The 115343-nt window shown below is 62.5% G+C and carries 101 protein-coding genes, 8 tRNA genes and 1 riboswitch (1 of these 110 only partly in view); of the genes, 47 read left to right on the forward strand and 62 right to left on the reverse strand.

Features of this window, described 5'->3' with window-relative positions:
- Nucleotides 1-125: 125 nt before the first annotated feature.
- A complete protein-coding gene (locus SB659_RS07140; RefSeq protein ID WP_410549968.1) occupies nt 126-449 on the forward strand; it encodes an ArsR/SmtB family transcription factor in 324 nt (107 codons plus the stop codon).
- Here the strand turns inward: SB659_RS07140 and SB659_RS07145 are convergent.
- Nucleotides 403-909, reverse strand: a complete 507-nt coding sequence (locus SB659_RS07145; RefSeq protein ID WP_410549969.1) for a hypothetical protein — start codon at nt 907-909, stop codon at nt 403-405. The genes SB659_RS07140 and SB659_RS07145 overlap by 47 nt on opposite strands.
- Nucleotides 910-1106: 197 nt before the next feature.
- Here SB659_RS07145 and SB659_RS07150 point away from each other — a divergent pair, with 197 nt between their 5' ends.
- On the forward strand, nt 1107-1385 hold the full coding sequence (locus SB659_RS07150) for an ArsR family transcriptional regulator (protein ID WP_410550072.1): 279 nt from the start codon (nt 1107-1109) through the stop codon (nt 1383-1385).
- A 638-nt stretch (nt 1386-2023) separates the two neighbouring features.
- Here SB659_RS07150 and SB659_RS07155 read toward each other — a convergent pair.
- Nucleotides 2024-3154: a tyrosine-type recombinase/integrase gene (locus SB659_RS07155; RefSeq protein WP_410549970.1), complete on the reverse strand. Its 1131-nt coding sequence runs from the start codon at nt 3152-3154 to the stop codon at nt 2024-2026.
- Nucleotides 3155-3240: 86 nt separating this feature from the next.
- A tRNA-Leu gene (locus SB659_RS07160) sits at nt 3241-3322 on the reverse strand.
- A 198-nt stretch (nt 3323-3520) separates the two neighbouring features.
- On the opposite strand from SB659_RS07160, the gene SB659_RS07165 reads away from it, so the two are divergent.
- On the forward strand, nt 3521-4126 hold the full coding sequence (locus SB659_RS07165) for an ANTAR domain-containing response regulator (RefSeq protein ID WP_141282080.1): 606 nt from the start codon (nt 3521-3523) through the stop codon (nt 4124-4126).
- Between the two features lie 139 nt (nt 4127-4265).
- On the opposite strand, the gene pyk is transcribed toward SB659_RS07165, so the two are convergent.
- The 11 genes from pyk to hisI all read right to left on the reverse strand — a co-directional run bounded on the left by pyk (nt 4266) and on the right by hisI (nt 19541).
- Nucleotides 4266-5756 carry a pyruvate kinase gene (gene pyk / locus SB659_RS07170; RefSeq protein ID WP_410549971.1) on the reverse strand — a complete coding sequence of 497 codons (1491 nt, stop codon included), beginning with the start codon at nt 5754-5756 and terminating at the stop codon, nt 4266-4268.
- 55 nt (nt 5757-5811) lie between these two features.
- On the reverse strand, nt 5812-7269 hold the full coding sequence (locus SB659_RS07175) for a glutamate synthase subunit beta (protein WP_410549972.1): 1458 nt from the start codon (nt 7267-7269) through the stop codon (nt 5812-5814).
- Entirely contained in the window at nt 7262-11875 is a 4614-nt protein-coding gene (gene gltB, locus SB659_RS07180) for a glutamate synthase large subunit (RefSeq protein ID WP_410549973.1), read from the reverse strand. Before gltB ends, SB659_RS07175 begins: the two co-directional genes overlap by 8 nt.
- Before the next feature lie 260 nt (nt 11876-12135).
- Entirely contained in the window at nt 12136-13290 is a 1155-nt protein-coding gene (gene lgt / locus SB659_RS07185) for a prolipoprotein diacylglyceryl transferase (protein WP_410549974.1), read from the reverse strand.
- A 21-nt stretch (nt 13291-13311) separates the two neighbouring features.
- Complete coding sequence (gene trpA, locus SB659_RS07190) at nt 13312-14124, reverse strand: tryptophan synthase subunit alpha (RefSeq protein WP_284980330.1); 813 nt, start codon at nt 14122-14124, stop codon at nt 13312-13314.
- Nucleotides 14121-15500 carry a tryptophan synthase subunit beta gene (trpB, locus tag SB659_RS07195; protein WP_410549975.1) on the reverse strand — a complete coding sequence of 460 codons (1380 nt, stop codon included), beginning with the start codon at nt 15498-15500 and terminating at the stop codon, nt 14121-14123. The genes trpA and trpB overlap by 4 nt, the downstream gene beginning before the upstream one ends.
- A gap of 118 nt (nt 15501-15618) precedes the next feature.
- Nucleotides 15619-16437 carry an indole-3-glycerol phosphate synthase TrpC gene (gene trpC / locus SB659_RS07200; RefSeq protein WP_284980328.1) on the reverse strand — a complete coding sequence of 273 codons (819 nt, stop codon included), beginning with the start codon at nt 16435-16437 and terminating at the stop codon, nt 15619-15621.
- A 2-nt stretch (nt 16438-16439) separates the two neighbouring features.
- Nucleotides 16440-16712 (reverse strand): HGxxPAAW family protein, encoded by a 273-nt coding sequence (locus tag SB659_RS07205; RefSeq protein WP_284977332.1) that lies wholly within the window; start codon nt 16710-16712, stop codon nt 16440-16442.
- A 119-nt stretch (nt 16713-16831) separates the two neighbouring features.
- The gene (locus SB659_RS07210) at nt 16832-17440 is read right to left on the reverse strand and encodes a Trp biosynthesis-associated membrane protein (protein ID WP_284980327.1); all 609 of its coding nucleotides are present in this window, start codon (nt 17438-17440) and stop codon (nt 16832-16834) included.
- The gene (locus tag SB659_RS07215) at nt 17437-19020 is read right to left on the reverse strand and encodes an anthranilate synthase component I (RefSeq protein WP_410549976.1); all 1584 of its coding nucleotides are present in this window, start codon (nt 19018-19020) and stop codon (nt 17437-17439) included. The genes SB659_RS07210 and SB659_RS07215 overlap by 4 nt, the downstream gene beginning before the upstream one ends.
- 104 nt (nt 19021-19124) lie before the next feature.
- Entirely contained in the window at nt 19125-19541 is a 417-nt protein-coding gene (gene hisI / locus SB659_RS07220; protein WP_410549977.1) for a phosphoribosyl-AMP cyclohydrolase, read from the reverse strand.
- Between the two features lie 89 nt (nt 19542-19630).
- On the opposite strand from hisI, the gene SB659_RS07225 reads away from it, so the two are divergent.
- Complete coding sequence (locus tag SB659_RS07225; RefSeq protein WP_410549978.1) at nt 19631-20275, forward strand: TIGR03085 family metal-binding protein; 645 nt, start codon at nt 19631-19633, stop codon at nt 20273-20275.
- On the opposite strand, the gene hisF is transcribed toward SB659_RS07225, so the two are convergent.
- The 16 genes from hisF to SB659_RS07305 all read right to left on the reverse strand — a co-directional run bounded on the left by hisF (nt 20276) and on the right by SB659_RS07305 (nt 32201).
- Entirely contained in the window at nt 20276-21052 is a 777-nt protein-coding gene (gene hisF, locus SB659_RS07230; protein WP_410549979.1) for an imidazole glycerol phosphate synthase subunit HisF, read from the reverse strand.
- A gap of 59 nt (nt 21053-21111) precedes the next feature.
- Complete coding sequence (gene hisG / locus SB659_RS07235) at nt 21112-21972, reverse strand: ATP phosphoribosyltransferase (RefSeq protein ID WP_284977337.1); 861 nt, start codon at nt 21970-21972, stop codon at nt 21112-21114.
- An 83-nt stretch (nt 21973-22055) separates the two neighbouring features.
- Nucleotides 22056-22319 carry a phosphoribosyl-ATP diphosphatase gene (locus tag SB659_RS07240; RefSeq protein WP_018778638.1) on the reverse strand — a complete coding sequence of 88 codons (264 nt, stop codon included), beginning with the start codon at nt 22317-22319 and terminating at the stop codon, nt 22056-22058.
- Nucleotides 22320-22415: 96 nt separating this feature from the next.
- Nucleotides 22416-22901, reverse strand: a complete 486-nt coding sequence (ribH, locus tag SB659_RS07245; RefSeq protein WP_284980323.1) for a 6,7-dimethyl-8-ribityllumazine synthase — start codon at nt 22899-22901, stop codon at nt 22416-22418.
- A 16-nt stretch (nt 22902-22917) separates the two neighbouring features.
- Nucleotides 22918-23622, reverse strand: coding sequence for a GTP cyclohydrolase II (gene ribA / locus SB659_RS07250; RefSeq protein ID WP_284977339.1), 705 nt, complete (start codon nt 23620-23622; stop codon nt 22918-22920).
- Nucleotides 23619-24314, reverse strand: a complete 696-nt coding sequence (gene ribB / locus SB659_RS07255) for a 3,4-dihydroxy-2-butanone-4-phosphate synthase (RefSeq protein ID WP_410549980.1) — start codon at nt 24312-24314, stop codon at nt 23619-23621. The genes ribA and ribB overlap by 4 nt, the downstream gene beginning before the upstream one ends.
- Nucleotides 24311-24937 (reverse strand): riboflavin synthase, encoded by a 627-nt coding sequence (locus SB659_RS07260; protein WP_284980321.1) that lies wholly within the window; start codon nt 24935-24937, stop codon nt 24311-24313. The genes ribB and SB659_RS07260 overlap by 4 nt, the downstream gene beginning before the upstream one ends.
- Nucleotides 24937-26058, reverse strand: coding sequence for a bifunctional diaminohydroxyphosphoribosylaminopyrimidine deaminase/5-amino-6-(5-phosphoribosylamino)uracil reductase RibD (gene ribD, locus SB659_RS07265; protein ID WP_410549981.1), 1122 nt, complete (start codon nt 26056-26058; stop codon nt 24937-24939). The genes SB659_RS07260 and ribD overlap by 1 nt, the downstream gene beginning before the upstream one ends.
- The gene (pnuC, locus tag SB659_RS07270) at nt 26055-26747 is read right to left on the reverse strand and encodes a nicotinamide riboside transporter PnuC (protein WP_410549982.1); all 693 of its coding nucleotides are present in this window, start codon (nt 26745-26747) and stop codon (nt 26055-26057) included. The genes ribD and pnuC overlap by 4 nt, the downstream gene beginning before the upstream one ends.
- Before the next feature lie 89 nt (nt 26748-26836).
- Nucleotides 26837-26991: riboswitch (FMN riboswitch) on the reverse strand.
- A 79-nt stretch (nt 26992-27070) separates the two neighbouring features.
- A complete protein-coding gene (gene rpe, locus SB659_RS07275) occupies nt 27071-27745 on the reverse strand; it encodes a ribulose-phosphate 3-epimerase (RefSeq protein ID WP_284980318.1) in 675 nt (224 codons plus the stop codon).
- Nucleotides 27746-27826: 81 nt separating this feature from the next.
- Nucleotides 27827-29371 (reverse strand): RsmB/NOP family class I SAM-dependent RNA methyltransferase, encoded by a 1545-nt coding sequence (locus tag SB659_RS07280; protein WP_410549983.1) that lies wholly within the window; start codon nt 29369-29371, stop codon nt 27827-27829.
- Nucleotides 29368-30288, reverse strand: coding sequence for a methionyl-tRNA formyltransferase (fmt, locus tag SB659_RS07285; protein ID WP_410549984.1), 921 nt, complete (start codon nt 30286-30288; stop codon nt 29368-29370). Before fmt ends, SB659_RS07280 begins: the two co-directional genes overlap by 4 nt.
- Entirely contained in the window at nt 30285-30857 is a 573-nt protein-coding gene (gene def, locus SB659_RS07290) for a peptide deformylase (RefSeq protein ID WP_410549985.1), read from the reverse strand. Before def ends, fmt begins: the two co-directional genes overlap by 4 nt.
- Before the next feature lie 50 nt (nt 30858-30907).
- A complete protein-coding gene (locus SB659_RS07295; protein ID WP_410549986.1) occupies nt 30908-31810 on the reverse strand; it encodes a cytochrome in 903 nt (300 codons plus the stop codon).
- Between the two features lie 12 nt (nt 31811-31822).
- A complete protein-coding gene (locus SB659_RS07300; RefSeq protein WP_284980313.1) occupies nt 31823-31987 on the reverse strand; it encodes a hypothetical protein in 165 nt (54 codons plus the stop codon).
- A 139-nt stretch (nt 31988-32126) separates the two neighbouring features.
- Nucleotides 32127-32201, reverse strand: a tRNA-Val gene (locus SB659_RS07305).
- 311 nt (nt 32202-32512) lie between these two features.
- On the opposite strand from SB659_RS07305, the gene SB659_RS07310 reads away from it, so the two are divergent.
- The 9 genes from SB659_RS07310 (at nt 32513) to SB659_RS07350 (ending at nt 36490) form a co-directional block, all read left to right on the forward strand.
- A tRNA-Gly gene (locus SB659_RS07310) sits at nt 32513-32585 on the forward strand.
- A 45-nt stretch (nt 32586-32630) separates the two neighbouring features.
- A tRNA-Cys gene (locus SB659_RS07315) sits at nt 32631-32701 on the forward strand.
- Nucleotides 32702-32738: 37 nt separating this feature from the next.
- Nucleotides 32739-32813 (forward strand) — tRNA-Val (locus SB659_RS07320).
- Nucleotides 32814-32867: 54 nt separating this feature from the next.
- A tRNA-Gly gene (locus SB659_RS07325) sits at nt 32868-32940 on the forward strand.
- Nucleotides 32941-32963: 23 nt separating this feature from the next.
- Nucleotides 32964-33038: transfer RNA gene (locus SB659_RS07330), tRNA-Val, on the forward strand.
- 54 nt (nt 33039-33092) lie between these two features.
- Nucleotides 33093-33168: transfer RNA gene (locus SB659_RS07335), tRNA-Gly, on the forward strand.
- A gap of 206 nt (nt 33169-33374) precedes the next feature.
- Nucleotides 33375-34829: an amino acid permease gene (locus SB659_RS07340; RefSeq protein ID WP_284979624.1), complete on the forward strand. Its 1455-nt coding sequence runs from the start codon at nt 33375-33377 to the stop codon at nt 34827-34829.
- Nucleotides 34830-34923: 94 nt separating this feature from the next.
- On the forward strand, nt 34924-35154 hold the full coding sequence (locus SB659_RS07345; protein WP_284976022.1) for an antitoxin: 231 nt from the start codon (nt 34924-34926) through the stop codon (nt 35152-35154).
- 118 nt (nt 35155-35272) lie between these two features.
- Complete coding sequence (locus tag SB659_RS07350; RefSeq protein WP_284979623.1) at nt 35273-36490, forward strand: benzoate/H(+) symporter BenE family transporter; 1218 nt, start codon at nt 35273-35275, stop codon at nt 36488-36490.
- Between the two features lies 1 nt (nt 36491).
- Here SB659_RS07350 and zapE read toward each other — a convergent pair whose 3' ends face one another.
- Nucleotides 36492-37532, reverse strand: coding sequence for a cell division protein ZapE (gene zapE, locus SB659_RS07355; protein ID WP_284979630.1), 1041 nt, complete (start codon nt 37530-37532; stop codon nt 36492-36494).
- Nucleotides 37533-37741: 209 nt separating this feature from the next.
- On the opposite strand from zapE, the gene SB659_RS07360 reads away from it, so the two are divergent.
- The 3 genes from SB659_RS07360 to ybaK all read left to right on the forward strand — a co-directional run bounded on the left by SB659_RS07360 (nt 37742) and on the right by ybaK (nt 39772).
- Entirely contained in the window at nt 37742-38668 is a 927-nt protein-coding gene (locus SB659_RS07360; protein WP_284979622.1) for a sulfurtransferase, read from the forward strand.
- An 86-nt stretch (nt 38669-38754) separates the two neighbouring features.
- The gene (locus tag SB659_RS07365; protein WP_284979621.1) at nt 38755-39228 is read left to right on the forward strand and encodes a SufE family protein; all 474 of its coding nucleotides are present in this window, start codon (nt 38755-38757) and stop codon (nt 39226-39228) included.
- A 13-nt stretch (nt 39229-39241) separates the two neighbouring features.
- The gene (gene ybaK / locus SB659_RS07370; protein ID WP_410549987.1) at nt 39242-39772 is read left to right on the forward strand and encodes a Cys-tRNA(Pro) deacylase; all 531 of its coding nucleotides are present in this window, start codon (nt 39242-39244) and stop codon (nt 39770-39772) included.
- Between the two features lie 46 nt (nt 39773-39818).
- Here ybaK and SB659_RS07375 read toward each other — a convergent pair whose 3' ends face one another.
- Entirely contained in the window at nt 39819-41099 is a 1281-nt protein-coding gene (locus tag SB659_RS07375; RefSeq protein WP_410550073.1) for an alpha/beta hydrolase family protein, read from the reverse strand.
- A 350-nt stretch (nt 41100-41449) separates the two neighbouring features.
- Here SB659_RS07375 and SB659_RS07380 point away from each other — a divergent pair, with 350 nt between their 5' ends.
- The 10 genes from SB659_RS07380 to SB659_RS07425 all read left to right on the forward strand — a co-directional run bounded on the left by SB659_RS07380 (nt 41450) and on the right by SB659_RS07425 (nt 52657).
- A complete protein-coding gene (locus SB659_RS07380) occupies nt 41450-42499 on the forward strand; it encodes an iron ABC transporter substrate-binding protein (RefSeq protein ID WP_284979619.1) in 1050 nt (349 codons plus the stop codon).
- Between the two features lie 88 nt (nt 42500-42587).
- The gene (locus tag SB659_RS07385; RefSeq protein ID WP_410549988.1) at nt 42588-43079 is read left to right on the forward strand and encodes a hypothetical protein; all 492 of its coding nucleotides are present in this window, start codon (nt 42588-42590) and stop codon (nt 43077-43079) included.
- A 14-nt stretch (nt 43080-43093) separates the two neighbouring features.
- Nucleotides 43094-43534: a peptide-methionine (R)-S-oxide reductase MsrB gene (msrB, locus tag SB659_RS07390; RefSeq protein WP_410550074.1), complete on the forward strand. Its 441-nt coding sequence runs from the start codon at nt 43094-43096 to the stop codon at nt 43532-43534.
- 150 nt (nt 43535-43684) lie between these two features.
- Entirely contained in the window at nt 43685-45052 is a 1368-nt protein-coding gene (locus SB659_RS07395; RefSeq protein ID WP_410549989.1) for a DUF6421 family protein, read from the forward strand.
- Nucleotides 45052-45768 (forward strand): SDR family NAD(P)-dependent oxidoreductase, encoded by a 717-nt coding sequence (locus tag SB659_RS07400; RefSeq protein WP_410549990.1) that lies wholly within the window; start codon nt 45052-45054, stop codon nt 45766-45768. Before SB659_RS07395 ends, SB659_RS07400 begins: the two co-directional genes overlap by 1 nt.
- Nucleotides 45769-45811: 43 nt before the next feature.
- On the forward strand, nt 45812-46885 hold the full coding sequence (locus SB659_RS07405) for a threonine aldolase family protein (RefSeq protein ID WP_410550075.1): 1074 nt from the start codon (nt 45812-45814) through the stop codon (nt 46883-46885).
- Between the two features lie 72 nt (nt 46886-46957).
- A complete protein-coding gene (locus SB659_RS07410; RefSeq protein ID WP_284979614.1) occupies nt 46958-47614 on the forward strand; it encodes a DUF3000 domain-containing protein in 657 nt (218 codons plus the stop codon).
- A gap of 80 nt (nt 47615-47694) precedes the next feature.
- Nucleotides 47695-49071, forward strand: a complete 1377-nt coding sequence (locus SB659_RS07415) for an HRDC domain-containing protein (protein WP_410549991.1) — start codon at nt 47695-47697, stop codon at nt 49069-49071.
- A gap of 197 nt (nt 49072-49268) precedes the next feature.
- Entirely contained in the window at nt 49269-50516 is a 1248-nt protein-coding gene (locus tag SB659_RS07420; RefSeq protein ID WP_410549992.1) for a thiolase family protein, read from the forward strand.
- Complete coding sequence (locus SB659_RS07425) at nt 50513-52657, forward strand: 3-hydroxyacyl-CoA dehydrogenase NAD-binding domain-containing protein (RefSeq protein ID WP_410549993.1); 2145 nt, start codon at nt 50513-50515, stop codon at nt 52655-52657. Before SB659_RS07420 ends, SB659_RS07425 begins: the two co-directional genes overlap by 4 nt.
- Before the next feature lie 95 nt (nt 52658-52752).
- On the opposite strand, the gene SB659_RS07430 is transcribed toward SB659_RS07425, so the two are convergent.
- The 8 genes from SB659_RS07430 to SB659_RS07465 all read right to left on the reverse strand — a co-directional run bounded on the left by SB659_RS07430 (nt 52753) and on the right by SB659_RS07465 (nt 63645).
- The gene (locus SB659_RS07430) at nt 52753-53730 is read right to left on the reverse strand and encodes an aldo/keto reductase (RefSeq protein WP_410549994.1); all 978 of its coding nucleotides are present in this window, start codon (nt 53728-53730) and stop codon (nt 52753-52755) included.
- Nucleotides 53731-53804: 74 nt separating this feature from the next.
- On the reverse strand, nt 53805-54023 hold the full coding sequence (locus SB659_RS07435) for a hypothetical protein (RefSeq protein ID WP_284976037.1): 219 nt from the start codon (nt 54021-54023) through the stop codon (nt 53805-53807).
- Between the two features lie 30 nt (nt 54024-54053).
- A complete protein-coding gene (locus SB659_RS07440; RefSeq protein ID WP_284979608.1) occupies nt 54054-54614 on the reverse strand; it encodes a hypothetical protein in 561 nt (186 codons plus the stop codon).
- The gene (locus SB659_RS07445) at nt 54611-55177 is read right to left on the reverse strand and encodes a DUF402 domain-containing protein (protein ID WP_410549995.1); all 567 of its coding nucleotides are present in this window, start codon (nt 55175-55177) and stop codon (nt 54611-54613) included. The genes SB659_RS07440 and SB659_RS07445 overlap by 4 nt, the downstream gene beginning before the upstream one ends.
- Entirely contained in the window at nt 55174-57147 is a 1974-nt protein-coding gene (gene dxs / locus SB659_RS07450) for a 1-deoxy-D-xylulose-5-phosphate synthase (protein WP_284979606.1), read from the reverse strand. The genes SB659_RS07445 and dxs overlap by 4 nt, the downstream gene beginning before the upstream one ends.
- 152 nt (nt 57148-57299) lie before the next feature.
- Nucleotides 57300-60122 carry an aconitate hydratase gene (locus tag SB659_RS07455; RefSeq protein ID WP_410549996.1) on the reverse strand — a complete coding sequence of 941 codons (2823 nt, stop codon included), beginning with the start codon at nt 60120-60122 and terminating at the stop codon, nt 57300-57302.
- A gap of 185 nt (nt 60123-60307) precedes the next feature.
- On the reverse strand, nt 60308-61672 hold the full coding sequence (locus SB659_RS07460; RefSeq protein ID WP_284979600.1) for a class I SAM-dependent RNA methyltransferase: 1365 nt from the start codon (nt 61670-61672) through the stop codon (nt 60308-60310).
- Nucleotides 61669-63645 carry an APC family permease gene (locus SB659_RS07465; protein WP_284979599.1) on the reverse strand — a complete coding sequence of 659 codons (1977 nt, stop codon included), beginning with the start codon at nt 63643-63645 and terminating at the stop codon, nt 61669-61671. The genes SB659_RS07460 and SB659_RS07465 overlap by 4 nt, the downstream gene beginning before the upstream one ends.
- A gap of 125 nt (nt 63646-63770) precedes the next feature.
- On the opposite strand from SB659_RS07465, the gene SB659_RS07470 reads away from it, so the two are divergent.
- On the forward strand, nt 63771-64442 hold the full coding sequence (locus SB659_RS07470; protein WP_284979627.1) for a potassium channel family protein: 672 nt from the start codon (nt 63771-63773) through the stop codon (nt 64440-64442).
- Nucleotides 64442-65179 carry a potassium channel family protein gene (locus tag SB659_RS07475; protein WP_284976044.1) on the forward strand — a complete coding sequence of 246 codons (738 nt, stop codon included), beginning with the start codon at nt 64442-64444 and terminating at the stop codon, nt 65177-65179. Before SB659_RS07470 ends, SB659_RS07475 begins: the two co-directional genes overlap by 1 nt.
- Here SB659_RS07475 and SB659_RS07480 read toward each other — a convergent pair.
- The 4 genes from SB659_RS07480 to dut form a co-directional block, all read right to left on the reverse strand.
- Complete coding sequence (locus SB659_RS07480) at nt 65146-65907, reverse strand: DUF3159 domain-containing protein (protein WP_410549997.1); 762 nt, start codon at nt 65905-65907, stop codon at nt 65146-65148. The two genes, SB659_RS07475 and SB659_RS07480, sit on opposite strands and share 34 nt — an antisense overlap.
- A gap of 4 nt (nt 65908-65911) precedes the next feature.
- Entirely contained in the window at nt 65912-66271 is a 360-nt protein-coding gene (locus SB659_RS07485) for a hypothetical protein (protein ID WP_410549998.1), read from the reverse strand.
- Nucleotides 66264-67010 carry a DUF3710 domain-containing protein gene (locus tag SB659_RS07490; RefSeq protein ID WP_284979597.1) on the reverse strand — a complete coding sequence of 249 codons (747 nt, stop codon included), beginning with the start codon at nt 67008-67010 and terminating at the stop codon, nt 66264-66266. The genes SB659_RS07485 and SB659_RS07490 overlap by 8 nt, the downstream gene beginning before the upstream one ends.
- 109 nt (nt 67011-67119) lie before the next feature.
- Nucleotides 67120-67659, reverse strand: coding sequence for a dUTP diphosphatase (dut, locus tag SB659_RS07495; RefSeq protein WP_410549999.1), 540 nt, complete (start codon nt 67657-67659; stop codon nt 67120-67122).
- A gap of 68 nt (nt 67660-67727) precedes the next feature.
- Here dut and SB659_RS07500 point away from each other — a divergent pair, with 68 nt between their 5' ends.
- On the forward strand, nt 67728-68225 hold the full coding sequence (locus SB659_RS07500; RefSeq protein WP_284979595.1) for a DUF3093 domain-containing protein: 498 nt from the start codon (nt 67728-67730) through the stop codon (nt 68223-68225).
- A gap of 12 nt (nt 68226-68237) precedes the next feature.
- Here SB659_RS07500 and SB659_RS07505 read toward each other — a convergent pair whose 3' ends face one another.
- Nucleotides 68238-68537 (reverse strand): DUF4193 domain-containing protein, encoded by a 300-nt coding sequence (locus tag SB659_RS07505; RefSeq protein ID WP_410550076.1) that lies wholly within the window; start codon nt 68535-68537, stop codon nt 68238-68240.
- Between the two features lie 328 nt (nt 68538-68865).
- Between SB659_RS07505 and sepH the strand changes: the two genes are divergently transcribed.
- Nucleotides 68866-70248 (forward strand): septation protein SepH, encoded by a 1383-nt coding sequence (sepH, locus tag SB659_RS07510; protein ID WP_410550000.1) that lies wholly within the window; start codon nt 68866-68868, stop codon nt 70246-70248.
- A gap of 81 nt (nt 70249-70329) precedes the next feature.
- Here the strand turns inward: sepH and SB659_RS07515 are convergent, their stop codons facing one another.
- The 3 genes from SB659_RS07515 to SB659_RS07525 form a co-directional block, all read right to left on the reverse strand.
- A complete protein-coding gene (locus SB659_RS07515) occupies nt 70330-71511 on the reverse strand; it encodes an alkaline phosphatase family protein (protein WP_410550001.1) in 1182 nt (393 codons plus the stop codon).
- Nucleotides 71508-72233, reverse strand: a complete 726-nt coding sequence (locus tag SB659_RS07520; RefSeq protein WP_284979591.1) for a DUF5998 family protein — start codon at nt 72231-72233, stop codon at nt 71508-71510. The genes SB659_RS07515 and SB659_RS07520 overlap by 4 nt, the downstream gene beginning before the upstream one ends.
- Nucleotides 72234-72302: 69 nt before the next feature.
- Entirely contained in the window at nt 72303-74990 is a 2688-nt protein-coding gene (locus SB659_RS07525) for a GNAT family N-acetyltransferase (RefSeq protein WP_410550002.1), read from the reverse strand.
- 55 nt (nt 74991-75045) lie between these two features.
- Between SB659_RS07525 and SB659_RS07530 the strand changes: the two genes are divergently transcribed.
- Complete coding sequence (locus SB659_RS07530) at nt 75046-77559, forward strand: DNA topoisomerase (ATP-hydrolyzing) subunit A (RefSeq protein ID WP_410550003.1); 2514 nt, start codon at nt 75046-75048, stop codon at nt 77557-77559.
- Between the two features lie 112 nt (nt 77560-77671).
- Here SB659_RS07530 and SB659_RS07535 read toward each other — a convergent pair whose 3' ends face one another.
- Complete coding sequence (locus SB659_RS07535) at nt 77672-78055, reverse strand: VOC family protein (protein ID WP_284979586.1); 384 nt, start codon at nt 78053-78055, stop codon at nt 77672-77674.
- A 141-nt stretch (nt 78056-78196) separates the two neighbouring features.
- Here SB659_RS07535 and SB659_RS07540 point away from each other — a divergent pair, with 141 nt between their 5' ends.
- Nucleotides 78197-78715 (forward strand): DinB family protein, encoded by a 519-nt coding sequence (locus tag SB659_RS07540; protein WP_284979585.1) that lies wholly within the window; start codon nt 78197-78199, stop codon nt 78713-78715.
- 1 nt (nt 78716) lies between these two features.
- Here SB659_RS07540 and cydD read toward each other — a convergent pair whose 3' ends face one another.
- The 3 genes from cydD to SB659_RS07555 are packed head-to-tail and all read right to left on the reverse strand — an operon-like array spanning nt 78717 to nt 84901.
- The gene (gene cydD / locus SB659_RS07545) at nt 78717-82151 is read right to left on the reverse strand and encodes a thiol reductant ABC exporter subunit CydD (protein WP_410550004.1); all 3435 of its coding nucleotides are present in this window, start codon (nt 82149-82151) and stop codon (nt 78717-78719) included.
- 8 nt (nt 82152-82159) lie between these two features.
- A complete protein-coding gene (cydB, locus tag SB659_RS07550) occupies nt 82160-83272 on the reverse strand; it encodes a cytochrome d ubiquinol oxidase subunit II (protein WP_284979583.1) in 1113 nt (370 codons plus the stop codon).
- An 18-nt stretch (nt 83273-83290) separates the two neighbouring features.
- Complete coding sequence (locus SB659_RS07555; protein WP_410550005.1) at nt 83291-84901, reverse strand: cytochrome ubiquinol oxidase subunit I; 1611 nt, start codon at nt 84899-84901, stop codon at nt 83291-83293.
- Nucleotides 84902-85192: 291 nt separating this feature from the next.
- Between SB659_RS07555 and SB659_RS07560 the strand changes: the two genes are divergently transcribed.
- Both SB659_RS07560 and SB659_RS07565 read left to right on the forward strand, forming a co-directional pair.
- A complete protein-coding gene (locus SB659_RS07560) occupies nt 85193-85579 on the forward strand; it encodes a BlaI/MecI/CopY family transcriptional regulator (RefSeq protein WP_284976059.1) in 387 nt (128 codons plus the stop codon).
- A 5-nt stretch (nt 85580-85584) separates the two neighbouring features.
- Nucleotides 85585-86571, forward strand: coding sequence for a M56 family metallopeptidase (locus tag SB659_RS07565; protein ID WP_410550006.1), 987 nt, complete (start codon nt 85585-85587; stop codon nt 86569-86571).
- A 15-nt stretch (nt 86572-86586) separates the two neighbouring features.
- Here SB659_RS07565 and SB659_RS07570 read toward each other — a convergent pair whose 3' ends face one another.
- Complete coding sequence (locus tag SB659_RS07570) at nt 86587-88695, reverse strand: type IIA DNA topoisomerase subunit B (protein ID WP_410550007.1); 2109 nt, start codon at nt 88693-88695, stop codon at nt 86587-86589.
- Nucleotides 88696-88965: 270 nt separating this feature from the next.
- Between SB659_RS07570 and SB659_RS07575 the strand changes: the two genes are divergently transcribed.
- Complete coding sequence (locus SB659_RS07575) at nt 88966-89187, forward strand: hypothetical protein (protein WP_284979577.1); 222 nt, start codon at nt 88966-88968, stop codon at nt 89185-89187.
- A 178-nt stretch (nt 89188-89365) separates the two neighbouring features.
- Here SB659_RS07575 and SB659_RS07580 read toward each other — a convergent pair whose 3' ends face one another.
- From SB659_RS07580 to SB659_RS07595, 4 genes are all read right to left on the reverse strand, one after another.
- Nucleotides 89366-90670, reverse strand: coding sequence for an RNA polymerase sigma factor (locus tag SB659_RS07580; RefSeq protein WP_284979576.1), 1305 nt, complete (start codon nt 90668-90670; stop codon nt 89366-89368).
- A 308-nt stretch (nt 90671-90978) separates the two neighbouring features.
- Nucleotides 90979-92328 (reverse strand): DUF4192 domain-containing protein, encoded by a 1350-nt coding sequence (locus SB659_RS07585; RefSeq protein WP_410550008.1) that lies wholly within the window; start codon nt 92326-92328, stop codon nt 90979-90981.
- A gap of 82 nt (nt 92329-92410) precedes the next feature.
- A complete protein-coding gene (locus SB659_RS07590; RefSeq protein ID WP_284979574.1) occupies nt 92411-93775 on the reverse strand; it encodes an MFS transporter in 1365 nt (454 codons plus the stop codon).
- Nucleotides 93776-93810: 35 nt separating this feature from the next.
- Nucleotides 93811-94749, reverse strand: coding sequence for a proteasome assembly chaperone family protein (locus SB659_RS07595; RefSeq protein ID WP_284979573.1), 939 nt, complete (start codon nt 94747-94749; stop codon nt 93811-93813).
- 264 nt (nt 94750-95013) lie between these two features.
- Between SB659_RS07595 and SB659_RS07600 the strand changes: the two genes are divergently transcribed.
- The 5 genes from SB659_RS07600 to SB659_RS07620 all read left to right on the forward strand — a co-directional run bounded on the left by SB659_RS07600 (nt 95014) and on the right by SB659_RS07620 (nt 101148).
- Nucleotides 95014-96537 (forward strand): leucyl aminopeptidase, encoded by a 1524-nt coding sequence (locus SB659_RS07600; RefSeq protein WP_410550009.1) that lies wholly within the window; start codon nt 95014-95016, stop codon nt 96535-96537.
- A 300-nt stretch (nt 96538-96837) separates the two neighbouring features.
- A complete protein-coding gene (lpdA, locus tag SB659_RS07605; protein ID WP_284976068.1) occupies nt 96838-98220 on the forward strand; it encodes a dihydrolipoyl dehydrogenase in 1383 nt (460 codons plus the stop codon).
- A gap of 111 nt (nt 98221-98331) precedes the next feature.
- Entirely contained in the window at nt 98332-100059 is a 1728-nt protein-coding gene (gene sucB / locus SB659_RS07610; RefSeq protein WP_410550010.1) for a 2-oxoglutarate dehydrogenase, E2 component, dihydrolipoamide succinyltransferase, read from the forward strand.
- A gap of 149 nt (nt 100060-100208) precedes the next feature.
- Nucleotides 100209-100562 (forward strand): hypothetical protein, encoded by a 354-nt coding sequence (locus SB659_RS07615; protein WP_284979570.1) that lies wholly within the window; start codon nt 100209-100211, stop codon nt 100560-100562.
- 157 nt (nt 100563-100719) lie between these two features.
- Nucleotides 100720-101148 carry an OsmC family protein gene (locus SB659_RS07620; protein WP_410550011.1) on the forward strand — a complete coding sequence of 143 codons (429 nt, stop codon included), beginning with the start codon at nt 100720-100722 and terminating at the stop codon, nt 101146-101148.
- An 89-nt stretch (nt 101149-101237) separates the two neighbouring features.
- Here SB659_RS07620 and SB659_RS07625 read toward each other — a convergent pair whose 3' ends face one another.
- Nucleotides 101238-104858 (reverse strand): S41 family peptidase, encoded by a 3621-nt coding sequence (locus SB659_RS07625; RefSeq protein WP_410550012.1) that lies wholly within the window; start codon nt 104856-104858, stop codon nt 101238-101240.
- 85 nt (nt 104859-104943) lie between these two features.
- Between SB659_RS07625 and SB659_RS07630 the strand changes: the two genes are divergently transcribed.
- A complete protein-coding gene (locus SB659_RS07630) occupies nt 104944-105843 on the forward strand; it encodes a TIGR01777 family oxidoreductase (RefSeq protein ID WP_284979567.1) in 900 nt (299 codons plus the stop codon).
- Between the two features lie 80 nt (nt 105844-105923).
- On the opposite strand, the gene SB659_RS07635 is transcribed toward SB659_RS07630, so the two are convergent.
- Entirely contained in the window at nt 105924-107669 is a 1746-nt protein-coding gene (locus SB659_RS07635) for a protein kinase domain-containing protein (RefSeq protein ID WP_410550013.1), read from the reverse strand.
- A gap of 151 nt (nt 107670-107820) precedes the next feature.
- Here SB659_RS07635 and lipB point away from each other — a divergent pair, with 151 nt between their 5' ends.
- The 3 genes from lipB to SB659_RS07650 all read left to right on the forward strand — a co-directional run bounded on the left by lipB (nt 107821) and on the right by SB659_RS07650 (nt 110370).
- The gene (gene lipB, locus SB659_RS07640) at nt 107821-108489 is read left to right on the forward strand and encodes a lipoyl(octanoyl) transferase LipB (RefSeq protein WP_410550014.1); all 669 of its coding nucleotides are present in this window, start codon (nt 107821-107823) and stop codon (nt 108487-108489) included.
- Nucleotides 108486-109493, forward strand: coding sequence for a lipoyl synthase (gene lipA / locus SB659_RS07645; protein WP_284979565.1), 1008 nt, complete (start codon nt 108486-108488; stop codon nt 109491-109493). The genes lipB and lipA overlap by 4 nt, the downstream gene beginning before the upstream one ends.
- Before the next feature lie 115 nt (nt 109494-109608).
- The gene (locus tag SB659_RS07650; protein ID WP_284976077.1) at nt 109609-110370 is read left to right on the forward strand and encodes a DUF4191 domain-containing protein; all 762 of its coding nucleotides are present in this window, start codon (nt 109609-109611) and stop codon (nt 110368-110370) included.
- An 83-nt stretch (nt 110371-110453) separates the two neighbouring features.
- On the opposite strand, the gene SB659_RS07655 is transcribed toward SB659_RS07650, so the two are convergent.
- A complete protein-coding gene (locus tag SB659_RS07655; RefSeq protein ID WP_284979564.1) occupies nt 110454-110891 on the reverse strand; it encodes an RDD family protein in 438 nt (145 codons plus the stop codon).
- 312 nt (nt 110892-111203) lie between these two features.
- Here SB659_RS07655 and glnA point away from each other — a divergent pair, with 312 nt between their 5' ends.
- Nucleotides 111204-112628 (forward strand): type I glutamate--ammonia ligase, encoded by a 1425-nt coding sequence (gene glnA / locus SB659_RS07660; protein ID WP_410550015.1) that lies wholly within the window; start codon nt 111204-111206, stop codon nt 112626-112628.
- 120 nt (nt 112629-112748) lie between these two features.
- Here glnA and SB659_RS07665 read toward each other — a convergent pair whose 3' ends face one another.
- Both SB659_RS07665 and SB659_RS07670 read right to left on the reverse strand, forming a co-directional pair.
- On the reverse strand, nt 112749-113435 hold the full coding sequence (locus SB659_RS07665; RefSeq protein ID WP_410550016.1) for a tyrosine-type recombinase/integrase: 687 nt from the start codon (nt 113433-113435) through the stop codon (nt 112749-112751).
- A 383-nt stretch (nt 113436-113818) separates the two neighbouring features.
- On the reverse strand, nt 113819-114487 hold the full coding sequence (locus tag SB659_RS07670) for a helix-turn-helix domain-containing protein (RefSeq protein ID WP_410550017.1): 669 nt from the start codon (nt 114485-114487) through the stop codon (nt 113819-113821).
- A 114-nt stretch (nt 114488-114601) separates the two neighbouring features.
- Here SB659_RS07670 and SB659_RS07675 point away from each other — a divergent pair, with 114 nt between their 5' ends.
- Nucleotides 114602-114781: a helix-turn-helix transcriptional regulator gene (locus SB659_RS07675; RefSeq protein WP_410550018.1), complete on the forward strand. Its 180-nt coding sequence runs from the start codon at nt 114602-114604 to the stop codon at nt 114779-114781.
- A gap of 249 nt (nt 114782-115030) precedes the next feature.
- Nucleotides 115031-115343 carry the 5' portion of a hypothetical protein gene (locus tag SB659_RS07680; RefSeq protein WP_410550019.1) on the forward strand. Its footprint extends 2 nt past the window's final position, so 313 of the gene's 315 nt are visible here — the first part of the coding sequence; the start codon lies at nt 115031-115033; only part of the stop codon is in view: it crosses the right edge, with 1 base visible at nt 115343.

The raw sequence follows: 115343 nt of genomic DNA on the forward strand, positions 1-115343 counted from the left end.
GTAGTGACCGGTAGAGCAGACCGAGCACCAACGCAAAGTATCTATAAGGTATTGTCAAAGATACTTTAAGGATCGTCAAGAGTGCTGTTCTTACTTTTTTCATGTTGTTCGGCAAGAATTGGGTCATGCCACGGATTACACAGCCTCACGACGACGCTTGGTCCCCCGACGTTGAGGCAGCGGTGGCAACTTTCGGCAACAGAGCCCGCAACGAGATCCTCAGATTCCTCACGACTTTCGGCCCCGCGACGCGGGGTGACATAGTCGATTCAGTCAGCGCTGGCGAGCCGAGCGTGGCGAAACACTTGATTGCCCTCGAGCAGGTCGGAGCGATAGTCGTCGATGTCCCCGTTGGCCGGCGCCACGGCAGGTCCCCTCGCTACTCAGCCAACCCTGCCCGCATCAAGGAATTGTTGGACGCCCACCTTCGGTATGTGCTGGAGGAGTAGCCGCAGCCCGCTCGCCATTCGGATGTAGGTTGATGTCTTTGTTCAAGTACTCGGAAATGGCGCGTAGGGTTTCCGGTGAGACGTCACCCAGAGTCCGCACAGCGAATGATTTAACCCGCGCCGCTCGCAGTGACTTCACGAACTCCAACTGCGAGTCAATGCGTTCCGGGATGTCGCCTTCGACGCCATTCAGCAAATAGGCAGGATCTACGTCGAACATCTCGCAAATGGCGGCAAGCAACTGCGAATCACTAACTAGGCGCCCTGTTCCGTCCTTCATATAGAACCATCGGGCCCTGGAGATCTTGACTCCCCGAGCGTTAAGGCCAGCTTCGATCTCCCTAAAGGAAACCGGAGATCCCCTCTCAGCCACAACAACATCGAGTAGCAGGTTCAGCCGCCGGGCGAGAGTGGCCTGCGGTGACAACTCGCGGGCGTGGCTAGCGTCCTTTCCCGGCATGAACCGCCCCCTCCGAGTGATTTCATTCCATTATGCTGATCCCTGCCATCAGTATTCCGCGAGCGTCGTGGCTACACAATCAAATGCACCATGAATCTGTTCCGTCTACAGTGTGGGGCGTATCCTGTTCCTGTAGACCCGTCTACAGGAACAGTCCCCCAATCGGAACCGTGGTTTGCATGTCGACAACCATATTGATGATCCGGACACGGAGTCAGATACTTCGCTTTCTTATCCGGACCGGACCAGCACACAGCAGCACCCTGTCTTCAGAGCTCCTCGTCTCACCAGCGACTCTTCGACGGCACTTACTCCTCCTCGAATCGGCCGGCTACATACAGTCGCTAAGCGACGAGCGTTTCTCCCCTCGCACGTCACTGATCGAGTGTGTCCTTATGGACATAGCGGCCCAATACTCAGTGCAGTCACCCCATACGATCGCCAGGGACTCCTCGGAAGTAGCTCGGTCAACCTGAAGATCATGCAGCCAGTGGCCGACATGCCGCTCTCATTATCTGGTCAATATTGCAGTCCGGCCAGCGGACGATAGCACTGGCTGCGTTTTCCCTCTCCTCATATCCAAGCCGCTCGCTATGGACACGGGCATTGCGGGGCCGCCTGGCAGAATCCAGACCGAAAGGCATCGAAACCACGCGCATGCAGAAATCTTTCTAAGCGCTTCGCCTAAGTCAGGGGCCGCAGGTCATGTCGAACCGCTAAAACGTGCCGGCGGACGACTCGCTGTCATTTCGCGGAGCGGATTCCATACAGCCAGTCATGTACCCAACGCCGGGGCAGTCATGAATTCGCAACAAGGTGTGACAGGAGCAGCCGAGCATGGACTTGGAATTCTTTGAACCTTCCGAAGCGGCAGTTCTCATGCGCTGCAGCGAAGGGTGGCTACGCGATGGCGCCGCGGCAGGAAGGTTTCCGCACGCGTGCTGGGGCAAAGGAAAAATCGTCTTCACCTCTGAACACATTGCAGAGATAGCCAGGTTGAGCGAGATCTGGCCTGCTTCGCATCAAGCATTAGGACAACGTGGAGACTCACCTAGCAACCGGCTGATCGGGACTCGGGCTCGCAATCGCCTCGTCTCCTAGAGGCGCGACAGCCTCACCGCATGAACGCCGCGACCTGCCGCTCCGTAGCGTCCGCCCCAACCTGCAGCGCTTCCGGCATCAAGTGCCCGTAGACCTGCTCAGTCGTCTTGATGGAAGCGTGCCCCAGTCGACGCGAGATCGTAAAAATCGGCACCCCGTCCTGAATAAGCCAAGACGCATGAGTGTGTCGGAGATCGTGAATGCGCGGTTCCTTGCGAAGCCCGCGAAGCTGCGCTGCTTTGACCGCGGGCACCCAGTAATGATCCCAGTACAACTTGTGATAAATCCTGCCGCCCTTGGGCGACGTGAAGAGTAGTTCAGTGCTTTGCCGTCCGGCCACCAATGGGATCAGCAAATCAACGAGTGCCGGGTTCAGCCCGATCGTCCGCTTACCCGCACCCGTCTTCGTCGGCCCGATGTAAAACTGGTTCTGCCCATCCCTCTTCCACGCCTTGTTGATGCGAGCCGTCGCCGGCTTACCCAGCAGGTCGATATCGGCAACCGTCAGCGCAGTAGCTTCTCCGAAACGTGTCCCGGTCATCACCAAGAAGTTCGTGAAAGCGCGGTACCGCTCCCCCATGTTCTCCATGATCAGACCGAACTCTGCGTGGGTGAGGAACATCATCTCGTCCTCAGCCTTCTCGACGCTTGGCAACTGCACGCCTCTGCAGGGATTACGCGTGATGTACCCCAGCATCTCTGCCGTGCTCATCGATGCGGAGATCAAGCCATGCACATTTTTGATCGTCTTCGGTGAGCGCCCCTTGGCCATCATAGACTTCACCCAGTAGGCGATCATCCGGTAGTCCAACTTGTCGACGGGCACGTGACCCATGACCTTCTTCACATGGAGGTCAAGCATTGTCTGGTACGTCTTAACGGTCCCGCTCGATGGCCGGACCAGGAGGTCGATATGCTCCTGAATCACCTCACCAACAGTCGGAATTTTCGCCCTGTTGTCCAGGAGTGCCTGCTGAGCGATTTCGAAGGACTGGCCATTCGCGTCGAGCAACCGTTTGAGCGTTTCGGCTTCGTGCTCGGAGTCGACAGTGATGCCCTGCTGCTTGCCGATCTTGGGGTCACGCCAGACCACCATAAAGGACAACGAGCCGTCCTTTTTGACGCGTTTCCGGATGCTAGCCACATAAAAATGCTAGATCTCCGTCAACGGATTTGGGGGTTTTGTCAACAGTCAGGAGCCATTTAGGCCCCTGACCTGCGGAAACACTGTGCCCGAGGTGGGACTCGAACCCACACATCTTTCGATACCGCATTTTGAGTGCGGCGCGTCTGCCAATTCCGCCACTCGGGCGCGGATTACCGGGAAGTTAATTCTCGCTGACTGTCCACATTCCTGTGATCAACGCGATCCGTTCCCAGCACGCGAAACTACTCTACATGCAGATAGGCTGATTCAAAGAACCGGGCGCGCGGGTGGCAGAAAATCATGCTCCGCAGCCGCCCACACTAAGATGGATATGAACCCGCCGAACCTTTTCAAGGAGATCCTGTGACCGAACAGACGGAGTCCACGTCCACAAGCCAGCCGGCCCGCCGAGTTGTCGTTGCCGAGGATGAGACGCTCATCCGCTTGGACATTATCGAGATTCTGAAAGGCGAGGGGTACGACGTCGTTGGTGAGGCAGATAACGGTGAGAAGGCTGTGCAGCTTGCTGAGGAGCTCAAGCCGGACCTGGTCCTCATGGATGTGAAGATGCCCGTGATGGATGGCATCTCGGCGGCAGAGAAGATCGTCAAGGCCCGGATCGCCCCCGTTGTCCTGCTGACTGCTTTCAGCCAGAAGGAACTCGTGGAGCGTGCCCGCGACGCCGGGGCCATGGCCTACGTGGTTAAGCCCTTCTCCCCCGCGGACCTCATCCCGGCCATCGAGATCGCCCTCAGCCGCCACGAGGAAATCAAGGCGCTCGAAAACGAGGTGTCCGACCTTCAGGAGCAGTTCGCCACCCGCAAGCTCGTAGAGCGTGCCAAGAGCCTCCTGACCACCAAAATGGGCCTCACCGAGCCGGAAGCGTTCCGCTGGATCCAGAAGACCTCCATGGACCGCCGCCTCAGCATGCGCGAGGTTGCGGAAACCATCATCAACCAGGTCAACTAACCAGCAAAAAGTACAACGGCGGCCGCGAACCTCGCGTGAGGTTCGCGGCCGCCGTCGTGAGCACCGTAAAACAAAAGCGAAGCGGGCCCCACCAACTGAAAATTGGTGGGACCCGCTTCACTCAAGCGATACCGAGGCGTTACGCCTTGGTCTTGGACTTCTTTTCGGGCCAAGGACCAACCGGCTCCTTGCGCGAGGCGTCCACGCTGGAGGTGTCCGCGAGGTCTCCTACCTTGTGGACCTTCAACGAGTTCGTGGAACCCGCCTGTCCTGGAGGGGAACCGGCAGCGATGACAACAAGGTCGCCTTCCTCCACCAATTCCATGTCCAGGAGGCTACGGTCAACCTGTGCGGTCATCTCATCGGTGTGGCCCACCATCGGGACCAAGACCGGCTGGATGCCCCAGGTGAGAGCCAACTGGTTCCAGACGTGCTCCACCGGCGTGAAGGCGAAGACCGGCTTGACCGGGCGCAGCCGGGAGAGGCGACGGGCAGAGTCACCGGACTGCGTGAACGTACAGATGTACTTGGCGTCCAACTGGTCGGCAATTTCGACGGCGGCACGCGTGATGGCACCGCCGCGGGTACGGGGCTTGGTACCCAACGGGGGTACGCGCTCAAGGCCGTGGACCTCGGTGGACTCGATGATCCGGGCCATGGTCTTGACGGTCTCGATCGGGTATTGGCCCACCGACGTCTCGCCGGAGAGCATCACTGCATCGGCGCCGTCGAGGACTGCATTGGCACAGTCGGAAGCCTCAGCGCGGGTGGGGCGCGGGTTGTCGATCATGGATTCGAGAACCTGGGTTGCAACGATGACGGGCTTGGCCCAACGGCGTGCCAGTTCGATGGCGCGCTTCTGGACGATCGGCACCTCTTCGAGCGGCAGTTCCACGCCGAGGTCGCCACGGGCCACCATGATGGCATCGAAGGCGTCGATGATTTCGTGCAACTGCTCCACGGCCTGCGGCTTTTCGATCTTGGCGATTACCGGCACGCGCCGGCCTTCTTCTTCCATGATCTCGTGAACGCGGACAATGTCGGAGGCATCGCGCACGAACGACAGCGCGATCAGGTCCGCACCGCGCTTGAGGGCCCAGCGGAGATCGTCCTCGTCCTTCTCGCTCAGCGCCGGAACATTCACCGCCACGCCGGGAAGGTTGATGCCCTTGTTGTTGGAGACCTTGCCGCCAACGGTCACCACAGTGACAACCTTGACATCGTCAACCTCGACCGCGCGCAACGCGACCTTGCCGTCGTCGATCAGCAGGGCGTCGCCAACGTTGACGTCCTCAGTAAGGCTCTTGAGTGTGGTGGAGCAGATGTCCTTGGTGCCCGGGACATCCTCGGTGGTGATGGTGAAAGTATCGCCGACAGCGAGGTCATGCGGTCCGTCCACAAAGCGTCCCAGTCGGATCTTGGGGCCTTGCAGGTCGGCCATGATGGCAACAGGCTTGTGCAACTGCGCAGCAGCCTTCCGGACGTTTTCGTAAGTGGTGTCATGCACGGAGTAGTCGCCGTGGCTCATGTTCATGCGAGCAACGTCGACGCCGGCTTCCAGCACCGCGAGGGTGTTGTCGAAGCTGGAAATAGCCGGGCCAAAAGTTGCCACAATTTTCGCGCGTCTCATATACCTACCCTAAGGAGTCTGGAGCTGATTGAGTTAAAGTTCGTTCCTGCTGGCGCTATAAGACCGCAATGGCACGGTCGGTGGGGGCGACCGGTGCTGGGAGGATGGTGCTTCCCATCAGGAACTTGTCCACTGCGGCCGCGCAAGCACGGCCTTCCGCAATGGCCCACACAATCAGGGACTGGCCACGACCGGCATCGCCGGCGACGAACACTCCCTCAGTGTTCGTCATGTAGTGGCCGTCGCGGGCAACGTTGCCCCGACCGTCGAATTCTGCACTGACCTGCTCCGTGATGCCAGCCGGTTCAGCGCCGGTAAAGCCGAGGCTCAGGAACACCAAGTCAGCGGGAATGATCCGCTCCGTACCTGCCTTGGGAAGGCGTTTGCCGTCCACGAACTCGGTTTCGGCAACCTTGACTCCGGTGAGCTTGCCGTTTTCACCAACGAACTCAACGGTGGAAGCAAGGTAGGTGCGCTCACCGCCTTCCTCGTGGGCGCTGGCCATCTCGAAAAGCGTGGGGAACGTCGGCCAAGGCTGGTGCGCGGCGCGCTCCGACGGCGGCTGCTTGCCGATAGCGAGGGTGGTCACCGATGCTGCCTGGTGGCGGTGGGCGGTGCCGATGCAGTCGGCACCGGTGTCGCCACCGCCAAGGATCACCACATGCTTGCCCTTGGCGTCGATGTGGTTCTCAGGGCTCTCCCCTGCCACTACACGGTTCGAGGGAACCAGGTAGTCCATGGCGAAATGAACACCTTCAAGGTCGCGGCCCGGAATGGGCAAGTCGCGGGGGACGGTAGCCCCGGTGGCGACGACGACGGCGTCGTACCGGCGCCGCAGCTGCTCCCACGTCACGTCGGTTCCCACGGCGACGCCGGTGCGGAAGCGGGTGCCTTCGGCCTTCATCTGCTCCAGACGGCGGTCAACCTGTTCCTTCTCCATCTTGAAGTCGGGGATGCCGTAGCGAAGCAGTCCGCCGATCTTGTCGTCCCGCTCGTAGACGGCAACCGTGTGGCCCACCCGGGTCAGCTGCTGCGCAGCAGCCAGGCCTGCCGGTCCGGAACCCACCACGGCGACTGTCTTGCCCGAGAGGCGCGCCGGCGGAAGGGGCTGGACCCAGTCGTTATCAAACGCTTCATCAATGATGGAAACCTCCACCTGCTTGATGGTCACAGCAGGCTGGTTGATCCCCAGCACACAGGAGGCTTCACACGGAGCCGGGCACAAACGTCCCGTGAACTCCGGGAAGTTATTCGTGGCGTGGAGACGTTCAATCGCTTCCGCTCCCTTGTCCCGCCACATGAGGTCGTTCCACTCAGGAATAAGGTTACCCAGCGGACAGCCCTGATGGCAGAACGGGATGCCGCAATCCATGCAGCGCCCGGCCTGGCTCTTCAGGACACCCTTTTCCTGGGCCTCGTAAACCTCTTTCCAGTCCATGATGCGGACGGGAACAGGGCGGCGTGGCTGCGTCTCGCGCTGCCGGACCTTCAAAAATCCGCGTGGATCAGCCACCGGTTACCTCCAGGATTCGGGACCACACTTCTTCGCCATCGGGGTCAAGGCCTTCTTCGATGGCATCGAGGCGGGTCTGCAGGACTGCAGCGTAGTCGCGCGGCAGTACTTTGGTGATGCGGGCGGCGGTGTCGTCGAAGTTCTCGAGCAGACGGCCGGCCAGGACGGATTCAGTTTCTTCAAGGTGCTTGGCCAGGAGACCGTGGACAATGTCGCGGTCCTCGGCGTCGAGCTCCAACAACTGGAGTTCGCCGGAATCGAGGGCTGCCTTGTTCACGCGCTCAGGGTGCAAATCAAGCACGTACGCCGTTCCACCGGACATGCCTGCGCCGAAGTTACGGCCGGTGCGGCCAATGATCAGCGTCTGTCCGCCGGTCATGTACTCGCATCCGTGGTCGCCAATACCTTCGACGACGGCGGTGGCACCTGAGTTACGGACCAGGAAGCGTTCGCCCACCTGTCCACGCAGGAACATCTCACCACTTGTGGCGCCGTACCCGATGACGTTGCCCGCGATGACGTTTCGCTCAGCCGGGAACACGTTCGTGCGGTCCGGCCGGACAATGATGCGGCCACCGGAGAGGCCCTTGCCAACGTAGTCATTGGAGTCACCGAAGAGGCGCAGCGTGATACCGGCCGGCAGGAAAGCACCGAGGGACTGCCCCGCCGTTCCGTTCAACGTCACGTCAATGGTGTCCGTCGCCAAGACATCGGTACTGAATGTCTTGGTGACCACGTGGCCGAGCATGGTGCCCACGGAGCGGTCCGTGTTGATGACGTCCAAGGTGATCTTGACGGGCATGCGGTCGCTGAGCGCTTCCTGTGCCATGGTGATCAGCCGCTGGTCGAAGTGCTTGTCCAGCTCGTGGTTCTGGCCGGTCATGTTACGCAACGGCACGTCGTCGTCGAACTCGAGGCCATGGAGGATTGGGTCCAGATCGAGCCCTTCTGCCTTCCAGTGGTCGATTGCCTCACGGGTATCGAGCACCTCGGCGTGGCCAATAGCTTCCTCCAAGCTGCGGAAACCAAGCTCGGCGAGGATTTCGCGGACTTCTTCTGCGAGGAACTCGAAGAAGTTGACCACGAACTCCGGCTTGCCGTTGAACCTTGAACGGAGTTCCGGGTTCTGGGTGGCAACGCCCACCGGGCAGGTATCCAAGTGGCAGACGCGCATCATGATGCAGCCGGAAACCACCAGCGGAGCGGTCGCGAAGCCATACTCCTCGCCACCGAGCAGGGCAGCAATGACGACGTCGCGGCCGGTCTTGAGCTGGCCATCAACCTGGACCACAACGCGATCACGGAGTCCATTGAGCATCAGGGTCTGCTGGGTCTCGGCCAGGCCAAGTTCCCACGGCACACCCGCGTGCTTGAGCGAGTTCAGCGGCGAGGCGCCGGTTCCGCCGTCGTGACCTGAAACAAGCACGACGTCGGCCTTCGCCTTGGTGACGCCGGACGCCACTGTGCCGATCCCGACTTCCGAAACAAGCTTGACGTGCACCCGGGCCGAAGGATTGGCGCGCTTGGCATCGTAGATGAGCTGGGCGAGGTCCTCGATCGAGTAGATGTCGTGGTGCGGCGGCGGTGAAATAAGTCCGACGCCGGGAGTCGAGTGACGGGTCCGGGCTACCCACGGGTAAACCTTCTGCGCCATCAGCTGTCCGCCTTCGCCGGGCTTGGCACCCTGCGCCATCTTGATCTGGATGTCATCAGCGTTGGTCAAGTAGAGGCTGGTCACGCCGAAACGGCCGGACGCGATCTGCTTGATGGCCGAGCGCCGCTCCGGATCCAGGAGGCGGTCAACGTCCTCGCCGCCTTCGCCGGTGTTGGACTTGGCGCCCAAGCGGTTCATGGCAATGGCGAGCGTCTCGTGGGCTTCCTTGGAGATGGAGCCATAGCTCATGGCACCGGTGGAGAAACGCTTGACGATGCTGGAAACCGGCTCCACTTCTTCCAAGGGAACAGCCGGCCGGACGCCATCCTTGAACTTGAGAAGACCACGCAGGGTCATCAGGTTCTCGGACTGATCGTCAACGCCCTTGGTGTAGGACTTGAAGATGTCATAACGCCGTTCACGGGTGGCGTGCTGCAACCTGAAGACAGTTTCAGGGTTGAAAAGGTGCGGCTCACCGTCACGCCGCCACTGGTACTCGCCGCCACCCAAAAGCGGCTGGTGCGGCAGTTCGATACCGTTCTCGGGGTAGGCCATCTTGTGCCGGGCGGAAACTTCGGCCGCGATCACATCAAGGCCCACGCCACCCAACTGCGAGTGGGTGCCGGAGAAGAACTCATCGACGAGTTCCTGGGACAGGCCCAGTGCCTCGAACGTCTGGGCACCTGTGTAGGAAGCCACGGTGGAGATGCCCATCTTGGACATGATCTTCAAGACACCCTTACCGAGTCCCTTGATCAGGTTGTACACGCCGTCTTCGGGCGTCACGCCCACGACGTCGCCCTCGGTGATCAGCTGTTCCACTGACTCCATGGCGAGGTATGGGTTGACGGCGGAGGCGCCATAACCGATCAGGACGGCCACGTGGTGCGTCTCGCGCACATCGCCGGCCTCGACCACAAGGGCGGTCTTGGTGCGGTTGGCGCTCCGAAGCAGGTGATGGTGGACCGCGCTGACCAGCAGGAGCGAAGGAATTGGCGCCCACTGGGCATTGGAATCGCGGTCCGACAGCACGATGTACTGCACACCGCGGTTGATGGCACCTGAAACTTGCTCGCAAATCTCGGTCAAGCGCGCACGAAGGGCCGCTTCGCCGCCTTCGGGCCGGTAGAGGCCGCGGACCTTCATGGCGATACGGTCGCCGTCGGCGCTTTCGATGTTCGCGATCTTGGCCAGCTGATCGTTGTTGATCACCGGGAACGGCAGGGAAATCTGCGGCTGGCGGACCCGCTTGCCATCCAACAAGTTGCCGTTGGGGCCAATGGCGCACTTCAGCGACGTCACGAGCTCCTCGCGGATGGCATCCAACGGCGGATTGGTGACCTGGGCAAAGGACTGCACGAAGTAGTCGAACAGAAGGCGAGGGCGCTTGGAAAGTACCGCTACCGGGGTGTCGGAACCCATGGCTCCCAAGGGCTCAGCACCCGTGCGGGCCATCGGGCCCAGCAGGATCTTCAATTCTTCCGTGGTGTACCCGAACGTCCGCTGCCGGATGTTTACTGAGGCCGCGGTGTGAAGCACGTGCTCACGCTCGGGCAGTTGGTTGATGTCGATCAGGTTGTCCTTGAGCCATTCGGCCCACGGGTTCGCTGCCGCCACCTCAGCCTTGACCTCGGCGTCGTCAATGATGCGTCCGGCCTCGGTGTCCACCAGGAACATCTTGCCCGGAGCCACGCGGCCCTTCTTCACGACGTTGGACGGCTCGACTTCAATCACGCCAACTTCGGACGCGAAGATGATCAGGCCGTCCTCGGTGATCCAGTAGCGGCCCGGCCGCAAACCGTTGCGGTCCAGGGTTGCACCCACAAGATTCCCGTCGGTGAAGGAGACAGCGGCAGGCCCGTCCCACGGCTCCATGAGCAGGGAGTGGTACTCGTAGAAAGCCCGCCGCGCAGGATCCATGGTGGCGTGGTTTTCCCACGCCTCCGGGATCATCATCATGATCGAGTGGGTGATGGGACGCCCGGACAACCACAGAAGCTCGGCCACTTCATCAAACGACGCCGAGTCGGACGCGCCCGGGGTGCAGATTGGATACAGTTCCTCGGGAGTATCGCCAAGGAGCGGATTGGCCAGCTGCGATTGACGGGCACGCATCCAGTTCCGGTTGCCCTTGACGGTGTTGATTTCACCGTTGTGCGCAATGGTCCGGAAAGGCTGTGCGAGCGGCCACGACGGGAAAGTGTTCGTGGAGAAGCGGGAGTGAACGATCGCGAGCTTGGTCTTGAAACGCTTATCCGAAAGATCCGGGTAGAACGGTTCAAGCTGAGCCGTGGTCAGCATTCCCTTATAAACGATGGTGCGGGAGGAGAGCGACGGGAAGTACACGCCGAACTTGTTCTGGGCACGCTTTCGGATGCGCCAAGCCCGGGAATCGAGTTCGTTCCGTTCCAACTGCTCGCCGGTGGCCGATGCAAAGAAGGGCTGGGAGAAATACGGCATGCAAGCCCGGGCCATGGCACCCACGAGGTCCGCGACCACGGGAACCTCGCGCCATCCAAGGACAACCAAGCCTTCATCGACAGCGAGTGCCTCAATGCCCGCCTTGGCATTATCTGCCTCGCGGGATTCTGCCGGAAGGAACGCCGTGCCCACGACGTACTGCCCGGGTGCAGGCAGCTCAAATTCAGTAACGGAACGGAAGAACTCGTCCGGGACCTGCATCAGCAATCCTGCGCCGTCGCCGGTGCCTTCATCGGCACCCACGGCACCGCGGTGTTCGAGATTGCGGAGGGCCGTCAATGCCGCTTCCACGATGTCGTATCCCGGTTCCCCGCGGAGCGTGGCGATAATGGCCAGGCCGCAGGCATCCTTCTCCTGGTCAGGGTTGTATAGACCCTGGGCCTCCGGGAGCGCAGCGAAGCGCTTGAAGGGAGACATGGCACCCTGAGGTTCGATGTGTTCGGACCAACCGGGGGTATGAAGATGGGTCATGGGAGACGTCCTTCCTCGAGATCGTGCGTATGGAAGGGACAACGTTGGCCCCACCTTGCCTGCCCGGTGACGGGCACAACAAAGCGCTAGTTATTGGAATTGTAGGCCAGCCGATCTCGCGCAACTAACGGTTACGGGAACCTCTGGCCCCGGCTTGACCATGGATCATCGGTATGCTGCGATCCGGGTTCCGGGGGTGCCACGACGCTGTGGACTGGGCCCTACGAGCGGTGACTCTGTTGCCCCTTTGACGAAAACGACTACGTGGTGCGGCCTGTTTCCGGCGAGGATCCGGGAGTCTTCCTCACGGCAGTTGCTGTAGTTGGGGAAGCCGGTGTGGACGTAGCGCCAGGACCGACTTTCCCTGCAGCATCCTGCGGCTCGTCAACGTGACCCGGATCGCTTTGGTTATTTGGGAGATTACCACGCGAATCACCATCTGAGACAGATGCGTCCACATCGTGACTGGTGACGCTCGTCACGCTACGGCCTTCCTCCGCAGGCGCATCTTTGGGCTCCCGTCCCGGCAAATAGGGGGTATCCGGCACTGGGCGTCCCAGGCGGGTGAGGACCAGGAATATCACCAGCGAAGCGATGAACACGAAGATACTGGTCCAGACATTGAGCCTGGTAGTGATGCCAAAGAGGGAGATTTGCTCCGCATCGTCAATGCGAAGGGCCTCGATCCACACGCGGCCCACGGTGTAGTACATGGCGTATAACCAGAACAAGCGGCTGCGGCGGAACCCAAATCTCCGGTCCAGGAGCAGCAGCAGCGCCACACCAATCAGGTTCCAGATGAACTCGTAAAGGAACGTGGGGTGGAAGAGCGTGTCCGCCGGCATCCCGGCAGGAAAGTTTGCGTTGGCCGGATCGATCTGAAGACCCCAAGGAAGAGTAGTGGGAGCACCGAAAAGTTCCTGGTTGAACCAGTTCCCCCACCTGCCGATTGCCTGGGCCAACAAGAGCCCGGGCGCAGCGGCGTCGAGGAAGGCGGTGAGCTTGACACCGGACCGGCGACAGCCGATCCAGGCTCCTACGGCACCAAGGACCACAGCCCCCCAAATCCCAAGGCCGCCGCGCTGGATCTGCGGTATCAGGGAAAGGTCTCCCGTACCGTTGAATCCCGGACCAAAATAAGCGTCCGGCGAGGAGAACACATGGTAGAGGCGGCCGCCGATGATGCCGAACGGGATGGCCCAAATGGCGATATCCCACAAGCTGCCCTCAGGCGCACCGCGACGCTTCCAGCGCGCGGACGTCAGCCACAGGCCGACGATGATCCCCGCCAGAATGCACAGGGCATAAGCGTGAACCCTGAGCGAGCCCCACGGCAACGGAATGTCGAAGCCGGACCACGATGGGCTGGGGATGCTCATGGGGACCGTTGCCGCTGCTTGGAGAACCGAGTGCATAAGGGCTGATGTTCCTTTTTCTTAGGCTTCCACAGCTGCGCGGCCCAGGCCGGCGCTGAGGTTCTTGGTGAGTTGCCCGACGGCGTCCACGCCACCATCGCGGAGGGCCGCGACCAAGGCAGTGCCCACGATCACTCCATCGGCGTAGGCTGCAATCTCGCGGACATGATCCGGATTCGAAACGCCCAGCCCCACGCAAACACGCGCTGCCCCGGCTGCCCGGGCGTGGGCAACCACGGCCTCGGCACTGCTGCTGACCGATTGGCGGGTTCCGGTGACACCCATGATGGAGACGGCATAGACGAACCCGCGGCTGGCCTTGACGGTCATGTCGAGGCGTTCCGGGGTGGAGGAAGGTGCCACAAGGAAAACACGGTCAAGCCCGTACTTATCCGAAGCCTCAAGCCACTCCGAAGCCTCGTCGGGAATAAGGTCCGGCGTGATGAGGCCCGCTCCCCCGGCTTCGGCGAGGCGACGGGAGAACTCGTCCACGCCCATGCGCATCACCGGATTCCAGTACGTCATGACCAAGACGGCGGCGTCAGTCGCGGCAGTGATGCCTGCGACGACGTCGAACACGTCAGCGACGCGGAAACCGCCGGCGATTGCTTCGGTGGTGGCGGCCTGAATGACGGGACCATCCATGACGGGATCGGAATAGGGGATGCCGATCTCGATGAGGTCCGCCCCATTTTCGGCCAACGCGATCCCGGCAGCGATACTCTCCCGAACCGACGGGTAGCCTGCGGGCAGATAGCCCACCAAGGCGGCACGGCCTTCTGCTGCAGCGCGATCAATCGCTGCTGCGGACTTACTGGCAAATTCTTCGGTCATCGGTTCTGGTCCTCGCTGTGATGGGGAGCTGCATCGGAGGACCGATCCGTGGGTCCCTTGGGCTTACGCGTGGACAACGTGGTGCCCTTGACGTGGCCTTCCGAGTCCAGCATGTTGAACCAGGCCGCAGCGGTCTCCACGTCTTTGTCTCCGCGCCCTGAAAGGTTCACGATGATGGTCACGTCCGATGCCGTGTCCTTGCCCTCCGTGAGCCGCTTTCCGAGCTTGATTGCACCGGCAAGGGCATGGGATGACTCGATGGCCGGGATGATGCCCTCTGTCCTGCACAGCAGGCTGAAGGCATCCATGGCCTCGGTGTCCGTGATTGCCTCGTAGGACACCCTTCCGATGTCAGCCAGGTAGGAGTGCTCCGGACCGACGCTCGGGTAGTCCAGACCTGCCGAAATGGAGTGGGATTCGATGGTCTGGCCGTCCTCATCCTGCATCAGATAGGACCGGGCGCCGTGCAAGACGCCGGGACGGCCCAGTGAGATCGCGGCCGCATGCCGGCCGGTCTCCACACCTTCGCCACCGGCTTCAAAGCCAAAGATCTTCACGGATGCATCGTCCAGGAAGGCGTGGAACAGGCCAATGGCGTTCGACCCACCACCGATGCAGGCACAAATGGCGTCCGGAAGCCTCCCTGTCTGCTCCAGGATCTGGCTGCGGGCCTCTTCGCCAATAACTTCATGGAAGTAACGGACCATCGCCGGGAATGGGTGGGCTCCAGCAGCTGTCCCCAAGAGGTAGTGCGTGTGCTCCACGTTCGAGACCCAGTCGCGAAGGGCATCGTTGATGGCGTCCTTCAACGTCTGGGAACCGTTCGTCACCGGAACAACGGTGGCCCCGAGCAACTGCATCCGGGCCACGTTCAAAGCCTGGCGGCGGCAGTCCTCGGCCCCCATGTAGACAACACACTCAAGACCCAACAGCGCAGCTGCCGTGGCCGAGGCAACACCGTGCTGGCCAGCTCCGGTCTCGGCGATCACGCGGGTCTTGCCCATGCGCTTGGCAAGCAGTGCCTGCCCCAGAACATTGTTGATCTTGTGCGATCCCGTGTGGTTCAGGTCTTCGCGCTTGAGGAAAATCCGTGCTCCGCCTGCGTGCTGTGAGAAGCGCTTGGCTTCAGTCAACAGGGAGGGGCGGCCCGAATAATTTTTGTTGAGGTCCTTGAGCTGGGCGATGAAATCGGGATCCGCTTTCGCCTTCTCGAAGGTGTCCTGCACCTCGTCCAGGGCGGCGATCAGCGACTCGGGCATCCAACGGCCACCGTAGCTGCCGAAGTACGGCCCGGAGGCGTTGCGCAGCGAAGGGCCACCTTGCAGGAATGCGTCAGCGGCATCCACGTTCGGGGTGGGTGTTGGCGCGTCGACCATCGGTCTCACCGTCCTGTTCACGTTAGTTCATCGGGTATTTCCACAAGCTTGGTGTTCCACGAGTCGGCGGCCACGTCAGTGAATGCGCCACCGCGGTATTCCAGCCCAGTCTTGCCAGTCAGCTCCTGACAGCGATGGCCGCGGCTCCCGCGGCCTTAAACTCAGCGATGCGTTCCTGAGGCGTTGAATCGCTCACAAGGGCTTCCCCTACCAGGATGGCGTTGGCCCCCTTGGCTGCGTAGTCCGCAACATCGCTTGCACCACGGACTCCGGACTCTGCCACCACGACTGCCTCAGCCGGAATCAACCCGGCCAGCGATCCGAAAACGGAACGGTCGACGTCGAGCGTCTTGAGGTTGCGGACGTTGACGCCGATTATCCTGGCTTGCGCCGCCACGGCACGCTCGATCTCGTCCTCAGTGTGCGTCTCCACCAGGACATTCATGCCCAAGTGGCGGCTGAGTGCGCTGAACTCCGCGAGCTGGGCATCAGAAAGAGCCGCGACAATGAGGAGGATCAGGTCAGCGCCGTGTGCGCGGGCTTCCCAGATCTGGTACTCGTCTACCGTGAAATCCTTGCGCAGCAGGGGCGTCTCGACGGCGGCGCGCACCGAATCGAAGTCCGCAAGGGATCCGCCGAACCGGCGCTGTTCCGTGAGGACACTGATCACGGAGGCACCGCCGTCGGAATACTGCACCGCCAGCGAAGCGGGGTCCGCGATGGAGGCGAGTTCGCCCTTGGAGGGGCTGCGACGCTTGATCTCTGCGATGACCTTGAGATCGGTGCGGCTGGCATCGGGACCGCCCAACGCGGCCCAGGCATCCCGGGCCGGAAGCGCAGCGGCTGCCCTATCCTTCAGCTCGGCAAGGGAGACGAGGCCGCGGCGTGCCGCCATGTCCTCCTTGACGCCAACGATGATGTCGTCAAGAACGGTCACCGTCAGTGGCCGTTGTTCTGCAGCTTGCTGCCGCCCACTCCGTAGCCCGCCTTGCGCATGACCCAACCTACGATGAGGCCGATGACCAGTACCACTACGCCGCCGATGAAGATCGGGGTGCTGGCAATGACGAAAGCGATGGAGGAAATGAGGGCGCCAACCAGCATCACGATGACGCACGTCCACGCTGCCGGGCTGTTGCCGTGACCGATGGCATCGCTGTGGCTGGCCATCGCTGAAGCGGCTTGGTGATCGGACACTGTGGTTTTGCTCATGTGAAATCTCCTCAGGATGAATACTGCTTACATTCTGCCATTTTTTGAGGGCGGCTGGGACATTCACCAAGTGCCGTGCCTGTTGTTTTACTTGGCGTGCCCTGGGCCCTCATGACGCTTTAGGTGGGGTCTTCGCCGCGGGACAGGCGGTCCCAACTGTCGATCTCATCCACTGGTCCGCTTGTCGGCCCGGCACCCGCGGGACCGGCGTCGTATTTTGTCCGGGACTTCCAGTAGCGGCCCGCCAGCGGAAGCACGACGGCGATGATCGCCAAGAGGACGCCGGCCACCAACGCGATGACGGGGTACGCCGTCGGCGCCACGTTGGCCTGGCCGCCGGATACCCCGGTTGCCCCGGCGATGGAGCCCTGGGCCGCGCCTAACGGGTTCACCAGGACGGAGATCACCGCTGCAACAATCCCGACGGCGGAAAGGGTGATCAGCGCCGCGATGATCCAACGGGCCACCCTACCGGCGATGGAAGCTGCCAAACCCCCGGCCAACGCCACGAGTGCCAGTGCGGTCACCGCGGTTGCTGCCTTATTGCCCTGTACGTGGAGCGCGCTGCTGGAGGCACCTGCCGGATCCAGTTGGACCTCGATCCATGTCTGGGTACTGGCCCCGAAGACTGCAATGGCAAGGACGGTGATGGCCAGCACCAGCATCGATTTCCGGGCCCAACGCGGAGCCTTGGTGCTACGTGAAGTGACTGTTGCCGTGGGCTTCATGACGCGGGGGTCCCGTCGTCGAGCAGACGGCCGCCAGGGGCGGGCTCAGCCGTAACGTTCCGCAGTGAACTGGCCGTATGGACAGCGCGAAGCGGCGCTGCTGCCTTATTGACGGTCTCCAGTGCTTCGGACGGCTTGTGCGAATCGGCCACGATCCCTCCGCCGGCTTGGACGTAGGCGCGCCCTTCGCGAAGCAGCGCGGAACGGATGGCAATCGCCATGTCCATGTCGCCGGCGAAGTCCAGGTATCCCACCACCCCGCCATAAATGCCGCGCCGGTGTGGTTCAAGTTCGTCGAGCAGTCGCAGGGCACGTGGCTTGGGCGCACCAGAGAGGGTCCCTGCAGGGAATGTGGCCTTGAGGACGTCGTAAGCCGTGGCTTGAGGAGAAAGTTCACCCACCACCGTTGAAACCAGGTGCATGATGTGGCTGAAGCGCTCCACCTCCATGAACTGGGTGACGTCAACAGTTCCTGCAACGCAGACCTTGGAGAGATCGTTACGGGACAGGTCAACCAGCATCAAGTGCTCGGCACGTTCCTTTTTGTCCTCGAGGAGTTCCGTGGCCAGGGCCTTATCGGCTTCCACGGTCTTCCCCCGCGGACGTGACCCCGCAATCGGGTGGGTGATCACTTCATCCCCCGTGACGGTGACCAAAGCCTCCGGCGAGGAACCAACGATCGAGTACTCGCGACCCTCGGCGTCAGCCAAGCTGAAAATGTACATGTAAGGGCTCGGATTGGTGTTGCGCAGCACCCGATAGACGTCCAGGGGATCAGCCGCGCACTCCATCTCGAAGCGGCGGGAAATGACCACCTGGAAGACTTCGCCGTCGACGATTGCTTCCTTGCCCCGATCAATCGCCTCCAAGTACTTGGCCTCATCCCAGCGTTCCTGCACGCTGGATGCGAAGTCCAAGGCTGTGCCCTGGAGGACGGACACCGGCTGCGCCACAGGTGTACTGACCTGGTCCAAGAGGGCATTTACCCGGGCAACGGCGTCGTGCCAAGCTTCATCGACGCGCTCGGAACTGTCGTCAAAGTTGATCGCGTTGGCGATCAGGAGGACCGTTCCGTCCACGTTGTCGTGAACTGCCATGTCGGTGACAAGGTTCAGCGCCATCTCGGGAAGGTTCAGGTCATCCTCAGGAGGGCTGGTCAGCCGCTCCCAGTGCCGAACAGCTTCCCACCCCAGGAAGCCAACCAAGCCCGAGGTGAACGGTGGAAGTCCCTCAAAGCGGTCAGTTTGCAGGGCAGCAACCGTGTCGCGGACGGCTTCCACCGGATTCCCGGACACCGGCACACCAACGGGAGGCTCCCCGATCCAGTGCGCTTGGCCGTCCTTGGTGGTCAACGTAGCGCGCGACTTGGCACCGATGAAGGAGTAACGTGACCATGCACCGCCCACGGCGGCGGACTCCAGCAGGAACGTGCCTGGCTGGCCCTTGGCCAGCTTCCGGTAAAGGCCTATGGGCGTCTCTGCGTCCGCGAGCACCTTAAGCCGCACGGGGATGACACGGCTGTGGACGGCGAGTTCACGGAACTCTTCCAGGCCCGGGCTGATGATTCCAAGGTCCTGCATGGCTATTGTTCTCCGCCTTTGGTCTGGGTGCCTTAGTTCTGGGCGCCTTAGTTGTGGGGTGCCTTAATTCTGCGGTGCTGCTTCAGTGGAAGGTAAAGAATGTTTCAGTCGCGGTTGCCCGTGACGACGTCGAAATCGCGACCGTCGAAGCAGGTGCGGGTTCCGGTGTGGCAAGCTGCGCCGACCTGGTCCACGCGGACCAGGAGGGCATCGCCGTCGCAGTCGAGGGCCACAGACTTGACGAACTGCGCGTGTCCGGACGTATCACCCTTACGCCAATACTCCTGGCGGGAACGGGAGTAAAAAGTTACTCGGCCCGTGGTCATAGTACGGTGCAACGCCTCATCGTCCATCCAACCGAGCATCAACACCTCATGGGTGTCGTGCTGCTGGACAATGGCGGCAACGAGCCCCGCGGAGTCACGCTTCAAGGCACGTGCAATCTCCCGCGGCAGCGGGCTTGAGGGGTCGCTGGAAAGCTCCACGGAGGGAGCGGGACTGGAGGCGGACTGCTCTGACATCAGATCAAGTCTAGTGCCTGCGGCGAGACCCGTTTTCTGCGGCGGTTCCACTGCGCAAGAGGGCCCGGATCGTGCTACTTTCACAAGTGATGCATTTCGTCGAACCTTCCCGAGAAGTACTGGCTGAAACCCTGCTGGCGGCCGGACCTGACTCCCCCACGCTCTGCGCAGGGTGGCACACGCGGGACCTCGCCGCACACTTGTACCTGCGGGAGCGGAAGATCGCGGTCGGCGTCGGCCTGATGATCCCGCGCTTGGGTAAAGCATCGGAAAAGGCAACGTCCAAACTCGCAGCCAAGCTGGAAAGCCCGGACGCCTACGCCCGGTTGATCAAGACGTTCCGGGCCGGCCCCCCTGCCCTGTCACCCATGAAGATCAAGGCGTTGGATGAGACGTCCAACCTCATTGAATACTTTGTGCACACCGAGGACATCCGGCGCGCAGGTGATCGCTGGGCTCCCCGGGCGCTGGATGAAGCGTACTCGGACGCCCTGTGGGACGACCTGATCAAACGCGCAGCTTTCCTTTACCGCGGCGTCGATTTGGGGATTGTGCTTGTACGCCCCAGCGGCCCCCGTCATGTGGCCAAACGCGCCCCGGTTTCCGTGGCGATTGTCGGCGAACCCGGGGAACTGCTGATGCACGCCCACGGGCGTACCGGCCAGGCCCTGGTCACCTTCGAAGGCCAGCCGGACGCCGTCGCGCTTTTGCAAACCGCTGACATCGGCCTCTGACTAGCGGACTTCGAATCCGGCCGCCCGTATCGCGGCCTTGACCTGGGCGATCATGTCGTCAGGGCCAAAGTGGAAGACGGACGCTGCCAGCACGGCGTCGGCCCCTGCTTGCACCGCCGGCGGAAAGTGGGCCGGCTCGCCGGCCCCGCCCGAGGCGATGATCGGAATGTTGACCGCCGCCCGGACCTTCTTGATGAGCTCAAGGTCGAACCCGTCCTTGGTGCCATCGGCGTCGATGGAATTGAGGAGGATCTCCCCCACTCCCCGATCCGCAGCTTCTTTGGCCCACTCAATGGCGTCAATCCCTGTACCGGTCCGGCCACCGTGCGTTGTCACCTCAAAACCGGACGACGTCGGGACGTCACCTGCCCGGGTCCGGCGCGCGTCCACGGAGAGCACCAGCACCTGGGAACCGAAGTGCCGGGTGATCTCGTCGATGACCTCTGGCCGAGCAACTGCGGCGGTGTTGATGGAGGCCTTGTCGGCGCCGAAGCGCAAGAGCTTGTCCACCTCCGCCACGCCACGAACACCTCCGCCCACGGTCAGGGGGATGAACACTTCCTCGGCGGTGCGGCGGACGACGTCGAACGTGGTTTCGCGGTTGCCGGAGGACGCCGTGACGTCCAGGAACGTCAGCTCATCGGCGCCGCCGTTATCGTAGCGATGTGCCAGTTCCACCGGGTCACCGGCGTCGCGCAGCCCTTCGAAGTTGACTCCCTTGACGACGCGACCGGCGTCGACATCCAAGCAGGGAATGACGCGTACGGCTACAGCCATGTGCTGCTCCTCAATTGTGCTGGGCTCTGCTCGACCAATGCACTGATCCGATCAGTGGATCAAATGCGGCAGGCGTGGATGCTGCTGACCAGGATGGCGCGCGCCCCGAGGTCGTACAGCTCGTCCATGATGCGGTTGGTTTCCCTCTTGGGAACCATCGACCGGACGGCCACCCACTCCGAATCGCGCAGCGGCGAAACGGTGGGTGATTCAAGTCCGGGGGTCAGTGCGGCGGCATCTTCAACGAGGTCCTTGCGGATGTCGTAATCCATCAGGACGTATTGGCGTGCCACCAGCACACCCTGCAGGCGGCGGATCAGGATGTCGATCTCCTTGGCGGTGCCATTGGCAGCGCCCCCTGAACCGGTGCGGCGAATCAGTACTGCCTCGGATTTGAGGATGGGCTCGCCGAAGATTTCCATGCCCGCGGCCTTGAGCGTGTTGCCGGTTTCAACGACGTCGGCGATCGCATCGGCGACGCCCAGCCGCACGGAAGATTCCACAGCACCGTCCAGCCGGACCACTGTTGCGTTGACGCCACGCTCACCGAGGTAGTCGCGCAGGAGGCCGTCGTAGCTGGTGGCCAGCCGCTTGCCTTCAAGCTGTTCGACGGCGGTGAAGTCACCCACGGGTCCGGCGAAGCGGAACGTCGAGGCAGCGAAGCCCAGCGGAAGCAACTCTTCGGCTTCCACCTGGGCATCCAGAAGGAGGTCCCTGCCTGTGATGCCGACGTCCAACGTGCCCTGCCCTACATAAACGGCAATATCGCGGGGGCGGAGGAAAAAGAATTCAATATCGTTGTCAGGATCAACCATGACCAGCTCGCGGGAGTCACGACGCTGGCGGTAGCCGGCCTCGGAAAGCATGGCGGAGGCTGCTTCTGACAAGGATCCCTTGTTGGGGACTGCTACACGGAGCATTGGACTGGCTTTCTTTAGGAGGGGAGGTTTCAGGCACCTTGGCCACGCAACAGACACCGCATGCTTTGAGCGGAGGGGCGTGGCTAGAGATGCTTGTAAACGTCCTCCAGGCTGAGGCCCTTGGCGAGCATGAGCACCTGCAGGTGATAGAGGAGCTGGGAAATTTCCTCAGCAGCTGCTTCATCGGATTCGTACTCGGCGGCCATCCAGACTTCGGCGGCCTCTTCGACTACCTTTTTGCCGATGCCGTGGATTCCGGAGTCCAGTTCGGCCACAGTACGCGAGCCTGCCGGGCGGGTCGCTGCTTTCTCACTCAGTTCTGCGAACAGCGTCTCGAAATTCTTCACGCCCTCCAGACTACTTGCTCCGGGCCGCTGCCCGCGTGTTGGGGGCCTGCATGACGAAAGGGATGTGAGTGAGAACACACCCGCATCCCTTTCGTCTTAGCTGTATTGCTTCAGGGTCACAGCCGTGGCAAGGGCGGCCGTCACAGCCTCATGGCCCTTGTCTTCCTTGGAACCGGGAAGTCCGGCACGGTCCAGGCCCTGCTGTTCGTCGTCGCACGTCAGGACGCCGAAGCCCACCGGGACGCCGGTGCGAACGCTGACGTCCGTAAGGCCCGACGTCGCGGCTTGGCAGACGTAGTCAAAATGCGGTGTTCCGCCGCGGATGACCACACCAAGAGCCACGACGGCGTCGAAGTGCGGGGCCAGCCGTGCGGCGGCGACAGGGAGCTCGAAGCTGCCCGGAACCCGCAGCAGCGTAGGTTCTGCGATGCCGGCCTCCTTCGCCGCGCGCAAGGCGCCGTCCACCAGTCCATCCATGATTTGGGTGTGCCAGCTTGCCGCCACGATGGCCAGCCGAAGCTGCGATGTTTCCTCCGGCTTGAGGGTGCTCAGGTCGATAGTGGGCGCGCCGTGTCCGCTCATTGGGTTGTGGATCCGTTCAGTCGTGTTGGGTATCGAAGGGGCGGACAGCCGGCGCCTTGCCGTTGCCGACCGGAGCGGTGTCCAAGGTCAGCAGGTGGTCCATGCGGTCCTTCTTGGTTTGGAGGTAACGCAAATTCTGTTCGCGGGAAGGAACCTCGGTGGGAACCATCTCCACAACCGTGACCCCGGCTTGGGCCAAGCGGTCCTGCTTGTCCGGGTTGTTACTCAGCAGCCGGACCTCGTGCAGGCCCATCTCCGCAAGGATCTGCGCGGCCGCGGTGTACGAGCGCGCATCGACGGGGAGGCCCAGTTGCTCGTTGGCCTCGACGGTATCGAAGCCGGCCTCCTGCAGCGCGTACGCCTTGATTTTGTTGGCGAGGCCAATGCCCCGCCCTTCCTGCCCGCGGAGGTACAGCAAGGTGCCGCCCTCGGCGTGGATCAGTTCCAAGGCAAAGGCCAATTGCTCGCCGCAGTCGCAGCGGTAGGAGCCGAAGACATCACCTGTCAGGCACTCCGAATGCAGCCTTACCAAGGGGGCTTTGCCACCCTTGGGCGGATTCGGCGAGCTCACTGCCAAGTGCTCGTGGCCCGTCTCATGATCCGTCCATGCCTGCGCCACGAAGTTGCCGAACGCCGTGGGCAACTGAACGACGGGCCCGCCGCTTACGGCCTGGGGTGCAGGGTCCGTGTGGTCGCTGCTGCGTGCTGTGGTTGCGGTCATCGCTTCTCCTCGTCTGCCCGTGAAAGATGTGCCGTCTGGGACTCTACCGCCTCAACGTACGACACCAGGTCCTCGATGGAGATGAGGGGGCAGTCGTGTTCGGCGGCAAAGGCACGCAGGCTGTCCAAGCGCATCATTTCACCGTCATCATGTACCAACTCAGCGATCACACCCACCGGAGCAAGCCCGGCAAGACGACACAAGTCCACGGCAGCTTCCGTGTGTCCTGGACGTTCACGCACTCCACCATTAACGGCTCGGAGCGGGAAAATATGCCCGGGACGGGTAATTGATGCAGGACTGCTGTCCGGATCTGCCAGAATCCTCGCCGTCAGGGCCCGGTCCGTGGCCGAAATTCCGGTGCTCACGCCGTCCGCAGCATCACAAGAGACTGTGTAGGCGGTTCCCTTGGCGTCCTGGTTCACGGCCACCATGGGCGGCAGGTCCAAGGCGTCCGCCCGGTCGCCTGACAGCGGGACGCAGATCACACCGGAGGAGTGGCGGATTGTCCACCCCATGAGGGCAGGCGTGGCATGTTCGGCGGCGAAGATGATGTCGCCCTCGTTCTCCCGGTCTTCGTTATCCACAACGATGACGGGCCGGCCCGCAGCCATGGCCGCCAACGCGTCTTCCACGGGGTCGAGCCCGGGACGCTGCGCACCCAGCGCACTCGGCGTGGTGACGGCGCTCATCGAACGTCTCCCTGCGGAGCAAAAGACAAGAGCCTCTCGGTGTACTTGGCGAGCACGTCAACCTCGAGGTTCACACGCCCTCCTACCGTCTTGGCGCCCAAGCCCGTTTCCTCGAGTGTGGTGGGAATCAGTCCAACTTCAAACCACGGGTCAGGCTCGGCTGCTGCGCTGACGGCGGTAACGGTCAGGGATACACCGTCGACGGCGATCGATCCCTTCTCGGCGATGTACCGGGCAAGGTTGGGTGGCACGGCGAACCGTAGGCGATCCCAGTTCCCCAGTGCCTCACGTTCCACAAGCTGCCCGACACCGTCGACGTGGCCTTGCACCACATGGCCATCCAGGCGTCCGCCCGCCTGGACGCAGCGTTCCAGGTTCACGCTGTCACCTGGCGCGAGTTCACCGATGGTGGTCCGCACGAGCGTCTCACCCATGACATCGACGCTGAAGTCCTGCCCGTCTATCTTCGTCGCCGTGAGGCACACACCGTTGACGGCGATGGACCCACCCAAGCCGAGACCGTCCGTGGTTGTGGGCGCCTTCAGGCGCAAGGTGGCGCTGGCCTCGCCGTCGTGCTCAATGCCCACAACGGTGCCCTGTTCGGCAACAATTCCCGTAAACATCAGTGTCCTCCTGTGACTGGTTCCGCAGCTTCAATGCCCGGAACGGAATTCTTTGGTGGGGTGGCGGCCCTGTGGTTGGGCCGAAGATGGAGCCGAAGGTCGTTTCCCAGCGTGCGGACGGATCCGCCTCCTGCTTCGTCCCAGGACCAGTGCTGCGCATCAGCAAGCGTGGAGATGCCGAGGTCGTTCAGGGCAGGAGTCCCGGAGCCCAGCAGTGTGGGAGCCAAGTAGACGATCAACTCGTCCACCAGCCCTGCGGCCAGGAAAGTACTCAGGATACTTGAGCCGCCTTCCACCATGACGTGGCGTACGCCGTCGGCGAAGAGGGTGCTGAGCGCCTCCGCCGGATCCCTGGTTGGCAGGTGGCGGAAACGGCCGTCGTCGCCGCGCACGGCCGCATCCGGGGGAACGTCCCGCAAGCCCATCACAGCGCGCAGTGGCTGGCGGGCGGACAGGCCGCCGTCAGGTTCGCGCGCGGTAAGCCTGGGGTTGTCCGCAAGGACCGTCCCGGTCCCCACCAGGATCGCGTCGATCAGGCCTCGCAACCCATGATTATCGGCCAGTGACTCCGGGCTGGAGATCCACTGGCTGGTGCCATCGACGGCGGCTATGCGGCTGTCCAACGTCTGGGCAATGTGCAGGGTGACGAACGGGCGCTTAGCGGCCACGGCGTCGAACCACTCGCGATTGAGGTTCGTGGACTCAATCGCTTCCAGCCCGGATCGGACGTCGATTCCGGCGGCGCGCAGAGTGCGCGCTCCACCGGCGGCCGGGTCGTGGGGATCGTCGACGGCGTAGACAACCCGGGCGATTCCGGCACCGATGATGGCCTGCGCGCAAGGATTCGTCCGGCCCACGTGGTTACAGGGCTCAAGGGTGACCACCATGGTGGTTCCCCTGACGTCGATGCCTTGCCGTGCTGCCTCAAAAATGGCGTCAGCCTCGGCGTGGGCCGTACCCGCGCCCCTATGGTATCCGGAAGCCAATGGCTCTCCGCTGGGGCTCAAAATCACTGCGCCCACCAGGGGGTTTGCACCGCGCGGTCCGCGCAAGGCCGCGGCCAGGGCTGAACCCATGGCAGCACGCTCGGCGGAGGTGTATGTGGTGTCGGCAGCATTCATAGGGCGGCTCCGACAGTCACCGCTGCGGCACCGGTAGAGCGGTGTTCGCGTTTGTCGGCCCGCCACCAAACAAAGAACCCGGCGAGGGTGAAGAACCCGTAGAACAGATACATGACGGCGCTGGCGTAGTAGCCGGCGCTGAACAGCAAGGGAACCCCGACAATGTCGACGGCAACCCAGATGAGCCAGAACTCAGTCCATCCACGGGCCATTCCGTAGGTGGCAAGCAGGGAACCCATGAAGGTCCACGCATCTGCCCAGACTGGCGGGTATGAACCGAGGGCGCCGAACAGCGGGGTCAGCGCGGCCGTGCCTGCGATCATGGCACCGGCCAAGGCGATGCGGACGTTGTTACCCGCCCAACCGGGGACGATTGCTTGCCCTTGGGAGCCGGAGATGCGTGCTTGGCGCCAGCGGTACCAGCCGTATCCGGCAACCCCGATGAACATGACCTGCCGGGCAGCTTGGCCCCACAGGGTCGCTGGCGTGGCAGCACCAAAGACGTTTCCGAGAAACACGGTGAGCAGGAGGCCGTTGCCAATAATGCCAAGCGGCCAAGCCCAGACTTTACGGCGCATACCGCCAAGGGCGCTGAGGAGCCCAAAAATGTTTCCAAGCACTTCGCGTAAAACAAGCGCAGATCCGCCAATGGGAATCTGTGCTTCGAAGAGCCATCGCAGAAAATCCATGCCGTTCCTTCCCAGTAAGCCGCGATGACTCCGGGGGTGTACGACAGCGCACTGCGGGAGCGACCGCAACGGGCGCCCACAGCATGGCTGTACGTGCTTCTCCCATCCAGACTTTAACTGTCGGTACCGGAATTCCACCGGTTCAACCGTCCGCCATCGGCTTCCAATGACTTGGAATCCGATGGCTCGCGGGTCGCGGACTATAACCGCCGGTTCGGACTTACACCGACCCCGGAGCACGTATGTGTTTTGCTATTCTGCCACAACTGCCAACGCGGCCAGGCTATTCCCGGCGATCTGCGTAACATGTGTGGCGACGCCGGTCAGGCGCTTTGCGCGATGGCAGCTTGCCCTGCTGCGCGGAGCCGCTCGATCGCCATCGCCGGGTCCTGGTGCCCGTAGACGGCCGAGCCCGCAACAAATACATTGGCGCCCGCCTCGGCGGCGCGGGTGATGGTCTCCTCCGTGATGCCGCCATCGACCTGTATGGCCACGCCAATCCCCGAGCCCTCAACCGCAGCGCGTGCACGCCGGATCTTGGGCAAGGTCAGGTCGAGGAATGACTGGCCGCCAAAACCGGGTTCAACAGTCATGATGAGCAGCATGTCCAGCTCACCGAGCATGTCCAGGTACGGCTCCACGGCAGTGGCCGGCCGCAGCGCCATCCCCGCCTTGGACCCACGGGCCCGAAGCTCACGGGCCAACTTGACCGGTGCCATGGCCGCTTCCGCATGGAAGGTGACGGAAGCGACACCGGCGTCGGCGTAGGCAGGCGCCCAGCGGTCGGCGTCGGAAATCATGAGGTGGGCATCCAGCGGAACCGGGCTGACCGCTTGTATCCGCTGAACCACCGGGAGGCCGAGGGTCAGGTTGGGCACGAAATGGTTGTCCATGACGTCCACGTGGACAGCATCGGCATTGCTGATCCGCTGCAGTTCCGACTCAAGGTTGACGAAGTCCGCGGACAGGATGCTCGGGTTGATACAGCACTGGGACAAGGGAGGCCCTTCAGGTAAATGGTTTCTGGAGCGACGGCGGCCGCGGCCCGCGCCGCGGGCCCCGCAGAAGGCGTTCTGCGGTTAGGACTTCTTTCGGATGATTGCCATGAACATTGCATCGGTTTGGTGCACATGGGGCCACAGTTGGGCCATGAGCTCGTGGCCGGCCCCCAAGTTAGCTGTGAGGCTGACATGGTCAAGTGCTTGTCCTGCATCCAACAGTTCCAGGTCCGACCGCTTCGCGAGGACGTCGCCCACCACGGTGGTTGTTTCAGCCGGGTGCGGAGAGCACGTCACGTAGGCAACCACCCCGCCGGGCTTGACGGCGTCAACAGCGGAGTTCAACAGTTCACGCTGCAATGGGCCGAGGTCGGCAATGTCCTTCGGCGTCCGGCGCCACCTCGACTCCGGGCGCCGACGCAGGGCGCCGAGGCCGCTGCAGGGTACGTCCACCAGCACGCGGTCGAAGGATTCCGGCTGCTCGACGCCGACCTGCCGCCCGTCACCGGTCCGCACCGCCCATGCCTCCTCCGGCACAGCCGAGAGTGCTTGTCGAACCAGTTTTGCTCGATGCGGCGCAGGTTCGTTCGCCAAGAGCGTCGCGCCCTCGCGGTACGCTAACGCTGCAAGGAGCGCCGCCTTCCCGCCAGGCCCCGCACACAAGTCCAGCCACCGTTCCCCGCCCTGCGTGGCACCCTCGAGGCTGATGCCAGCCAAGGCGCGCGCCACGAGTTGTGATCCGACGTCCTGAACGCGCGTGGTCCCGCGCCGGACCGACTCGAAGCGGCCCAAGTCACCGCCGGCCGAGAGGGCCGAATCTTCCACGAGCTCGCCGGGCGTGGCGCCGTTCTCAAAGGCTTCCTCAAGGTCGCCCAGCCCGGGCAACGCCACGAGGTTTACCACGGGCGCAGCGTTATCCGCTTCCAGCAAGGAGTCAATCTCGGCTTTAGGACGTCCATGGTTGACCAACGATTGGCGCAAGGCCCGAACGATCCATTCGGGGTGCGCATGGCGCAGGGCCGCGATTTTGGTCTCATCCGTTTCATCGTGGAGCAGGATGCCGAGCCATTCGTCGAACGTGTGGGCCGTGACTTTACGGAGGACAGCATTAATGAGCGCGGACGGGCCTGCTCCGATAACTGCGCGCGCCAACCCAACAGTTTGGTCCAAGGCGGCGTGGGCCGGGACCCGCATGGAGAGAATCTGGTGGACACCGATCCGCAGCGCATCCAGAACTGCGGGGTCCAACTGGTCAAGCGGCCGGTCAACGCAGCGGGCCAGGATGGCATCGTACGTACCCTGCCCCCGCAGGGCGCCATAGCTTAGCTCCGTAGCAAATCCCGCATCCCGGCGGTCGAGGCGGTGCTCGCGGATCCGGGCGGGAAGGACAAGGTTTGCATAGGCGTCCTCGGAGGCCACGGCACGGAGGACTTCGAAAGCCACCAGGCGGGCCGGATCTGCCCTACGCGTGCGCTGGGACGGGGCGTTGTTCGAGAAGCCACGCTGCGGGCCCCTATTACGCTCCCGGCCTTGGGCGTTCCGCCTGCTGTTGCCAGCGGCATCCCGGTTGCCACGTTCGTCCCGGTTGCCACTGCTGCTGGGCCCACGACGGCCGGACTCGTTCATTCGAATACCACTCTCTCGGGTGCTGCCAAGCCACGGGCCCAGTCGGCCGACGACATCATTTTCTTACCGGCCGGCTGAATCCGGCCCAGCTCTACTGCATGGGATCCAGTGCCCACCAGGACGGCGCCTGCGTCCACCTTGATGGCTCCCGGTGCAAGGTTCTTGACGTCGGGCCTTAGCCGAACTGGTTCAAGTTTGACCCTTTGGCCTTCCAAGGTGGTCCAAGCTCCAGGCTCCGGGGTAACGCCCCGAGCTCGTCGATTCAGTGCCAGGGCAGGCTGCTGCCAGTCCAAGCGCCCGTCCTCCAGCGTCAGTTTGGGAGCCAAGGACACCTCCCCCGCTTGCGGTTGGGCAACGGCTCGTCCAGCATCGATCGCGGAGAGCGTCTGGCTCAGAAGGACTGCGCCGCTGTCCGAAAGCCGTTCGAGAAGCTGCCCGGCGGTGTCCTCCGGGTGCACCGTTTCGGTGAGGGTGCCAAAGACAGGCCCCGTATCAAGGCCTTTTTCGAGTTGGAACGTTGCCGCGCCGGTGACGTCGTCGCCGGCAATGATGGAACGCTGCACAGGCGCGGCGCCGCGCCATGCCGGAAGGAGGGAGAAATGCAGGTTGACCCAACCGTGCCGAGGTATTGCCAACGCGGCCGGGGGAACAATTCCGCCGTAGGCAACAATGGCCGCGACGTCCGGGGCAATCTCTGAGATGCGTTTGGTGGTCTCTGCATCCACCTTTACTGCGCGGATGACCTCAATGCCGAGTTCCTCTGCGCGCGCTGCCACAGGAGAGGGCGTCATGATCCGCTTGCGCCCCACGGGCGCGTCCGGTCGGGTGAGGACAGCTACGACGTCGAACCCTGCCTTCAGCAGTGCGTTCAGCGACGGCACCGCGACGGCGGGAGTCCCGGCAAAAAGTACCCTCACTCGGGAACCCCGAAGCTGCCGCCACCGAAGCTGGAGCCCACGGTACCGGCCCGCTTGGTGGTCGTCTGCTCGGTGATGGCGTGATAATTTGCGTGGCGGATGGCGCGCAGGGCGGTCTTTCGGTCCTCCCCCTCCAACCGATCCGTGTACAAGATTCCGTCCAGGTGGTCTGTCTCGTGCTGGAAACAGCGTGCGAGCATCCCTTCAGCCTCCACCGAGACCGGATCGCCGTGCAGGTCCACCCCGGTTACCCGGGTTCTCCGGTATCGGCGGACAGGGAATCCCAGTCCGGGGATCGAGAGGCAACCTTCAACCTGGTCGGGCTGGAAATCCTCGCTGTTTTCGAGCACGGGGTTGATGATGTGCCCCTCCACTCCACCGATCCGGTAGGTGAAGACGCGCTTGCTCACCCCGACTTGGGGAGCGGCCAGGCCTGCGCCGTCCACGTCCTCCATGGTTTCTGTCATGTCTGATACCAGCTTGGCAAGCTCGGGACCGAAATCAGTGACGGGATCGGCCACGGTGCGCAACACCGGATCCCCAATGATTCTGATACTCAAAATTGCCATGTACTGTCAGTCCTCACGATCGTCAAAGCAGGCCGCGGGTCTTGCGGAGCCTAAGCCAGTTTAGTGGAGGACACGAGGCGGGTGCTGTCCACGGGTGCCGGATTAGCCGCAGAGTAGACCGGCGGCGCGACCGGCAGCAGTGCCTGCCCAGCGGCCACCACATCCGCATTCATTTCCCAGACGCGACGGAGGGCGCAGAACTTCCACCAGTGATGCTTGAGGATCTCCGGGTTTGCACGTTGGGGCCGGACCTCCGTTTCCCCGATGGCAACGGCAAGCAGCATGGGATTATCCCCATACGCCCAGGGCTCCCACTGGCCGGCAATGGGGTCAACCAAGCTCTCCTCCGCCTTCATCCCGGCGACAAGCTGCATGACGACTTTGTCGTCCAAGGCCTTCACGGTGCCGTCACGCGTTGTTCCCTTGGTCTTGTAATCGATCAGGCAGATCCGGCCGTTGATCCTTGCCACGAGGTCCAGCGTGCCTGCGTAGCCAACTGTCTTATTCCATACGGTTATTTCCGGTGCCAGCGGTTCCACCCGGTAAAGCTCCCACCATTCATCAAACCTTGCGGCGAAGGCTTGCTCTCCGTGTGCAGCCAGTTCTTCCCGGCACTCCTGCATCCGGTGGGGAAGGCCAAGGGCCCTCAGTGCTACTTGCTCGCAGTAGGTGTGGACGCGGTCTCCCCGCGCAGCAGCCTGGTCACGGTATGCCTCCGCAGCCTTCGCTGCTTTGTTGACGGCCTGGCGGATCCTGGCAGGGCTGCCAAGAAGCGCCGGGAGTTCGGGATCGGCCGCAAGACTGCTCGCACCCATGTAACTGAACCACCCGTCAAGCGCGTGGGCTTGTTGTCCTATGACGGTGGTGATGGAAGGGACCGAGAATTGCTCCGTGGTGGAGCGGGCGTACATTCGTCCGTAGTCAGTAGCGTGGGCAAGCAGTGGAGCAGTCATACAAAGACTGTGTCACATGGCACCGACAGAATTCTCCGGCGGGAAGAGCATGAGTAGTTGTTCGGCCGGCAGGTTTTCGAGTTTTGCCGCCAGGATGGGGGCCTTGGCGGCGAGGTCAGCGGGCACCGCATACGACGCAGGGACAGGACCAGCGGTTTGGGCTTCTTGTTCGCTCACGCTCAGCAAGTGCAGCGTATGCGGACATCGTGACGTAAAAGTACTGAGGCTGAAAGGAAAGGGCCGCCCTAAAAGGAGTTAAAAAGGAAAACCCGCCCGGACTGACTTACCAAGTGTTCCAGTCCGGACGGTTCTCCGATGGTGGGCGATACTGGGTTCGAACCAGTGACCTCTTCGGTGTGAACGAAGCGCGCTACCACTGCGCCAATCGCCCCTGTGCACCAGCCTTTCGGCACATCCGGCCTCACGGCTCAGGTGCATACAGAAGACTAACGGACACAGGCCCGAATGCAAAACCACCCAGATAGCCAATGGTGACTGGACGCCACCACTGAACAACATCGGTGAAATTACAATGATGAAACTCGCGGGAAACCGCGTGAATACGCGCCATTTGCCGCTGTCGCGCCACTTCCGTCCACCCCAAAATCCCTTGCGATTTGGAGTTTGATGCAACCTCCTATAGAGTTTTTACTCGTCGGAAAGCGACGGAATGCCCACTGGGCTGCCCGCCGCAACGGCACTGCGGACGTAGCTCAGCTGGTAGAGCACCACCTTGCCAAGGTGGATGTCGCGAGTTCGAATCTCGTCGTCCGCTCGCAAGGCACTGTCAAGGCACGAATTCTCCGGGATCTGCTTACACGGTGGGTTGGCCGAGAGGCGAGGCAGCGGCCTGCAAAGCCGTTTACACGGGTTCGAATCCCGTACCCACCTCGGTTAATCCATGCCTTCCGGCTCATGTCGGAAGAATGGGCGATTGGCGCAGCGGTAGCGCGCTTCCCTGACACGGAAGAGGTCACTGGTTCGATCCCAGTATCGCCCACCAGAACAAGGAAACTTGTTTGTTGTTGGGTGCCCGGTTAGCCGGCAAACAACATGTGCGGACGTAGCTCAGCTGGTAGAGCACCACCTTGCCAAGGTGGATGTCGCGAGTTCGAATCTCGTCGTCCGCTCTCCTTTTTAAGGACCCGGTAACGGGCGATTGGCGCAGCGGTAGCGCGCTTCCCTGACACGGAAGAGGTCACTGGTTCGATCCCAGTATCGCCCACCAGAACAAGGAAACTTGTTTGTTGTTGAGTGCCCGGTTAGCCGGCAAACAACATGTGCGGACGTAGCTCAGCTGGTAGAGCACCACCTTGCCAAGGTGGATGTCGCGAGTTCGAATCTCGTCGTCCGCTCCAAGATAACTTCATCGAGAAAAAGCAGCTCCCCGGAGCTGCTTTTTGCGTTTCCTGGGGGCGCTAACCTGCCTATGCGGGCAGCCTACTGCATTGATTAGACGATGTAACTGATACTCCTTGGAAGAAGTCGCTTTATCTAATGTGACTGGCCTCGCATAATGTACTTCGAGCTTATCCACGTTTCACGCCGACCGGCAGGAGTACCTATGAGTAACACCACGGCTTCCCAATCAGTCATGAGGCGTAAGCCCATTGACGAGATTGAGGAAGAAAGCAAGAGCAGCGGGCTGTTCAAGAGCCTCGGGCTATGGCAACTGACCGCCATCGGAGTCGGCGGAATTATCGGCGTCGGCATCTTTTCCTTGGCTGGGCTGGTAGCCCACGGCGACGCCAGCAACCCGGGCGTAGGCCCGGCAGTACTTATCTCCTTCCTCGTCGCGGGCCTCGCCTCCGGTGCTGCCGCACTCTCTTACGCGGAATTCGCGGGCATGATTCCGCGCGCAGGTTCGGCGTACACCTATGGCTATGTGGCCTTGGGCGAGATCATCGGCTGGTTCATCGGATGGGACCTCCTGCTGGAGTACATCGCGATCGTGGCCGTAGTAGCCATCGGCATCTCCGGCTACTTCGACGCGTTCCTTTCAGGCATCGGAATCCATATGCCGGCCTGGATGACGTCCACCGCGGATGCCGGAACAGGCGGCGTCATCAACCTTCCCGCGATCCTCGTCTGCCTGCTGGTCACCTGGATCCTGAGCCGCGGGACCAAGGCTTTTGGACGATTTGAACTGATTGCCGTCGCCATCAAGGTGGTGCTGATCTTGTTCATCATCGGGCTGGGGATCTTCTACATCAACACGCAGAACTTCAACCCGTTTATGCCCAGCGGCTTCGGGCCAGTCTTTTCGGGTGCCGCAACGGTCTTCTTCGCCGTGTTCGGGTATGACGCCATGAGCACCGCGGCGGAAGAAGCCACCGACGGCAAGAAGCACATGCCCAAAGCGATTATCCTGTCCTTGATCATCGCCATGCTTCTCTACGTCGCCGCCACGCTGGTACTCACCGGCATGCAGAACTACAAGGACATCAATCCGACGGCGGGTTTTGCGTCAGCATTCAGCAGCGTCGGACTTCCCGTCATTGCAACGATCATCTCCGTGTTTGCGGTTCTTTCCATCCTTACCGTGATGCTGACGTTCCTGCTGGGCGTAACCCGGGTGTGGTTCTCCATGAGCCGCGATGGACTCCTGCCCGGATGGTTCTCAAAGACCGATCGCCACGGCACTCCGCAGCGCGTCACCTGGATCGCAGGCATTGCATCTGCCATCCTCGCCGGCGTGTTTCCGATCAAAGAGGTCGCAGACCTGACCAACATCGGAATCCTTGCCGCATTCGTGGTGGTGTGCATTTCCGTGATCGTGTTCCGTTACAAGCGCCCGGACGCGCCCCGTACTTTCCGTCTGCCGTGGATGCCGGTGGTGCCGGCATTCGGGGTCGTGGCATCGGCGTTCCTGATGTCCCAACTGCACTGGCAGACCTGGGTCCGGTTCGTGGTGTGGCTGATCGTCGGCTTGGTGATTTACTTCACCTACGGCCGGCGGAATTCGTTGATGAACCCCGCAAGCCCCCGGCACGCGGACATCAGTACGCCCTCGGCATAGTTTGTCCACAGGCTCTCTCCGGACCTTGGCACGTAGGTTGACTGGTGTTAGGGTCGGACGCGGAGGAGCGATCTGGCTCCGCGAAGGAAAGGAGGTGCCCGTGGGTTTAATTGACGACCTGAAGGGCAAGGCTCAGGGTCTCATTCAGGGCAACGAAGAAGCCATTCACAATGGCATCGAGAAGGCCGGGGACTTTATCGACCAGAAGACCGGCGGCAAGTTTGCCGGCCAGGTCGATTCCGTTCAGAATGCCGCTTCCGACTTCGTGGCCAGCAATGATGGCGAGCCACAGGCTCCCGTCGCGGATGGACCATCGCAGCCATAGCTGCCTGAGTCGCCGTACCAGATACGTCAAGGGGGCACCGGTCCCGCCGAGAGGCGCCACCGGTGCCCTTGGCGTTTAAGGACGATGGACCGACGCGCGGGCACGGTAATTTGTACCTATGCCTCCCACCGCTTCCGTCACCACGCAGAGCCTCGCCGGCAAGGAATCCCTTGGACCGCCCATAACGGCAGGGATCGTCACGGCACTGGTGGGTTTCACTTCCTCTTTCGCAGTCGTCCTGGCAGGCCTACGGGCCGTGGGGGCCACTCAAGGGCAGGCGTCCAGTGGCCTCCTGATCCTCACTCTCACGTTTGGGCTAGGTATCCTCTGGTTGTCGTGGAGCTCCAAAATGCCCGTCACGCTGGCATGGTCCACCCCGGGCGCAGCGCTGCTCGCCTCCGCTGGAATGGTCGACGGCCGCTGGCCGGCCGCCGTCGGCGCGTTCCTCGTCGTCGGGGTTCTGATCATCCTCACCGGACTGCTTCCGGTCCTCGGCCGCCTCATGACCAAAATTCCCACCGCATTGGCGCAGGCCATGTTGGCCGGGGTCCTGCTGCCACTGTGCCTTGCACCGTTCAGGTCGCTGGGCTCGGCGCCACTCTACGTGGCACCCGTGCTGCTGTGCTGGATCCTGTTCATGAAATTCGCACCGAGGTGGTCGGTGCCGGCGTCGTTGCTCGTCGCCCTGGCAGTCATCGGCGTCCACATCGTCGCTAACGGCGTTCACATCCCCGGCGACGGTCTGCTCCCCCGCCTCGAATGGACCACACCCTCATTCACCCTGGAGGCGGCGGTCGGGCTGGGGCTACCCCTGTTCATAGTGACGATGGCCTCGCAGAATATCCCGGGCGTCGCAGTCTTGAAGTCGTTCGGCTACACCACACCGTGGCGGCCATCAATGCTCGTCACCGGGGCGGGTACCTTGCTCGGCGCACCCTTTGGCGGCCACGCCATCAACCTGGCAGCGCTCAGCGCGGCCCTTGCAGCCGGCGAAGAGGCCGGCAAGGATCATGGTCGGCGCTGGATTGCAGCTTTCGTTTCAGGCCTCGCCTACCTGCTCCTGGCAGGCGCATCGGCGGCCCTGGTCACACTGGTGGCAGCCGCGCCGGCAGGGCTCCTCGAAGCGGTGGCTGGACTGGCGTTGCTGGGAACCCTGGCGTCGTCCGTTTCCTCAGCCCTCGCCGTCGCCGAGGAGCGGATCCCGGCCTGCATCACTTTCCTGCTCGCCGCGTCCGGGCTCAGCTTTGCCGGCGTCGGGGCGGCTTTCTGGGCCCTGGCCGGAGGCATCCTCGTCCGGTGGCTCCTCAAGGTTCGGGAACCGTTGGTGAAGGCCTGACTCAGGCCGGCTCGTGGTCCTGGGCCTCGCGTGCCAAGGCCGTCAACCGCGAAACTGCCCGGAAGTATTTCTTCATGTAGCCGCCCGTCATCATCTCTTCGGTAAAGAGCTGATCGAACGGCACGCCGCTGGCCAGGATGGGTACATCTTTGTCATAGAGCCGGTCTGCCAGCACCACGAAGCGAAGGGCAACAGACTGGTCGGTGATGGTTTCGACGTCGCGCCACACAACTGCTTCAACGCCTGAAATGAGCTGGCGATAGCGGCTCGGGTGAACGGCAGCCAGGTGGTCAACCAGCGTGCGGAAGTCGTCCACGGCAACGGTCTTGCCCTCGAACTCGGCCCTCATGCGGTGCTTGAGTTCCTCCGTCTTAAGCGGGGCAGGAGCTGCTGGCAGGCCGCGGTGGCGGAAGTCCTCGCCGTCGATCCTCACGACGTCGAACTGGTCGGCGAGGACCTGGATTTCGCGCTGGAAGTCGACGGCGGCAAAGCGGCCTTCGCCCAGCGAGCCGGGCAGCGTGTTGGATGTGGCCGCGAGCTTCACACCGGCGTCGGCCAGTTCGCGCATGAGGCGGGACATCAAGACGGTGTCGCCGGGATCGTCAAGTTCGAATTCATCGATGCACACCAGCTTGTAGCTGCTCAGCGCCTCTACCGTCTTCCGGAAGGACAGAGCCCCCACAAGGTTGGTGTATTCGACGAATGTCCCGAATGCTTTCGGTCCCGGGGAACGGTGCCAGAGCGAGGCCAGGAGGTGGGTCTTTCCGACGCCGAAGCCGCCGTCCAAGTAAATGCCTGCCCTGGCTGCGGCAGCCTTCTTGGCAAACAGCTTCTTGAAAAGCCCCCCATTGTCCTCGGACCCGACGCCGTCGGCGAAAGCCGACAGGAGCTTTACGGCATTCGCCTGGCTGGGCTGCGCGGGATCCGGGCGGTAACTGTCGAACGATACCTCTCCGAATCGCGGAGACGGGTAGAAACCCTTGAGGAGTTCCTCCACGGAGACCGCCGGAGTACGGGCAGCCAGTTGTTCGATTTGTACCACGGTGGTCAGTTCCTTCGCTGTTAGGTCCCCAGCAAGAATACCGGCATTGGCCGCCTTGATAACGGCCACGTGACCAAGGCCATGTTTCACCGTATGACCGAGGGGAAGCATTCACCGCCGCCCGTGGTTAGTGTTGGAGAACGCCGGGCCGGTACAAGCACCATCTTCCTCTGCCTGGTTCCGTCCGTTGTCAATGAAAGGCGATTGCTGTGCCCTACCCCGTTGAACAAAACGAGAAGTTTGCGTCCTACGCGAATCCCGAGCGTCTTGTGTCCACCGAATGGCTCGCGGCAGCCTTGGCGGGCGGTGCGCTTGCTGACGGCAAGCTGGTTGTCGTGGAGTCCGATGAGGATGTCCTTCTGTACGAGACCGGGCACATTCCGGGCGCCGTCAAAATCGACTGGCACACCGACCTGAACGACGAAGTGACCCGCGATTATGTGGACGGCTCCGCGTTCGCTGCACTTGCCGCGTCCAAGGGCATCTCCCGCGATACCACGGTGGTCATTTACGGCGACAAGTCCAACTGGTGGGCTGCTTACGCCCTCTGGGTGTTCACGCTCTTCGGCCACGAAGACGTCCGCCTCCTGGACGGGGGCCGTGACAAATGGATCGCAGAAGGACGCGAACTGACTACCGACTCTTCCCAGCCCGAGGTGGGCGAGTACCCCGTGGTGGAGCGCAACGATGCGCCTATCCGCGCTTTCAAGGACGATGTCCTGGCACATCTGGGCAAGCCCCTCATTGACGTGCGTTCTCCTGAGGAATACACGGGGCAGCGGACCCACATGCCCGCATACCCCGAAGAGGGCGCCCTTCGTGGCGGACACATTCCCACGGCCGCTTCGGTGCCTTGGGCCAAGGCTGCAGCGGAAGACGGCACCTACCGCACCCGCGACGAGCTCGAAGCCCTCTACCTCGGGGAAGCCGGCCTTAAAACCGGCGACGACGTCGTGGCCTACTGCCGCATCGGGGAACGTTCCAGCCACACCTGGTTTGCCTTGAAGTACCTGCTGGGCTTCGAGACCGTTCGCAACTATGACGGATCCTGGACCGAGTGGGGCAATGCAGTGCGTGTACCCATTGCCAAGGGCGCGGAGCGTGGTTCGGTTCCCGCGGACCTTGTCCGAAAATAACAGTCCGAAAATAACAGTCCGGAAATAGTTGTCCAGAAATAGTCGTTGCTACCGCCCGAACAGTTCAGGAACGTAAGCTGGAAGTGATGAGTACCTACACTTTGCCCGCCGCGCTGGCGGAGATCGTCGATGACTTCCAGGCACTGACGGAGCCTGACCGCCTGCAACTCCTTCTTGAGTTCTCACGGGGCCTTCCCGAGCTTCCGGAGCGCCTGAAGGACCATCCTGAACTGCTGGAGCAGGTTGTGGAGTGCCAGTCTCCGCTGTTCCTCACGATCGAGTCGGAGAAGAACTCCGACGGCGAGGGGGAACGCATCTACCGGCTGTTCTTCAAGGCGCCGCAGGAGGCCCCCACCACCCGCGGTTTCGCAGGCGTGCTCCACGAAGGACTGGACGGACTGACTGCTGCCGAAATCCTGGCGGTACCGGATGACATGCCCGAGTTGCTGGGCTTGACCCGCGCCATCACTCCCCTGCGGATGCGCGGAATGACGGCAATGCTGGGCCGGATCAAGCGCAAGGTTGCGGCGGCTCAGCGGCTAAGCAAAACAGCACACTAAGGTCTCGAACTCCATGGCCAAGAAGACGGTTTCGCAAGGTACGCCGGCCACAGCGGCTCTAGCTGTGGCCGGCGTACCTTTCGTTCTCCACCCTTATGTCCATGATCCGGCGTCGACGAGTTACGGCCTTGAAGCGGCAGATGCCTTGGGCATGGACCCGGCGCGGGTTTTTAAGACGCTGATGATTGAGGCGGAGGGCAGGTTGGCCTGCGCCGTGGTTCCCGTCTCCGGAAACCTTGATTTGAAGTCCGCAGCCGCCGCACTCGGAGCCAAGAAGGCTGCCATGGCTGAAGCCAAGACCGCCGAGCGACGGACGGGATACGTCCTGGGCGGGATCTCTCCCTTGGGGCAACGACAAACCTCGCCCACTATCGTGGACGAATCCGCTCTGTCACTTGAGACCATGCTCGTTTCGGGCGGCAGGCGCGGGCTGGACATCGAACTCGCTCCTCGCGATTTAGTACGGCTCACCAAAGCCATAACCGCGCCTATAGGCACCGGCGCGGCGGCGGTTCCCCCTCCGAGCTCCACCAGCGCGTCCTGACCGCCGGCGCGACCGACCTCCATCTCAGGCCGACTGACCGGGCCTATCAGACTGGCTGACCAGGCTCCGACTGGCCGGGCCTATCAGACTGACCGGGGTTGTTGCGTGGCGCCAACTGAATGCGGAGCCATGAGCGCACAATCCGCTCCCATTTTTCCGGATCAACATTCCATTCCTTGGTGTGCCGTGCGCCATCGAACGGCTCGAAAGTCACCATTTCGGGATTCTTTTCGGCGAGGCTGGCGGAAGGACCAAAGGGCACATAGTCGTCGTCGACGCTGTGGATGAGCAAGGTAGGCGTCCGCAGTTCGATGGCCCGGGCCTCCCAGTCCATGGCTTTGAAGTCCACGGGCGCTGCCAGTCCGGTCAGCCTCCGGCCCAGTGGATGGCTTAGCATAAGTTGCCCGTAGCGCCCTACGCGGTACGGAATCCTGTTGACTTGGGCGTGATGGGCCATGACGTTGACCCAGTTGATGACCGGCGCGTCCAGCACCAGCGCACGGATGACGTGGCGGTACTTGGACAGGTCTGCCGTTTGGAGTGTGATGGCCCCACCCATTGACCAGCCAAACAAAACCACCTCGGCAGCTCCGCAGCTCAACGCATATTCGATCGCGGCTTCCACGTCGCGCCATTCCGTGGATCCCAAACCATATCTGCCATCGAGCGTCGACGGCGCAAGCCCATCATTACGATAGGAGATCAGCAAGGTGTCCATCCCCAGTGACCGAGCTGTCTGCACGGCCCTGAGTCCTTCCAGGCGCGTAGCACCCCGGCCGTGGACCATGATCGCCCACGTCGACGCCGGCCCCTCCCCGGCCCGGACCAGCCAGGCAGGCGCCTTGCCGCCGTCGACGTCGATCTCCACGTCCTCAGCCGTCAGTCCAAGGGCCGCTGGATCCGGGTAGGTCGCCCCGCTCCATCCCGCCCGGCGGGCTTGGAACAAGTCACCGCTATAGACTTCCTGGACTTCGCGAAGAACCGTTTGTTCCGCTGGCGAATAGGACACGATCCGGCCGATCCGGGCATGGCCCTTTCCGCCGTCGAAAAAGAGGCTGAAAACGCCGTCGATGGTTGTGTCTGGGGTGGCGGCAAGGATCACTTGCAGTCCGTCGTCGCCCTTGATGACAGCGAGGACTTCCTGGTCTTCGTGCCGGGCGCCGGGCGTGATGACCCGTCTGGCAAAGTACACGGCGAGCGCGGAAGACCCAGCTCCCACCAAGCCGGCAAGCGTTCCGCCTGCGACCATGCCCGCGAGGGCCCACTTGGTGCGCAGGGACATTGTGCTTTCTGCTGGGACGTCCGTTGCCACGAAATTCGATGCCATGCTTCCATTGTCCCTGCTCATGTGGGTGTCCCTGCTCATGTAGCTGGTCCCTGCTCATGTTGCTCCGATGGGCGTCTCATCGAATCATGTCTGTCAGTAGGGGAAACAATTACGCAACATCCGCATGTTGTTATTACACTTAGGCCTGCCTTACGTACCTCTCACTTCGCGTCAGACGGACACCGCCCCCCGCACCGGCGCCGGTGGGTCAGGTGTCCACGGGAAGGCACTCCGATCCACGTCGGAGCCATACAGAACCTCTGCTTTCCTGCCCCACTTTGTCCCCGCGTGGCTCGGGCTTGGCCGGACCAACCTCGCACAACTTCGCCGGATTTCCTGAAAGGCCTTACATGAGCTTCCGCATCAAACTGCCCGCCGCCATTGCCGCCGCGACAGCCGTGCTGCTGGCCCTCGCTGCCTGCGGCTCCCCCACGCCGGGGCCCGGCACTTCGGGTTCCGCCTCATCCGGCGGAGACGGGATCATCGTCTACAACGCACAGCATGAAAATCTCACCACCGCCTGGGTGGCCGCGTTCACCAAAGAAACGGGAATCAAGGTCACTCTGCGCAACGGCGACGACTTGGAGATGAGCAACCAGCTCAGCGAAGAAGGCAAGAACTCCCCCGCGGACGTCTTTCTCACAGAAAACTCCCCTGCCATGGTCCGCATCGCCGGAGCAGGCCTGCTCGCCCCGGTCGATCAGGCCACCCTTGGCCAGGTCCCGGCCTCGTATCGGCCCTCCACCGGTGACTGGACCGGCATCGCTGCGCGGTCCACCGTGCTGGCTTACAACAAAACCAAACTCAGGTCAGATCAGCTGCCCAAATCCTTGATGGATCTGGCAGACCCGGCCTGGAAGGGGCGCGTCGGAGCCTCCACGGGCGGAGCGGACTTCCAGGCCATTGTCAGTGCCATGCTCGAGCTCAGGGGCGAGGACGCCACCCGGACCTGGCTGGAAGCGGCAAAGAGTAATTTCAAGGCCTATAAGGACGACACTCCGGTCCTCGCGGCCGTCAACTCAGGCGAGGTCGAGGCGGGGGTCCTGTACCACTACTACTCATTCGTGGATCAAGCCCAGACCGGAGAGAACAGCAAGAACGTTGGGTTGCACTACTTCAAGAATCAGGACCCCGGCGCATTCGTCAGTGTCTCTGGCGGTGCGGTCCTGGCCTCCAGCAAGAAGCAGGCCCAGGCCCAGCAGTTCCTGAAGTTCATCACCGGCAAAACCGGGCAGCAGATCCTGCAGACGGGTAACTCCTTCGAATACACGGTCGGCAGCGACGTCCCCGCGAACCCCAAGCTAACCCCCCTCGACCAGCTCCAAGCCCCTGCAATCGACCCCGCGAAACTCAACAGCACCAAGGTCACCGACCTCATGACCCAGACCGGACTCCTCTAGCCAGGCCCGGGTCGGTGCGGCGCCACGGGCGTTCGTAAACGTCGACCAAAATCTGCGTTGTCTGGTTTCCCGGGACTACGCTGTAGCCATGAGTGATCCCCTAGTCATCCTGACCGAAGAGCCTTTGGGCCCCGAGGACCGAATTAATATCGCTAAATTGCTCGACGGCGGCGAAACGCCCGTCGTCGTGTTGGTGCCGTCCAACACCGAGCGGCATTTGGTGGTCGACTTCCTCGAGAACCTTTCCTTGCTCGACATCGCCAAAGCGTTCCGCGAGCTGACCGGGCAGTCTGCAAACCCCGAGTCGGAGCGCGCGGAGGCGGCGGACATCTTGGCGGCGTCATTGGCTGCTTTGGCCGGCTTGGGCGGAGGCGTCACCGGAGAAATTGTCGACGGCGGGGCCGTGGCAGGTTTGGTGGCCAAAGTGAAGGCCCTTGATGCGGCGCAGGCTGTGGTGGTGACCCGACCGCACGCCATCGCGGACACGTTGCATACCGACTGGGCCAACAAGGCACAGGATGCCCTCGGGCTACCGGTTCTGCACTTGTACGCCGGTTCGGGATTTATCGGCGACTCATGAGCGTTGAAGAGGGCATGAGTACTCCTGAGAACACCAGCAAGATGACGCCTGCGCCCGTGGAGAAGAGCGACGCCCAGTGGCGGGAGGAGCTGACGCCGGAGGAATTCCACGTCCTGCGGCAGGCCGGAACTGAGCGGCCCTACACCGGCGAGTATTGGGACACCCACACTGAGGGTGTCTACCAATGCCGGGCCTGCGGCAGTGAGCTGTTCACCAGCAGCGAGAAATTCGATTCCCATTGCGGCTGGCCGTCCTTCTGGGCGCCGTTGGCTGAGGGCACCGTCCGGTACTTGCATGACCGGACCATGGGCATGGACCGGGTGGAGGTCCGCTGTGCCACGTGCGATTCGCACTTGGGACACGTTTTCGAAGGCGAGGGCTACGGCACTCCCACGGACCAGCGGTTTTGCATCAACTCCGTCTCCCTGCGGTTGGTGAAGGCGGAAGAAGCCTAGGCAGGCAGCGCTGCCGCTTGAGCTCAAGCAGGCAGCACAGCCTCCGAGGAACAGAGTCTCTTATGCTCGCCTCGATTTTACGTTAGCAATCCTTTTCCCTTGCTACGCTCGGCCCAGAGGCAAAAGCTACTTTGGAAAGGGACGAGCTTCATGACAACTATCGCCACCGCTACTCTTCCGCATGTCACCGCTGACAACGCTGAGTGGGCGTCACTCAAGGCCGCCACAACTGCCCTTCAGGCACACCAGCAAAAGGACGGTTCCATTGCGGACCCGGCCGTTCACGGCGAAGCTGCTGCCCTTGTGGCCACGATCGTCCAAGCGATCACCTCACTGGCGCCGCAGTTCCCCCATGACTCCCGCTACCTGGAATTGCTCGTCGAGGACTTCAGCCGTTGGGAGCAACAGGGCTTTGGCGTGCCGGACTTCCTGGACTCGTTGCAGGCATTCCAGCCCCAGGAGCATCGGATCGACGGCCTCCAGCACCTGGTGGTCTTTCCCATGTATACCCAGAACGGAAGCACTAGCCGGCTGGTCGAAGCTGTCTTGATCGAGGTCATCTGGCCCGAGTTCATTGGGGGGCTCGAAGCCGGGGAGTACTCGAACAAGCTCTTCGTCCCCATCCGCTTCATTGATTTCACCCCTGGCTATGACACCAACTCCGCCGTCCTGTTCCCCGAGACCGTAGCCGTCCGGGAAACCCCCACCTTCACGTGGGGCGCCATCTTTGCCGACCGTGAGGCCGCACGCTTCCGCCGCGTCCTGAAGGCTGCGGCGGAAACAACCTCCCTCCAACTTCCCGACGACGCAGCCCAGTTGCTCGACGACCAGGAGCTGACCCAGCGGACATTCGTCATGTGGGACCTCATCCATGACCGCACGCACATGCGGGGTGACCTTCCTTTCGATCCGTTCATGATCAAACAGCGCATGCCCTTCTTCCTCTACTCGCTCGAGGAACTGCGCTGCGACCTGACCGCTTTCCGCGAATCCGTCCGCATTGAGAAAGACGAGGACGCCGATCCCGATGCACGCAAGCACGCCAAGCTCGTCCAGTACGCCGTGATATTCGACCGGATCTTCCGTTTCGCCATCACCGGCAGCCGGGTTCGGAACTACGACGGCCTGGGCGGCCAGCTGTTGTTCGCGTGGATGCACCAGCACCACGTCCTCCACTGGACCGATAGCAAACTGTCGATCGACTGGGACAACGCTGCCGCCGTCGTGGTTGAACTCGGTGCCAAGATCGAAGAACTATACTGGCGTTCCATCGACCGCCCCAAGGCTGCGCACTGGCTGGCGGCCTATGAGCTCATCTCAAGCACGGTGACCCCGCATCCGGCTTCGGTTTGGGCCAAGGGACCGGATGCCTTGCCGTTGGATGGCCCGCCCCGTGGGCTGACCGATCAGGTTTTGGACGACGAGTTCCCACTGTCCATGTTCTACGAAGCACTGGAGAAGAAGATGCGTTCCGTTATCGAGTCCACCACCGGCATCACCGGTTCCACCGCAGCCTGATGACTGCCTTCACTGTCCTCGTAACCGGTGGCAGCAGCGCCTCTGGCATCGCCGTGGCCCGGGCCATGGCGGCCGCCGGCCATCGGGTGATCACTGTCGGTTCGGACGAAGCCCGGATCAAGGCCGCAGCGGCCGAGGCGGGCGCTGCAGTGACTCCCCTGGTATGCGATCTTGCCAGCTTGGACTCCGTCCGCGACTTGGCCTCGGCCATCGCGAACCTTGGCGTGCAGGGCATCGACGGCGTGATGCACCTCGTGGGCGGTTGGCGCGGGGCCAAGGGCATCGAGGACCAGACCGATGAGGACTGGGAGGCATTGGAACGTGGAGCCGTCACAACGCTCCGCAACGTTTCGAGGGTCTTCTACGGCCAACTGGAAGCCTCCGCGCATGGTCGGTTCGCCATGGTCTCATCCACCACTGTTTCAGCTCCGACGGCGGCGGCCAGTTATGTAGCTGCCAAGGCGGCCGCCGAAGCGTGGACCTTGGCGGTGGCCGATGGTTTCCGGCGGGCGCAAGAGGCTGGCACCGCAGACGGCGGGAGCGCCGCCGTCATCTTCGTCGTCAAAGCCCTCGTCGACGCCGGCATGCGGCAACTGCATCCCGAACGGCGGTTTCCGGGTTTCACGGATGTCGAGGACTTGGCCGCTGCCGCCGTCGGACTTTTTGACCAACCGGCTTCCACCCTGAACGGCCAGCGCATCGTGCTGGCCAAATAGACTTGAAAGCGTGAATGAACAAGTGACGAGCACAACAGAGTCCATCCAGATCGACACCGGCACGGACCTCACCAAGCAACTGCATGATCCGGCGGTGCGTGGGTTTGCGTCCGATAACTACTCCGGCGTCCACCCTGAAATCCTTGCGGCGCTGGCGGCTGCCAACGGCGGCCACCAGGTTTCCTATGGGGAGGACATCTACACCAAGCGGCTCCAGGAGATCTTGGAAAGGGAATTCGGCCAGGGCATCGAGTGCTTCCCCGTCTTCAACGGCACAGGCGCCAACGTTCTTTCCCTCCAGTCGCTCCTGCCTCGCTGGGGCGCGGTCGTCTGCGCCTCTACCGCGCACATCAACATGGATGAGAACGGCGCACCGGAGCGCGTCGGTGGGATCAAGCTGCTGCAGGTCCCCACCGAGGACGGCAAGCTCACCCCGGAACTGATCGACCGCGAAGCCTGGGGATGGGGTGACGAACACCGTGCGCAGCCGCTGGCCGTTTCCATCACCCAGACCACGGAGCTGGGCACGTGCTACACCCCTGAAGAGGTCCGCGCCATCGCGGACCATGTCCACTCGAAGGGGATGAAGCTGCACATGGACGGTGCACGGCTGGCCAATGCGGCCGCCCACCTGGGCGTCCCCCTGCGGGCATTCACTCGCGACGCAGGCGTCGATATCCTCTCTTTCGGCGGCACTAAGAACGGCTTGCTGTTCGGTGAGGTAGTGGTGGCGCTGAACCCGGATGCCGCACAGGGACTGAAGTTCCTCCGCAAGATGAACATGCAGTTGGCCTCAAAGATGCGCTTCATCTCTGCCCAGTTCATTGCCTTGTTGGAGGACGGACTGTGGCTTCGTTCCGCAGCCCACGCCAACGCGATGGCCTCCCGCCTGCGCGAGGCAGTGGAAAAGATCGACGGCGTTGAGCCCACCCAGGCCACTGAGTCGAACGGCGTTTTCGCCATCCTCCCCGAGGGGGCTGCGGGCCGCCTGCGAAAGTCTTTTGCTTTCTACGATTGGGACGCCGCCCGCCGCGAAGTCCGCTGGATGTGTTCCTTCGATACCACGGAGGCGGACATCGACGCTTTCGTGGCGGCCATCAAGCGTGAGCTTGCCTGACCGAGGATGTACCCTGCGTCCGGGGCGGCGAGCCTACGTCCATTCGCCGCCCCGGACGCATAACCTGCGAGGGTGAACGCCCTCGCACAGGTTCCCCCGGACTTTCTCTTCGCATTGGGAACACTCCGAAAAGCGCAATGCCGCAGTGAACTCCGGCTTGACGAAATTCCTGCCCCCGCACGCTTGGCCCCCTACGCCGTCGCCCTCGGGGCGGAAGTCTTCAGCCCTACCGCGGCCACCCGCCAAGTCCCCGTTCACGGGCCCGCGGCCAAAGCATTCGTGCAAGGCCAGACCGATAGTTCCTCCAACGAAGAGGATGACGAGCTGGCCACTGGACGGTTCATCCTCCTTCATGATCCTGACGGGTCGGCCGTTTGGGAGGGCGAATTCCGCATCGTTACCTACATCCGCGCCCAGATGGATGCCGAGATGGGCAACGACGCCATGCTCGGCTCAGTAGCGTGGACGTGGCTCGTGGAGGCTCTACAGAACCGTGAAGCCCACTACCGTGCTGCAGGTGGGACCGCCACTCGGATCCTCTCGGAAAGTTTCGGCACACTGGCCGAACGCCCCGACACCATAGACATCGAGCTCCGGGCATCCTGGACACCCGAAAGTTCCGATGTCCAGGCCCATTTGGAAGCGTGGTCCGATATGGTCTGTACCTTTGCAGGCCTTCCGCCTCTGCCTCCGGGAGTCACCGGCCTGCCCAAGCGGAGGCTGAATTGACCGCCGCCCTTCGCCTTTTTCGGGCAACGGACCTCGTCTCCGCCGCCGACCCTGACAGGTATCGGTAAGCTTAAGCAATCATGACCCCTGAAAAACTGGAAAATACCACAGCCGGCGATCCGGCTGCTGAACCCACCACCGGCATCAAGGTTGACGGTTTTGATAGCCACGTCCCTGAAGTCATCGACTTGGACACCCCGCGCGAAGGGGTCCCGCCCGTCATCGATACCGTGGCCGGGTTGGAACGGTGCGCCGCCGCGATCGCAGCAGGGACCGGTCCCGCCGGAGTGGACGCCGAACGGGCTTCCGGGTTCCGTTACGGCCAGCGTGCTTTCCTCGTCCAGATTCGTCGCGAAGGTGCCGGCACCTGGCTGATCGACCCGGAACCTTTCGAGACGCTCGACGTCGTCAATGATGCCCTTCGCGGAGTGGAATGGATCCTGCACGCCGCCACCCAGGACCTACCGTGCCTGTCCGAGCTTGGGATGTGGCCGGACAAACTTTTCGACACCGAACTCGCCGCACGGCTCGCCGGCCTCCCCCGCGTAGGCCTTGCCGCCGTCATCGAACAACTCCTCGGCTTTGGCTTGGCAAAGGAGCACTCGGCGGCTGACTGGTCCACCCGTCCCCTTCCCGAACCCTGGCTCCGGTACGCAGCCCTCGACGTCGAAGTTCTCGCCGAACTGCGCGAGGAACTCATCGAACTGCTCGAGGCGGACGGCAAACTTGAGTTCGCGGAGCAGGAGTTTGCAGGAATCCTTGCCGCAGGCGTAGCACCACCGCGCGTAGACCCGTGGCGCAAAACCTCAGGACTGCATCAAATTCGCGACCGCCGGCAACTGGCAGCAGTCAGGGAGCTCTGGACGGAGCGGGATCAGTTGGCCCGCAAACGCGACGTGGCCCCTGGCCGCCTCCTCCCGGATTCAGCACTCGTCGCAGCAGCCAAGGCCATGCCCACCACGGTTCCGCAACTCCTGGCTACCAGGGGATTCCACGGCCGCTCAGCCCAACGCGAAGCACCCCGATGGCTCCGCTGCATCACGAACGCCCGCACCCTCTCGGAGCTCCCGCCGCTCCATTTGGCTACCAACGCACCTCCCCCGCCGCGGGTATGGGCCGATCGGGACCCCGAGGCCGCCGCCCGGCTGGCCGCCGCCCGGCCGGCGCTACAAGCCAAGGCCGAAGAGCTCAACCTGCCGGTGGAAAACCTCTTGACCCCGGACTTCCTGCGACGCATCGCCTGGCGGCCTCCGGCGGAGGTCTCGCTGGACACAGTGGCAGGGGAACTGCGGGCACTGGGCGCACGCGAGTGGCAGATTTCCTTCGCGGCCCCCATCCTTACCGAGGCATGCTTGAACCCGGCGCCCCTTCCCGCAAAAAACGCCCCCGCCAAGGAGGCACCCGCCAAGGAGGCATCCAGCGGCGAGGCTCCGCAGCGCACCGCGGATGCCGACTGAACCGATCACCCGTTAAGGGCCCGTCGTGACGAAGAATGACCCGTCGCTGCGGGCCTTTCCGTTTTCGGCTCGCTTACTCCATGCCGGACATCCGGGCCGACCTTGCACCCTAAGTTACCCACGAGTAACATTGCATCAATGCCAACCGGAGTAACCGTATCGCGGTCCCGGCTCCATGTCTCAACGAGGAGTAATTCATGAGTCCATCACACAGTGCCCGGCGGACCGTCAGGGATGTCGTCTTCGTCGACGGTGTACGAACCCCCTTCGGCAAGGCGGGCGAGAAGGGCATCTATGCCGGCACTCGAGCCGATGACCTTGTGGTCAAGTGCATCCGCGAGCTCATGCGCCGGAATCCTTCGTTGCCGGCCGAGCGCATCGATGAAGTAGCCATTGCAGCCACCACCCAGACGGGCGATCAGGGCCTCACTATCGGCCGCACGGCAGCGCTGTTGGCAGGGCTCCCCCGCAGCGTCCCCGGATTCGCCATCGACCGGATGTGCGCCGGCGCCATGACCGCGGTGACCACGACGGCCAGTGGCATCGGCTTTGGCGCCTATGACGTTGTCATCGCAGGCGGGGTGGAACACATGGGCAACCACCCCATGGGCGCCGGTGCCGATCCCAATCCCCGCTTCATGTCCGAGCGACTGGTGGATCCGGCAGCATTGAACATGGGCAACACAGCCGAAAACCTGCACGATCGCTTCCCTGCGATCACCAAAGCCCGTACCGACGCCTACGCGGCGTCGTCGCAGGCCAAACTTGCCACCGCCTACTCCAACGGGCAGATCCAGCCCGACTTGGTGCCCGTAGCCACCATGAAACCCGGGCAGGGATGGGCCCTGAACACCACCGACGAACCGCCTCGTCCAGGTACCACGGTGGAGGACCTCGCAGAACTCCGCACCCCGTTCCGTGCCCACGGCAGGGTCACCGCCGGCAACGCTGCCGGACTGAACGACGGCGCGACGGCGGCGGTTCTCGCCTCCGCGGATGCCGCCGAAGAACTTGGTTTGCCGGTCAAGATGCGCTTGGTCTCCTACGCTTTTGCCGGCGTCGAGCCTGAGGTCATGGGCATCGGACCGGTGCCCGCCACGGAGAAGGCCCTGAAAAATGCCGGCCTCGGCATCGAGGACATCGGGCTGTTCGAAATCAACGAAGCCTTCGCAGTGCAAGTACTCAGCTTCCTTGACCACTTCGGCATCGCGGACGACGACCCTCGGGTGAACCGCTATGGCGGGGCAATCGCCGTCGGCCATCCGCTGGCCTCTTCCGGCGTTCGGCTCATGAACCAGTTGGCACGGCAGTTCGAGGAAGACCCGACGGTTCACTACGGCATCACCACCATGTGCATTGGGCTGGGTATGGGTGCCACCGTGATCTGGGAAAACCCGCACCACGCCGCCTATGAATCCTCCACCACCGAAGGAGCTGCCGCATGAGCACCCCCGAATTCCACAAGCTCGCCGCTTTGTTCCCTGATGAAGTTGTGACGCATTCCTACGTCCAGGACATCCAGCTCCCTGGCGGGGCGGGAACGTTCGCCTTGGTCACCCTCGACAACGGCCTGGACCACTCCAAGCCGACCACCCTCGGTCCCAACACCCTGGTGGAACTCGGGGGCGTTTTGGAAACGCTCAAGGAAAGGGCCGCGCGCGGCGAGATCGTTGGCGTGGGCGTCACGGGCAAACCATACTTCCTGGTGGCCGGTGCGGACCTTTCCGCCGTGAAGACCCTCAAGGAACGCGAGCACGGATTGTGGATGGCCCAACTCGGCCATGCCGTCTACGCGACGCTGGCCGATCTCGGTGTTCCCAGTTTCGCTTTCATTAATGGCCTGGCACTGGGCGGCGGGCTTGAGATCGCCCTTCAGTCCACGTACCGCACTGTCTCCACAGGCGCGGGGGCGCTAGGCCTTCCGGAGGCTTTCATCGGCTTGGTACCGGGTTGGGGTGGCGTCTACATCCTTCCACGCCTGATCGGTCCGGAGAACGCGGTCAAGGTGATGATTGAGAACCCCCTCAGCAATAACCGGACCCTCACTGGGCCGCAGGCGTACGAGCTCGGCGTTGCCGATGCCATCTTTGAACCCGCCGATTTCGTTGAGCAGTCACTGGCCTGGGCAGCGCAGGTCATTTCCGGAGAAGTAACGCCTGACCGGACCAACGCCGTCGATCCTTCCGACGCCGTTGTGGCGGACCGCTGGGCTGCCGCCGTCGCCGCTGGGCGCGCCTTTGTGGAGAGCAAGACATCCAACGCTTCCCCCGCGCCGGCCAAGGTCCTCGATGTCATGGAAGCTAACCGCACCATGACCCAGGCGGCGTCGGCTGAACTCGAGTGCGAAACGCTCGCAGGCTTGATGCAGACCGATGAATTCCGTTCCACCGTGTACGCGTTCCTGGACCTCGTCCAAAAGCGATCCAAGCGTCCGGCGGGCGCCCCGGACCGGAAACTGGCTCGCCCGGTAACCAAGATCGGCGTCGTAGGGGCCGGCCTGATGGCCAGCCAGTTGGCGCTGCTGTTCGCCCGTCAGTTGAAGGTCCCCGTGGTCATGACGGACATCGACCAAGCACGCGTAGACAAGGGCGTTGCTTACGTCCACGCCGAAGTCGACAAGATGCTGGCCAAGAAACGGATGAAGCCCGACGCCGCAAACCGAACCAAGGCTCTGGTCACAGGTTCTGTTTCCAAGGAGGCCTTCGCCGACGCCGACTTCGTCATTGAAGCCGTTTTTGAGGAACTCAACGTGAAGAAGCAGGTATTCGCCGAGGTCGAAGCCATCGTCTCTCCCGAGTGCATCCTCGCCACCAACACCTCATCGCTTTCCGTCACTGCAATGGCCGAGGACTTGGAACACCCCGAGCGCTTGGTGGGCTTCCACTTCTTCAACCCGGTGGCCGTCATGCCCTTGCTCGAGATCGTGCGGGCACCCAAGACGGACGACGCCGTGCTGGCAACCGCATTCGAACTCGCCAAGGGACTCAAGAAAACGGCCGTCCTGGTCAAGGACGCCGCAGCCTTCGTCGTGAACCGCATCCTCCTCCGGCTGATGGGTGAGGTCATTGCCGCCTTCGACGAGGGCACTCCAGCCGAGGTTGCCGACTCGGCTTTGCGGCCCATGGGCCTTCCGATGTCCCCCTTCACCTTGAGCGCCATGGTGGGGCTGCCCATAGCCCAACACGTCCAAGAATCCCTGCACACCGCGTTCGGGGATCGTTTCCCGGTTTCGCAGAACCTGCAAAAGCTCATCGACAACGGGATCAAGACGCTGTGGGTCCCCGGTCCCGACGGGAAGCCCGTCATTCCGGCGGAAACGCTGGCAATCTTGTCCTTCGGCAACACCCCGTCCACCGGGGAGGAAGTCCTCCGACGAACGCAGGATGCCTTGGCCGAGGAAATTGGCTTGATGCTCAACGAAGGGATCGTCGCAGGACCTCAAGACATTGACCTGTGCGTCATCCTGGGCGCAGGCTGGCCCATGTTCCTTGGTGGCATCACCCCCTACCTGGACCGGGTGGGCGCCTCCGAGCGGGTCAACGGCAAGCGGTTCCTGGAGCCGGGAGTAGCATCGGCACCGGCCTAGCCGCCGTGGCTCTCGCACTTCCCGCACTGCCTTGGACGGGAAGCACGGGAAGTGAGAGAGCGACAAGCATCATGTCGTGGGATGTGAGGTAGGGCCTAGAAGAGGGCTACTTTTGGCGCCTGCGGGAAGATCTCGTCAAGCTCGGCCCGCTCCTCGGGGGTAGGCACCCAGCGCACGGCTTCGGCGTTCTGACGGATTTGCTCCGGACGGGTTGCCCCGGCGATCACACTGCCGACGCCCGGCTGCGCGGCCAACCATGAGAACGCCAATTGCAGTTCGGTCAGGCCGCGTTCCTTGGCGAACTGGCTGAAGCGGCCCAACTGTTCCCAGTCGGCGTCGCTTACCAAGTTGGTGCGGGTGTGGCTCAGCCGTGAGCCTTCCGGCGCCTTACCCGGAGAGTATTTGCCCGTGAGCAAGCCGTTGGCAAGGGGGAAGTACGGAAGCACACCGAGAGAAAATGCTCCCGCGGCTGGCAACACCTCAAGCTCGGCGCGGCGATCCAGCAGGTTGTAGTGGTTTTGCGTCGAAATGAAGCGCGCACCACCGGACTGCCGTGCAACGTACTCCGCCTCGGCGATCTGCCAACCGGCAAAATTCGAATGTCCGAGGTAGCGCACTTTGCCGCTGGAGACCACGTCATCCAGGGCCGCGAGTGTCTCATCGATGGGCGTCTGCGCATCAGGCGTATGGAACTGGTACAAATCGATCCAGTCAGTATCCAAACGGCGCAGTGACGCTTCAACGGCCTTCATGATGTACCGGCGCGAACCGCGGGCACCGAAGTCGTTTCCATTGACGCCCGCCATGTCCATCCCGAACTTGGTGCCGATCACGACGTCGTCCCGGCGCCCCTTCAAGGCCTTTCCCAGCATTACCTCACTGAGTCCTGGTTCACGCCCATAGACATCGGCGACGTCGAAAAACGTCACCCCCGCGTCAACAGCGGCGTGGACGACGGCGTCGGTGCCCTCCTGCGACTCCGTGGGAGTGTTGGCGCGGCCGAGGTTGTTGCAACCCAACCCGACGGCGGAAACGGTCAAGCCGGAACGGCCGAGGCGTCGATATTCAGTCATGGCTTCAGCCTACCCTCGGCATCGGACAACAAGTGACCCAAGGCAACGAAGTGAAATAGCCGGGGGAAACGTGCCTACCGCGAGACGTAGGAGATGCCGCATTCCTCCATGGCATCCCCGAGCTGGGCTATGGCAACTGGCCCCAAGCCGTGGAGCTCGGACGTCTCCCGCTCACCGAACTGCGCCAGTTGCTCCAGCGTCTCAATCCCTTGGTGGGCCAGTGCCCGTTTCGCCGGGGCCGCGAGGCCTTTCGGCAGAGGTGTATGTCCGGGCCAATTGCTCTTGGACGACATGGAGATCCCTCCTGGTGCGATGGGTGCTACTTAGAGAGTAAAGCCCACACCTTGCTTGGGCGAGTGCTTCACCTTGAATTCAGTAGGGTCCCCATACGGTGCTGCCGCAATAGTGAGCTTGGTGAAGTCCAGATCCTCGTTGCGGACACAGATTTTGATCGCATTGACAGCCTTGTTGACGTCAGGGCAGAGGCAAAAGATGTTCAGCCGGAAATTGCCGATCTCCGAGCGATCCACCACTCCAAGGCCACGCCAGGCGAGCTCCCCTGTGAGGGCAGCTTTGGCTTTCCGTTCAAGGTGCCGATCGCGTTCGGTGCCGTCTTGGGATTTCAGGGCAAGTTGGGCCACTACCCAGAACTGCTCCGATGGGGGAATTTCGGCATAACCGTCTTCCTCGCATTGTGCGGCGAACGCGGCCATCAAACCCTCGACGGCGGACTCGTCCCCCACCTCGGTTTCGTCAGTCTTGCTTTGATGCCCCACTACCCCATGGTTGACCACGAACTGGTGGTCGTCGTCGTCGTACCAGGCCTCCCTGAAGTGCAGGACTCCGTCGTCGTCGCGCTTGTATGTTCGGATAATGCCGCTCATGCCCGTCCTTTCGTGAACCACGCTGTGCTCACGCTGTTATTGCCTAAGTCAAAAGGCGCTCTCATGGTGCCCACAGCTTCAAGAAGCGCAGCACATTCTGCTTCCATGGCATCGATCACCGCTGCCGGATAACCCCATGCCACCTTACGGTGTTCGAATTCGTCCTCATCATCGACGAACACTCCACGGGTGATCGAGCGGATGACGTCCAGATCCATATCAATCATGTGGAACTCGGTGACTCCGGGCCTGATGGTTTTCCAGTCGTGTGCCGTGGCCAGGTCTACGTAAATCCGGAAGTCGCCAGGGTAGTCGTCGTCATAGAAAGTGGCGACGTACTCCCCTGTCCGTGGAACCAGCAGAAGCGCATCCGACGCCGTGTAAAAGGCTGCACCAGGGCGAGCACAAAACTCCCCCGCAGGCTGGAAAATCCACCAGCCATGAATGTCCTCACCCAAGTACCGGCCGGGGACCACCCAGTGCGCGGTCCCGTCCCATTTCCGGTTTCTGGACACAACCAAGTCGCCGGGCTGCAAGGCGCCCGGGGTGCGGAGCTCCGTCACAGCTTGGGCAGGCTGCCGGTAGTCGGATGCTCCTGACCCGGCAGTGGCCGGGCAAAGGGCACTTTCGTCCCCAAAACCTGGGCCACGACGTCGTGCGTTATCTTTTGTGCCGTGAGCCCAACGCGTTCCAAAACCTGGCTGCGGGTGCCGTGGTCAAGGAACTCAACGGGAAGACCGACCTCATTCAGAGCTGTATCCACACCTGCGGCACGCATTTCCTGGCGGATGCGTGAACCCACGCCACCGGCCCGGACGCCGTCCTCGATGCAGATCACAAGTCTGTGACGGGCTGCCAAAGCGATGATGGACCGACGGACCGGAAGCACCCAACGGGGGTCCACCACCGTGGTGCTGATTCCTTGGGCGCCCAAACGGGCAGCAACATCGAGCGCGAGCTCGGACATGGCTCCGACGCTGACCACCAAGACATCGTTCTCAGTGGAACCCTCCGGGCGGCGCGCCAGGACATCCACGCCATCGGGAAGCCTTTCAATGGCCTCGACCTCGGCGCCGACGCTTCCTTTGGAGAACCGGACGACCGTTGGAGCATCGTTGACGGCTACGGCTTCGCGCAGTTCTTCACGAAGGCGGGTGGCATCCCGCGGCGCCGCCAAATGCAACCCGGGGACAATCTGGACCATCGCCATGTCCCACATGCCGTGATGGCTGGGGCCGTCCGGACCGGTAACACCGGCCCGATCAAGGACGATCGTCACGCCGGCCTTGTGCAGGGCCACGTCCATGAGGAGCTGATCAAACGCCCGGTTCAAGAACGTTGCGTAAACAGCAACAACAGGATGCAGGCCACCGTACGCCATCCCCGCAGCTGACGTGAGTGCGTGCTGTTCGGCAATGCCAACGTCAATAACCCGTTCCGGGTGGCGCTCGGCGAACTTATGAAGCCCGACCGGAATGAGCATGGCTCCTGTAACGCCCACAATGTCCGGGCGTTCATCGGCTATATCTGCGATTTCTTCGGCGAAAACAGATGTCCAGGACCGGGCGCCGGGCATCTCGGTGGACTCGCCGGTTTCAGGATCGATGATTCCTACCGCATGGAATTGATCGGCCTCGTTGGCCAAGGCCGGGGCATAGCCGTGGCCCTTTTCCGTCATGGCATGGACAATCACGGGGCCACCGTAGGCCTTGGCGGTGTGGAGGGCGTTCTCCATGGCTTGGAGGTTGTGGCCGTCTACCGGGCCTATGTACTTCATGCCAAGGTCCTCAAACATGCCTTGGGGTGCCCACCAGTCCTTGATGCCTTTTTTCATGGCGTGCAGGCTCTTGTAGGTGAACTGGCCGGTGGGTCCGCCGTTCTGAAGTTTCTTCTTCCACCAGTCCAGCATGCCCTCGTAGGCAGGCGCGGTCCGGAGGGAATCGATGGTGGGGCGCAAGGAAGCAAGGTAATCGGCGAAACCGCCAACAGTTGGTGCGTATGAGCGTCCATTGTCATTGACGACGATCACTACCCGACGGCGTTTGTCGGAGGCGATGTTGTTGATGGCCTCCCACGTCATGCCACCTGTCAGTGCACCGTCGCCCACGACTGCGACGACGAAGCGGTCACCTTCACCAGTCAACTGCCGGGCACGCGAAATACCATCAGCCCATGACAGCGAGGAAGAAGCATGCGAGCTCTCCACGATGTCATGCGGGGATTCGCCTCGGTCAGGATAGCCGGACATGCCGCCCTGCTGGCGGAGGGTGCTGAAGTCCTGGCGCCCGGTGAGGAGCTTGTGCACATAGGACTGGTGACCGGTATCAAAGACGATGCTGTCCCGGGGAGATTCGAACATCCGATGGATGGCCAGGGTGAGCTCAACAACCCCGAGATTGGGACCCAAGTGTCCACCCGTCGCGGCAACATTGGTGATCAGGAATGACCTGATTTCGCCGGCCAATTGTTCCAGCTCGGTGCTGGACAGTCTGGCCAGGTCCCGTGGATCCTTAACGGTTTCCAAAAGTCCCAACGGCCCTCCTTAGGGTGAATGACGTGCTTGTTAACTTTAGCGCGTGCGCCGGCCGGCGCGACTCGCTGCCGGGCACGTCCGCGAAACCCGGAATGCCACAGCCCCGGCGGTCTTCCGACCAGCCGGGGCTGTGGCATTGAATCAGGTAGTGATCAGTTCTCGTGCTTTCCCGAGATCTGGCGGAGAACGTACTGCAGGATGCCGCCGTTGCGGTAGTAGTCCGCTTCGCCCGGGGTATCGATGCGGAGGACCGCATCGAAGGACTTTGCGGAGCCGTCCTCTGCCGTTGCCGTCACCTTGAGCGTCTTCGGCGTTGTGCCGTTGTTCAGCTCAGTAACGCCCTCGACGGCGAACGTTTCCGTACCGGTCAAGCCCAAGGTTGCAGCAGACTCGCCTGCCGGGAACTGGAGGGGAAGGACACCCATGCCGATGAGGTTGGAGCGGTGGATCCGCTCGTAGCTTTCAGCGATGACTGCCTTGACGCCCAGGAGCGCAGTGCCCTTGGCTGCCCAGTCACGGGAAGAACCCGAGCCGTATTCCTTGCCGGCCAGGACCACCAAGGGTGTTCCGGCAGCCTGGTAGTTCTGGGCTGCATCGTAGACGTATGCCTGCGGTGCACCTTCCTGGCTGAAGTCGCGGGTGAAGCCACCCTCGACGCCGTCCAGCAACTGGTTCTTGATGCGGATGTTGGCGAAGGTACCGCGGATCATGACCTCGTGGTTACCACGGCGTGAGCCGTAGGAGTTGAAGTCCTTGCGCTCCACGCCGTTAGCCAGCAAGTATTGACCAGCGGGGGTGTCCGACTTGAATGAGCCGGCCGGGGAGATGTGGTCCGTGGTAACCGAATCGCCAAGCTTCAGGAGCACGCGGGCGCCCGAGATGTCCTGGACGGGCTCCGGCTGGGCCTTCATGCCCTCGAAGTATGGAGGTTTGCGCACGTACGTGGAGTCCTCGGCCCAAACGAAGGTGTCTCCGGCAGGGGTGTCCAACGCCTTCCAGCGGTCGTCGCCCTCGAAGACGCCTTCATAACCCTTGACGAACATTGCCTCGTCGATGGAGGAGTCGATGACTTCCTGCACCTCCGTGGGGTTCGGCCAGATGTCCTTCAGGAAGACCTCATTGCCTTCGGAGTCCGTACCCAGGGCGTCGGCGTCGAAATCGAAGTCCATGGTGCCAGCCAGTGCGTAGGCGATGACCAAGGGCGGGGACGCCAGGTAGTTCATCTTGACGTCCGGGTTGATGCGGCCTTCAAAGTTACGGTTACCCGAAAGGACCGCCGCGACCGAAAGATCGTTGGCCTGGATCGCTTCGGAGATCTCCGGCTCAAGCGGGCCGGAGTTGCCAATGCAGGTGGCGCAACCATAACCCACGATGTAGAAGCCCAGCTTCTCCAGGTACGGGGTCAGGCCGGACTTTTCGTAGTAGTCCGTGACGACCTTGGAGCCGGGAGCAACTGAGGTCTTGACCCACGGCTTGGAGGTGAGGCCCTTCTCCACGGCGTTGCGTGCCAGCAACGCAGCTGCCAGCATGACCGACGGGTTGGACGTGTTGGTGCATGAGGTGATCGAAGCGATCGACACTGCACCGTGGTCCAGTTCGAACTCGCGGCCATCAGCGGTTGTGACGTTCACCTTGGTGGAGGGTCGGCCGTTCGACTTGGGGCCGTGCGGGTGCGGCGCAACGTCGGCAATGTGGGTCGCGGAGCTGGTGTACGACGGCGAGTCCGAGGCCGGGAAGCTCTCGTCAATCGCCTCGTCCAGGCTTCCGCCGGCCAGGTCCTCCTTGACGTAGTTGCGCAGGTCTTCGCGGAACTGGGCCTTGGACTCCGTGAGGATGATGCGGTCCTGGGGACGCTTGGGGCCGGAAATCGAAGGAACAACGGTGGACAGATCCAGTTCCAGGAACTCGGAGAAGCGCAGTTCGCGGGAAGGATTGTGCCAAAGGCCCTGTTCCTTGGCGTAGGCCTCAACGAGGGCGACATTCGCCTCGGAGCGGCCGGTCAAGCGGAGGTACTCAAGCGTGACGTCGTCGATCGGGAACATGGCAGCCGTGGAGCCGAACTCCGGGCTCATGTTGCCGATGGTTGCGCGGTTGGCGAGCGGCACAGCGGCAACGCCCTCACCGTAGAATTCGACAAACTTGCCCACGACGCCGTGCTTGCGCAGCATTTCGGTGATGGTCAGGACGACGTCGGTAGCGGTAGCGCCCGCGGGGATGCTGCCCGTGAGCTTGAAGCCGACGACGCGGGGAATCAGCATGGAGACGGGCTGGCCCAACATGGCTGCCTCGGCTTCGATGCCGCCAACGCCCCAGCCCAGGATGCCCAAGCCGTTGACCATGGTGGTGTGCGAGTCGGTGCCAACGCAGGTGTCCGGGTAGGCGCGCAAAACGCCGTCGACCTCGCGGGTCATGACGGTGCGGGCCAAGTACTCAATGTTGACCTGGTGCACAATGCCGGTTCCGGGGGGAACTACCTTGAAGTCGTTGAAAGCCGTCTGGCCCCAACGAAGGAACTGGTAACGCTCGCCATTGCGCTGGTATTCGATCTCCATGTTGCGCTCCAGCGCGCCGGAGTTACCGAAAACATCGATCTGCACCGAGTGGTCGATGACCATTTCAGCCGGCGCCAGCGGGTTGACTCGCTTGGGATCCCCGCCGAGTTCCTTGACGGCCTCGCGCATGGTGGCGAGGTCGACGATGCAGGGAACACCAGTGAAGTCCTGCATGATGACGCGGGCCGGGGTGAACTGGATTTCCGTGTCGGGCTCCGCGTTGGGATCCCAACCGGCCAGGGCGCGGACGTGGTCGGCCGTGATATTGGCGCCATCCTCAGTCCGCAGGAGGTTTTCAAGCAATACTTTAAGGCTGAACGGAAGGCTGTCTGCGCCCTCTACGGAGTTCAACCGGAAAATCTCATAATCGGTGCCGGCTACATTAAGTACGCCTTTGGAACCGAAGCTGTCCACAGTGCTCATGGCAGGACTCCTCTCGCAACAGTTTCATCTTTGTCGCGTGGTTGGCCGCTAGCCAGTTAGGCACGCCTTACTTAGCCGGCGACGTTTCTCTCTTGGTCGCCCCGTCGGCAGTTCATACCGCAGGACGGCAGATCGGGGCGGGACTACTAAAGCCATCGTAGTGGCATTGGCCTCCCGTGGGGCGGCTAGGAAGCCGGTACGATCAGCGCCACCGTTTCGAGGTGGTGGGTATGCGGGTAGAGATCGAAGGCGCGCAGCGATTCCAGCCGCCATCCACCCTGCTGGAAGTAACCCAGATCGCGGGCGAACGATGCGGGGTCGCAGGATATATAGGCAATGGCGCGTGGTTGGGTATCGATGAGCTGCTGGACCACGGCCTTACCCGCCCCGGCCCGGGGAGGGTCGAGGACCACGGCGTCAAAACTGCGTGCACGCTGACGGAGTACCCGCTCCACCCGGCCTTGGACGATCTCCACATTCGACTCGCCGTGAAGGTTTTTCCTAGCGTCCCGGCTGGCACCCGGAGCGCCCTCAACAGAGAGCACCGATCCGGTGACTCCCACGGCTTCAGCCAAGGGAGCCGAGAAAAGGCCGGCGCCGGCGTACAGATCCGCCACAGTTGCGCCGGGCTCAAGGAACCCACCGTGGGCGAGGAATCCTGTCATTGCTGCGGTGAGGGTGTCTGGCGCGGCCCGGTGGATCTGCCAGAACCCCTCGCCACTGACGCGGTACTCGTGACCCGCAGCTGTTTCCTGCACCCAGGTCCTCCCCCGGAGCTGGACGGCATGGCCAGTGCCAGGCTCAAAGCTGGCCACGGATACGTCGGGCGGCAACTGCGCCACCACGCTATGGATTCGCTTGGGGCTCGTCGATTCCTCCGGAGCCACAAGAACCAGGGGTCGCGTACTGTTCGCGGGTGCTGCAACTTCCACCCGCGCAATCCCGGTCCAATCCACGTCCCATAGCCGCAACTCATTGATGGCAGGAAGTGCCAGAGGCATGTCCTTCACCGGGATGACGAGGTCGGAACGATGCGCGTGCATGCCCAACCGTCCCTTGGAGGTCACGGCGAAGCCGACGCGCGTGCGCCAGCCGAGGCCGCCGTCGTCATCCCCTACGGCCTCAACGTCGGTCACCCGCTCGATGCCGGCAAGACGCTTGAGCTGCTCGGCTAGAACCTGGCCCTTCAGCTCCCGCTGCCACGGCAGGTCAATATGGCCGAGCTCGGCACCACCAACCGGAGGGCCGCCGTGGCGCCAGGAGTCCAGAGAATCGGCAAGTTTCCAAAAGTGGCGGACGCGGTGCGGTGAAGCATCGAGGACCTCGACGACGTCGGCACGCCAGAAGTGCGAGGCCTCGCCGGAATCGGTCAACCTGATCCGGACCTTTTCCCCCGGGATCGCGTGGCGGACGAAAATCACGCGGCCTTCGTGCCGAGCGACGAAATGGCCACCGTGGGCGATCGGCCCTACATCTACGACGAGTTCAGCCCCTGGCTCGTCGTTCCCTACGCTGCCGGCGGCCGGGGTGGAAGTGCTGTGGAAGGTCATTTGGTATCCTGCAGTGCCTTTGCTTCTTCGGAGGACTTCAACTGCCACGGGACGCTGGCCACCATCACACCGGGCTCGAAGTGGAGCCGGGTCTTGATTCTCAGGGCCGTCTGGTTGTGGACAAGTTGCTCCCACCATTTACCCACAACATATTCAGGGATATAGACCACGATCAGGTCCCGTGGGGAGTCGCGCCGCATGTTCTTGATGTAGTCCATGATGGGCGTCACCGTCTCGCGGTACGGACTGGCCAAGACCGTCAACGGCACCGGAATCTCGAGCTTCTCCCAATCACGGACGGTGTGTTCCGTGTCCTCGGGGTTGATATCGACCGTCACGGCATCCAAACGCGAGGGGCGTGAGGCCCGTGCGTAGGCCAAAGCGCGCAGTACGGGTTTGCGGACGTGCGAGACAAGCAGCACGGCGTGGACGCGTGTCGGCAGGGCCCTGGGTGAGGAGTCCTCATCCACCGCGAGTTCCTTGGCCACGTTGTCATAGTGGGCGCGAATGCTCCACATGATCAGGAACAGAACGAACATCGCCAACAGGGCGATCCATGCACCCTGTTCGAACTTGGTGATCAGGACAATAGCCAGAACCAAGGCCGTCATGCCGAAACCGACCATGTTGATGGTTCGGGATTTGATGATGCGCCGGCGGACGGCTTTGTCCTTGGCCAGTTTCAGTTGCCGGCCCCAGTGCCGGATCATGCCGAGCTGGCTGGCGGTGAAGGAGATAAAAACGCCCACAATGTACAGCTGGATGAGTTTGGTGACGTCTGCGTTGAACGACAGGATCAGAACCAGCGCCCCCGCCGCCAGGGCCAGCACGCCGTTACTGAAAGCAAGCCTGTCACCACGGGTGCGGAGTTGCCGGGGCAAGTATCCGTCTTGGGCGAGGATGGATCCCAACACCGGAAAACCGTTGAACGCAGTGTTGGACGCGAAAACGAGGATGACGCCCGTGGCCGCCACCACGATGTAGAAAGGAATCGATCCGGCCCCGAATATGGTGTCGGCGATCTGGCTGATTGCAGGGTTCTGGACATAGCCGTCCGGCAACGGTTTGCCGTCAACGAGGAATTCCGTGGCCGGGTCCTGGACGATATGCACCTTGGTGGCGTTGGCCAGGAAGAGTATCCCGGCAAGCATTGCAGCCGCGATGGCACCGAGCAGCAGCAATGTAGTAGCCGCGTTTTTGCTCTTGGGCTTCTTGAAGTTCGGCACGCCGTTGCTGATGGCCTCGACGCCGGTCAGTGCAGCGGCGCCGGAGGAGAACGCACGCAACAGCAGGAATCCACCGGCCAGCCCTACCAGGCCTTGGTCGAAACCCTGCTGCGGGACGATGGTGAAGTTAGCCGACGGAGCCTGCCCCAACTGCCCGGTAACGAATTGGAAGATACCGACGGCGGTCATGCCCAGGATGGAAGCCATGAAGATATAGGTAGGAACGGCGAACACCGAACCCGCTTCTTTAATGCCGCGGAGGTTAACCAACGCAAGGACCACGACGCCAACGGTGGCGATGACAGCCTGCTGTCCGTGCATCGACGGTATGGCAGTTGTCACATACGCGGCCGCAGATGACATCGACACGGCGACCGTGAGCACGTAGTCCACCAACAGTGCGGCAGCAACCGTGAGGCCTGCGTATTTCCCGAGGTTCACGTTCGCGATTTCATAGTCCCCGCCGCCGGAGGGATATGCGTGGACGTTTTGCCGGTAGGAAGCAACAACTGTGAGCAACACCACCATGACGGCGAGGCCGACCAGCGGTGAGATAGTCACGGCGCTCACCCCGGCCAACGCCAATGTCAGCAGGATTTCATCAGGGGCATAGGCCACTGAGGAAAGGGCGTCAGAAGCGAAAATCGGCAAAGCGATGCGTTTGGGCAGCAAGGTGTGGGCCAAGCGGTCGTTCCGGACCGGCTTGCCTACCAATATCCGCTTTGCGGCGTTGAGAATAGTCAGCACCCCGCAAAACTACTCTGAATCCACGGCGATGTCATGACGGTGGTCGCCGCCGTACGGGCACTGCGACGGTAAAGTCTTACGAAGCGGCAGCACAAGCGGCAGGACGATACTTTTTAGGAGACATGGTGGCTCACTTCGTGATCATGGGTTGCGGCCGTGTTGGCGCAACCCTGGCACACACCCTGGAGGACGCAGGCCATTCCGTGGCGGTGATCGATCAGGACGAACGTGCCTTCCGGCGCCTGCGCAACACTTTCTCGGGACGCAAGGTCACGGGCGTAGGATTTGACCGGGACACCCTTAAGAGGGCCGGCGTGGAGGAGGCCTACGCATTCGCTGCGGTCTCCAGTGGAGACAACTCGAACATCCTCGCCACACGCGTCGCCCGTGAAACTTTCCACGTGGGCCACGTGGTGGCTCGAATCTACGATCCCGGACGGGCCGAAATCTACCAGCGCCTGGGCATTCCCACGGTTGCGGCTGTCCGCTGGAGCGCTGACCAAGTCCTGCGCCGCATCCTCCCCGAACAGCACCTTGCGGGCGATTACCGGGAGCCGTCGGGACGTTTGGTCTTGGCTGAAATCGATCTTCATGAAGGCTGGATCGGGCACAGCCTCAGTTCCATCGAGGCCGCTGCTGGTATCCGTATCGCGTTCCTGACCCGGTTTGGCGAAGGAATGCTGCCGCAAACCGGAACGGCTTACCAGCAAGGCGACACAGTCCACGCGATGCTGAGCCTGGACCGGACAACGGAGATCAGCCGGATCCTCGCCAAAGCACCCATCAAGGAGTTGTAGTGAAAGTTGTCATAGTTGGCGCAGGCAGCGTCGGCTCGTCCATCGCGCGTGAGCTCCTGGCCCACAACCACCAGATTCTCCTGATCGACCTGAAGCCCGAAGTCATTGGTCGCAGCGGCTTGCGGGGAGCCCGCTGGTTGGTTGGAGACGCCTGCGAGTTGAGCACCCTGCAGGACGCGAAACTGGAGGATGCCGACGTCGTGGTTTCAGCCACCGGTGACGACAAGGTCAACCTCGTGGTTTCGCTGCTGGCCAAGACGGAATTCGGCGTAGGCCGTACCGTCGGGCGGGTCAACAATCCCAAGAACGATTGGATGTTCAACGACTCCTGGGGTGTCGACGTGGCAGTCAACACACCCCAACTCATGACGGCCTTGGTGGAGGAAGCGGTTGAGATCGGTGACATCGTGCGCCTGCTGACCCTGCAGACCGGTGTGGCGTCCATCGTGGAATTCACCGTTCCACATGACTCGCACATTATCGGCAGCACGGTAGGTGCCATCGAATGGCCTGAGGACGCTACTTTGGTTGCTATCCTGCGGGACCACGTGCCGATCACGCCTACGCGGGACGATGTTCTCGACGGCGGTGACGAACTGTTCTTCGTGACCACCCTTGCCGCCGAAGACGACCTCAGGGGCCTGCTGTCTCCAGCCTCCGTTGCCGGACATGGACCCCGCGACGACGACCAGGAGTCACCCGATCAGGCTGCGGACGACGACGGCTTCGACGGCTGAGGCGCGGGCTTGGTGACAAGCCAAGCGACCCACAAGCCGAGGATGTACAGCGGAGCACCCATCAGGATCCGTGTGGTTGCCAACGCGGTCAACCCTGGCTCACCCATAAGGTACAACGGCACCTGGACCACGAGTCGCAAGGCAAGGACAGCGACCACGATCCAGGTGCCGTTGGCGTAGGTCCGGAGGCGCACTGGATTTTTTCGCCAGTCGAAGCCTTCATTGCGGACGAACCCGAAGAGGAGTCCGGCGATAGGCCATTTCACCACCACCGACAACGCCATTGCAGCTATGTAGGCGACGTTGGTAAAGAATCCCAGAACGTAAAAGTCCTCAGCCCTGCCTGTCGTATTGGCCAACCACGCCGAGATGCCAACGCCCACCACGCCTGCCAAGGCTTGGGTCAGCGGACGTCGCTGGACGATCCGGATGACCGTAAAGATTGCGGCAGCGGCCAAGGCAGCCACCAGCGACACTGTCAGGTCCCTGGACATGGTGAATGCCACGAGGAAAACGAGCCCCGGCAGGATGCTCTCGGCGGTGCCTTGCACTCCGCCGGCGGACTTCAGCATGTCTACGTGCCCTGAGCTGTTCCGCTGGATACCGGCCCGCTCGGCGTACCCGGCAGCCAGTTCGGACATCGTTGGCCCGGACGTTGGCGGAACCACGGCTGGGCTCGGGGCACCTGTTGGGTTGGCTGGGTCTGTCGGTTCTGATCCGTTGGCCACGTTTTTAGTGCTCCTGGGTGGAAAGTATCTCGTAACGGGGATTGAACATGGCCGGAAGGCCTTCGACCTCGGTGACCATGCCTTTGAGATGGACCTCCACCCCGGCCTTGATGCCCGGCACCCGATCCCGGCCAAGCCAAATGACGCGTAGCCGTGGATTTGGCTTTCTGGCGCCGCCGGCTGCCGGGGATCCGGCCTGGACGTGGTCGACTACCAGCGCAGAAAAGAAAGGCTGCGGGCTGGGTGGTTGATGTGTCACCGAATCGACGAATCCGTAGCATTCTGCCCGGCCACGGGCAGGGAGGTCCTTGACTCCATGCCCTTGCTGCTGGAGGGATCCATTCCCTGCCGTCGCGTCAGCCAATCTGGGTGATCTCCGGTCCTCGTTCGGGCTGGTGCATCGCGGCCTCACCGGCGGGGGCGCCTGCCTGTCCTGGAACGGCAGCATCCTTGGGTACCCGCAGCTGCAGGAGTTCCCGCGGCGGCATCGGGCTTTCACCGCGAACCACCACTACGCGCCGGAACAACTCTTCCAGGTCGGCCGCGGCCTCGCGATTCAGCGCAGCCTCCCCGCCCAGAACGCCCCGAAGGAACCAACGGGGACCGTCGACGCCGATGAATCGGGCCGCGCGGAAACCTCGGCTTCCATCTGTGGCTTCTGCGGGCAGTTTCGCCACCAGCTCGGGTCCGAAGCTCCCCGAAATTTCTTCGGTTTCTCCGCTCTGGCTCGCTACCGACTCACTGATTTGCTCGCGAATCTCGTCCCAGAGACCCTCTGAGCGCGGGGCTGCAAACGCTTGGAGCTGGAGGCTGGAACCGCCCAGATCCATGGTGACCGCCACAACGCGCTGCGTGGCCTCTTCGACTTCGAGCCGCAACTGGAGGCCATCGGCCGGTGCAATTAGCAGCGCCCCAAGGTCAACGTAGCCGTCCTGGCTCTCGATTTCGCTAATGTCCAAAGGACCCTTGCTCCCCCGGAAGTCCCCTTTGGCTGCTGTCCCGGCAGCCCCGGAACTTTGTACTTCAGCGGAGTCGGATTCGCCGAGCGTTCCAGCGGTACCGGTCTTCTCGGCCTTGGACTTCTTGCCGCGCCCAAAAAGCATCGGGTTTTCTCCTTAGTAGTGGTCTGTCCCCAAGTAAACCGCAACCACAGTCAACAACGGCAATGCGGCATCCCTTTCATGGGTGCCGCCCGCCGTGAGGGTGGACTATTTACGCCTGTGGTGTGGTGAAGCCGCCTGTGGAACCGAAGCCGCCGGTACCGCGTATGGAATCGGACAACTGGTCGACGTTGACGAACTGTGCATACTCCACCCGCTGAATCACCATCTGTGCAATTCTATCGCCGCGCTTGAGCTCTATGGGCTGGGTTGTGTCCGTATTGAGGAGGGTCACGGCGATCTCCCCGCGGTACCCGGCGTCCACCGTTCCCGGTGCGTTGACCACGGTCAAGCCGTGCTTGGTTGCCAAGCCCGAGCGGGGGTGGATGAGGGCAACGAAGCCATTCGGCAACGCGATGGAAACGCCTGTTGGAACCAACTTCCGCTCGCCCGGGGCCAAGTGCACATCTTCGCGTGCGCGCAGGTCCGCCCCGGCGTCGCCAGGGTGCGCGTACGACGGCGCTTCAAGGCCGTCGTCGAGCATTTTCAACTGGACGTTAACGGTAGGGGTCCCATAGCTTGCCGGGGTATCCGAGCCATCCGCGTTTGCGGGTTCGGCCTCTGTCCTTAGTACTGCGGTCTCGTTGCTCACAGTGGTTTATTCTACGTTGCCTCCACCGCCGGGCGTCCCGATTTGGCGTGGACCGATAAGCTGGATCCATGCCTACGCCTGACCCTTCCGCCTCCATGCCCGCCGGAAACACCGCGTCATCCTCCCAGCCCATCTATACAGAGAAGCTGTGGCCGTCGGCGTGGATCTGGATTGTGGTGGTAGGGCTGTCGAGCGCAGGACTTTTGATGTTCGGACCCATCAGCACGGCCGCGGCCATTATTGCGGCCCTTGTCCTTTTTGCGCTCATGACAACCATGCTGTTGCTCTCAACGCCCACCATCTCGGTCACCCAAGACACCCTTCGCGTGGGACGCGCAACCATCGACCGCGAGTTCGTGGGCACCGTGGAGGGCTTCGAAAAAAGCGATGCTTCCGCCGAGCGCGGCACACGCCTGAACGGCCTCGCCTACATGTGCTTCCGAGGATGGGTGGACCCTGTGGTCAAGATCGAGATCACCGACCCTGCGGACCGCACCCCGTACTGGCTAACGTCCACCCGTAGGCCGGATGCACTTGTTTCTGCGTTGACCTCCCCCAGAGCCTGACGCTCGCCCAATCTAGCTTTCGCATTCGGAGCAGTACAGGTGGCCATCCCGCTCCGCGGCAATCTGCGACCTGTGCTTGACCAGGAAACAGTTGAAGCACGTGAATTCGTCAGCTTGGGGCGGCGTGACCTGGATGAGGAGCTCTTCTCCGGAAAGATCGGCTCCCGGCAACTCGAAAGCATCAGCTAAATCTGCTTCGTCCACGTCCACCGCTGAGGACTGACTCCCTGGCTGGCGCGTCTTCAGCTCCTCAAGGGAGTCTTCGCTGACGTCTTCCTCAGTTTTCCGAGGGGCATCGTAATCCGTGGCCATCGTCTTTTTCATCCTCCGAACCTGCAATGGATAGATTGCCGGACTGGCGCAAACCTTTGTTTCCGGTGTACGGGTCCAACGCCGGGGTACGCGGATTTGTGCCCGATACCGGCCAGATTTTCCTCCGCCGTACCGCAAAAGTCCAGAGCTTCGCCAGGGCCGCACTTCTTCAGGCGGACCTTCGCCACAACGCCAGCCGGACGCCAGCCAGGATATTCACCCGGATGTTTTGCCGGAATATCACGGCACGCCCCTTGTCCTAATAGGAAAAGGCCTGCGTGGGTGGCAGAGTTTCGAATGTCAGTTATGCCATGTGGTGGAGGGTGTTATGCAGGATCTACGACTGGTAGGCGTCCACGACGACGGCGGCCATCTGCTTCTCAGCGGACCCGGCGGTGCGATGTTCCAGCTTCCGATCGACGAGGCCCTGAGGGCTGCCACCAGCCGGACCCCTGCCCAAGTGGCGGCACGCGCCGCCAACTCCCCCATCGCCATGTCTCCACGGGACATCCAGGCGCGGATCCGCGGCGGAGCGACCGCCGCAGAAGTCGCTGAACTCTCGGGGCTGCCCCTTGCCAGCGTGCAACGGTATGAAGGTCCCGTCCTTGCCGAACGTGAATATGTGGCTCGGCAGGCACGCAATATCGAGATCGCTTCTCCAGTCCCCGGCCACGACGTCTACCGTTCGGCGTTCGGCGACAACCCGGCGAGCCTCGGCGAGATGGTGAACCACCGGCTCGCAGCGCACGGCATCGATTCCTCAACGGTGGAGTGGGACTCTTGGCGTCGCGCGGACGGTACGTGGACGGTCGTGGCGCGCTTCGAAACCATTCCGGGCGCCCAGGGCAGCATCGGCGAGGAGCCACCGGCTATGTGGACGTTCAGTCCGCAACGGAAATCCCTGCAGAACGCCAACCGCTGGGCCCAGCAGTTGAGCGAACTCGAGCCCTTGGACGGCCCAGTGCCTGCACGGCGCCTCACCGCCGTGTCCGATCGGCCCTTCGACTTCGAAACCGACGCCGAGACCGCTGCGCGCACGTCAGCCAAGGACTCGGACAGTCTGCTGGAGATGCTGCGTTCCCGGCGCGGCCAGCGATTGGGCGTGGACGAAGAGGCGGACGACGCCTTAGCGGTCCTCTTGACCAATGTTCCCGCTGCCCACCCGAGGCCCGAGGACGTCGACGCAATCGAGGAACCCGCCAGCGCGGACCCGGAGATCGATCCGACGCCTGCCACGCGCTCCCGCAGGGACGGCAGGCCCTCGATACTCTCGCGCCTCAGCCTGGCGCCGATGCACACAGACACAAGCGACGACGGCGACGCTTCCTTGCGGCTCCATGAGGGCGTCAGTACGGACACGCGGGAAATCACGGTGGTGGCCAGTCCCCTGCGGACAGTCTCGGGGCCGGGCGCACGGAAGCCTGCCGGCCTGGATGAGCTTCTCGGCAGCGGCGGTGATGGAGCCTCAGCTGTGGACCCATCCGATACCGACCATGCTGACACGCACACTGCCGAGATACAGATTCAAGGGACCAAGGTTCAAGGGACAAAAGCCGCCGACCCCGAGCCACCAAGCTCAGAGACACCGGATTCAAAGGCCCCTGCCAAGCATAAAGAGCCAGATGTTTCCGCGGAGCGGCAACCGTCCCGGCCTAAACGCTCAAGCATTCCCAGCTGGGACGAAATCGTTTTTGGTGCCCGCGGAGACTAGCATCCCTGTTCGGGCCTGATCCCCGAACGCGCACCAATCACCGAAGGCACAACCCCGGAACGCACACCCCCGAAACCTCGGTCAGCTGCGCTTGCCCGTAGCCGTGAAACAAAGCAGCGGGATCTCGCGTTCGGCCTTGGTCAGTGATCCGTGCTGTCCTACCACTTCCAGGGACGCCGGCCTCACCCTTCGGGTGTCATAGAGGGCTAAGGTATCCCGGGCCGCGATCATGACGTCACCAATCCTCGGGGCGACCTCCGGGCGGACGGCGCCGAACAATCCGGCGTTTACTGCTTGCTCCCGCGTGAAGGCCCAAATACGTTCGCCAAAACGCTGGCGCCAGGCAGCAATGAGAGCCTCCCGGTGGGTCTCATTGGTGTCCGGTTCCAAGTAAAGATGAACCATGCGGGGTTCCCCCGCGGTGTGCCGTACACCGGAGACCAGCGACGCATCGGCGGAGTAGTCGATGCGCTGGGACTCGGGAACATCCAGCATCCCGTGGTCCCCGGTCACGACGATCGTGGTCCCGGCGGGCAGGGTGGCGGCGAGGCGTTTGATGGTGAAATCGAGCTCTTCCAGCTGATGCTCCCACCGCTCCGACTGGGATCCATAACGGTGGCCCGCTTTGTCCAGTTCGTTGACGTAGAAGTACATGAGGCATCTCGGGGACCCGGACATAGCCTCGGCAGCAGCAGCGGTTCGCGCGTGCAAGGTGGTTCCGCCCGCGAAGCGGCTACCCCGCAGGGCTGCTTGCGTCATGGGGGAATTCCCGAACTGAGGCAGGCTGACAGTGATGACGTCAAGCTCCGCCGCAACCCACTCAAAGACAGTGGGACAGGGCTGCCAGTGTTGCGGGTCCACCCCTGCGTCCCAGTTGCCAAGCAGGTTCACTACTTTGTCCTGGGCAGGATCGAGGACGTCGTAGCCCACCATCCCGTGCTGCCCGGCGGGAAGGCCGGTGCCCAGGCTGGCGAGGGAGGCCGCCGTCGTACTGGGGAAAGCCGAGTCTATCCACACCGGAATGTTCCCTTGCCCTGCTGCAGCGACAGAGCGCAAAAAGGGCGTATGCGAAGCCTTTTGTTTGAGCAGGTTCCGTCCCAGGCCATCGGCGAGGACCACGCAGACACGCTGCGTGGGGAGCAGCCCCAGGTGGTTGTCAAAACCGGGCACACCCAAAGCCGCGGCGGAACTGGTCATGACTTCGGCGATCGACCTGCTTCCGAACAGTGGCGCTGAAGGTACGTCCGTTTGCGGATCGCTCAACGCTGGTGTCCACGGTTCAAGCGGTTACTGAAAACGCCTGAACGGGGCCGGGGCGCCGGAACGGCCGAGTGCTGGAGAGGAGCCGCGTTGCCGGTATTGACCGCACGCAGAGCGCGGGCAAACGTTTTTGCGTCTTGAACGGCCTGGAGCCCGTCTGCCTCAGCACTGATGCGCAACACAATGTCTTCCTGGGCAATTGTGCCGCTGTAGCCATGATCGGCTTCGCACTGTGGATCACCGCAGCTGGCAGGTCCCATATCCAGCCGCTGGCCACCGGACCAAGCGATGGAGACCGTCAGCTCGCGTACCGGGTCCGACGGCTTGTAATCCTGCGGCTGGGCATAGATGTAGCTCAGCACGACTGAACGGATCTGAGCCACTGGCACCGACTCGGTGGAGATTTGCGCGACGATCTGTTCGCCTGCCTCGTCCAGTTGCTGGTCATCCACGTGGGTGATCACCAGCATGTCCTCGGTGAGCACCAGGACGGTAATGTGCCGGCGGACTTCAGCCCGGTCGAAATGGGTCTCCAGATGCACGAGGTGCGACAAGCATTCGCGACCGTCCAGGGCATCATCCACGACGTCGGACACCAACCGTGGGTAGAAACCCGCCTGTTCCAGGGCTTGGGCCAAGCTCTGCCCTTGGGAGGTGTGGTGGTGGGAAGTGTGGGACCCGGTGTTGGATGGACCCGAATGGGGCGTCGGAGACTGCGTGCTCATTCACCCATTTTCACAGATCGCCCGGTGACTTCCTAACCGCATCCCAGCCCTGTGGACGGAACTCGGCGGCTAGCCGCGCATGGCCCGGCGGGCACTGTCAGTCCGCTGCGCCGCGTTCCCGATCCAGACTTCCGCGCCAAGGATTGCCGCTCCTGACGAGCCGGCGAGGACCGGGTTGAACTCCACCAAGGCAATGCCCGGGTGGTCGTCCTTAAGCTTCGCCAGCCGAGCTGCAATGTCTTCCAAGGCTGCAACGTCCACGGCCGGCAAGCCTTGGTAGCCGAAAAGCTTCCGTGATGCCCGTGGAGAGCGGATCACATCATGCAAGTCCGCTGTGGAGAGGGGCGGAACCCGATGGGCCCAGTCATCCAGGAGGTTCACGGCATCCCCTGCCAGCCCAAACGAGACCACCGGTCCCAGCAGCGGGTCCTCCATGGCGCGGAGCGTGCAAGCCTGTCCCACTGGTGCCATTGCCTGCACTTCAAGGGATGGGGACCCATACGGTGCCAAAGCCCTGCGCATCTGGGCGACGTTTTGCCGCAGTGATTCTGCATCCTGGATATCAAGCCGGACGCCGCCAAGGTCAAGCCGGTGCCGAAGGGAAGGTTCCGTGGTTTTCAGGACCACGGGCCAGCCCATTTCCTCTGCTGCCACCACCGCTTCATCCGGGGTTGCGAAGCCCACAGACGGCAGGACATCGATGCCGTAGCCGGACAGCAACGTCGCGGCAGCACCGGCGTCGAGCTTCCTGAGCTCATCGCCTTCGAGGTCGGCCAGCATCGACGCCAGAAGCTCTCCGGTCCCGTCTACGTCGCACCCCTCCGGGTCAAGGAAGAGCCCTTGGTCGCGATCCCGCCACTGGGCATACCGGACGGTCGCAGCAAGCGCCGCAACAGCGGTCCCGGCGCTGGAATAACACGGCAGGTAGGTCCCTCCTTCGCCCCCGACCAAGCCTTCCACCTGGATCGAGGGATCAAGGATGCCCGTGAATGCGGCCACCACCGGTTTCCCGGCCCGGGAGGCGCACTCGGCAAGAACGCCGGCCAAGGCTTCAACAGTGAGGCCTCGGACGGGCAGGAGAGCTGCCACTACTGCGTGCACCGTCTCCTCTGCCAAAGTTTCCTGCAGGCGGGCCCGCAGTGCGGGCAGGGCAACGGACATGCCGGCTTCAAGGTCCACATCAGTGACAAAGCGCTTTACGTCCAGCCCGAGCGGACCGGCACTGTCGGCCACCACTTTCGCCAGGGCCGTGGAGTTGGAAAACACGGCCACGCCCGGACCGGTGGGCAAAGCCTGCGTGGAAACCACTTGCGCGATGTCCATCAGTTCTTCGATGGTGTCCACCCGGATAACCCCGGCTTGGCGCAACATGGCATCCAACGCAGCCGGTGGAGCCTGGGTGGTCCGGACGGCATGACCGGGCGGCAGGCTAAGGCCCGTGACGTCGGACTTGGCAACAATGACGGGCTTGTTCCGCGACAATCGCCGTGCCAACCGCGAGAATTTGCGTGGATTGCCGATTGATTCGAGGTACAAACCCACCGCAGAGGTATCGGCGTCGTCCTCCCAAAACTGCATGGCGTCGTTGCCCGAGATGTCGGCGCGGTTCCCGGCGGACAGCACCGAGGACAAACCCAGCCGGCGCCGACTTGCGGCAGCATAGACGGACACACCCACGGCCGCGGACTGGCTGAAGAGGCCCAGGCTGCCGCGCCGGGGCATGGCAGGGGCCATGGATGCATTGAGGGAAGTTGCCGGGTGTGTATTGACGATCCCCAGCGATTCGGGGCCGATGACCCGCATCCCGTTAGCCCTGGCGCGCCGAACCAAGTCGTGTTGACGCGCAAGGCCGCGTTCGCCGTCGTCGGCAAATCCCGCCGTCGCGACCACAATTCCCTTGAGTCCGGCGCCGATGCAGTCCTCCACCACTTTGGGAACCTCACCGTAGGGAACAGCGATGATGGCCAACTGGACCGGCCCGGGTATGTCCGAGAGTTTGGCGAACGAGATCATGCCCGCCAGTTCAAAGGCCTCCGGATTGACGGCGTACACCGGGCCTTTGAACCCGCCCTCGATGATGTGTTCGAGCAGTTGGTGGCCGATGCTTCCCCATTTACGGCTGGCACCGATCACAGCCACCGACGACGGCGACAACAGGTCGCGGACGCTGCGAGCCTCCGCACGGTGTTCCCGGGATTCCATGACCGCACGGGATTTCTCCGTGGGGTCGATGTTGAACTCGACTGAGACCACGCCGTCGTCGAATTGCCGTTTGAGGTCATAGCCGGCATCGGCAAAGACCATGAGCATCTTCCTGTTGTCCGGCAGCACTTCGGCCGTGAAGCGGCGGATCCCGTTTTCACGGGCGGCCACAGCCAAATGCTCCAACAGGATGGAGCCAATTCCGCGGCCTTGGTGGGCGTCTGAAATGTTGAAGGCGACTTCAGCCTCCAGCGGGTCATCGAGCCGGTCATAGCGGCCGATCCCGATAATCTCGCCCCCGATGGTGATAACGAAAGCCACCCGGCTGACGTGGTCCACTTCAGTGAACCGCCGCACTTCCTTGCCCGAGAGCTTGGGCTTGAAAGAGAAGAACCGCATATAGATGGAAGCTTGGGACTGGGCCGCGTGGAACGCCTGCAAAGCATCGGCATCCTGGGGCCTGATAGGGCGGAGGTGGGCGGTCCCGCCGTCGCGCAGGACGACATCGGCCTCCCAATATTCCGGATAAATGCCGACGCCGGGCTGATCCACCATAGGCTTAGCCTAGCTAAAACATCCGCAGTACAACTTTCAAGGATTCACCGACCCCATGGCCCGCAGCCAAACTTCCGCACGCAAGGGCGAGCCCCTCGGCGACTTCACCGAAAACATCGTTGATATCGACGTCACTTCCGAGATGGAAGGCTCCTTCCTGGAGTACGCCTACTCGGTCATCTATTCGCGCGCCCTCCCGGACGCACGCGACGGCCTCAAGCCCGTCCAGCGGCGCATCCTGTACATGATGGCCGACATGGGACTGCGCCCGGACCGTGGACACGTCAAGAGCGCGCGCGTGGTGGGTGAGGTCATGGGTAAGCTCCATCCCCACGGTGACGCTGCCATTTACGACGCCATGGTGCGCATGGCCCAGAACTTCTCGCTGCGGTTGCCGTTGATTGATGGCCACGGCAACTTCGGCTCGCTCGACGACGGCCCGGCCGCCCCGCGCTACACGGAAGCACGACTCGCCGCCGCCGCGTTGACCATGACGGACCACCTGGATGAAGACGTGGTGGACTTCGTTCCTAACTACGACAACCAGCTGACCCAGCCGGAGGTCCTCCCCGCAGCGTTCCCCAACCTGTTGGTCAACGGAACCACCGGAATCGCCGTGGGCATGGCAACCAACATGGCTCCGCACAACCTGGTGGAGGTCATCGCCGCGGCACGCCACCTCATTGCGAAGCCGGACGCCACGCTGGACGAGATCATGCGATTTATCCCCGGCCCGGACCTGCCAACGGGTGGCCGTATTGTGGGCCTTGACGGAATCCGCGATGCCTACGCCACCGGCCGGGGCTCGTTCAAAACCAGGGCAAAAGTCGAGGTGGAACAGCTTTCGGCGCGGCGGACCGGCTTGGTGGTTACCGAACTTCCCTACATGGTGGGGCCGGAAAAAGTCATTGAGAAAATCAAGGACGCCGTCAACGCCAAGAAGCTGACAGGCATCAGCGACGTCGTGGACCTGACGGACCGTAACCACGGCCTGCGGCTCGTTATCGAGTTGAAGAACGGCTTCAATCCGAACGCCGTGCTGCAGCAGCTGTACCGCTACTCCCCCATGGAAGATTCCTTCGGCATCAACAACGTCACTCTTGTTGACGGCCAGCCGCAGACTCTCGGGCTGCTGCAGTTGCTGCAGGTCTATGTGGAACATCGCCTGAATGTGGTGCGGCGCCGCACCTCGTTCCGCCTGGGCAAAAAGAAGGACCGCCTCCACTTGGTGGAGGGCCTCCTGATCGCAATCGTGGACATCGATGAAGTTATCCAGATCATCCGTTCGTCCGACGAAGCCTCGGCTGCACGGGAACGGCTTATGTCCATCTACGATCTCACCGAGATCCAGGCCAACTACATCTTGGAACTGCGGCTCCGGCAGTTGACCAAGTACTCCCGCCTTGAGTTGGAGAAAGAGCAGGACGAGCTCCGCCGCGAAATCGAAGCCCTTGAGGCCATCCTTGCCTCTGACGAGCTGCTCCGCGACGTGGTGTCCGGCGAACTCGCCACCGTCGCCGAAAAGTACGGCACGCCCCGGCGCACGGTGCTGCTGGAATCAGAGGCGGTCTCCCCCACGGTGGCTGCAGCCCTCGCCGCTGCTGCGCCTGGTCCCAAGGGCAAAGGTGCGGCGCTGCCCCTGGAAATCCCGGACGACCCCTGCTGGGCGTTGCTGAGCGTTTCGGGCCAGATCGCCAGGACATCCAACCAGGAGCCGCTCGCTGAATCCGGTCCCCGGACAAAGCATGATGTCTTCCGGTCTGTGGTCAAGACCACGGCCCGTGGAGAAATCGGCGCGGTCACCTCCCAAGGCCGCATGTTGCGGTTGCAGGTCATGGACATGCCCGTCCTGCCGCCGGTCTCCGGCCTTCCGAACCTGGCCGGCGGCGTCCCGGCGAAGGACTTCATCACGTTGCTCAAGGGTGAGTCGCTGGTGGCCTTTGTCCCATTGGATGTGGTTCTGGCCATAGGCACTGTTCAGGGCGTGGTCAAACGCGTCCAGCCCGAGTATCCGTTGAACCGCGAAGACTGGGACATCATCGCCTTGAAGGACAAGGATTCAGTCCTCGCCGTGGAACCGGCCCAAGAGGACGACGTCGACCTCGTGTTCGTGACCAAACAGGCACAATTGCTGCGGTTCAGTGCCTCCAACGTCCGCCCGCAGGGACGGACAGCAGGCGGAATGGCTGGCATCAAGCTTGCCGCGGGCGACGAAGTCATCCACTTCGGTGCCGTCCGTGCCGATGATGCCGCGGCCGTCGTCGTTACCATCGCCGGGACTTCAGGCGCCCTGCCGGGCACGGCACCGGGAACCGCCAAGGTAACTGCCTTTGAGGAGTATCCCGTCAAGGGACGGGCCACCGGGGGCGTGCGCGTGCACCGGTTCCTCAAAGGCGAGGACACTTTGCTTCTTGCGTGGGCAGGACATGGCCCGGCGAAGGCATCGTCCGCAGCGGGGGTGGCAAGGTCGCTGCCGCAGGAGCACGGACGCCGTGACGGCTCGGGTGTTCCGTTATCGCAACCAGTCGAGGCTGTGGGCCCAAGCATGGCCTGGGCGCAGGAGGACTAGCCGCTAACGGCATCTTGCCGAAGGGCCGCATTGTTGGCGAAAGGCAGTAAGGCCAAGCTGGACGCCTGGCCTGGCTGCCCTTCCTTCCTGCTGTGCTTCCTCCAGTGCTTCCTTATGGGGTTTGGTTGAGGCTCAGGATGTTGCCCTCACTGTCCAGGAACCACGCAGCAGCGCTTCCGTCCGGCATCCTTGCCACGCTGTTCTCGGTCTTCAGCCCGGGGAAGTCGTAGTCCTCAAAGACCACTCCCTTCTCCCGCAACTCCGCAACAGCGGCATCAACGTCGCTGACCATCCAGCCCATTTGTGTGTTCTTTGCCGTACCAGCGTTCGACGTCTGGTAGATGAAGAATCCGGTTTCGTCGCCGCACTTGTACATGAGGTTGTCCTCGGCGTCCGGGTTCTCCGGTTCCAGCCCGAGCTTCTCGCTGTAAAACGCGCGTGCCCGGCCGATGTCCTGTGCCGGTAGAACGGCACCAACTTGCAGATCTTTGAGCATATCTTTCTCTTTCCGGCTCTCCTCCCGGGACGAACTTTACTCTCGGAGAGGTTCGGAAGTAACAGGGGTCAGGTACCTGTTTCCGGCCCGGCAGCCCGCGTCTGGCAGGGCATGTGAACGGGATCAGCTTAGACTGGCGGCATGCCGATCATCCCTGATGAAAAAGATTGGACGTGGGTGCTCTCCGAGCCCTGCCCCGACTGTGGTTTTGATCCCTCCACCGTCACTCCCTCGGTAGTCCCGGGCGTAGTACTGAACATGCTGCCCAGATGGCGCGCGGTCCTGCGCCGGGGAGAAGCATCGGAGCGCCCAAACGACCATACGTGGTCCAATCTGGAGTACGCGTGCCATGTGCGCGACGTCTTTAGCCTCTTCGACCAGCGGCTTAACCTCATGCTGACCGAGGACGACGCAAGGTTCGGGAATTGGGATCAGGACCAGGCCGCGGTGGACGGCGACTACGGGTCCTCGGACCCGCAGACCGTTGCCGACGAGCTTCAGGCAGAAGGCGAGCAGATCGCAGAGTCCTTTGCCCGGGTAGTGGAGGACGACTGGCAGCGCACAGGGATCCGCAGCAACGGATCAGAGTTCACGGTGCTGACGTTTTCGCGGTATTTCCTGCACGACGTCGTCCATCACCTCCACGACGTGGATGGCTGATCTACGCCTCGGTAGCGAACAGCTCTCCTGTCACTATGGCCGCTGCTCTTCCGGACAACTCGAGCCGCACGTCAGATGGGTCGATGTCCTCCGGATTGTGGGTCACGAGCACTACGGTGACATCCCGAAGTCCGGCCCTCAGGCTCGCCATCATCTCCCGAGCCGAGGCCGAATCCAGATGGGCAGTTGGCTCGTCCAGCAAGAGCACCGATGCACCTGTCAAGAGCGTCCGTGCCATGGCTAGGCGCTGCCTCTCGCCGCCACTGAGGAAAGTGCCGCCCGGGCCAATCCGAGCGTCCAAGCCCCCAGGCAAAGCCTGCACCAGACTGTGAAGTCCGACGTCGGCCAGCGCCTTCTGCATCTCGGCCTCGCTGGGCTTCGCTCCCGCAGGCCGGCTCAGGAGCAGGTTTCCCCGAATGGTGGAGTCGAAGAGGTGAGCCTCTTGGGGGCACCAAGCGGCGACGCCCGTCACACGCGCCACGCCTTCAGTCAGTGGCAGGAATCCGAGCAGCACGGATAAGAGCGTTGACTTCCCCGCACCCGAGGGTCCCGTGACAACTAGCCAACGCCCAGGGCCAGCTTCAGCCGTAAGCCCGGAAAACACGGTCGGACCACCGGGCCATGCTGCCGCCGCGCCAACGAGTTCAAGGCCAGGTTGAGCAGGCCCACCCGCGGCCTTGCCGGGACGGTCGGGCAGGTAACGGACACCGGCGTCGAGCATCTTCCCGGCCTGTTTCGTGTCGCCGTCGGCGGTGGCGTCCAAGGCGCCCGAAGTTCCAACCCGGCCCAGGACCGCCCTCAACGCCGGGGCCAGACGGGCTGCGGAAGCAACCCCGCTGAAGGGTTCCACCAGAGCCAGCAGCACCAGGACAACCACGGCCGTGAGTTCCGGAGGCAGGCCGCCATGTAGAGGCTGTGCACAAAGGACTCCGGCCCACAAAGCACCAAGCGAGCAGCCGAGCACAATCAAGCCCTGGCCCAGTCCTTCCGCCCAAGCGGAGCGCTGGGCGGAAGCCGTGGCCTCGCGGTCCTTGGCGCGCAGGGCGGAGAGGACGGGTTCACTCACCCGGTTGGCGCTGAGATCCTCGCGGGCATTTAGCGCCACCGCGACTCCCCGGAGGACCACCGCGCGGACCTTCTGCTCAGATGTGGTGGCGTTCCGGTCGGCCAGGACGGCTCCGATCGGTGCGAGTACCAGCCCCATCACAGTGGCAAGCATCGTGGCGGGCAGCGCCGGCGGCGCGATGATGGCGGTCGCGCAGATAGCCGCCGCGCCCACTCCCACCGCAGTGACCGGAGGCAGGACCACTCGTGGCAGGAGGTCGCGGAGGGTGTCCACGTCATCCACGATTGAACCAAGTACATTGCCGCCCTGCAGGAGTCTCCGCAGGGACAGGGCACGGCGGCTCAGGGTTGCCCACAGGGCACCGCGGAGTCGCGTCATGGCCGCGAAGACGGCGTCATGGGTGAGGAGCCGCTCGGAGTAACGCAAAACGGCACGTCCGAGGCCGAAGAACCGCACTCCCACGATCGCGCCCAACAGGTAAAGAATGGGCGGTTGCTGGCTGGCCCTGATGATCAGCCAACCGGACAAGCCGGACAGGGCCACAGCAAACAGAGCCGCCAGGATAGCCAGGGCGCCTGCGGCCAGGAACTTTCCGCGAACCGGTGCAAGGACCCTCAACAAGCCTCTGATACTCGCTTGCGTCGACGCGCTGGCGCCTTCAGGAACCTCGTCCGTGTCCGCCTGCCCGTACGCTGCAGCCGCCTCGGTGGCCCTGACGGGATCCAACTCCGCGAGATACGGCACGGCAGGCGCCCGGACTGTGCCGCCAGCCCCCGGCAAGCGGGGCCGGCCCACGGACACGACGTGGTCTGCGAGCGCCCTGGTCTGCGCGTCATGGGCAACCAAGAGAATGGTTGTGGTGCCGCGCAGCGATTCAATGGCGTTGCGAACCGCGCCGGCGGCAGAGAGGTCCAGGTGGGCGGTCGGCTCGTCGAGCAAGAGGATTTTCGCTCCGGCCTCGAGTCTGGCAAGTCCTCGGGCAAGCGCCACCCGGCGCAGCTCGCCGGGGCTCAGTTCGGCGGGTACTTTGCTTGCGAGGTGGCTTGCCGAGGCCAAACGAAGTACGCGGGCAACGGCCTCAGCGGTGTCGAGTTCGGTCTCCCCCAGATAGAGCCCTATTTCTTCCCGCACGGTGTCCGAGGCCATGACCGGGTGCTGCGGTACCCATGCGACGGATTCCGGGTGGACTCCTGTGACGGTCCCGGTGACGCTTGTACCCTGCCCGGACCCAATGAGTCCCGCCAGGACGCGCAGGATGGTACTTTTCCCGGCGCCGCTCTCGCCGTCGAGCGCTGTTATGGCACCTCGGGGGGCGGTGAAGGTCAGCGGCCCGACGGCGGCCTGGCTCATGCCGGCGTAGGTGACCGACAGCCCTGTCACTACGACGTCGGCGAGCGGCGCACCGTTCTCGGCAGCGGTCACGGGGTGCTGGCTGGGAGCGTTGAGTACAGCGTTGGTTGTTTCCAGCGCTGCACGCCCGTCATCACTGGCGTGGTGGGCGGTGCCCAACTCCCGGAGGGGAAGGTAGCACTCGGGAGCGAGGATCAACGCCAGCAGGCCCGCCTCGAGCGGCATATCGCCCGACACGAGCCGCACACCGATGAACACGGCAACCACGGCCACCGAGATGGTTGCTATGAGCTCGAGAACCAGCGCCGAAAGGAAAGCCGTGCGGAGCGTACCCATGGTTCGCCGACGGTACTCCTCAGAGATTTCTTCCAGCGCTGCACGCTGTTCGCTGGCCCGGCCGAGGCCCACCAGGACGGGCAGTCCCTTGGCAAGTTCCAGGATGTGCCCGGACAGTTTGCGGAGGGTGGTCTGGGCAGCACGAACGGTGTCCTCTGTGTGGCGGCCAATCAGCACCATGAAGAGTGGCACCAGTGGCACCGTCAGGACGATCACCACGGCACTGACCCAGTCCGCGAAGAGTATCCGCGCCCCGATCAGCAACGGCACGGTGGCGCAGTTGATGAGTGCGGGAAGGTATTGGGTGTAGTAGTCGTCCAGCGCGTCCAGGCCTCGCGTGGCAAGGACCGCAAGGCCGCCGTCGTTCATTGGCTTTTCCGGCCCTGCGATGTCCCCGGCAAGCGAGCGCTTGAGCAAGCTCGCCCGAATTTCCTCTTTGACGCCCAAGGCGGCGCGGCGGGAGGCAACTCCTTGGCCCCAGACCGTCAGGGAGCGAAGGACGGCCCCGACGGCGCCCCAGAAAAGCCCGGTGTTCGCGTCGGCGGTTCCGGACGCGAGGTGGGCGAGCAAGCCGGCCGCCGCTTGGGCAATGAGTACGAGCGAAAGTGCCTTCAGGGCCGAGAGCAGGCCGATCCAGTAAAGGGCGGAGCGGGTGGTGGGGCCTGAGGGAAAGGCGGGCTTCATCGGGGTCACTAGGCCAGAGGCCGGTGATCGCCGGGCCGAGCTGCGTCGTCGGGAGCTGCACTGCCGGGAGCCGCTTTGGTCGAGACCAGCACCTTGGCGGCGATTGCGGGCAGAAATCCGTGCGCTTCAGGGATATGTGCTGCACTGACACGCCGCCTGAAGACCCAATAGGTCCATGCTTGGTACGCAATCACCAGCGGCAATCCGATGGCTGCGACGATGCTCATCAGGCCGAGGGTGTAGTTCGAGGACGAGGCGTTGGAGATGGTCAGGTTGAACGCGGGATCAATGGTGGACGGAACGACCACCGGGAACGCTGCTCCGAAAATTGAAGCCGTAGCGCAGACGAGGAACCCGCCAAGGGCGCTGAAAGCCCGCCCCTCCGACCCTGTGCGGGCCATACGCCAAGCCAACACCGCCGCCACCACACCTGCTGAAGCGATCACCCATGTCCAGGGTTTGCCCGCAAGGACCTGCAGGGCCACCATCCAACCGATCATCGGCAGTACGGCCACCGGAAGCAGCCGCACAAACCAGCGCCGGGCCCGGTGCCGCACCTCGCCGTCGGTCTTCAACGCGAGGAATGCCAGCGCATGGACCAGGGCGAACGCCACGACGCCGAAGCCCCCCAGGAGTGCGTAACCGCTGAACCAGGACATGGGTCCGCCCGTGCGGTCGCCGTTGGCGTTCAGGGGCAGGCCAGTGGTGGTGAGCGCCAAAGCTGCGCCGACGCCAAAGGCAGCGAGGAAGGATCCGACGGCGATCGCCCAGTCCCAGCCCCGGCGCCACTTCTCGGAATCCACTTTGCCGCGGTATTCGAAGGCGACGGCGCGGAAGATCAGGGCCACCAGGACAGCGAGCAAAGGCAGGTACAGCGCAGAGAACAGCGAGGCGTACCAGAGCGGGAAGGCTGCAAACGTGGCCCCTGCTGCCGTCAGTAGCCACACCTCGTTCCCGTCCCAGACAGGCCCGATGGTATTGAGCAACACGCGGCGTTCAGTGTTGGTGCGGGCAAACAGCTTCATCAGCATGCCGACCCCGAGGTCAAAACCCTCAAGGAAGAGGTAGCCGGTCCAGAGCACAGCGATCGCGATGAACCAGATGGTTGGCAACAGTTCCATTGTCAGTCTCCCTGCTTCCTAGTAGGCGAAGGCCAGAACGTCGTCCGGGGTCCCGCGGTGACCGCCGTCGTCGTCGTTGTCTTTTGCGTCACTGTCTTTTGCGTCGCTGTCTTTTGTGTGCCTGCCCAGTTCCGGCATGGCAGAGGCCACGCCGCCGCGGACGTACTTGACCAGCAGCTTCACCTCCACCACGAGCAGGACCGCGTAAATCGCGGACAACACGATGAGGGACGTCAGGAGCTCTCCCGCACTGACTCCAGGCGAGACGGCGGCGGCCGTAAACATGAAGACCTGATCGATCCCGTTCATGTCCGGGTTCGGGGCAACCACGAACGGCTGGCGCCCCATCTCGGTGAAGATCCATCCGGCTGCGTTGGCACCGAACGGTGCGAGGATCCCTAGCACTGCGAGTCGCATCAGCCATGTGGACTGCGGCACGATGCCTTTGCGGGTCGCCCACAAGGCCACCAGCGCGGCGAGTGCCGCCAGTCCACCAAAGCCAATCATCATCCGGAAGCCCCAGTAGGTAACCTGCATGACGGGAACGTACTGGATTTCCTGACCGGCGCGGTCACCGTAGAGCGGGTTGTTCGGCACATGGGTGCCGTACTTTGCTTGGTACTCGCCGAGGAGGCTGTTCACTCCCTTGACTTCGGTGGAGAAGTCGCCTTTTGCAAGGAAGGACAGGATTCCCGGTACTTCGATGACGGCCTTGATGTCGTCACAGTTGGTGGAACCCAGGTTGCCCACACTGAGGACGGAAAAGCCGGTGCCGTCATGGCACGCAGCCTCGGCAGCTGCCATCTTCATGGGCTGCTGCACGAACATGAGTTTGCCTTGGAGGTCACCGGTGACAGCGGTTCCTGCGAAGGAGATCATGGCAACCACGGCCCCGATCCGCAAGGACCTCAGCCATACGGAGTAATCGCCTTTGTCGCGCCCGGGGATGGTTGCTTCGCCGACAACCAATGTGCCGTCCGAGCCCACAACATCGATGCCGTCCTTCCTGCGGCGCCACAGGTGGTACCAAGAAATGCCCAGCAGGAAGGCTCCCGCGACGCCAAGAGCGCCCAGAAGGGTGTGCGGAACGGCCACCAGGGCGGTGTTGTTGGTGAAGACGGCCCACGCGTCAGTCATCACCGGCCGGCCATTAATCATGGTGACACCGACGGGGTGCTGCATCCAGGAGTTCGCCACGATGATGAAGTAGGCGGAGAAAACCGAGCCGATGACGGCGATCCACAGGCAAGCGAGGTGGACACCGCGCTTCAGTTGCTTCCAACCGAAGATCCAGAGCCCCAGGAACGTTGATTCGACGAAGAAGGCCAGCAATGCTTCCAAGGCCAGCGGCGCACCGAAAACGTCTCCCACGAAGCGGCTGTACTGGCTCCATGCCATGCCGAACTGAAATTCCTGCACGATGCCTGTGGCCACACCCATGATGAAGTTAATGAGGAACAGCTTCCCCCAGAACTTGGTCATACGGAGATATTCGGGTTTCCCGGTGCGGAACCACAGTGTCTGGATGACGGCTACCACCAGGCCCAGGCCGATAGTGAGCGGCACCATCATGAAGTGGTACACGGTGGTGATGCCGAATTGCCAGCGTGCGATTTCCAAGGCGTCCATGGCTGTCCTTTGTGCGGTGGACCGAAGTGGAGACTGACTTCTACGTACCGTAGAAAACTCTGTCTTCTACACAGTGTAGAACAAACGCTGCCCGCCCACGCCGCTTCTTCAAGTGAAGTCACACACGCGCCCCAGCGCAGTACGACTCGCTCCGGGTGTCGACGCACTAATAGTTCTACTTGGCGTAGAATGAGAAGTTGAAAAGCAGTAAATTAGTGATGGAATGTTGGATCATCGCTCCCGTCGGCACTCTTGCATGGGAACCGGGATGCGGAAGGTAGGGAAGTTTTGATGGCAAGTCTTGGGGAACTCGAGCGAGCAGTGATGGATTTGCTCTGGGCAGGCCAGCAAGCAGCAACTGCCAACACGTTGCGTGACCTTTTGGCACAGGATTCTGCTGCCTCGGACGGCACAGCCGGACACCAAGGTAAGGACCTGGCAGTTACCACGGTCCTCACGGTGCTTTCGCGCCTGGAGAAGAAGGGCCTCGTGGAGCGTGAGCGCGGAACGCGCCCCCACCGTTACCAAGCGGTCTCCAGCCGTGCCGACCACACCGCCGAACTCATGCACGAGGTCCTTGGCTCGGCCCCGGACCGCGAAGCAGTGCTGGCACGCTTCATTGGTTCCGTCACAGAGAGTGAAGCCGCTACCCTGCGCAAACTGCTCGGCTACAATTAGCCACTATGTTCTGGACCTCATACCTGCTTGCGGTCCTTGCACTGATTTTGGCGTGGCCGGTACCGGTACTCCTCTCGCGCGCACAATGGCCGGCACGCTCACCATTCACGGCCATGGTTCTCTGGCAGGCCATCGCCCTTGCCGGTGGCCTCTCGATGATCGGGGCCATGCTCGTTTACGGGCTCGAGCCCATCGGCGATAACCTCATTGCCGGGCTTAAGCGCTTGGCCGGAATGGTCTTCAACAACGAACCCACCACGGCGCTGGGCTTCTGGCACGTTTTCGCCTTGTCCGCGGCTGCCCTGCTGACCGCCCACTTGGTGTTCACGTTGTTGCTGACCTACTACAAAATTGAGCGCCAGCGCCGCCGCCACCGCGAATTGCTGGCCCTTTTGGCGTCCCCGTCCGACGACGGTCCCCGCACCGTGGTCATCAACCACGACTCCCCTGTGGCCTACTGCCTGCCCGGTGGCGCCCGCTCCGTGACCGTATTATCCGATGGCCTGATGGCCGCATTGGAACCCGCCGAACTCCGGGCGGTACTCATCCACGAAAACGCCCACCTCTCACAACGGCATGATCTGCTGCTGTGGGCTTTTGCGGCCTGGCGGCAAGCCCTGCCTTGGTTCCCCACTACACGGCTCGCCCAAACAGCGGTGAACTCCCTGATCGAAATGCTGGCCGACGACGTCGCACTCCGCTCCGAAAGTACAGGGACGCTCATCAAGGCGATCGCCATCGTGGCCAGCGGCACATCGAAGCCGGCGATAGGGGCCGGCGCCCTGAGCGAGGGCGGCGTCGTCGTCGAAGGCAACCAAGTGAGCGCCATGGGCGGCGCTGACTCCCCGCGCACGACGGCGTCCCGCGTCAGCCGGTTACTCTCACCACAGCCGGAACTGACCCGCGGCGCCCGCGCTACAGTACTGGCGGCGTCGGCCATGCTGCTGGCCGTTCCCACCGCGCTGCTGATCGTGCCGGGACTTTTCGGCTAGGCGCGGCGTTCCCCGTTACGCGTCAATGCGCTCCCTGTCCAAGGTGGCGGCACCGGCGATGATGAACTCCTTGCGCGGCGCAACGTCCGAGCCCATGAGGAGATCAAAGACTTCCTCTGCACGCTGGGCGCTGTCGATGCCCACTTTACGCAGTGTCCTGTGCCGCGGGTCCATGGTTGTTTCGGCCAGCTGCTGTGCATCCATTTCCCCCAGGCCCTTGTAGCGCTGGATGGGCTCTTTGTAGCGCTTACCCTCCTTGGCGAGGTTGGCCAGCAGGACGTGAAGTTCAACTTCCGAGTACGTGTAGACCATCTCGTTGGCCTTCTGCCCGGGATTGATGACTTCCACCCGGTGCAAGGGGGGCACAGCCGCAAAGACGCGCCCTTGCTCAACCATGGGCCTCATGTAGCGGAAGAAGAGGGTCAGCAGCAGCGTCCGGATGTGGGCACCATCGACGTCGGCGTCCGTCATGAGAATGACCTTGCCGTAGCGGGCTGCTTCAATATCGAAACTGCGCCCGGAGCCTGCCCCCACCACCTGGATCAGGGCGGCGCACTCGGCGTTGGAAAGCATGTCTCCCACCGATGCCTTTTGAACGTTGAGGATCTTGCCGCGGATTGGCAACAACGCCTGGAAGTCGGAGGAGCGGGCCAGTTTCGCGGTACCCAGCGCAGAGTCGCCCTCCACGATGAAAAGCTCCGAACGGGCAACGTCATCCGTGCGGCAATCCGCGAGCTTAGTGGGCATGGAGGACGTCTCAAGGGCGTTCTTCCGGCGCTGGGTTTCTTTGTGGACGCGAGCCGAGATGCGGGATTTCATCTCGCTGACGATCTTCTCGAGCAGCAGAGCGGATTGCGCCTTGTCATTGCGGTTGGCCGAGTTGAGCCTGTCGGTGATTTCCTTCTCCACCACCTTGGCCACTATGGCCCGCACCGCTGATGTACCCAGGATCTCCTTGGTTTGTCCCTCGAACTGCGGTTCCGCAAGCCGGACCGTCAGAACTGCCGTAAGACCGGCCAGGACATCGTCCTTCTCGATCTTGTCGTTGCCCGCTTTGAGCTTCCGCGCGTTCGTTTCAACAGCTTTACGGAAGGTCTTGAGCAATGCTGCTTCGAAGCCCGCCTGGTGGGTACCACCCTTGGGCGTAGCGATAATGTTGACGAAACTACGCATGGTGGTCTCATAGCCAATGCCCCACCGCAGGGCGATGTCCACTTCGCAGTCGCGGTCCACTTCGGCTATTTTGCTGTGACCGTTTTCGTCCAGGACGGGAACGGTTTCCTTGAACTTTCCGGAGCCGTGCAAACGCCACACATCGGTTACTCCGGAATCAGCGGCCAGGAACTCAACGAACTCCGAGATGCCGCCGTCGTGGTGGAACACTTCCTCGTGGACGCCGTTCTCGCCTGGGGTACCGGCAAGCTTGCGCTCATCACGGACCGTGATCCTCAGGCCGGGTACCAGGAAGGACGTCTGCCGAGCGCGCGCGGCCAGATCGTCATAGGAGAACTTTGCGTCCGGTGTAAAGATCTGCCGATCCGCCCAGTAGCGGACGCGGGTCCCTGTGACTCCCCGTTTTGCCTTACCCACCACGTCCAGCACTGAGTTCTCCACGAACGGCTCAAATGGTGCAGCCGGACCTGGTTTGGCTCCGGAGTCAAGGAACCGGCCCGGCTCTCCACGGCGGAAGGACATCTGATAGGTCTTGCTCCCCCGGTCCACCTGCACATCCAGGCGGCTGGAGAGCGCATTGACCACGGAAGCTCCCACGCCGTGCAGGCCACCGGAGGCAGTGTAGGAACCACCACCGAACTTACCGCCGGCGTGCAGTTTGGTGAACACAACTTCAACGCCGGACAAGCCCGTTTTCGGTTCGATGTCCACGGGAATGCCACGGCCGTCGTCGTGTACTTCCACGGAGTTGTCCGCGTGCAAAATGACCTTGATGTCATGGCCGAAACCGGCCAGGGCCTCATCAACGGCGTTGTCGATGATCTCCCACAGGCAATGCATCAGGCCACGGGAGTCGGTGGATCCGATATACATACCCGGGCGCTTGCGGACAGCTTCGAGGCCCTCAAGGACGGAAAGATGCCGGGCGTTGTATTCAGAATTCGGTGCCACTCGCAGTGTGCTCCTTCAGGTGTAGCTCAAACGTACTTGTCGGGCGCATCTGCGCGGGTAGTCACCGCGACACTGTGAAACCGCATAACACTGCCCCTACTAGGCTAGCCGCCGCTCGGTTCCGGTACGCGCAGCCACTCCCTATAGCCATCCGATGCGCCGTTACGTTACTCACATGTGATACGCGGACAGCGAAAGTCACCCATCCTTGCCATGGTTCTGCATCGAATACTGGTTATATGGATATACAGAACTACTAAGGAGGCCGACATGACAACAGCAGTTGCAGCCCGCACGCTCAACGCCGCTGACCGGTGCGATCGTTGCGGAGCCCAAGCATATGTCCGCGCTGTACTCGAGACCTCCGGCGGTGAACTGCTCTTCTGCGGCCACCACGCACGTGCAGTCGAGGCTACGCTTCGTCCCCTGACCTCGGACTGGCACGATGAAACCGAACGCCTCAACGAGAAGGCCCCTGTTCCGGTCGACTGACCAGAACAGCCCGGTCTCTGGGTCTCGGTAAGCAACATCCGACGCATCGCAAGGCTCCTCCCTCCGGGAGGGGCCTTGTTGCGTATGGGCTTACCAAACCCGCTCAGCCCAGAGAAGCAAAAAGCGACCCGGCCGAAGACACGGCCGGATCGCTCTGTGCTCTTGCTGAAAGCGGTTCCTAGTCCAGGTAGTCCCTGAGGACCTGCGACCGCGATGGGTGGCGAAGCTTGGACATGGTCTTGGATTCGATCTGACGGATACGCTCACGCGTTACACCGTAGACCTTGCCGATTTCGTCTAAAGTCTTCGGCTGGCCATCGGTCAGGCCGAATCGCATCGCCACGACACCGGCCTCCCGTTCAGACAACGTGTCCAGAACCGAGTGCAATTGCTCCTGGAGCAACGTGAAGCTGACAGCGTCAGCGGGAACCACTGCTTCGGAGTCTTCGATGAGGTCACCGAACTCCGAGTCGCCGTCCTCACCCAGGGGCGTGTGCAACGAAATCGGCTCGCGGCCATACTTCTGGACTTCAACAACCTTTTCAGGGGTCATGTCGAGTTCGAGGGCCAGTTCTTCGGGAGTGGGTTCGCGGCCCAAGTCCTGGAGCATTTGGCGTTGGACGCGCGCCAACTTGTTGATGACTTCCACCATGTGCACCGGGATGCGGATGGTACGGGCCTGGTCTGCCATGGCGCGGGTGATTGCCTGGCGGATCCACCATGTGGCGTAGGTGGAGAACTTGAATCCCTTGGTGTAATCAAACTTCTCGACCGCGCGGATCAAACCCAGGTTGCCTTCCTGAATCAGGTCCAGGAACAGCATTCCGCGGCCCGTGTAGCGCTTGGCCAAGGAAACAACCAAGCGAAGGTTGGCTTCCAAGAGATGGTTCTTGGCGCGCTTCCCATCGTGGATGACGAACTCGAGTTCACGCTTGAGCTTGGGATCCATGGATCCATCGTCCGCGTTGATTTTCTCTTCCGCGAAGAGTCCGGCTTCAATCCGGAGGGCGAGGTCGACTTCCTGCTCTGCGTTCAGCAGGGCGACCTTACCGATCTGCTTGAGGTAGTCCTTGACGGGGTCCGCGGTGGCACCGGCTGACATGACTTGCTGCACGGGGGCATCGTCGTCGTCCGCGTCAGAGTAGACGAAACCGGAGCCGGACGGGGCGGCCTTGTCCTTGGCTGCTACGGAACCATCCTCAGCGTCATCGTCCCCAACTTCAACTTCCTCGGCGGCTGCAGGGTCGAAGTCTTCATCTTCGGCGCTGTCGTCTGAGTCCGCGTCCGAGGACTTGTTCGCAGCTTCCGCGGCAGCCTTGGCGCCGGGCTTGGGCCCACGCTTCTTCGGCGCCGGCTTCTCAGTATCAGAGGCCTTGTTGGCAGCACGAGTGGCCGCGCGTTTCGCTGACGTGGCCGCTTTCTTTTCTTCAGCGGTCAATTCAGCCTGGGCGGCGGGTTCCTTCTCGACGGAAGACGGAGTCACAGAAAACCTTTCTAGCGGCGGTCTGTGGAATCACCATGCGGGCAACACCACTATGACCCTGTCAAGTCCGCGATCAATTTCAAATGCGATCGCCGTCTGCAGAGTCCTTAAGTAGAACTCCGGACGACACTGATATGTTCCCGAATCAGGGGCCACAACAGGCATTCGAACGCGGACCCAACCGGGTCTCGGCATCCATTGTCTCACGGTTTTGCCAAACCAACGCCGTTGTGGCACGTTGTGGCGTCTAAACCAGCTGAGTTCGCTTGAAAGAGTTCGCCCGAGTTCGCTTGAGGGAACTCTCCCCTTCACGAGGAAGCGACGCCGCTGCCTCGTCGCCACGCAGACTCCGGACTCCGGGCCCACCCACATAGGCTCCCTTCGCCGAGGATGCCCATGAACAACTCCGCGAAGCGATATCCGGGGCAGGCTTTTTGTGCCCGAACCAGGCAGGCATGAGAGTGAGAGCCTCTCCCCTTGCACCAGGCCACCCAGGCTTGCAGCGTCAACGCCGCAGCTGATGCTTCTCCCTGTTCTCCGTCACCACAGAGCACGCCGAGCAGGCGCTGAAGTGCATCCATGCAGCTCCAATCAGGGATGTCGGGTTGTTCGCCCAGCAAGACATCGCCGTAGGTGTAGACACGAGGCCGGTCCATGTCCTCACCCCTAACGGGGTCGCCGCCTCGGGCACGTTCGCTATCCCCGCCGACGCCACCACGACGCCGCACTTCCTCTTCTGTCCCCGCGGCGCCACTCGGAGCGCCGAAGCACTGCCCACCCAACAGGTAGGGGTCGAAAGGGAGCGGATCTGAATCGTCACCGCTAAACAGCCCAAAGGCTTCTGCACCGGACTTGGCGCACTCGGAGCCAGCGGCCGACATCACCACCACTCCGTCCCTCCATACGGGCACTTTGAGCGTAGCCCTCAGGAAGCCGATGAGGTCCTCATCGGCTTCCGCACACAGGTGGACCTGGTCGCGGCTTCTGGCCAGCACGCCGCGCCACACGTCAAGGACGGCGTCGAAACAACGTTCGCTGCGCCATCTTCCTGACAACGAAAGTGAAAAACGGGCTTCGGCAGCCTCTACCTTGGGGCCCAAGCCAATAGCGTCAGAGGAGTTCCGCCGTTGATGCTCGCTTCTTGGAGACGGCCCGATGCTGCTGCCGCGGAATACCATCTCGGCGCTTAGGTGGCTGTTGGTGATCATCGCCACCGGCAATCCCGGCTGCGGGCAGCATTGTTCATCGGAGCAATACGCGCTGCGCCAATACTCCGACCCGACCAACCACGCATCCCGCACTGGCAAACCAACCTCGTCGAGGCTGTGCTGGAGGGCCTCCAGCAACGGCGTTGCGGCGCTGGTCACTGTGTGATCGCTCCAACCGTGATCGGTGTACACAACCAGCAGCACGCCGTCGGCATCCCTGTCCGAAATGAGGTAGCCCCGGATCTGGTCCGAAAATGCTGCAAGCCATGCCGCCAGTCGCGATGAGCTCGGTGTCCGTTGTGGCAGGTCCACCCGCAGCGTAGCCCCAAGAGCCTTGCCTTGCATGGTGATGGCGACAAGGCTGTCTTCCGGGCAGTAGCCCAGCATGTGGGGAACATAGCCAAGGATGTCTTCTGGTTGCTGGATGCTCAGCGTCTCGTTGGTGGTCATAACCCCACCTTCGGCCACCGCGGCGTGAGCGGACAGCGGCAAATGACCCTATGTGGATAAGACGGCGGCCGCAGCAAGCAGCTTAGCGATTGTTGTCCCGCTCGCGGTCGGCCGAGCGAGCTGCACGTCGCCTCTCTGCGCGTTCCCGCTGCTGCCGCACCAAGACCGTTACCAGCGGCGGAACGTGCGTTCCCTGCGCTGCCATCTGTCGCCGGACCTTCCGACGGGAAGCCAGGATGAGGACCGTTCCCAAGCCCAGCAAAACAAATTGAACGCTGAGGGCTACCCGGAAGGGTGCCAGGCCGTACAGGTTACCGCCGGAGAATCCGCTGGCATTGAGTACATCGAGAACAAGACCTATGAGATATATGGCCACCAGCGCTGCAATAAAGCCGCCGACGTTGACGATCCCTGTGGCAGTGCCGATCCTGTGCGACGGATTGAACGTACGGGCGAAGTCAAAACCGATCATCGATCCCGGACCGCCCAAGGCGAGCACCACCACCAACACCACCAAGAGCCACAGGGGTGCCCGTTCAGGCAGAAGCAATACAACAGCCCAGACCAATGCTGTGGCCGTGGTGATCAGGAGGACCATCGCAGATCGGCGCATGGGGTGCCTCGATACGAAGCGTCCCACGCCGGGACCGGAGATGATCGCCGTCGCCACAAAAAGTGCCATGAGTGCCGATACAGTTCCGGCATCCAAACCCTGCGCGGACAGCAGGAACGGGTAGCCCCACGTCATTGCGAACAGGTTCCCACTGAACTGGACCGTAAAGTGACTCCACAACCCCAAGCGCGTCCCGGGCTGTTTCCAAGCTCGGGACAAGGACACGGCGGTAGCCCGCATACCTTGCCCGGTTGCCGGAGCCGGATGGCCTGGAGGCGCGTCCCTGAGCATGACAACCACCAAGACAACAGCAAGAACGGACATGGAGGCCAGCGTCAGGAATGCCGGCGTCCATCCGGCTGAGTGGAGAAGCAGGGCAAACGGCACAACGCTAAAGAGTTGACCCAGTTGCCCGCACATGCCCGTGAGTTGCGTAACCAGTGGAACCTTTGACGGAGCAAACCACAGCGGCACGAGGCGCACCACGGAGATGAAGGTCATCGCGTCCCCCGCGCCGACCAGAACCCTGCCCAGAACACCGCCGGGCACGCTGTCGGCGAAGGCCAGCTGTAACTGACCGAGCCCCATGAGCACTGCACCGCCGGCAACCATCGCCCGGGAGCCGAACCTGTCCACCAGCACGCCGACGGGAATCTGCAGCCCCGCGTAGACCAACAGCTGCAAGACGGTGAAAAAGGAGATGGCCGAGGCACTGGCGTGGAACCGTTCAGTGGCCTCCAGTCCGGCCACACCGAACGAGGTTCGTTGCGCTACGGCCACCAAGTACGCAAAAACGCCGATCGTCCAGATGAGCCATGCGCGGGGAGAATTCACCCTTCGATTATGCCCGGTAGCTCCTCAAAGATGATTTATTGAGGCGAGTCTTTCCGTGCCAGGTACGCTTCCACCGCTGCACCGATGTCCTCTGCGTTGGGGAGCTCATCGTTCTCGTCAGCGAGAAGGGACCGCCGCACCACGCCTTCAGACTTCTCGTCGTAGCGCATTTCAAGATTGGCGACGACGGCTTGGACTTCTTCGGACGACTCGATCTGTTCGGCGATCTGTCGGCCGACTTCCCGCCCCGCTTCCCGCAGCCGGTCAGTTGGCAGCATGAGGGATGTTGCGGCCCCCAAGTACTCGAGTCCGGCAACAGCGGCAGGCGGGTATTCAGCCTCCGAGAGATAGTGCGGCACGTGCATCACGTAGCCAGCAACGTTGCGCTCGGCCTCCGTGAGGCGCAGCTCCAAGATATGGCCGATGGCAGCGGGCACTTCCACCGTGGGTTTCCAACTGGATATGCCTTCAATGAGTTCCGGGCGATTGCCGTGCACCGTGACCCCGATCGGCCGCGTGTGAGGGACGGGCATGGGAATCGAGTGGATCCAGGTCACCAGGTTGACGTCGAGCTTTTCCACTATTCCGACAACGGCCCTTGCAAATCGCTCCCACTGCAGGTCGGGCTCAAATCCGGCAAGCAGCAAAAACGGCTGGCCGAGCCCATCCTTGAGCTTGTACAGGCCCAGCTGCGGCGGCTGATAGTCCTGCACGTGGTCTTCCACGAAGCTGATGTGGGGTCGACGTGATCGGTAGTCGATGAGTTGGTCAGCGTCGAACATGGCCACCACCTCGACGTCGAGCTGGTCCAGCAGTTCGGCGTTGATTTGGCGAACAACATTTCCGGCGTCGGCAAAGCCCGTGAACCCCATGACCATGTTCAGACCACGCAATTCGGGGCTGTGGAAGGTTTCGATGTTGCTCGCATAGAGCGATTCCGGGCTGAGGAGCGAGCCGGATATCCGTTCAAACACGGCGTTTCCTTTCACGGGGCAGGACAATGGGATTCTCTGTAGTAGTACAACGCTGCGGCGCGTCTTGGCATTCCTGCCTCCGGTGTGCCGCAGCTCTCATTTAATTGCTGTCCCCGGCACCTGAGAGACTACGATCGAAACGGACCGCCCTGGCGGCCCGAAGACCAAGACCGCCGTCGCAAGAAGACGCCGGACGTGTACCGTGCAGGCCGCCAAACATGCGGCGCCGCCAAGCAATGCAGAGAGAAGTGAGGAAACATCCTCGTGGTCAAGACTACTGACATCATCCTGGGCATCATCGCTAAGGACCTGAAAAAGGCCTCCAGCGACGCACTCGTCATCGGAGTTGCGCAAGGTACGGACGGGCCGGCCCTCCTGGCCAACCCCCTGAGTGCCAAGGCCGCCGAGTCGCTGCAGAATTCCCTTCAGCTTCTGGGCATCACGGGCGCCCCGGACCAGGTCCACAGGCTTCCGGGCCTTCCGGAGACAGGCTCCGGAATCCTGGTGTTGGCCGGTGTCGGTAAGCTCGCCGCCACCGAATCACTTTCGGAGGAGTCGTTGCGGCGCGCCGCGGGCTCGGCCGTCCGCCAGCTCGCTGGCTTGTCGTCGGTGACGTTGGCACTTCCGACGGCGACCATTGGCGACGTCGCGGCCGTGGCGGAGGGTGCCGCTCTTGGTTCCTACTCTTACACGGAGCACCGATCCAGCACGGATGGGCTGAAGACGCCGGTAGCCAAGGCCCTCATCCTTTCGGACGTTGATGCCAAAGCTGCTCAGCCCGCGCTGGACCGCGCCGTCGTTTTGGCCCGTGCAGTCAACGCCACCCGCACCCTGGTGAACCAGCCACCGAGCCATCTCTACCCCGAGTCCTTCGCGGAGTCCGCCAAGGAACTTGCCAAGGGGCTCCCCGTCAAGGTGACCGTCTGGGATGAGAAGCGGCTGGAAAAGGAAGGATTTGGCGGAATCCTTGGGGTCGGAAAGGGTTCCACCCGGCAGCCCCGGTTGGTGAAAGTCGAGTACGCCCCGGCAAAAGCCACCCGCAAGATCGCTCTTGTGGGTAAGGGCATCACGTTCGATTCCGGTGGAATTTCGATCAAGCCAGCCTTGGGCATGGGAGACATGAAGAGCGATATGGCAGGGGCCGCCGTCGTGCTGAATGCCGTGCTGGCCATTGCCTCCCTGGGTCTGCCCGTCAAGGCAACCGCCTGGCTCTGCATTGCCGAGAACATGCCCTCGGGTGCGGCCCAGCGGCCGGCGGACGTCCTGACCATCTATGGCGGCAAGACGGTGGAGGTCCTCAACACCGACGCCGAAGGGCGCCTCGTCATGGCCGACGGCATCGTAGCCGCCAGCCAGGAGGAGCCCGATGCGATTATCGACGTCGCCACGCTGACGGGTGCACAGTTGGTCGCGCTCGGTATGCGCACCGCAGGTGTCATGGGTTCGGATTCGGTTACCTCGGCACTTAAAGCCGCAGCTGATCGGGCGGGCGAGCTCGTCTGGCCGATGCCGCTGCCCGAAGAACTGCGCCCGAGCCTCGATTCGCAGGTTGCGGACCTCGCGAACATTGGTGAGCGCCATGGCGGCATGATGACCGCGGCCGTGTTCCTGCGGGAATTCGTGGGCCGCGACGGCGAAGGCCAGCAGATTCCGTGGGCCCACGTGGACATCGCGGGTCCCTCGTTCAACAACGGGAGCCCCTACGGATACACACCCAAGCAGGGAACCGGGTGCACGGTACGCACCTTGGTGGCCTACGCCGAGGACCTCTTGGGAGCCACTGCCTAGGCAAGGCTCCCTGGACCTACGGGTCCCCGGGGTTGCACAGGCAGGCGAACGTGTTCGCCTGCCTGTGCAACCCCGGAATTATGCGGGGTGAAGGGCTGCGTCACAAGCTAACGTGAGTCTGGACACAAGCGCTCCACAAACGCCCGCGGAGGGTGGAGCATGGGTAGGTGGTTCGCTAAGGTGAACTCGATAGTCACAAATGCAAGAGAACTTAGGTGCTGGCATAATCACGGCAGAACAAGTTCCAAAGACCAGATGGCATGTAGTCCCGTGCCATCGTTCACGCGAGGGAGCGTTTTAGTGGCCGATCAGGCAACTGCGCAAGAATTCGACATCCTGGTACTCGGTGGCGGCAGCGGCGGCTACGCGACTGCCCTTCGGGCCGTTCAGCTTGGGTTCACCGTTGGGCTGGTGGAAAAAGGAAAACTCGGCGGGACTTGCCTGCACAATGGCTGTATCCCCACCAAGGCACTCCTGCACTCGGCCGAACTGGCCGACCACGCACGCGATTCCGCTAAGTACGGCGTCAACGTCACGCTCGACAGCATCGACATGTCGGCGGTCAACGCGTACAAGGACGGCATCATCGCCGGCAAGTTCAAAGGCCTCCAAGGACTGATCAAGTCCAAGGGCATCACGGTCATTGAGGGCGAAGGCAAGCTCCAGGGCAACAACACCGTCGTCGTGAACGGCACGTCCTACACGGGCAAGAACATCGTCCTGGCAACGGGTTCCTACTCCCGCTCCCTGCCCGGCCTGGAAATCGGCGGCAAGGTCATCACCTCCGACCAAGCCCTCACCATGGACTACATCCCCAAGAGCGCGATCGTCCTCGGTGGCGGCGTTATCGGCGTCGAATTCGCTTCCGTGTGGAAGTCCTTCGGCGTCGACGTGACCATCATCGAAGGCCTTCCCTCCTTGGTTCCCAACGAGGACGCCGCGATCGTCAAGAACCTTGAGCGTGCATTCAAGAAGCGCGGCATCAAGTTCACCACCGGAATCTTCTTCCAGGGAGTGGAACAGAACGACGACGGCGTCAAGGTCACCTTGGTTGACGGGCAGACGTTCGAAGCCGACCTCCTCCTCGTTGCCGTTGGCCGCGGTCCTGTGACCGCCAACCTGGGCTACGAAGAAGCGGGCATCACCATCGACCGCGGCTTTGTCATCACCAACGAGCGCCTCCACACCGGCGTCGGCAACATCTACGCAGTGGGCGACATCGTTCCCGGCGTCCAGCTCGCACACCGCGGCTACCAGCAGGGCATTTTTGTTGCGGAAGAAATCGCCGGCCTCAACCCGGTGATCGTCGAGGACATCAACATCCCCAAGGTCACCTACTGCGAGCCTGAAATCGCCACGGTCGGTTACACCGAAAAGGCCGCCAAGGAAAAGTTCGGCGACGACCAGGTGCAGACACAGGAATACAACCTTGCGGGCAACGGCAAGAGTTCCATCCTCGGCACGGGCGGCCTCGTCAAGCTGGTGCGCCAGAAGGACGGCCCCGTCGTCGGCGTTCACATGATCGGCTCGCGCATGGGTGAGCAGATCGGCGAGGCCCAGCTGATCGTGAACTGGGAAGCTTACCCGGAGGACGTGGCCCAGCTGGTCCACGCACACCCCACCCAGAACGAAGCAATGGGCGAAGCCCACCTCGCCCTCGCGGGCAAGCCGCTCCACGGCTAAGTCTTCACCCAAGACAATCGGACTGGTGCCTGCCGCGGGATATGCCGCATGCACCAGTCCGGACCAGCAGCATTCATCCGCACATAGATCAATAAGGAGAACGGGGACGACATGTCTGAATCCGTTAACTTGCCCGCCCTCGGTGAGAGTGTCACCGAAGGAACCGTCACCCGCTGGCTCAAGCAGGTTGGTGACCGGGTGGAGATCGACGAGCCGTTGCTCGAGGTTTCAACCGACAAAGTAGACACCGAAATCCCTTCTCCGATCTCAGGCGTCATCGAAGAAATCCTCGTCGCTGAAGACGAGACGGCCGAAGTTGGCGCCCCCTTGGTCCGCATCGGCGACGGCTCCGGAGCACCTGCCGAACAGGAAGCCCCGGCCGCGGAGGCTCCCGCTGCCGCCGAACAGCAGGCTCCCGCCGCAGAAGCGCCTGCAGCTCCCGCAGAACAGGAAGCACCGGCCGTCGAAGCGCCCGCCGCATCAGGTGACAGCCACGAAGTCACCCTCCCTGCCTTGGGCGAAAGCGTCACCGAAGGTACCGTCACCCGTTGGCTGAAAGCTGTGGGAGACACCGTCGAGGTCGACGAGCCGCTCCTGGAAGTCTCCACGGACAAGGTAGACACCGAGATTCCGTCTCCTGTTGCGGGAACACTGCAGGAAATCCGCGTCAACGAGGACGAGACCGCCGAAGTCGGTTCGGTCCTGGCAGTTATCGGTTCCGGAGCAGCAGCCGCGGCTCCTGCCGCAGCACCCGCCGCTCCAGCGCCGGCCGCCGCACCAGCTCCTGCTGCTCCCGCGGCTGCGCCTGCTGCTCCAGCCCCTGCCGCCGCACCGGCCCCCGCCGCACCGGCCCCCGCTGCTCAGGCAGCTGAGGCTCCTGCAGCAGCTGAGGCTCCTGCCTCCGAGTCCGGCTACGTTACTCCCCTGGTTCGTAAGCTCGCCAACCAGCACGGCGTGGACATCGCCTCAGTCTCCGGCACCGGCGTCGGAGGACGCATCCGCAAGCAGGACGTCCTCGCCGCCGCTGAAGCCAAGCAGGCTGCCGCAGCACCCGCTGCACAGGCACCTGCCGCGGCTCCCGCCGCCAAGACCGCTGCCCCTGTTGTGGCATCTTCCAAGCGTGGGACAACGGAAAAGGCACCCCGTATCCGTCAGGTCATCGCCCGTCGCATGCGCGAATCACTGGAGATTTCCACCCAGCTGACGCAGGTGCACGAGGTCGACATGACCAAGATCGCCAAGCTGCGCCTCAAGGCCAAGAACTCGTTCCAGGCCCAGAACGGCGTCAAGCTGACCTTCCTGCCGTTTATCGCCAAGGCAGTGGCTGAAGCGTTGAAGCAGCACCCCAAGCTGAACGCTGCTTATGACGAAGCGAAGCAGGAGATCACCTACCACAACGCCGAACACCTGGCGATTGCAGTCGACACCGACAAGGGCCTTCTGGTGCCGGTCATTTCCGACGCCGGAAACCTCAACCTTGCTGGCCTGGCCAGCAAGATCGCCGACGTCGCAGGACGCACCCGCGACGGAAAGATCGGCCCTGACGAGCTCTCCGGGGGCACGTTCAGCATCACCAACATCGGTTCTGTTGGAGCGCTTTTCGACACCCCGATCATCAACCAGCCCCAGGTCGGCATCCTGGGCACCGGCGCGATCGTCAAGCGCGCAGTCGTGGTTGCAGACGAAAACGGCGACGATTCGATCGCTATCCGGTCCATGATGTACCTGTCGCTGACGTATGACCACCGCCTGGTGGACGGCGCGGACGCCGGACGCTTCCTGCAGACCCTCAAGGCCCGCCTTGAAGAGGGCGCATTCGAAGCCGACCTCGGCCTCTAACGTCTCCTCTCCCACCAAGGGACTAGCCAGACAGCACCCAGCCAGACCTTAGGGGCAGGCAACCTTCAACCGGTTGCCTGCCCCTTTGCTGTGCTTCCCGCAGCGTGGCTTTGCTACGTTACGTAGAAGTAACTGGATAGGCTGTGATCATGAGTATTCTCTTCAGCATTTTGCTGTTCCTGCACATCGTTGGCGCGGCCATGATCGTTGGCTACTGGATCGCCACCATGAAACAGCCCACAGTTCACCCCCGCCAGCGGGATGGCGCCTTCGTTCAGCTCGTGACTGGCATCGCCATGATGGGGATCCTCCCCCTGCTCCCGGACGCGGACCCCAACTACTTCAAACTAGGTATCAAGTTTGCCATCGGCGTAGCCGTGGCCGTGCTTGCCGTCATCGGTACACGGAAGGTCAAAAAGGGCGAAGAAGTATCCACCGGCCTGGCACACGGCGTTGGCGGACTTGCCTTAGTGAATATCGCTATCGCCACCATCTGGAACTAGTCCCTGCCGGCCCGCCGTCGTAGGCCCAACGTGTCCAGGGGTCACAATCCACCGACAGCGGAATGATCGTGCAGTCGGCTGGCCTAATCCCTAGGATGGATTCCGGTGGCATCCGGCAAAGCCGGTTGCCGACTCACAACGACCCAAAGGAGTGGACATGGCAGCAACACGCACCGCACACACGGTTTGGAACGGCAACCTGATCGAGGGCGCCGGCAACACCACACTGGACAGCTCGGGCTTGGGGACGTTCGATGTCACCTGGAAGGCACGTACCGAGCAGTCCGGTGGGAAGACGAGCCCCGAGGAACTCATTGCTGCTGCCCACTCCGCTTGCTTCTCCATGGCCTTCAGCCACGCCCTCGCCGGAGAAGGCTTCACCGCGGAGGAAGTTAACACCAAGGCTGAGGTCACCTTCGTTCCGGGAACCGGAATCACAGGCAGCCACCTCACCATGACAGCCAAGGTTCCGGGCCTCTCTGAAGAGGACTTCCGTCGCATCTCCGAGGACGCAAAAACCGGCTGCCCCGTATCAGGCGCCCTGGCCAGCATCGATATCACTCTGGACGCCACCCTCGCGGCATAGTAACCAGCCGGCTCAACATTGAGCCACATCAAAGAGCCCCGCATTTCCCTCAAGGAAAATGCGGGGCTCTTTTGTTGGAACGTTGAAACCTATCCGTTCTGGGGACGGGAAGGCAACGGTTCCGGACGGACGCGACGGTATCCCTCACGGACCGGAGGACGATCGGTAGGCAATTCCTGGACCATTTCCTTCAGTGCGCCTATGCCGTATTCAAGCTGGGGATCAGTCCCTGCGGCGTAAGCGTGTGGCGGGAAAAGTACCTCAATGTCCGGGTCGACACCCCTGTTTTCGACGTCCCACCCGATGCCTCCGGAAAACCACGTTGCGTAGCGCGGCTGGGTGACGCCTGTTCCATCGGCCAAGGCGAACCTGTTATCGATGCCCACCACGCCGCCCCATGTCCGTGTGCCGATCACCGGGCCGATTCCGCGCAGTTTAGAAACTTGCGTGATGATGTCGCCGTCGGAGCCTGCAAACTCGTCAGCAAGAATGATCACCGGTCCCCGCGGTGCATGGTGCGGGTAGGTCCGCGGCTTCTCGCCGCGAGGCATGCTCCAACCCGTCACCTTGCGGCCAATGAGTTCGGCCACGAGCTGCGAGGTGTGGCCGCCGCGGTTGCGGCGGACATCCACGATCAAGCCATCCATGGACGTTTCCGTGTCGAGGTCCCGGTGCAGCTGCGCCCAACCGTGGGCCATCATGTCCGGAATGTGGAGGTAACCGAATTTACCTTCAGACGCTTCACGGACAGTGCGTCGGTTACCGCGCACCCACTCTTGGTAGCGGAGCCGTTCTTCGTCACGGATAGGAACCACAGCAACACGACGTTGCGCCCCGGCATCTGAACCGTGCTCGTCGCCGTTCAACAACGTCAACTCGACGCTACGGCTTGCCGCTCCCACCAACTGCATGGCCGGTGTCACAGCCGCGGAAAGTTCGACGCCGTCGATCGCCAGCAAGACGTCGCCCACCTTGGCGTTGACTCCCGGTCGCGTCAGGGGCGAGGTCGCTAGGGGGTCCGAGGACTCACCTGCCAAAATACGTGTGATCTCCCAGCCCAGGGAGCCGAACCGGAATTCGGCACCGAGCCTTCCTTGGCCGGTGCAGCCCGGTTCGGTGACAAGTGCGGGTTTCACATACGCGTGGGAGGTCCCGAGCTCGCCGTGGATCTCCCACAGGAGGTCAACGAGGTCATCATGGGAGCCAAGGCGGTCCACAATTGGCCTGTACCTCTGATGAATGGAGCCCCAATCCAGTCCTGCCATGTCGGGGGCCCAAAAGAAGTCACGCTGCAAACGCCATGCTTCATCGAAGGCCTGTTTCCAGGTGGACACCGGATCCAGAATCACCCGTATCCGGGTGAGATCCACCTTGACCAGCTCTTCGGAATCGTCGTCGACCTTGCTGTCGGCAGGCACGGAGCTGACCTGCTGGCCAAGGACAAAAACTACCCGCTGACCGTCTCCGGACACACGGTACCTGTCCACCGCGGATACGAGCGTGGCTGGTTTACGTTTGCCAAGGTCGTAGCGGACCAGCGACGGCGGGGAGGCCTTGTCCTGCAGGGATCCCTTGCCTTCACCGGTCACACCGGAGAGTTCGTTGTCGAGCCACAGCAGGGCGCCCTCTACAGCTGCCAAGTCGGAATAGTTGCCCTGGGGCACGGGGACCGTGATGACGCGGTGGGCCAGCCCTTCGGCGTCGACCTTCACCGCGGGAGTACCGTCGTCGGACGGCTCCTGCCCTTCAGGCTCCGGCGCTTCGGTAGCGTCGAGCGTGTCAACGCTTGGCCCGAACGGGGAAGGTGTATCGGCGGCCAGGGCCACAAGATACGGCTTGATAGGGCTGGGGAAAGACAGATCAAAAGCATGTCCGTCATAAACGGGGTCGAAGCTCCGGTTGGAAAGGAACGCAAGGAACTTTCCATCCGGCGTGAAGCTCGGCGAGTCATCACAGAAGCGACCATCGGTCACATCGACGATGACGGAGTCCGGATCGGCCGGGCGGGTCATGCGCAGCTTCGTGCGTGATCCGAAGGACGTCACCGGTTCAGCCCACGCCAGCCACTGTGAGTCCCTGGACCAAGCGAGTTGGTCTATGCTCCCTTCGCCCACGCTGATCAGGCTGGAAAGTTCGCCGGTCAAAGTATTGGCAACAAAGACATCGCCGAAGGAGGTGCCGACCGCCAACCAACGACCGTCAGGGCTGGCTGCGAGCGCGCTGGTGCGGGTAGGAGTCGGGAACTCGATCCGGAGACCTTCCGAAGCGTCGACACCGGGTGTGGGATAACGGTTCTCGGTCGCCTGACCGCCTGCGGCTCCACTGGCGGTGTCCGCGGACGGTTCGTTGCTGGCTGGTATGTTGCTTGCCGAGTCGGCGTTTGCCGAGTCGGAGTCTGCCGATTGGTTGACGTTCCCGCCGGATTCTGACGCCGGAACGTTCGCGGCGTCCCGTCGGGGCCCGTTTTGTTCCAGCCCCTTTTGTTCCGGCCCCTTCTGTCCCAGCACATTGGACGCAGAGACCGGCTTGGGCAACTGCTCTGCCGCTACCCCCGAAACAGCGGGCGAGGAAGCAGCGGCCTCCACGGGCGGCCGCTCCGGTGCTGCTGCCACCGGCCGGGAAATGACCGGCTTGATGTAGAGGGCTTCCACTCCCCCGTGGTCAGCGACATAGGCGATCCGGCCGTCGTTCAGTGGTCGTGGCAGGCGGGCGCGGACCCCCGGGGTTGCTTCAACCACCCGTGATGGGCCGTCCTTGTGACGGAGCCAGTGAAGGGTTCCATGCGTCTCCACGGCGCTTGCCGTACCTGCGTGGCTCGGAACGACGTCGCCGAGATGTGCCTGTACCTTCAACGGAGCGGGACGACGGCCCGGCGAAGCCGAGCCCAGATTTACCTCTATGCGCGCCGCTTCCACACCAGGTTCAAGGGAAGGAAGCATCCACAGTTGGCCAGCGGACTCGAAGATGACACGGGTGCCATCAGTGCTGGCGTGCCGGACGTAAAAGTCCTGGTGGTCGGTGTGTCTGCGCAGGTCCGAACCATCCGGCAGCACGGAATAGAGGTTGCCGTATCCCTCATGGTCCGAAAGAAACGCGATCCGTCCCCTGACCCACAGCGGATCGGTCAGGTTGCCGTCAAGTTCGGGCACGAGGCGTTCGAATTCGCCGTTGCCGTCGGCGTCGATCCACAACTTGCCGGCAGTGCCGCCGCGGTAGCGCTTCCACCACGCGGGCTCACGTGACAGGACGCTGGCCAGCACCACTGGCTTCTCGTCGCCAACCTCGGGCCCGAACGCGACCGACTCAACCGGACCGAAGGGAAGCTCGACGGCGGCACCACCGGTGAGGGGCAGGCTGTATGCATGCGTGTGGCGGCTCTCCGCCTGCTGGAACGCGCTGGTCACCACTACATCGCCGGAGGATGTGAATCCCCTGACTTTCGTCGTGCTGTGGCCGAAGTAGCTCAACTGCCTGTAACCGCCGCCGTCGACGTTGGCAGTGACAACCTCCGGCGAGGTGCCCACCACAGCCGTCCACACGAGTTGCTTCCCGTCCGGGCTGAACCGTGGGTTCCGTGCTGGCAACTGTTGGGAGGAGACCCGCCAGGCGCGGCCGCCGGAGCTTGGCGCTATCCAGACGTCGTCCTCGGCCACGAAGGTGACCAGGTCGCCGAACACATGCGGGAAACGAAGGTAGCTGGAGGAGGTCATTGTTCGATCATAGTCACGACACGCCTAACGCCCGCCGCACGCGGAGGCGTTTCGGCCACGGGCCACACACATGGTGAGATGGGTCATGCGAATAGTAGTGTCAGGAGCTTCCGGACTGATCGGCACGGCCTTGTCGGAACAGTTAACCGCGATCGGCCACGAGGTCATCTGCTTGGTGCGGCGCCCTGCCCGCTCATCAGGGGAACGAACGTGGGATCCGGCGAAAGGAGAGCTCGACCCCTCCGCCCTCGACGGGGCTGATGCGGTGGTCAACCTCTCGGGCGCCGGCATCGGGGACCGGCCTTGGACAAAGCATCGTATCCAGGTCCTCCGCGACTCGCGCCTTCAGCCCACGAACACCCTCACCGCTGCCATGCGCCAACTCAGCAACCCGCCGGCGGCCTTTATCAGCCAGTCAGCTTCCGGGTATTACGGAGCTTCCAGCGAGGGTGTGCTGCGCGAAGACGCTGGCCCCGGTGGTGGAGTATTGGGCCCCTTGTGCGTGGACTGGGAACGCGCGGCCCACACGGCGCCGACGGGCGTGCGAGTTGCCACCCCGCGCACGGGCGTGGTGCTCAGCACCCACGGCGGCGCACTTGGCCCGCTCCTGCCGCTCTTGAAGCTAGGTATCGGAGGGCCTTTCGGCGACGGGTGCCAGTACTGGCCTTGGATTACCTTGGCTGATGAGGTGGCTGGTCTGGCCTACCTCCTCACCTCGGACCTTGAGGGGCCCGTCAATCTCTGCGCGCCGGAAAGCGCGGACGTCAACACTATCGTTTCCCAGCTCGCAAAAACCTTCCACCGCCCGGCCTTTCTGCGGGTACCCCGGACAGTACTTCGGCTCGTTCTGGGGCAGCTTGCGAATGAGCTGGTTTTGGCCAACCAGCGGATGGAGCCAGCCCGGCTGGCCGAGGCTGGATTCCAGTGGCAGCACCCTTCCTTGGCAGACGCGATGTCTTGGTTGAGCACGGCGTCGACGCACTGACGGGCAGGAAGACCCCAGCCCAAGAACCGAGACCCTAGCCCAAGAACCGAGAACTTAGCCCAAGAACGTAGTCCGGCCAGTCAACCGCCGGGGAGAGGATCCTCTACATCCGCCACATACCAAAGGTTGGCGGAGCGCACCAGATGCAGTCGAAGATGCTGCCGCGACCCAGCGCCGTGCGTCGCGACGACGACGCCGGCACCGGTCGTTTCCTGATAGCCGGACAGAGCCGTGGTCAGGGTGACCACGGCGTCGTCCGGCCTGGGCGTTCCGACGACGGCTGCGTCAGTGACCGCCGTCGTGAGACCCGTAAGCCGGGTGCCGTCATTGGCGAGTCGCGCTGCCAGCGCGGAATCGGCACTTTGGGCGGTGGACCCGGGCGCGTTGACCAGCCCTAACAGTTCGGGCCGCTGTTGGCTCAAAGCAAGGTCGCGCAGCGCGGACAGCGCCTGCACGGCAATGACGGGATCCTCGGAACGACGTTGCGTTTCCAGCAGCTCCGGAATGCCGTTGGCCTTCGACTCCGCGGCTGCCCCGGTTTGCAGGGCGCTGGCCTGCGGTTCACGTGCTGGAAACCGGTCCCCCTGCGCAGAAGCCCACGCGACTGTCCCTACAGTGAGCACGGCAGCCACGAGCAGGCCAAGCATCACTCGAAAACTCCGGGGGTGGTACCACCGCCGTTGCAGGTGGCGCCTACGTCGGTCAACGGGCCGCCCCTCGGCGCCCTCCTGCTTCGTCCCCACCTTCGCGTCTGTATCAATCCGCCGTCCCGCTCCGGCAACCGGCGTCCGGCTCAGCGACTGGGAAAGGCTTCGCCACTGGGGCAGACCTCGCGACAGGGGCAGGCTGCGGAAGCGGAGCAGCAGTCTTGATACTGATGAGACCATTGCCCCGGAGCGAGCCACAGCTTGGCGGCTGGTCACTAAATCGGGGAGGACGGACGAGTGGACCACTCCTGATAAATCCAACGGCTCGGGCGCCGCAGTCCGGAAGACCGCCGTCGCGAATTCCCGGCCCTCGGGGCGTGCGCTGGGATCCTCGTTCAGGGCGCTCTCCACAACACTCGCCAAAGCCTTCGGCACATCGGGTACCAGGAGGGATAACGGCGGGCGGTGCATCGTGGACTCCGGGCTTCTTCCCGTCAGGCAGAACCAAGCAAGGGCGCCCAATGAGTAGATGTCCCGATGAGGCCGCAAAGCCCCGATGTACGGTTCCTGACGGCGCGCTGCTTCAGGAACGTCAATGAAGCCCGCTGTACCGACGTCGGAATCCCGCTCGGAGCCTCCCAATACCCGGGCCAGGCCCAAGTCTGCAAGCAGCGGCTTACCTGAGGCGCTGAAGAGAACATTGCCCGGCGAAACGTCTCCGTGGACGATCCCCTGCGCATGGAGGAAAGACAGAACCTGGGCGACAGGAACCAGCACCGTGACTGTTTCGCCGATGGTGAGCTTCCCTCGACTTGCCACCAGATTGGCCAGCGAGCCACCCGCCGCGTAATCCATGACGACGGCCAGGGCGGTTCCGGGCCTGGGCCCTGGCTCGAGGTCATCGTTAATCTCAAGGACATCGTGTATCCGGACCAAGTGGTCGTGCTGAACTCGAGAGAGGAGCCGCGCTTCACCGAGCACAGCGTCAAGGTCACCCGCGTTCCCCGCCGAATCTGGGTCGTTAGTACCGGCACGGGAGTATTTGACCGCGAACGGGAACCGGTCCCTGTCCCTGGTGGCAAGCCACACTGACGATTGGCCGCCCTGACCCAATCGGCGCGACACCGAATAGCCCGGCAGTATGGGCGCCGCGCCAGCGGCAGAATCCACATTGTCCATGGTCAAGGTTTACCGGACCGCCTGATCTCGCGCAGAAGTTATCCACAGGCGCCGCTCTGTGCCCGTCATCAGAACAGGGCCCGGCTGGATGCGACTGAGAGGTTCACCACAAAACCATGGCGACTCCGCTGCTGGGTCTAAGCTTGGACGCATGACTCTTGAGTTTTCACAGCTGGGTCTTGCCCCGGATTTCGTGGATTACATGCAGGGCTGGGACCTGCAGCGCGAGATCCACAACAAGGTTGTTGCGGGCGAGAATGACAGCACTGTCCTCCTCCTTGAACATGCCGCCGTTTATACGGCCGGCAAACTCACCGAGGACCACGAACGTCCCTTTGACGGGACTCCTGTGGTTCCCGTGGACCGGGGCGGAAAGTTGACGTGGCACGGACCTGGCCAACTCATCGCGTATCCCATCCTCAAACTGAAGAACCGGGCCGGTATCCGTGACTACGTGGAGCGCCTCGAGGCCATCATGATTGCTGTGATGACCGACTACGGGATCAAAGCGGTGACGGTCAAGGGGCGGGCCGGCGTCTGGGTACTCGCTGATGACAAGGGCCCTGACCGGAAAATCGCGGCCATAGGCATTCGCGTGTTGGAGGGGGTCACTATGCATGGCGTCGCCATCAACTGCAGCAACGACCTCGCCCCGTATGAACAGATCATCGCCTGCGGCATCACCGACGCCAGCGTGACCACCATGTCGATCGAAACCGGAAAGACCATCAATCCGGCCGACATTATTGACCGCTTCGTGGAAGAGTTCCGCAAGCACGAGGACGCCCTCGTATCAGCGCCAGAAGGAGCCCTCCAGTGACACTTGCACCTGAAGGCCGTAAGTTGCTGCGTGTTGAGCAGCGTAACGCGGCGGTCCCGGTTGAGCGGAAGCCCGAGTGGATCAAGGCCAAGGTCCAGATGGGTCCGGAATTTGTCGGCCTGAAGAACCTGGTGAAGAAGGAAGGCCTGCACACTGTGTGTGAGGAGGCCGGTTGTCCCAACATTTTCGAGTGCTGGGAAGACAAAGAGGCCACGTTCCTGATTGGCGGGTCCGAGTGCACCCGGCGCTGTGATTTCTGCCAGATCGATACGGGCAAGCCGTCCCCGGTGGACATGTTCGAACCCACCAAGGTGGCACGGTCCGTGCAGGCGATGCAGTTGCGGTACGCCACTGTGACCGGGGTAGCCCGTGACGACCTCGCCGATGAAGGCGTGTGGTTGTACGCCGAGACGGTCCGGAAGATTCACGAACTGAATCCCGGAACCGGCGTTGAACTGCTGATCCCTGACTTCTCGGGCAAACCCGAGCACATCGCGGCTATTTGTGATTCCAAGCCCGAGGTGTTCGCCCATAACGTTGAAACCGTGCCGAGGATTTTCAAGCGGATCCGTCCGGCTTTCCGGTATGAGCGGTCCCTCGATGTCATCACCCAGGGCCGCGACTTGGGCATGGTGACCAAGTCCAACTTGATCCTGGGGATGGGCGAGACCCGCGAAGAGATTTCCGAGGCCCTGCGGGACCTGCACGCAGCTGGCTGCGACCTGATCACGATTACCCAGTACCTCCGCCCGTCGGAACGGCATTTGCCCGTGGACCGGTGGGTCAAGCCGCAGGAGTTCGTGGATCTGCAGCACGAGGCCGAAGAGATCGGATTCCTCGGTGTCATGTCCGGGCCGCTGGTCCGGTCCTCGTACCGGGCGGGGCGTTTGTGGGCCACCGCGATGCGCAAGAAGGGCTGGGAGATCCCCGCGGCGCTGGCCCACATTGAATCTTCCGGCACCACCCGCCAGGAAGCCTCCACCATCCTCGCAGCACACAGCTAAACATCGAGGCGGCCACGACACCCTGGTGTCGTGGCCGTTTCTGCTTCCACATACTCTTCTGCGTCACAGTGACCCGCTCACCCAGCGGGCTGGGATCACGTAGAATTGAGGCACTATGGCGAACTCCCCTGATTCCAGCAAATCGACTTCATCGGCCGACGCACCAAAGCGTGGGCTTTTCCAGCGAAAGCCAAAAGAGGTTAAGGCCAAAAAGCCCAGCCAGCTAAAGCAGATCGCCGAAGTCTTCACCATGACCCGCAAGAGTGATCCGCAGGTCGTCTGGATCATGCTGCTGGCATTCCTTGCCGTGGTGGCTGTGGCGTTCGTCATCGGCTATCTGTTGGAGAACTGGGTAACCGGCCTGATCATCGGAATCCCGCTGGGACTCCTGGCGGCGATCTTCCTCCTCTCACGCAGGGCAGAACGTGCCGCGTTCGCGCAGATCGAGAATCAGCCCGGAGCCTCAGGGGCAGCGCTGGGAACCCTCCGCCGCGGCTGGATCACCCAGGACCAGCCGGTAGCCGTCAACCCCCGCACCCAGGATGCGGTGTTCATGGCCATTGGCCGTCCGGGAGTGGTACTGGTCAGCGAAGGCCCATCCCACCGCGTCAAAACCCTCGTGGATGCCGAGCGGAAGCGGCTCAACCGCATCCTTCCCAACGTCACCATCCACGTCCTTGAGTCCGGACGCGGCGAGGGCCAGGTCCCGCTGAACAAGGTAGCCAAGACCATGGGCAAGATGAAAAACGAGCTCACCAAAAACGAAGTGAACGCGGTCAGCAAGCGAATCAGCTCCCTGGGTAACAGGCTGCCAATCCCCAAGGGCATCGATCCTTACAAAGCCAGGCCCGACCGCAAGGCCGCGCGCGGGCGCTGACACGCCGGAAGACTTACAGGACACAAGCGAACAGCCCCTGACCCTCTTAGAGGATCAGGGGCTGTTCGCCGTTTAGCGCGCGACTACATCCGGATGAGTATGGTGTTGAAGGCTTTGTCATGCAAGCCTCGCTGATCAGGATCAAAGACCACAGCAGGGATGACCAGACACAGGAGAACAGTCCGCACGACAGCTGCCAAGGGACCAGCGGGGCCGCCGCCGAGGCGCACCACATGGATTCCCGCCACCCTATGGCCGATGCTGTAGCCCAAGGTTCCGATCAGGAGGATCTGTTCCACGGCGAAAACTGCCAGCGTAGCCCACGGATTTCCGCTGAAGGCGAAGTTGCTGATCACCAAGGCGATAGCCCAGTCAATGCAGATGCCAAGTATCCGCCGCCCGGCCCTCGCCATGGAGCCCGGGCCGGCCTCGGGCAGGCCGAGCCGCTCGCCGGGATATTTGGAGATGCCCGAGGTGTCCGGGCCACTCAGCCAGGAGCCAATGTCTTTTCTGTCAACCACCCTCCAAGCCTAATGGCTGCACGCCAGGCGTCCGACGTCGGCAGCCGCTCAGTCGCGTGCACCGGCGTCGTGGGGCGTTCGCTGGTTGGACCCGCGTGGACCTGACGCGGGAAAGCCCACTACCGTTTACCTGACAGACGATTCTGTAACTTGCCGGAAACAATACCGACACCCCCGGGAAATCCCTTCTCCCTATGGTGGTGTGAGTTGCCAGCAACCATTGCCCCGGGAGATTTCTTGTCCCCGGGACTATGGTTTGGCTGGACCACGGGGCCTTCCGGGCCTGTTACTTGACATGCATAAGGAGCATAGATGTTCAAGACTGCGGACGAAGTCCTCAAGTTCATCAAAGACGAAGACGTCAAATTCGTCGATATCCGCTTCACCGATCTCCCTGGTGTTCAGCAGCACTTCAACGTGCCTGCCAAGAGCGTCGACCTCGACTTCTTCGTCAACGGTCAACTGTTTGATGGATCCTCCATCCGCGGTTTCCAGGGCATCGCCGAGTCCGATATGCAGCTCATCCCGGATGTGACCTCGGCGTTCGTCGACACCTTCCGCATTGAAAAGACCCTCGCGCTGAACTTCTCCATCGTGAACCCGCGCACGGGTGACCCGTACCACCGCGACCCCCGCGGCGTTGCTGAGAAGGCAGAGGCCTATCTGGCTTCCACAGGCATCGCCGATACCGCGTTCTTCGCTCCCGAGGCCGAGTTCTTCGTCTTCGACAACATCCAGTACCAGTCCTCGCCGCAGGGCAGCTTCTACAAGATCGATTCCGAAGAAGCACACTGGAACACGGGCCGCAAGGAAGAAGGCGGAAACCTCGGATACAAGACCCCCGTCAAGGGCGGTTACTTCCCGGTCTCCCCCACCGATAAGCAGGCTGACCTCCGCGACGCCATGTGCGTCGAACTGGATAAGGCCGGCCTCGCGGTCGAGCGCTCCCACCACGAAGTTGGATCTGCCGGCCAGGCCGAGATCAACTACAAGTTCACTACGCTGACGCATGCGGCAGATGACCTCCAGAAGTTCAAGTACGTCATCAAGAACACCGCGGACGCCTGGGGCAAGTCTGTGACGTTCATGCCGAAGCCGGTCTTCGGTGACAACGGCTCGGGCATGCACTGCCACCAGTCGCTGTGGAACAACGGCGACCCGCTGTTCTACGACGAGAAGGGCTACGCGGGGCTCTCCGACACCGCGCGCTGGTACATCGGCGGCCTGCTCAAGCACTCCTCGGCAGTCCTGGCCTTCACGAACCCGACCGTGAACTCCTACCGTCGACTGGTCAAGGGCTTCGAAGCCCCCGTGAACATGGTCTACTCGCAGGGCAACCGCTCTGCAGGTATCCGTATCCCGATCACGGGAACCAACCCGAAGGCCAAGCGCATCGAATTCCGCGCTCCGGACCCGTCCTCCAACCCGTACCTGGCGTTCGCTGCCCAGCTGATGGCCGGTATTGACGGCATCCGCAACCGCATCGAGCCGCCGGCACCGATCGACAAGGACCTCTACGAGCTCCCCGCCGAAGAAGCCAAGGACATTCCGAAGGCTCCGGGTTCCTTGGAAGAGGCCCTCGAGGCCCTGCGCGAGGACAACGAATTCCTCCAGGCCGGTGGCGTCTTCACCCAGGACCTGATCGACACTTGGATTGACTACAAGTACGAGAACGAAATCCGCCCGCTGTCACTGCGCCCGAACCCTTACGAGTTCGAGCTCTACTACGGCGTCTAGCTAAAACAAAGGGCAAAAAGGGGTGGAGTCCGCAAGGAGTCCGCAAGAATCCCGATCGCGCCTCTGACGAGTAAGGGCCTCAGGCACACGCCTGAGGCCCTTACTTTGTGTGTCCAGTCATCAGCCGTTGGCAGCATTGCCTATGCTCCCCTGCCTCGCCTTGAACACGTCAGCAACCGCAGCTCTGGCTGACTCTTCCTTGTCCGGCCACATGTGCCCATAGGTGTCGAGGGTGGTCTTTGCTGACGAGTGTCGCAAGCACTTTTGCACTACCTTCACGTCTAGGCCTTTGGAGATAAGTAGCGAGGCATAAAAATGGCGCAAATCATGAAACCGGAAGCCGTCGGGTAACCCTTTGACTTTCGCTCGCGCTTCCCTGAAATAGTGCTCCAGGCGGTATGGGGATAGGCCGCGGCCCCACTCGTTGGTGACCAGCGTGTTACTGCCCCACTTAGTGTGATTTTTCGACAGCTCCAAGCTCAGACTTTGCGGGATCGCAATCGGGCTCTTGGACTCTTCGGTCTTTAGTTCGGTATCCGGATATTGAATGGCCGGCGTGATGATTCCGCGCATCCAGTCAACGTCTGTGACGCGCAGTGCAACGGCTTCAGCGACCCGCAGTCCGGCAAAAGCGCCCAGCAGCACCGCTGGCTTCAACCCGGCGGGCATAGCGTCGTGCAAGGCCCATACCTGGGCCGTGGTTGCCACATACGGCCGCTGCTTTCCCGCCTTCGGTGCCGTGCGCCGACTCAGTGGCGACTTGGGCAGCAGGCCGTCATGGACCGCATCACTGAAGAGTTGCCCCATGCGCGAGTGCAATGCGTAGACCGTCGAATCCGCAAGCCCCTCAGCGCTGAGCCGTGCCGTCCAGGCTCGCACCTCAGACGGACGGACACTCTTCAACGTGCGATCGCCAAACACAGCGTTGATTCGCCTTAGGTGGGTCCGAGCCTGCCGGACTGTAGATGGCCGGTTGTTCTCGTACCCGCGTAACCACACCTCGGACCACTCTCCGACTGTCGTCAGAGCGGTCTTTGGATCGATGTACGTGCCCGTGACAACAGACGTCGTGACTTCATCAAGCCAGCGTTGAGCGTCCACCTTCCGGGCAAAGTGACGCGCATGTTCCTTGCCCGCGTGGTCACGATACCGGGCCCGCCAAGACCCGTTGTCACGCTTCTTGAGGCTGCTCACGAGGAGACATCCACATCACCCGGACGCCTCACGTCGTCAACTTCTATCTCGCCTTCCATGTAGACGGGTCCGGTGCTGCCCGCATCTTTTCGTTGCAGACTCATGTTCAATACCGCCAGCAAGTCCGGCACATCATCCGATGGGGGCTGCTGCGCTGCTGACAGGATCGTCCCCCAGGATTCAGACTCTGAAACTGTCCTCAGGTCGGCCCCTAGTTTGCGATAAAGATCCGCGTCCGACCTACCCCTGAGTTCTTCGACAAACTGATCGTGTTCCAGAGCGAGCTTTTCAAATGTGGCGGTTATAGCTAAGCGTTTGTCCAGCATCTGCTTCATCTCTTTCAGGAGTTCGTCGTCCCGGTCGGCAAGGTTAGAGAGTTGGGCGCGCAACGCTGCGAGCCGCGCCACGCCTTCTGAAAGTTCGTCCGCCACGACCAAAGCGGCCAGAGGGACATCAAGAATTCGGGCAATTACGGCCGCTTCGCTGATCGGCGTCGGGCGATCTCCTCGTTCGAGCTTGGCGATCATCGTCTGGGTCATGTTGATGCCAAAGTCAGACACGCGGCCAGCGAGTGCCTCCTGCGTCAAACCGCGTGATCCGCGAGTGGCCCGAACAGCGGCCCCGAAACGTATACGGACCGCGTCCGCCAAGGTCATGTCCTGCATTTCAGTTCTCATAGAACTAAACCATACAGTCCCCCTTGACCCATGGACAATACCGCGCAACAATAGTCTCAGGTCACCAAGACCGAATAGTTCTCACAGAACTAAGGAGGCGTAATGAAACTTTGGACCCTGGAAGAAGCAGCGGCTGCGCTCCGGAAAACCCCCTCTCAAATGCGTTGGCTTCGGCACAACGGGAAGGGACCCCGGTCGGCAAAAATCGCTGGGCGCGTGATGTATCGGGAGCAAGATGTCATCGACTGGGTAAATGCCCAATTCGAGGCGGAGGCAGGGTGAAGTGGCTGCGAATCCTACGGACGTGACAATCGCGATCCTGTCGCGGTTAGCCGGTGAACTCGGGTTCGCGCTTACCTCAAAGTGCATCGACTGTGGCGCAACGATCAGCGGGTCAGCCTCATTGAACACCCACCGCGGCCGCGTATGCCGCAAGCGAGCGGTGGAAGCTGCTCAAGGAAAAGAAAAGAAAACGGCCCCGGCGAGCTGACACTCACCGAGGACCGACTACACAAAAAGGGAATGATTGTCATGAACACCCCCGGCAACATTGTATCCATTCTCGACTGGACCCCAAAGGCCCCCAAGGGCTTCACAGTTCCAATGGTCGATCCCCTGTTCCCGGATGAAGTGCCCTTGTACTTCGACGGGCCGTCCCGGGAGACGGGGACAGAGCTTGGCCCCGTCCAATCCGCGTACTCGGCCACGCAGGGCGGCTTCACGGTCACGATCGGCAGCGTGGAGTTACCGTTGGACGTCGCGCGCCGAGTGTCAGCAATCATCGCGGGCGTGGTCGAAGAGGTCGAACACGCTAAAGCCGAGTACGAACGGAAAGCTGTCGAGT

The organism is Arthrobacter sp. SIMBA_036 (genome assembly GCF_046535135.1).
Taxonomy (GTDB): Bacteria; Actinomycetota; Actinomycetes; order Actinomycetales; family Micrococcaceae; genus Arthrobacter.

Coding starts and splice junctions, on each gene's coding strand:
- hisI (WP_410549977.1), bottom strand. CDS start 19,541: ATGTCAGAGCAGTCCGCCTCCAGTCCCGCTCCCTCCGTGGAGCTTTCC.
- msrB (WP_410550074.1), top strand. CDS start 43,094: ATGAGTACTCCTGAGAACACCAGCAAGATGACGCCTGCGCCCGTGGAG.
- SB659_RS07225 (WP_410549978.1), top strand. CDS start 19,631: ATGCATTTCGTCGAACCTTCCCGAGAAGTACTGGCTGAAACCCTGCTG.
- SB659_RS07565 (WP_410550006.1), top strand. CDS start 85,585: ATGTTCTGGACCTCATACCTGCTTGCGGTCCTTGCACTGATTTTGGCG.
- sepH (WP_410550000.1), top strand. CDS start 68,866: ATGCAGGATCTACGACTGGTAGGCGTCCACGACGACGGCGGCCATCTG.
- SB659_RS07425 (WP_410549993.1), top strand. CDS start 50,513: ATGAGCACCCCCGAATTCCACAAGCTCGCCGCTTTGTTCCCTGATGAA.
- SB659_RS07215 (WP_410549976.1), bottom strand. CDS start 19,020: ATGCAGGACCTTGGAATCATCAGCCCGGGCCTGGAAGAGTTCCGTGAA.
- SB659_RS07670 (WP_410550017.1), bottom strand. CDS start 114,487: ATGCAGGACATGACCTTGGCGGACGCGGTCCGTATACGTTTCGGGGCC.
- ribB (WP_410549980.1), bottom strand. CDS start 24,314: ATGAGCGCCGTCACCACGCCGAGTGCGCTGGGTGCGCAGCGTCCCGGG.
- SB659_RS07635 (WP_410550013.1), bottom strand. CDS start 107,669: ATGGACAATGTGGATTCTGCCGCTGGCGCGGCGCCCATACTGCCGGGC.
- SB659_RS07665 (WP_410550016.1), bottom strand. CDS start 113,435: ATGGGGCAACTCTTCAGTGATGCGGTCCATGACGGCCTGCTGCCCAAG.
- SB659_RS07420 (WP_410549992.1), top strand. CDS start 49,269: ATGAGTCCATCACACAGTGCCCGGCGGACCGTCAGGGATGTCGTCTTC.
- SB659_RS07575 (WP_284979577.1), top strand. CDS start 88,966: ATGACAACAGCAGTTGCAGCCCGCACGCTCAACGCCGCTGACCGGTGC.
- SB659_RS07460 (WP_284979600.1), bottom strand. CDS start 61,672: ATGACCTTCCACAGCACTTCCACCCCGGCCGCCGGCAGCGTAGGGAAC.
- SB659_RS07455 (WP_410549996.1), bottom strand. CDS start 60,122: ATGAGCACTGTGGACAGCTTCGGTTCCAAAGGCGTACTTAATGTAGCC.
- SB659_RS07415 (WP_410549991.1), top strand. CDS start 47,695: ATGACCCCTGAAAAACTGGAAAATACCACAGCCGGCGATCCGGCTGCT.
- SB659_RS07540 (WP_284979585.1), top strand. CDS start 78,197: ATGCCGATCATCCCTGATGAAAAAGATTGGACGTGGGTGCTCTCCGAG.
- SB659_RS07525 (WP_410550002.1), bottom strand. CDS start 74,990: ATGGTGGATCAGCCCGGCGTCGGCATTTATCCGGAATATTGGGAGGCC.
- SB659_RS07260 (WP_284980321.1), bottom strand. CDS start 24,937: ATGTTTACGGGAATTGTTGCCGAACAGGGCACCGTTGTGGGCATTGAG.
- SB659_RS07210 (WP_284980327.1), bottom strand. CDS start 17,440: ATGAAGCCCACGGCAACAGTCACTTCACGTAGCACCAAGGCTCCGCGT.
- SB659_RS07630 (WP_284979567.1), top strand. CDS start 104,944: ATGCGAATAGTAGTGTCAGGAGCTTCCGGACTGATCGGCACGGCCTTG.
- sucB (WP_410550010.1), top strand. CDS start 98,332: ATGTCTGAATCCGTTAACTTGCCCGCCCTCGGTGAGAGTGTCACCGAA.
- pnuC (WP_410549982.1), bottom strand. CDS start 26,747: ATGGATTTTCTGCGATGGCTCTTCGAAGCACAGATTCCCATTGGCGGA.
- def (WP_410549985.1), bottom strand. CDS start 30,857: ATGGCAATTTTGAGTATCAGAATCATTGGGGATCCGGTGTTGCGCACC.
- SB659_RS07295 (WP_410549986.1), bottom strand. CDS start 31,810: ATGACTGCTCCACTGCTTGCCCACGCTACTGACTACGGACGAATGTAC.
- SB659_RS07435 (WP_284976037.1), bottom strand. CDS start 54,023: ATGTCGTCCAAGAGCAATTGGCCCGGACATACACCTCTGCCGAAAGGC.
- ybaK (WP_410549987.1), top strand. CDS start 39,242: ATGGCCAAGAAGACGGTTTCGCAAGGTACGCCGGCCACAGCGGCTCTA.
- SB659_RS07650 (WP_284976077.1), top strand. CDS start 109,609: ATGGCGAACTCCCCTGATTCCAGCAAATCGACTTCATCGGCCGACGCA.
- SB659_RS07625 (WP_410550012.1), bottom strand. CDS start 104,858: ATGACCTCCTCCAGCTACCTTCGTTTCCCGCATGTGTTCGGCGACCTG.
- gltB (WP_410549973.1), bottom strand. CDS start 11,875: ATGACCCATCTTCATACCCCCGGTTGGTCCGAACACATCGAACCTCAG.
- trpB (WP_410549975.1), bottom strand. CDS start 15,500: ATGGTCGACGCGCCAACACCCACCCCGAACGTGGATGCCGCTGACGCA.
- hisF (WP_410549979.1), bottom strand. CDS start 21,052: ATGGCTGTAGCCGTACGCGTCATTCCCTGCTTGGATGTCGACGCCGGT.
- trpA (WP_284980330.1), bottom strand. CDS start 14,124: ATGACCGAAGAATTTGCCAGTAAGTCCGCAGCAGCGATTGATCGCGCT.
- SB659_RS07145 (WP_410549969.1), bottom strand. CDS start 909: ATGCCGGGAAAGGACGCTAGCCACGCCCGCGAGTTGTCACCGCAGGCC.
- SB659_RS07375 (WP_410550073.1), bottom strand. CDS start 41,099: ATGGCATCGAATTTCGTGGCAACGGACGTCCCAGCAGAAAGCACAATG.
- SB659_RS07620 (WP_410550011.1), top strand. CDS start 100,720: ATGGCAGCAACACGCACCGCACACACGGTTTGGAACGGCAACCTGATC.
- pyk (WP_410549971.1), bottom strand. CDS start 5,756: ATGAGACGCGCGAAAATTGTGGCAACTTTTGGCCCGGCTATTTCCAGC.
- SB659_RS07520 (WP_284979591.1), bottom strand. CDS start 72,233: ATGAGCACGCAGTCTCCGACGCCCCATTCGGGTCCATCCAACACCGGG.
- SB659_RS07365 (WP_284979621.1), top strand. CDS start 38,755: ATGAGTACCTACACTTTGCCCGCCGCGCTGGCGGAGATCGTCGATGAC.
- SB659_RS07675 (WP_410550018.1), top strand. CDS start 114,602: ATGAAACTTTGGACCCTGGAAGAAGCAGCGGCTGCGCTCCGGAAAACC.
- SB659_RS07150 (WP_410550072.1), top strand. CDS start 1,107: ATGATCCGGACACGGAGTCAGATACTTCGCTTTCTTATCCGGACCGGA.
- lipB (WP_410550014.1), top strand. CDS start 107,821: ATGACTCTTGAGTTTTCACAGCTGGGTCTTGCCCCGGATTTCGTGGAT.
- SB659_RS07430 (WP_410549994.1), bottom strand. CDS start 53,730: ATGACTGAATATCGACGCCTCGGCCGTTCCGGCTTGACCGTTTCCGCC.
- SB659_RS07490 (WP_284979597.1), bottom strand. CDS start 67,010: ATGCTTTTTGGGCGCGGCAAGAAGTCCAAGGCCGAGAAGACCGGTACC.
- SB659_RS07555 (WP_410550005.1), bottom strand. CDS start 84,901: ATGGACGCCTTGGAAATCGCACGCTGGCAATTCGGCATCACCACCGTG.
- cydB (WP_284979583.1), bottom strand. CDS start 83,272: ATGGAACTGTTGCCAACCATCTGGTTCATCGCGATCGCTGTGCTCTGG.
- SB659_RS07585 (WP_410550008.1), bottom strand. CDS start 92,328: ATGACCACCAACGAGACGCTGAGCATCCAGCAACCAGAAGACATCCTT.
- SB659_RS07560 (WP_284976059.1), top strand. CDS start 85,193: ATGGCAAGTCTTGGGGAACTCGAGCGAGCAGTGATGGATTTGCTCTGG.
- SB659_RS07380 (WP_284979619.1), top strand. CDS start 41,450: ATGAGCTTCCGCATCAAACTGCCCGCCGCCATTGCCGCCGCGACAGCC.
- lgt (WP_410549974.1), bottom strand. CDS start 13,290: ATGCACTCGGTTCTCCAAGCAGCGGCAACGGTCCCCATGAGCATCCCC.
- SB659_RS07500 (WP_284979595.1), top strand. CDS start 67,728: ATGCCTACGCCTGACCCTTCCGCCTCCATGCCCGCCGGAAACACCGCG.
- ribH (WP_284980323.1), bottom strand. CDS start 22,901: ATGAGCGGACACGGCGCGCCCACTATCGACCTGAGCACCCTCAAGCCG.
- SB659_RS07530 (WP_410550003.1), top strand. CDS start 75,046: ATGGCCCGCAGCCAAACTTCCGCACGCAAGGGCGAGCCCCTCGGCGAC.
- SB659_RS07280 (WP_410549983.1), bottom strand. CDS start 29,371: ATGAACGAGTCCGGCCGTCGTGGGCCCAGCAGCAGTGGCAACCGGGAC.
- cydD (WP_410550004.1), bottom strand. CDS start 82,151: ATGAAGCCCGCCTTTCCCTCAGGCCCCACCACCCGCTCCGCCCTTTAC.
- SB659_RS07350 (WP_284979623.1), top strand. CDS start 35,273: ATGCCTCCCACCGCTTCCGTCACCACGCAGAGCCTCGCCGGCAAGGAA.
- ribD (WP_410549981.1), bottom strand. CDS start 26,058: ATGAATGCTGCCGACACCACATACACCTCCGCCGAGCGTGCTGCCATG.
- SB659_RS07505 (WP_410550076.1), bottom strand. CDS start 68,537: ATGGCCACGGATTACGATGCCCCTCGGAAAACTGAGGAAGACGTCAGC.
- SB659_RS07395 (WP_410549989.1), top strand. CDS start 43,685: ATGACAACTATCGCCACCGCTACTCTTCCGCATGTCACCGCTGACAAC.
- SB659_RS07205 (WP_284977332.1), bottom strand. CDS start 16,712: ATGAGCAAAACCACAGTGTCCGATCACCAAGCCGCTTCAGCGATGGCC.
- SB659_RS07400 (WP_410549990.1), top strand. CDS start 45,052: ATGACTGCCTTCACTGTCCTCGTAACCGGTGGCAGCAGCGCCTCTGGC.
- SB659_RS07140 (WP_410549968.1), top strand. CDS start 126: ATGCCACGGATTACACAGCCTCACGACGACGCTTGGTCCCCCGACGTT.
- hisG (WP_284977337.1), bottom strand. CDS start 21,972: ATGCTCCGTGTAGCAGTCCCCAACAAGGGATCCTTGTCAGAAGCAGCC.
- SB659_RS07615 (WP_284979570.1), top strand. CDS start 100,209: ATGAGTATTCTCTTCAGCATTTTGCTGTTCCTGCACATCGTTGGCGCG.
- SB659_RS07340 (WP_284979624.1), top strand. CDS start 33,375: ATGAGTAACACCACGGCTTCCCAATCAGTCATGAGGCGTAAGCCCATT.
- glnA (WP_410550015.1), top strand. CDS start 111,204: ATGTTCAAGACTGCGGACGAAGTCCTCAAGTTCATCAAAGACGAAGAC.
- SB659_RS07535 (WP_284979586.1), bottom strand. CDS start 78,055: ATGCTCAAAGATCTGCAAGTTGGTGCCGTTCTACCGGCACAGGACATC.
- ribA (WP_284977339.1), bottom strand. CDS start 23,622: ATGACCGCAACCACAGCACGCAGCAGCGACCACACGGACCCTGCACCC.
- SB659_RS07385 (WP_410549988.1), top strand. CDS start 42,588: ATGAGTGATCCCCTAGTCATCCTGACCGAAGAGCCTTTGGGCCCCGAG.
- SB659_RS07440 (WP_284979608.1), bottom strand. CDS start 54,614: ATGAGCGGCATTATCCGAACATACAAGCGCGACGACGACGGAGTCCTG.